Annotated in this window: 97 protein-coding genes, 3 tRNA genes and 1 riboswitch (1 of these 101 running past the window's edge); of the genes, 62 read left to right on the plus strand and 38 right to left on the minus strand. The window is 58.0% G+C overall.

What is annotated here, in order from left to right:
* The 3 genes in view from ACQZ51_RS01675 to ACQZ51_RS01685 are tightly spaced (at most 12 nt apart) and all read left to right on the plus strand, a layout consistent with a single transcriptional unit that may run on beyond the window.
* Positions 1-369: the 3' portion of a sigma-70 family RNA polymerase sigma factor gene (locus ACQZ51_RS01675; protein ID WP_448774758.1), read on the plus strand. It extends 216 nt beyond the left edge of the window; only the last 369 of its 585 coding nucleotides appear in the window; the start codon falls outside the window, past its left edge; its stop codon occupies positions 367-369.
* On the plus strand, positions 366-1,025 hold the full coding sequence (locus ACQZ51_RS01680; protein ID WP_448774759.1) for a ChrR family anti-sigma-E factor: 660 nt from the start codon (positions 366-368) through the stop codon (positions 1,023-1,025). The genes ACQZ51_RS01675 and ACQZ51_RS01680 overlap by 4 nt, the downstream gene beginning before the upstream one ends.
* A gap of 12 nt (positions 1,026-1,037) precedes the next feature.
* The gene (locus ACQZ51_RS01685) at positions 1,038-1,436 is read left to right on the plus strand and encodes a DUF2177 family protein (RefSeq protein WP_448775719.1); all 399 of its coding nucleotides are present in this window, start codon (positions 1,038-1,040) and stop codon (positions 1,434-1,436) included.
* Here ACQZ51_RS01685 and ACQZ51_RS01690 read toward each other — a convergent pair.
* From ACQZ51_RS01690 to ACQZ51_RS01720, 7 genes are all read right to left on the minus strand, one after another.
* On the minus strand, positions 1,421-2,812 hold the full coding sequence (locus tag ACQZ51_RS01690; protein ID WP_448774761.1) for an FGGY-family carbohydrate kinase: 1,392 nt from the start codon (positions 2,810-2,812) through the stop codon (positions 1,421-1,423). The genes ACQZ51_RS01685 and ACQZ51_RS01690 overlap by 16 nt on opposite strands.
* Positions 2,809-3,132 carry an L-rhamnose mutarotase gene (rhaM, locus tag ACQZ51_RS01695; protein WP_448774762.1) on the minus strand — a complete coding sequence of 108 codons (324 nt, stop codon included), beginning with the start codon at positions 3,130-3,132 and terminating at the stop codon, positions 2,809-2,811. Before rhaM ends, ACQZ51_RS01690 begins: the two co-directional genes overlap by 4 nt.
* Positions 3,133-3,135: 3 nt before the next feature.
* On the minus strand, positions 3,136-4,143 hold the full coding sequence (locus ACQZ51_RS01700) for an ABC transporter permease (protein ID WP_448774764.1): 1,008 nt from the start codon (positions 4,141-4,143) through the stop codon (positions 3,136-3,138).
* Positions 4,140-5,141 (minus strand): ABC transporter permease, encoded by a 1,002-nt coding sequence (locus ACQZ51_RS01705; protein WP_448774765.1) that lies wholly within the window; start codon positions 5,139-5,141, stop codon positions 4,140-4,142. The genes ACQZ51_RS01700 and ACQZ51_RS01705 overlap by 4 nt, the downstream gene beginning before the upstream one ends.
* Before the next feature lie 13 nt (positions 5,142-5,154).
* A complete protein-coding gene (locus ACQZ51_RS01710; protein WP_448775720.1) occupies positions 5,155-6,684 on the minus strand; it encodes a sugar ABC transporter ATP-binding protein in 1,530 nt (509 codons plus the stop codon).
* A gap of 213 nt (positions 6,685-6,897) precedes the next feature.
* Positions 6,898-7,908 (minus strand): rhamnose ABC transporter substrate-binding protein, encoded by a 1,011-nt coding sequence (gene rhaS, locus ACQZ51_RS01715; RefSeq protein ID WP_448774766.1) that lies wholly within the window; start codon positions 7,906-7,908, stop codon positions 6,898-6,900.
* A gap of 46 nt (positions 7,909-7,954) precedes the next feature.
* Positions 7,955-8,782: a DeoR/GlpR family DNA-binding transcription regulator gene (locus tag ACQZ51_RS01720; protein WP_448774768.1), complete on the minus strand. Its 828-nt coding sequence runs from the start codon at positions 8,780-8,782 to the stop codon at positions 7,955-7,957.
* A gap of 202 nt (positions 8,783-8,984) precedes the next feature.
* Here ACQZ51_RS01720 and ACQZ51_RS01725 point away from each other — a divergent pair, with 202 nt between their 5' ends.
* Positions 8,985-11,078, plus strand: coding sequence for a bifunctional rhamnulose-1-phosphate aldolase/short-chain dehydrogenase (locus ACQZ51_RS01725; protein WP_448774770.1), 2,094 nt, complete (start codon positions 8,985-8,987; stop codon positions 11,076-11,078).
* Between the two features lie 18 nt (positions 11,079-11,096).
* Here ACQZ51_RS01725 and ACQZ51_RS01730 read toward each other — a convergent pair whose 3' ends face one another.
* Entirely contained in the window at positions 11,097-11,255 is a 159-nt protein-coding gene (locus tag ACQZ51_RS01730) for a YqaE/Pmp3 family membrane protein (RefSeq protein WP_042618061.1), read from the minus strand.
* A gap of 89 nt (positions 11,256-11,344) precedes the next feature.
* Between ACQZ51_RS01730 and rhaI the strand changes: the two genes are divergently transcribed.
* Positions 11,345-12,637 (plus strand): L-rhamnose catabolism isomerase, encoded by a 1,293-nt coding sequence (gene rhaI, locus ACQZ51_RS01735; RefSeq protein ID WP_448774771.1) that lies wholly within the window; start codon positions 11,345-11,347, stop codon positions 12,635-12,637.
* Between the two features lie 426 nt (positions 12,638-13,063).
* Positions 13,064-13,474 carry a hypothetical protein gene (locus ACQZ51_RS01740; protein WP_448774773.1) on the plus strand — a complete coding sequence of 137 codons (411 nt, stop codon included), beginning with the start codon at positions 13,064-13,066 and terminating at the stop codon, positions 13,472-13,474.
* Between the two features lie 55 nt (positions 13,475-13,529).
* Here the strand turns inward: ACQZ51_RS01740 and ACQZ51_RS01745 are convergent.
* The 4 genes from ACQZ51_RS01745 to ACQZ51_RS01760 all read right to left on the minus strand — a co-directional run bounded on the left by ACQZ51_RS01745 (position 13,530) and on the right by ACQZ51_RS01760 (position 15,986).
* Positions 13,530-13,605 (minus strand) — tRNA-Thr (locus ACQZ51_RS01745).
* A 126-nt stretch (positions 13,606-13,731) separates the two neighbouring features.
* Entirely contained in the window at positions 13,732-14,688 is a 957-nt protein-coding gene (locus ACQZ51_RS01750) for an NAD(P)H-dependent flavin oxidoreductase (protein WP_448774775.1), read from the minus strand.
* Between the two features lie 155 nt (positions 14,689-14,843).
* A complete protein-coding gene (locus tag ACQZ51_RS01755; RefSeq protein ID WP_448775721.1) occupies positions 14,844-15,278 on the minus strand; it encodes a DUF6678 family protein in 435 nt (144 codons plus the stop codon).
* Positions 15,279-15,371: 93 nt separating this feature from the next.
* Positions 15,372-15,986 carry a hypothetical protein gene (locus tag ACQZ51_RS01760; protein ID WP_448774777.1) on the minus strand — a complete coding sequence of 205 codons (615 nt, stop codon included), beginning with the start codon at positions 15,984-15,986 and terminating at the stop codon, positions 15,372-15,374.
* A gap of 261 nt (positions 15,987-16,247) precedes the next feature.
* On the opposite strand from ACQZ51_RS01760, the gene ACQZ51_RS01765 reads away from it, so the two are divergent.
* Complete coding sequence (locus ACQZ51_RS01765) at positions 16,248-17,438, plus strand: hypothetical protein (protein WP_448774779.1); 1,191 nt, start codon at positions 16,248-16,250, stop codon at positions 17,436-17,438.
* Positions 17,439-17,512: 74 nt separating this feature from the next.
* Here the strand turns inward: ACQZ51_RS01765 and ppk2 are convergent, their stop codons facing one another.
* The gene (ppk2, locus tag ACQZ51_RS01770) at positions 17,513-18,394 is read right to left on the minus strand and encodes a polyphosphate kinase 2 (RefSeq protein ID WP_448774781.1); all 882 of its coding nucleotides are present in this window, start codon (positions 18,392-18,394) and stop codon (positions 17,513-17,515) included.
* A gap of 204 nt (positions 18,395-18,598) precedes the next feature.
* Here ppk2 and phoR point away from each other — a divergent pair, with 204 nt between their 5' ends.
* From phoR to ACQZ51_RS01820, 10 genes are all read left to right on the plus strand, one after another.
* Positions 18,599-19,858: a phosphate regulon sensor histidine kinase PhoR gene (gene phoR, locus ACQZ51_RS01775; protein ID WP_448774783.1), complete on the plus strand. Its 1,260-nt coding sequence runs from the start codon at positions 18,599-18,601 to the stop codon at positions 19,856-19,858.
* 212 nt (positions 19,859-20,070) lie between these two features.
* Positions 20,071-21,105 (plus strand): substrate-binding domain-containing protein, encoded by a 1,035-nt coding sequence (locus ACQZ51_RS01780; RefSeq protein WP_448774785.1) that lies wholly within the window; start codon positions 20,071-20,073, stop codon positions 21,103-21,105.
* A gap of 271 nt (positions 21,106-21,376) precedes the next feature.
* Complete coding sequence (gene pstC / locus ACQZ51_RS01785; protein WP_448774787.1) at positions 21,377-22,861, plus strand: phosphate ABC transporter permease subunit PstC; 1,485 nt, start codon at positions 21,377-21,379, stop codon at positions 22,859-22,861.
* Complete coding sequence (pstA, locus tag ACQZ51_RS01790) at positions 22,858-24,180, plus strand: phosphate ABC transporter permease PstA (RefSeq protein ID WP_448774788.1); 1,323 nt, start codon at positions 22,858-22,860, stop codon at positions 24,178-24,180. Before pstC ends, pstA begins: the two co-directional genes overlap by 4 nt.
* Before the next feature lie 14 nt (positions 24,181-24,194).
* On the plus strand, positions 24,195-25,010 hold the full coding sequence (pstB, locus tag ACQZ51_RS01795) for a phosphate ABC transporter ATP-binding protein PstB (RefSeq protein ID WP_448774790.1): 816 nt from the start codon (positions 24,195-24,197) through the stop codon (positions 25,008-25,010).
* A 92-nt stretch (positions 25,011-25,102) separates the two neighbouring features.
* Positions 25,103-25,819: a phosphate signaling complex protein PhoU gene (gene phoU, locus ACQZ51_RS01800; protein ID WP_448774792.1), complete on the plus strand. Its 717-nt coding sequence runs from the start codon at positions 25,103-25,105 to the stop codon at positions 25,817-25,819.
* Positions 25,820-25,850: 31 nt separating this feature from the next.
* Positions 25,851-26,534: a phosphate regulon transcriptional regulator PhoB gene (gene phoB, locus ACQZ51_RS01805; protein ID WP_174152016.1), complete on the plus strand. Its 684-nt coding sequence runs from the start codon at positions 25,851-25,853 to the stop codon at positions 26,532-26,534.
* 360 nt (positions 26,535-26,894) lie between these two features.
* Positions 26,895-27,104: a cold-shock protein gene (locus ACQZ51_RS01810; RefSeq protein ID WP_042617912.1), complete on the plus strand. Its 210-nt coding sequence runs from the start codon at positions 26,895-26,897 to the stop codon at positions 27,102-27,104.
* A 225-nt stretch (positions 27,105-27,329) separates the two neighbouring features.
* Positions 27,330-27,551, plus strand: a complete 222-nt coding sequence (locus tag ACQZ51_RS01815; protein ID WP_042617913.1) for a hypothetical protein — start codon at positions 27,330-27,332, stop codon at positions 27,549-27,551.
* A gap of 37 nt (positions 27,552-27,588) precedes the next feature.
* Positions 27,589-27,978: a DUF6481 family protein gene (locus ACQZ51_RS01820; RefSeq protein WP_448774795.1), complete on the plus strand. Its 390-nt coding sequence runs from the start codon at positions 27,589-27,591 to the stop codon at positions 27,976-27,978.
* Positions 27,979-28,362: 384 nt separating this feature from the next.
* Here ACQZ51_RS01820 and ACQZ51_RS01825 read toward each other — a convergent pair whose 3' ends face one another.
* Positions 28,363-28,908, minus strand: coding sequence for a GcrA family cell cycle regulator (locus ACQZ51_RS01825; RefSeq protein WP_192063348.1), 546 nt, complete (start codon positions 28,906-28,908; stop codon positions 28,363-28,365).
* Between the two features lie 437 nt (positions 28,909-29,345).
* On the opposite strand from ACQZ51_RS01825, the gene ACQZ51_RS01830 reads away from it, so the two are divergent.
* From ACQZ51_RS01830 to ACQZ51_RS01840, 3 genes are all read left to right on the plus strand, one after another.
* Positions 29,346-30,542, plus strand: coding sequence for an acetylornithine transaminase (locus ACQZ51_RS01830; RefSeq protein ID WP_448774797.1), 1,197 nt, complete (start codon positions 29,346-29,348; stop codon positions 30,540-30,542).
* Between the two features lie 58 nt (positions 30,543-30,600).
* Positions 30,601-31,518, plus strand: a complete 918-nt coding sequence (gene argF, locus ACQZ51_RS01835; RefSeq protein WP_042617917.1) for an ornithine carbamoyltransferase — start codon at positions 30,601-30,603, stop codon at positions 31,516-31,518.
* A gap of 265 nt (positions 31,519-31,783) precedes the next feature.
* Positions 31,784-32,776, plus strand: coding sequence for an Hsp33 family molecular chaperone (locus ACQZ51_RS01840; RefSeq protein ID WP_448774799.1), 993 nt, complete (start codon positions 31,784-31,786; stop codon positions 32,774-32,776).
* Positions 32,777-32,820: 44 nt separating this feature from the next.
* On the opposite strand, the gene apaG is transcribed toward ACQZ51_RS01840, so the two are convergent.
* Together apaG and ACQZ51_RS01850 are read right to left on the minus strand one after the other, a co-directional pair.
* On the minus strand, positions 32,821-33,213 hold the full coding sequence (gene apaG, locus ACQZ51_RS01845) for a Co2+/Mg2+ efflux protein ApaG (protein WP_448774801.1): 393 nt from the start codon (positions 33,211-33,213) through the stop codon (positions 32,821-32,823).
* Between the two features lie 261 nt (positions 33,214-33,474).
* Complete coding sequence (locus ACQZ51_RS01850) at positions 33,475-34,659, minus strand: O-succinylhomoserine sulfhydrylase (protein WP_448774802.1); 1,185 nt, start codon at positions 34,657-34,659, stop codon at positions 33,475-33,477.
* Between the two features lie 45 nt (positions 34,660-34,704).
* Positions 34,705-34,783, minus strand: a riboswitch (SAM riboswitch).
* A gap of 74 nt (positions 34,784-34,857) precedes the next feature.
* Between ACQZ51_RS01850 and ACQZ51_RS01855 the strand changes: the two genes are divergently transcribed.
* The 3 genes from ACQZ51_RS01855 to ACQZ51_RS01865 all read left to right on the plus strand — a co-directional run bounded on the left by ACQZ51_RS01855 (position 34,858) and on the right by ACQZ51_RS01865 (position 37,484).
* On the plus strand, positions 34,858-35,955 hold the full coding sequence (locus ACQZ51_RS01855; RefSeq protein WP_448774804.1) for a 2'-deoxycytidine 5'-triphosphate deaminase: 1,098 nt from the start codon (positions 34,858-34,860) through the stop codon (positions 35,953-35,955).
* Between the two features lie 44 nt (positions 35,956-35,999).
* Positions 36,000-36,073: transfer RNA gene (locus ACQZ51_RS01860), tRNA-Gly, on the plus strand.
* 241 nt (positions 36,074-36,314) lie between these two features.
* Positions 36,315-37,484: an MFS transporter gene (locus tag ACQZ51_RS01865; RefSeq protein WP_448774806.1), complete on the plus strand. Its 1,170-nt coding sequence runs from the start codon at positions 36,315-36,317 to the stop codon at positions 37,482-37,484.
* Here the strand turns inward: ACQZ51_RS01865 and ACQZ51_RS01870 are convergent.
* Positions 37,481-38,470: an AraC family transcriptional regulator gene (locus ACQZ51_RS01870; RefSeq protein WP_448774807.1), complete on the minus strand. Its 990-nt coding sequence runs from the start codon at positions 38,468-38,470 to the stop codon at positions 37,481-37,483. The two genes, ACQZ51_RS01865 and ACQZ51_RS01870, sit on opposite strands and share 4 nt — an antisense overlap.
* Before the next feature lie 257 nt (positions 38,471-38,727).
* On the opposite strand from ACQZ51_RS01870, the gene ACQZ51_RS01875 reads away from it, so the two are divergent.
* The gene (locus ACQZ51_RS01875) at positions 38,728-40,962 is read left to right on the plus strand and encodes an autotransporter domain-containing protein (RefSeq protein ID WP_448774808.1); all 2,235 of its coding nucleotides are present in this window, start codon (positions 38,728-38,730) and stop codon (positions 40,960-40,962) included.
* A gap of 193 nt (positions 40,963-41,155) precedes the next feature.
* Entirely contained in the window at positions 41,156-41,479 is a 324-nt protein-coding gene (locus ACQZ51_RS01880) for a BA14K family protein (RefSeq protein WP_448774810.1), read from the plus strand.
* 28 nt (positions 41,480-41,507) lie between these two features.
* On the opposite strand, the gene ACQZ51_RS01885 is transcribed toward ACQZ51_RS01880, so the two are convergent.
* Complete coding sequence (locus ACQZ51_RS01885; RefSeq protein WP_448774811.1) at positions 41,508-43,403, minus strand: glycosyltransferase family 2 protein; 1,896 nt, start codon at positions 43,401-43,403, stop codon at positions 41,508-41,510.
* A gap of 215 nt (positions 43,404-43,618) precedes the next feature.
* Between ACQZ51_RS01885 and ACQZ51_RS01890 the strand changes: the two genes are divergently transcribed.
* Positions 43,619-44,380: a transporter substrate-binding domain-containing protein gene (locus ACQZ51_RS01890; RefSeq protein ID WP_448775723.1), complete on the plus strand. Its 762-nt coding sequence runs from the start codon at positions 43,619-43,621 to the stop codon at positions 44,378-44,380.
* Between the two features lie 9 nt (positions 44,381-44,389).
* Here the strand turns inward: ACQZ51_RS01890 and ACQZ51_RS01895 are convergent, their stop codons facing one another.
* Entirely contained in the window at positions 44,390-45,055 is a 666-nt protein-coding gene (locus tag ACQZ51_RS01895; RefSeq protein ID WP_448774813.1) for a S24 family peptidase, read from the minus strand.
* A gap of 113 nt (positions 45,056-45,168) precedes the next feature.
* Positions 45,169-45,819: a response regulator gene (locus ACQZ51_RS01900; protein WP_448774814.1), complete on the minus strand. Its 651-nt coding sequence runs from the start codon at positions 45,817-45,819 to the stop codon at positions 45,169-45,171.
* A gap of 222 nt (positions 45,820-46,041) precedes the next feature.
* Here ACQZ51_RS01900 and ACQZ51_RS01905 point away from each other — a divergent pair, with 222 nt between their 5' ends.
* On the plus strand, positions 46,042-46,410 hold the full coding sequence (locus ACQZ51_RS01905) for a DUF952 domain-containing protein (protein ID WP_042617967.1): 369 nt from the start codon (positions 46,042-46,044) through the stop codon (positions 46,408-46,410).
* Complete coding sequence (locus ACQZ51_RS01910; RefSeq protein WP_448775725.1) at positions 46,410-47,498, plus strand: quinone-dependent dihydroorotate dehydrogenase; 1,089 nt, start codon at positions 46,410-46,412, stop codon at positions 47,496-47,498. The genes ACQZ51_RS01905 and ACQZ51_RS01910 overlap by 1 nt, the downstream gene beginning before the upstream one ends.
* Positions 47,499-47,520: 22 nt before the next feature.
* Here the strand turns inward: ACQZ51_RS01910 and ACQZ51_RS01915 are convergent, their stop codons facing one another.
* Positions 47,521-48,018 carry a CAP domain-containing protein gene (locus ACQZ51_RS01915; protein ID WP_448774815.1) on the minus strand — a complete coding sequence of 166 codons (498 nt, stop codon included), beginning with the start codon at positions 48,016-48,018 and terminating at the stop codon, positions 47,521-47,523.
* 1 nt (position 48,019) lies between these two features.
* Positions 48,020-48,286: a DUF6460 domain-containing protein gene (locus ACQZ51_RS01920; protein ID WP_448774817.1), complete on the minus strand. Its 267-nt coding sequence runs from the start codon at positions 48,284-48,286 to the stop codon at positions 48,020-48,022.
* A 159-nt stretch (positions 48,287-48,445) separates the two neighbouring features.
* Here ACQZ51_RS01920 and ACQZ51_RS01925 point away from each other — a divergent pair, with 159 nt between their 5' ends.
* The 5 genes from ACQZ51_RS01925 (at position 48,446) to pdeM (ending at position 54,242) form a co-directional block, all read left to right on the plus strand.
* A complete protein-coding gene (locus ACQZ51_RS01925; protein WP_448774819.1) occupies positions 48,446-49,390 on the plus strand; it encodes a methyltransferase domain-containing protein in 945 nt (314 codons plus the stop codon).
* Positions 49,391-49,570: 180 nt separating this feature from the next.
* On the plus strand, positions 49,571-50,182 hold the full coding sequence (locus tag ACQZ51_RS01930) for a YitT family protein (protein WP_448775727.1): 612 nt from the start codon (positions 49,571-49,573) through the stop codon (positions 50,180-50,182).
* 58 nt (positions 50,183-50,240) lie between these two features.
* On the plus strand, positions 50,241-50,882 hold the full coding sequence (locus ACQZ51_RS01935; protein ID WP_448774820.1) for a YitT family protein: 642 nt from the start codon (positions 50,241-50,243) through the stop codon (positions 50,880-50,882).
* 60 nt (positions 50,883-50,942) lie between these two features.
* On the plus strand, positions 50,943-53,441 hold the full coding sequence (locus ACQZ51_RS01940) for a ligase-associated DNA damage response DEXH box helicase (RefSeq protein WP_448774822.1): 2,499 nt from the start codon (positions 50,943-50,945) through the stop codon (positions 53,439-53,441).
* Positions 53,442-53,513: 72 nt separating this feature from the next.
* Positions 53,514-54,242, plus strand: coding sequence for a ligase-associated DNA damage response endonuclease PdeM (gene pdeM / locus ACQZ51_RS01945; protein ID WP_448774824.1), 729 nt, complete (start codon positions 53,514-53,516; stop codon positions 54,240-54,242).
* 3 nt (positions 54,243-54,245) lie between these two features.
* Here pdeM and ACQZ51_RS01950 read toward each other — a convergent pair whose 3' ends face one another.
* The 3 genes from ACQZ51_RS01950 to ACQZ51_RS01960 all read right to left on the minus strand — a co-directional run bounded on the left by ACQZ51_RS01950 (position 54,246) and on the right by ACQZ51_RS01960 (position 59,959).
* Positions 54,246-55,070, minus strand: a complete 825-nt coding sequence (locus ACQZ51_RS01950; RefSeq protein WP_162196027.1) for a TIGR02186 family protein — start codon at positions 55,068-55,070, stop codon at positions 54,246-54,248.
* The gene (locus tag ACQZ51_RS01955) at positions 55,064-55,990 is read right to left on the minus strand and encodes a sulfite exporter TauE/SafE family protein (protein WP_448774826.1); all 927 of its coding nucleotides are present in this window, start codon (positions 55,988-55,990) and stop codon (positions 55,064-55,066) included. Before ACQZ51_RS01955 ends, ACQZ51_RS01950 begins: the two co-directional genes overlap by 7 nt.
* 201 nt (positions 55,991-56,191) lie before the next feature.
* A complete protein-coding gene (locus tag ACQZ51_RS01960; RefSeq protein ID WP_448774828.1) occupies positions 56,192-59,959 on the minus strand; it encodes a peptidoglycan-binding protein in 3,768 nt (1,255 codons plus the stop codon).
* Positions 59,960-60,314: 355 nt separating this feature from the next.
* Here ACQZ51_RS01960 and ACQZ51_RS01965 point away from each other — a divergent pair, with 355 nt between their 5' ends.
* From ACQZ51_RS01965 to ACQZ51_RS01995, 7 genes are all read left to right on the plus strand, one after another.
* The gene (locus ACQZ51_RS01965; protein WP_448774830.1) at positions 60,315-62,111 is read left to right on the plus strand and encodes an acyl-CoA dehydrogenase C-terminal domain-containing protein; all 1,797 of its coding nucleotides are present in this window, start codon (positions 60,315-60,317) and stop codon (positions 62,109-62,111) included.
* A gap of 52 nt (positions 62,112-62,163) precedes the next feature.
* Positions 62,164-63,372 carry an acetyl-CoA C-acetyltransferase gene (locus tag ACQZ51_RS01970; protein ID WP_042617978.1) on the plus strand — a complete coding sequence of 403 codons (1,209 nt, stop codon included), beginning with the start codon at positions 62,164-62,166 and terminating at the stop codon, positions 63,370-63,372.
* A 97-nt stretch (positions 63,373-63,469) separates the two neighbouring features.
* Positions 63,470-65,686 carry an FAD-dependent oxidoreductase gene (locus ACQZ51_RS01975; protein WP_448774831.1) on the plus strand — a complete coding sequence of 739 codons (2,217 nt, stop codon included), beginning with the start codon at positions 63,470-63,472 and terminating at the stop codon, positions 65,684-65,686.
* 272 nt (positions 65,687-65,958) lie between these two features.
* Positions 65,959-66,450 carry a histidine kinase gene (locus tag ACQZ51_RS01980; protein WP_448774833.1) on the plus strand — a complete coding sequence of 164 codons (492 nt, stop codon included), beginning with the start codon at positions 65,959-65,961 and terminating at the stop codon, positions 66,448-66,450.
* A 164-nt stretch (positions 66,451-66,614) separates the two neighbouring features.
* Positions 66,615-67,007: a hypothetical protein gene (locus tag ACQZ51_RS01985; protein WP_448774835.1), complete on the plus strand. Its 393-nt coding sequence runs from the start codon at positions 66,615-66,617 to the stop codon at positions 67,005-67,007.
* 771 nt (positions 67,008-67,778) lie between these two features.
* A tRNA-Phe gene (locus tag ACQZ51_RS01990) sits at positions 67,779-67,854 on the plus strand.
* 507 nt (positions 67,855-68,361) lie between these two features.
* Positions 68,362-69,498, plus strand: coding sequence for a porin (locus tag ACQZ51_RS01995; protein ID WP_448774837.1), 1,137 nt, complete (start codon positions 68,362-68,364; stop codon positions 69,496-69,498).
* A gap of 359 nt (positions 69,499-69,857) precedes the next feature.
* Here the strand turns inward: ACQZ51_RS01995 and ACQZ51_RS02000 are convergent, their stop codons facing one another.
* From ACQZ51_RS02000 to flgF, 3 genes are read right to left on the minus strand one after another with little or no spacing between them, the layout of a single operon-like run.
* On the minus strand, positions 69,858-70,406 hold the full coding sequence (locus ACQZ51_RS02000; protein WP_448774839.1) for a flagellar protein: 549 nt from the start codon (positions 70,404-70,406) through the stop codon (positions 69,858-69,860).
* Between the two features lie 11 nt (positions 70,407-70,417).
* On the minus strand, positions 70,418-71,866 hold the full coding sequence (gene fliI, locus ACQZ51_RS02005; RefSeq protein WP_448774840.1) for a flagellar protein export ATPase FliI: 1,449 nt from the start codon (positions 71,864-71,866) through the stop codon (positions 70,418-70,420).
* Between the two features lie 16 nt (positions 71,867-71,882).
* A complete protein-coding gene (gene flgF, locus ACQZ51_RS02010) occupies positions 71,883-72,617 on the minus strand; it encodes a flagellar basal-body rod protein FlgF (RefSeq protein ID WP_448774841.1) in 735 nt (244 codons plus the stop codon).
* A 251-nt stretch (positions 72,618-72,868) separates the two neighbouring features.
* Between flgF and motA the strand changes: the two genes are divergently transcribed.
* From motA to ACQZ51_RS02040, 6 genes are all read left to right on the plus strand, one after another.
* Entirely contained in the window at positions 72,869-73,741 is an 873-nt protein-coding gene (gene motA / locus ACQZ51_RS02015; RefSeq protein WP_448774843.1) for a flagellar motor stator protein MotA, read from the plus strand.
* Complete coding sequence (locus tag ACQZ51_RS02020; RefSeq protein ID WP_448774844.1) at positions 73,741-74,697, plus strand: FliM/FliN family flagellar motor switch protein; 957 nt, start codon at positions 73,741-73,743, stop codon at positions 74,695-74,697. Before motA ends, ACQZ51_RS02020 begins: the two co-directional genes overlap by 1 nt.
* A gap of 68 nt (positions 74,698-74,765) precedes the next feature.
* Positions 74,766-75,308 carry a flagellar motor switch protein FliN gene (gene fliN, locus ACQZ51_RS02025; protein ID WP_448774846.1) on the plus strand — a complete coding sequence of 181 codons (543 nt, stop codon included), beginning with the start codon at positions 74,766-74,768 and terminating at the stop codon, positions 75,306-75,308.
* A 27-nt stretch (positions 75,309-75,335) separates the two neighbouring features.
* Positions 75,336-76,379: a flagellar motor switch protein FliG gene (gene fliG / locus ACQZ51_RS02030; protein WP_448774848.1), complete on the plus strand. Its 1,044-nt coding sequence runs from the start codon at positions 75,336-75,338 to the stop codon at positions 76,377-76,379.
* A 125-nt stretch (positions 76,380-76,504) separates the two neighbouring features.
* A complete protein-coding gene (gene flhB / locus ACQZ51_RS02035) occupies positions 76,505-77,587 on the plus strand; it encodes a flagellar biosynthesis protein FlhB (protein ID WP_448774849.1) in 1,083 nt (360 codons plus the stop codon).
* Between the two features lie 5 nt (positions 77,588-77,592).
* On the plus strand, positions 77,593-78,042 hold the full coding sequence (locus ACQZ51_RS02040) for a hypothetical protein (RefSeq protein ID WP_448774850.1): 450 nt from the start codon (positions 77,593-77,595) through the stop codon (positions 78,040-78,042).
* An 87-nt stretch (positions 78,043-78,129) separates the two neighbouring features.
* Here ACQZ51_RS02040 and ACQZ51_RS02045 read toward each other — a convergent pair whose 3' ends face one another.
* On the minus strand, positions 78,130-79,302 hold the full coding sequence (locus ACQZ51_RS02045) for a pyridoxal phosphate-dependent aminotransferase (protein WP_448774852.1): 1,173 nt from the start codon (positions 79,300-79,302) through the stop codon (positions 78,130-78,132).
* A gap of 116 nt (positions 79,303-79,418) precedes the next feature.
* Positions 79,419-79,847: a large conductance mechanosensitive channel protein MscL gene (gene mscL / locus ACQZ51_RS02050; protein ID WP_192063402.1), complete on the minus strand. Its 429-nt coding sequence runs from the start codon at positions 79,845-79,847 to the stop codon at positions 79,419-79,421.
* A gap of 205 nt (positions 79,848-80,052) precedes the next feature.
* On the opposite strand from mscL, the gene ACQZ51_RS02055 reads away from it, so the two are divergent.
* Positions 80,053-83,562, plus strand: coding sequence for a PAS domain-containing hybrid sensor histidine kinase/response regulator (locus ACQZ51_RS02055; RefSeq protein ID WP_448774853.1), 3,510 nt, complete (start codon positions 80,053-80,055; stop codon positions 83,560-83,562).
* 68 nt (positions 83,563-83,630) lie between these two features.
* Here the strand turns inward: ACQZ51_RS02055 and ACQZ51_RS02060 are convergent, their stop codons facing one another.
* The 8 genes from ACQZ51_RS02060 to ACQZ51_RS02095 all read right to left on the minus strand — a co-directional run bounded on the left by ACQZ51_RS02060 (position 83,631) and on the right by ACQZ51_RS02095 (position 92,195).
* Positions 83,631-85,475 carry a methyl-accepting chemotaxis protein gene (locus tag ACQZ51_RS02060; RefSeq protein WP_448774855.1) on the minus strand — a complete coding sequence of 615 codons (1,845 nt, stop codon included), beginning with the start codon at positions 85,473-85,475 and terminating at the stop codon, positions 83,631-83,633.
* 235 nt (positions 85,476-85,710) lie between these two features.
* Positions 85,711-86,055, minus strand: a complete 345-nt coding sequence (gene mnhG, locus ACQZ51_RS02065) for a monovalent cation/H(+) antiporter subunit G (protein ID WP_448774857.1) — start codon at positions 86,053-86,055, stop codon at positions 85,711-85,713.
* Positions 86,052-86,333, minus strand: a complete 282-nt coding sequence (locus ACQZ51_RS02070) for a K+/H+ antiporter subunit F (protein ID WP_042617997.1) — start codon at positions 86,331-86,333, stop codon at positions 86,052-86,054. The genes mnhG and ACQZ51_RS02070 overlap by 4 nt, the downstream gene beginning before the upstream one ends.
* A complete protein-coding gene (locus ACQZ51_RS02075; protein ID WP_448774859.1) occupies positions 86,330-86,818 on the minus strand; it encodes a Na+/H+ antiporter subunit E in 489 nt (162 codons plus the stop codon). Before ACQZ51_RS02075 ends, ACQZ51_RS02070 begins: the two co-directional genes overlap by 4 nt.
* Complete coding sequence (locus ACQZ51_RS02080) at positions 86,815-88,461, minus strand: monovalent cation/H+ antiporter subunit D (protein ID WP_448774860.1); 1,647 nt, start codon at positions 88,459-88,461, stop codon at positions 86,815-86,817. The genes ACQZ51_RS02075 and ACQZ51_RS02080 overlap by 4 nt, the downstream gene beginning before the upstream one ends.
* Positions 88,458-88,793, minus strand: a complete 336-nt coding sequence (locus tag ACQZ51_RS02085; protein WP_042618000.1) for a Na+/H+ antiporter subunit C — start codon at positions 88,791-88,793, stop codon at positions 88,458-88,460. Before ACQZ51_RS02085 ends, ACQZ51_RS02080 begins: the two co-directional genes overlap by 4 nt.
* Entirely contained in the window at positions 88,794-91,712 is a 2,919-nt protein-coding gene (locus ACQZ51_RS02090; RefSeq protein ID WP_448774861.1) for a monovalent cation/H+ antiporter subunit A, read from the minus strand. It abuts the gene before it with no gap.
* A gap of 93 nt (positions 91,713-91,805) precedes the next feature.
* On the minus strand, positions 91,806-92,195 hold the full coding sequence (locus ACQZ51_RS02095) for a hypothetical protein (protein ID WP_448774862.1): 390 nt from the start codon (positions 92,193-92,195) through the stop codon (positions 91,806-91,808).
* A 515-nt stretch (positions 92,196-92,710) separates the two neighbouring features.
* On the opposite strand from ACQZ51_RS02095, the gene ACQZ51_RS02100 reads away from it, so the two are divergent.
* The 15 genes from ACQZ51_RS02100 to visR all read left to right on the plus strand — a co-directional run bounded on the left by ACQZ51_RS02100 (position 92,711) and on the right by visR (position 115,301).
* Positions 92,711-94,306 (plus strand): methyl-accepting chemotaxis protein, encoded by a 1,596-nt coding sequence (locus tag ACQZ51_RS02100; RefSeq protein ID WP_448774864.1) that lies wholly within the window; start codon positions 92,711-92,713, stop codon positions 94,304-94,306.
* On the plus strand, positions 94,306-94,605 hold the full coding sequence (locus tag ACQZ51_RS02105) for an STAS domain-containing protein (RefSeq protein ID WP_448774865.1): 300 nt from the start codon (positions 94,306-94,308) through the stop codon (positions 94,603-94,605). The genes ACQZ51_RS02100 and ACQZ51_RS02105 overlap by 1 nt, the downstream gene beginning before the upstream one ends.
* The gene (cheY1, locus tag ACQZ51_RS02110; RefSeq protein ID WP_042618005.1) at positions 94,602-94,967 is read left to right on the plus strand and encodes a chemotaxis response regulator CheY1; all 366 of its coding nucleotides are present in this window, start codon (positions 94,602-94,604) and stop codon (positions 94,965-94,967) included. The genes ACQZ51_RS02105 and cheY1 overlap by 4 nt, the downstream gene beginning before the upstream one ends.
* Positions 94,968-94,983: 16 nt before the next feature.
* Entirely contained in the window at positions 94,984-97,254 is a 2,271-nt protein-coding gene (locus ACQZ51_RS02115; RefSeq protein ID WP_448774867.1) for a chemotaxis protein CheA, read from the plus strand.
* Positions 97,255-97,266: 12 nt separating this feature from the next.
* Positions 97,267-98,175, plus strand: coding sequence for a protein-glutamate O-methyltransferase CheR (gene cheR / locus ACQZ51_RS02120; RefSeq protein ID WP_448774868.1), 909 nt, complete (start codon positions 97,267-97,269; stop codon positions 98,173-98,175).
* Positions 98,172-99,230 (plus strand): protein-glutamate O-methylesterase CheB, encoded by a 1,059-nt coding sequence (gene cheB, locus ACQZ51_RS02125; protein WP_448774869.1) that lies wholly within the window; start codon positions 98,172-98,174, stop codon positions 99,228-99,230. The genes cheR and cheB overlap by 4 nt, the downstream gene beginning before the upstream one ends.
* Complete coding sequence (cheY2, locus tag ACQZ51_RS02130; protein ID WP_042618009.1) at positions 99,230-99,619, plus strand: chemotaxis response regulator CheY2; 390 nt, start codon at positions 99,230-99,232, stop codon at positions 99,617-99,619. The genes cheB and cheY2 overlap by 1 nt, the downstream gene beginning before the upstream one ends.
* Positions 99,616-100,161 carry a chemoreceptor glutamine deamidase CheD gene (cheD, locus tag ACQZ51_RS02135; RefSeq protein ID WP_042618010.1) on the plus strand — a complete coding sequence of 182 codons (546 nt, stop codon included), beginning with the start codon at positions 99,616-99,618 and terminating at the stop codon, positions 100,159-100,161. The genes cheY2 and cheD overlap by 4 nt, the downstream gene beginning before the upstream one ends.
* Positions 100,162-100,263: 102 nt before the next feature.
* Positions 100,264-100,647, plus strand: coding sequence for a hypothetical protein (locus ACQZ51_RS02140; RefSeq protein WP_448774871.1), 384 nt, complete (start codon positions 100,264-100,266; stop codon positions 100,645-100,647).
* Between the two features lie 255 nt (positions 100,648-100,902).
* On the plus strand, positions 100,903-102,954 hold the full coding sequence (locus ACQZ51_RS02145) for an O-linked N-acetylglucosamine transferase, SPINDLY family protein (protein ID WP_448774873.1): 2,052 nt from the start codon (positions 100,903-100,905) through the stop codon (positions 102,952-102,954).
* A gap of 86 nt (positions 102,955-103,040) precedes the next feature.
* Complete coding sequence (locus tag ACQZ51_RS02150) at positions 103,041-104,231, plus strand: UDP-galactopyranose/dTDP-fucopyranose mutase family protein (protein ID WP_448775729.1); 1,191 nt, start codon at positions 103,041-103,043, stop codon at positions 104,229-104,231.
* A 240-nt stretch (positions 104,232-104,471) separates the two neighbouring features.
* Complete coding sequence (locus ACQZ51_RS02155) at positions 104,472-111,647, plus strand: hypothetical protein (protein ID WP_448774874.1); 7,176 nt, start codon at positions 104,472-104,474, stop codon at positions 111,645-111,647.
* A gap of 117 nt (positions 111,648-111,764) precedes the next feature.
* Complete coding sequence (fliF, locus tag ACQZ51_RS02160; protein ID WP_448774875.1) at positions 111,765-113,456, plus strand: flagellar basal-body MS-ring/collar protein FliF; 1,692 nt, start codon at positions 111,765-111,767, stop codon at positions 113,454-113,456.
* A gap of 358 nt (positions 113,457-113,814) precedes the next feature.
* Positions 113,815-114,546, plus strand: coding sequence for a transcriptional regulator VisN (gene visN, locus ACQZ51_RS02165; protein ID WP_448774876.1), 732 nt, complete (start codon positions 113,815-113,817; stop codon positions 114,544-114,546).
* Positions 114,547-114,557: 11 nt separating this feature from the next.
* Positions 114,558-115,301 carry a transcriptional regulator VisR gene (visR, locus tag ACQZ51_RS02170; RefSeq protein WP_448774877.1) on the plus strand — a complete coding sequence of 248 codons (744 nt, stop codon included), beginning with the start codon at positions 114,558-114,560 and terminating at the stop codon, positions 115,299-115,301.
* Positions 115,302-115,343 lie beyond the last annotated feature (42 nt).

The raw sequence follows: 115,343 nt of genomic DNA on the forward strand, positions 1-115,343 counted from the left end.
AAGGCCGCCCTTTTCGACCCGACGCGGGGCAATGTATCCGCCTGGATTTTCAGAATAGCCAGAAACCTGAGAATTGATGCGCACCGCAAGGACAAGCGCCCTGAATTCGACATTAACGACCCGGCTTTCGTCAAAGAAGACGCGCCTGCCGCCGACACCCAGCTGGAAGAGGTTCAGGATGCGCAGCGCCTGCACCGCGCGCTGGCGCAACTGCCGAAAGAGCAGCTGGATCTTCTCAAACGCTCCTTTTTTGACGAGGCATCCCACAGCACTATCGCCGAACAGCTCGGCCTGCCGATCGGAACGGTCAAATCGCGCATCCGGCTGGCCTTTGCCAAACTGCGCGCAGCTCTGGAGACCCGCACATGAGTGTACGGCATCAAGTGAGCGACGAATTGCTGATGGATTACGCATCGGGAAGTCTGGGTGAAAGCTGGAGCCTTGCGGTTTCCACCCATCTGGCCCTGTGCCCCGAGAGCCGCCAAAGGCTCGAAGCCATGGAAATGACCGGCGGCGCATTGCTGACGGCGATTGATCCGGCAGAGCGCAATGTCGATTCCGATTGGGAAAAGATACGCGGGCTGTTGAGCGCAAATGTGACGCCGCCCCCCACCAAAGCCGTGGCACCCAAGGTCGATGACGCCATCCTGCCGGAACCCCTGCGGTCTTACGCAGGCGGTGATGTGGACAAGCTGAAATGGAAACAGCTTGGACCCGGTGCCTATCATTTCCCCATCCGCACGCGCGATGGCGATGCCATTGTGCGGCTGTTGCGGATACCCGCCGGAAAGCCGGTGCCGGAACATACCCATGGCGGACGGGAGCTGACGGTTGTGCTCTCCGGTTACTTCAAGGATGGCAACGACGTATTCCGTCGCGGTGATTTTGAAGAAGCAGATGAGGATCTGATGCATCAACCTGTGGCGGGTGAGGGCGAAGACTGCATCTGTCTTGCCGTAACCGATGCGCCGCTGAAATTCAAAAGCTGGGTGGTTCGGCTGTTGCAGCCGGTTCTGGGTATTTAAGGGGGGCGGATGATGGACTATCTCATCGCTTATATCGGCACGGCTATCGTCTTCTTCGGCTTTGATTTTCTGTGGCTGTCGAAGCTGGCAATCGGCTTTTACCGACGCGAAATCGGCTCACTGATGCTGGCAAAACCCAATTTCGCCGCCGCCGGAATTTTCTATCTCTTCTATATCGCGGGTATCGTCTATTTCGCTGTTATGCCAGCTGTCGAGAGCGGAGAGTGGCAGTCCGCACTTGTCTCGGGCGCCATTCTTGGCTTCATCGGCTACGGCACGTATGACATGACCAATCTGTCGACGCTAAAAGGCTGGTCCTGGAAAATGTGTGTTGTCGATATCATCTGGGGCACGGTTTTGACCGGCGCTGCAGCGGTCGGCGGCTATGCGCTGGTTCAGGCCGTAGCATAAGCGTCTAAGGTCAGGTCACGCCACTTTTGGTGAAAGGTTTCCAATCCCGAGAGTGGCGCCACCCTGTGATATGACTGGCGAGGCGCATGCCGCGTCGCCAGCAGCGCGGCTCCAAGAGCGGTGCCCGATGGGCTGTTGCCATCACTGACCAGAAGTTCGGCCCCGGTGATCGCCGCCAATGCCGCAGTATAATGCACGTTCCCGGCAAATGGACCCTCAACGATGATCGTATCGGATGGCCCGATCAGCGAGAGGCAACTTGCCGTCATCATCGCAGCATAGAGCGACGCCGCAACGAAGCGTTCGGCATCGCTGCGCGGCTCGTTGTGCCAGCGCCCCTTCATGCCGGGGAAGGGGCCGGAGCCTTCGACGGCATTGGGGCGATAAAACACGTCGTCCTTGAGGACCGTGTCGAGCGCGGCCTGAAGCTCTGAGGGTTCAAGGGCGGAAATGCCCGCCGTCAACATCTCGAATTCGCGCCCGCCCATGAAGCGGGCCGAGGGCACGGGCTTTCCGAAGGCATCGACATTAACAAGCGTATCGCGTGCCGGATCCAGCGTTTCCAGCGGCGCACCAACGCCGAAGCAGATCACCCATGTGCCTGTGGACACCACCGAAAATGGCCCTTTGCGCGCGATCAGATGCGGCAAAAGCGATGCGTTGCTGTCATGCAGACCGCAATAGACTTGTATGTCTGCATCAATGCCGATTTCACCGACAATCTGGGGCAGCACGGGACCAAGAGTATCGAAAGCGGAGCGCACAGGTGCCAGCAATCCGGCGATTCCAAGCTTTTCCGGCAGGCTGGAAAGCGCGGCTTTGCCGGGCTGCCAGAGGTCGGTGTGACAGCCAAGCGACGTCGCCTCGTTGGCCTTGATGCCGGTGAGGCGATAGGCCCAATATTGCGGGTAGGTGATGATATCGGTGACGGTTTCGAACACATCCGCAAAGGCGGTCTTCTGATAATGCAGTTGCGCCCCGGCATTCAAGCCGATGGGAAGGGCAGGCGAAAAGGTTTCCTCAAAGGGTGGCCGCAGCGCGGCGTAGGCCGTCTGGATATCCTCAGGATAAGCGTTCTCATAATCCAGAACCGGCAAGGCAAGGTCACCGCGCGCGCTTAAAAGTGCCATGGATGCGCCATGGGTGGTGATGGAAATGGCCTGATAACCGGGCGTCTCGCGAAATGCTGACAGACCATCAAGGATGAAGCCCCACAATGCGTCGATATCGTAATGCGGATAGGGCGGGGCGCTCAAGACCCGGTTGGCGATGCGGCGGGATGCGATTTCCTCACCGGTCTCTCCATCCACCACGATCAGCTTGGCGTGGGTCTTACCGATATCGATGACGGCGACATTGCGGATTGCAGCACTCATGGCAGGTGAAACAGCGTGACGAGATCGCGGGTAACAGGGGAATTGTCCTGATTGCTCTCCATGATATCGGCCATATGCGCCCACCATTTTTTCATGACGGGATGGTCCGGCAGCGCAGCCATGCCGTGGTTCTTCGGGCGGGTCAGGACGCCGAACAGAATGTTGGTTTCAGGGTCGAGGTGAATGGAATAATCGCTGACGCCCGCCTCGTGCAGAAGTGTGACCAGCTCCGGCCAGATCTCGTCATGGCGTTTGCGATACTCGGCCTCCATGCCGGGAAAGAGCGTCATCTTGAAAGCTTGTTTTTCAAACTCTGGCATGGTCTACCTCATGGCCCGCAGGCGGCGCACGACGATGGGAATGGCGATGGTGATGATGAGGAGCAGGCCGACGAAGATGGACATGACGATGCCCGGAACGTTCAACAGGCCAAGCCCGAAAGTGACGAGGCCCATGACGAAGGCCGCAATGACCACGCCGCCAATGGTGCCGGAACCGCCCAGAATGGAAACGCCGCCGAGAACCACCATCGTCACCACCTCCAGTTCCCACCCTTGCGCGATAGAAGGGCGGGTGGAGCCGAGACGCGAGGTGAGGCAAACGGCGGCAATGCCGCTCATGAGGCCCGTCAGCAGGAACAGGATGAATTTCACCCGCTCCACCGGAATGCCGGAAAAGCGCGCCGCAAAAGGGTTGGTGCCAATAACGAAGACCTGACGGCCAAAATTGGTGGCATGCAGCAGAATGGCAAAGACGGCGGCCATGACCACGAACAGCACGAATTCGAAGGAGATGACCCAGAAGACGTAACCCTGGCCGAAGAAGGCGAAGCTTTCAGGATATTTTCCGAAGGCCTGATCGCCCAGCACCAGATAGGAAATGCCACGAAACAGGCTCATCGTGCCGATGGTGACGACGATGGACGGTAGCCGCAAACCCGCCACCAGAAAACCGTTGAACGCACCGCAGGCAAGGCCGGTGCCGATACCTAGCGCCACGAGGCCGGGTGTGCCGACACCCATCTGCACCGCATAACCCATGACGGTGGAGGCGAGCGCGATGATGGCGGCGACCGAAAGATCTATTTCACCGGCGATGATCAAAAGCGCCATGGCAAAGGCGATCAGCGCCTTTTCGGTAAAGTTGAAGGTGGCGTCGGACAGGTTATAGGCATCAAGAAAGTAAGGCGATGCGAAGGAATTGACGATGAAGATCAGGATCGCCACACCCAACAGCAGCACTTCCCAACTGGCCATGATGCGCTTGAACGGCGTGCCGAGCTTGTCGGGAATGACGCGCGGCGTTTGTGTCTCCGGTGCGGTCATGCTCATGCCTTGGCCTCCTTCACGGTATCGCTTGCCGCCCTGTCACGCAGAATGATGCGGCCCTTCTTGGCTTCGGCGCGGGCGTTGAACACCACGGCCAGCACGATGACGACGCCCGAAATCGCCATCTGCGCAAAGGGCGAGATGCCGATGACGGGCAGCGCATTTTTGATGACGCCCAGGAACAACGCCCCCAGCACCGCACCGGCAACCGAGCCGATGCCACCGGCAATCGATATGCCGCCGATAACGTTCGCGGCAACGCTATCCAGTTCAAAGCCGGATGCGATATCCACATAGGCCACGGCGTAACGTGAGACCCAGAGATAGCTTGCAAGCCCCGCCAGCGCGCCCGAGAGAACGAAGGCCAGAAAGCGCGTATAGCCAACATCAATACCCGCATAAACAGCCGCACCGGGATTGCCGCCGGATGCATAGGCAGAGCGCCCGAAGGATGTGCGTGTCAGAACCAGCCAGGCGCCCGCGATGATGAGAACAGCGACCCAGGAAAGCACCGGCATGCCGAGAACGGGTGTGCGGGGAACATTGAGAAAGGTGGGTGACATCTGGTGCGCATTGATCCACGCACCGCCTGAGAGAACAAAGGCCATGCCGCGATAGATGGTGAGCGTTCCCAACGTGACAACGATGGAGGGCAGGCCCAGCCACCAGACAAGAATGCCGTTGATCGACCCTAAGAACGCGCCGATGAAAACCGCCATGGCAATGAGGAAGGGTAGGGGTATCGAGGGAAAGGCAGCATTGGTCATGGCTACGGCCATGCCGGTAAAGGCAAGGTTGGCGGCGACGGAGAGATCAATGGATTTCGTCAGGATCACCGCCATCTGACCGAGCGCCAGAATGATGAGGATGGATGTGTCATTGAAGATATTGACGAGATTTCCGGGCCGCTCAAACCCCGGAGAGCGCATGGAAAAGCCTGCGATCAGGGCGATGATGATGCCTGCCAGCAGCCATTCACGGTTTTTAAGAAGTCTTTTCATGGCGTTGGTCCTCTCACGCGTTTCCTGTGGCGGCACGCACAAGCTTTTCGGCTGAAAAATCCGCTCGTTCGAACATGCCCGCCATCAGGCCCTCGCGCATGACGATGGCGCGGTCCGACATGCCCAGAATTTCCGGCAGCTCGGATGAAATCATGATGATCGAGAGGCCCTCGGCAGCCAGCTCGCTGATGAAGCCGTGGACGGCGGCCTTGGAGCCGATATCGATGCCCTTGGTCGGCTCATCCAGAATGATGACCTTGGGCTGGGTGGCCAGCCACTTGCCGATGACAACCTTCTGCTGGTTGCCGCCCGAAAGTGTGCCAACGGGAACGGAGAGAGCGGCAGCGCGCAGATCCAGACGCGAGGCATATTTGCGGGCCAGCGCAAACTCGTTGGCAGCGGCCAGAAACCCCTTGCGCGATGTGCGCGCCAGCGATGGCAGCGACATGTTTTGATAGATCGGCAGATCAAGCGCGAGCCCGTGCCGTCCGCGCTCTTCCGGCACATAGACGATGCCAGCGCGGATCGCATCTTGCGGGCTGCGGATGGAAATCTGCTGACCATCAAGCGTCAGGGTGCCGGATGCGGGTCTGGTGATGCCGAACAGCGACTGGCACAGTTCCGAACGCCCCGCGCCAATCAGCCCGTAAAGCCCCAAAATTTCGCCCTTGCGCAGGTCGAAGGAAATGTCGCGGAATTCGGTCTCGTGGCAGTAGCGTTGTACAGAAAGCGTGGTGGACCCGATATTGACCGCCTGCTTGGGAAAGGCATCCTTCACATCACGGCCCACCATGAGCCGCACGATCTCGTCCTGCGGCGTTGCCTTCAGATCGCCCGAACCGACCATTTTCCCATCGCGGAAAACGGCATAGCTTTCGGCGATTTCGTAGACCTCATCGAATTTGTGGCTGATAAACAGGATCGCCTTGCCCTGACGTTTCAGGTTCTCAACAATGCGGAAGAGGTCGTCGATCTCCTTGCGCGAAAGGGCAGCCGTCGGCTCGTCCATGATGACAATGCGGGCCTCAACAGACAGCGCCCGCGCAATCGCCACCAGATGGCGCTGCGCGATGGACAGGTCTTTCAGCCGGATGGTCGGATCGATCTTGCTTTCCAGCCGCTCCAGAAGAGCGCGGGATTTGTCGTTGATGGTTTTCCAGTCGATTAGCCCGAAGCGCCCCTTTGGCGCGTGGCCGAGGAATATGTTCTCACCAACGGAAAGCTCGTCAAACAGCACGGTTTCCTGATGGATGGCGGTCACACCGGCATCAATGGCGTCCTGCGCGCTTTGAAACGTCACCGGCTGACCATCCAGCAGGATTTCACCCTCATTGGGGCGGTAAATGCCGGTGAGGATTTTGACGAGTGTCGATTTGCCCGCGCCGTTCTCACCGATCAGAGCCGTGACCTTGCCGGGGAAGAGCCGGATATTGACGCCATCAAGTGCTTTGACACCGGGGAATATCTGGCTGATACCCCGCATTTCAAGAATGGGCGTCTGGATGCCAGTCGCAGCCGTTTCCGCGTGTGTGGTTTCAGCCATTGTTTTGATTGCCATCGTCATTCTGGTATCCGGACATGCGCTGGGGGCAGGGGCAAGCAGCGTATTCAACGTCATCCTCGGGCTTGTCCCGAGGATCTGCGACGGATCGATTTCCGCAACGTGGTTAGATCCTCGGGACAAGCCCTGATATGACGTGGAGTATGGGGTTAGGAAGGTTGCCCCGCTGACATGGCCAGCGAGGCACGCATCACATCAGAAAATCTTCGAGAACTGATCGATATTGGACGAGTTGTAGACAAACGGATCAGCCATGGCGGCTTCGTTGTTTTCGCCAACCTTGATCTTGCCCATGCGACCGGCTTCGATTTCTGAGCCCGCCTTGCCGTCTGCTTCACCCTTGACGAGGCGATAGGCGATCTGGGCTGCGGAATAGCCGAGGTCGATCGGGTTCCAGATAGCGAATTCCTTTGTCGCGCCGGACTTGATGGCGCCAGCCATTTCCGATGGAAGGCCAAGGCCTGTGACGAAGACCTTCCCGATCTTGCCCGCATCTTTCACCGCTTGCGATGCGGCCAGCACGCCAACGGTTGTTGGGGCCACGATGACCTTCACATTGGGCTGCGAGGTGAGGAGTCCCTGGGCTTCGCGGTAGCTCTTGTCGGCAAGATCGTCACCATAAACTGTCGTGACGAGGTTGAGGCCGGGGAAGTCCTTCAGCTGCTTTTTCATCTCGTCGATCCAGATGTTCTGGTTCGTGGATGTGGTGGTGGCAGAGAGGATTGCGAAATCGCCCTTGCCGCCATCCAGATGGGCTGCTGCAAGCTGCAGGCACATCTTGCCAATCAGCGCGTTGGAGGATGGGTTGAGCTGGAGAATGCGGCCTGCCGGTGCAACACCGCTATCCCAGGAGATAACCTTGATGCCGCGCTGGGCTGCCTTTTTGAGCGCTGGCACAACCGCATCCGGATCGTTGGCGGAAATGGCGATTGCATCCACCCCCTGCGCGATCAGCGAGTTGATGACCTCGATCTGGCCTTCGGCTGTGGTCGTGGTCGGGCCGGTATAGATGATCTCGACGCCACCCAGTTCCTTAGCCGCTTCCTGCGCGCCCTTGTTGGCGGCTTCAAAGAAGCCATTGCCGAGCGACTTCACGACAAGCGCGATCTTGATATCTTTCGCCTGCGCCATGCCGCCAAAACCGGCGACGCCGATGGCGACACTGAGTGCCAGGGCCTGGCTTAATCTTCTACGTGATAGTTTCATGTTGGTTCTCCTCCCGATTGAACATCATTCTCCGCAGCGGTGCTCCTCAAGCAACCGAAGCGGAATCCTCCTCGTCTGGCGGTCGCGTCTGCGCCGCCGCTGCCGGTCCGGCCACGATCAACGTCACGCCCGCCGCTTCCACCATCCGCGCTGCCTCGTCGGTAATGCCCTCATCGGTAATGATGGTGGACACGTTTTCCAGGGGGCAGAGAATAAGGCTTGAGCGTTTGCGGAATTTGGACGAGTCGATCATCACGATCAGCTCTTCTGCCTGCCGCATCAATTTCTGTTCGCTCTGAATGACGAGCGCATCCGACTCCATGATGCCGAGCGCGCCGACACCCTGCGCCCCGATGAAAATCCGTCGCGCATAAAAATTGCGGATCGCATCATTCTCGAACGGCGACAGGATCAGGCTCTGGTCGCGGTAGATCGCGCCGCCGGGAACGCTGACATTGCACTTGGAATGCTTGACCAGATGCTCGGCAATGGCGAAGGAGTTGGTCATGACCTGCAAACGGCGCGCCGACATGTAATGCACCATTTGGAAGGTCGTGGTGCCACCATTGATGATGATGGCGTCGCCTTCCTCACAGAGGTCCACCGCCTTGCGCGCAATTGATCGCTTCTTGTCGATATTGACCGATTCCGATACGCGAAACGGCCGTGCCGCGAGATTGCCGAGCTGTGGCGGATGTACCGCTTCAGCCCCGCCGCGCACCCGCCGCAACTTTCCCTGAACGTGCAGAGACGCAATATCGCGCCGGATCGTCGCTTCGGAAGCGTCCGTCAATTCGGCAATATCCTGCACCGTCACAACAGGCTTTTCCTGTATGGCGCTCAAGATGATGCGATGGCGTTCGCTTTCGTGCATGGGGTCCTCCTTATGGTCAGTTATTCGTAAAGATCTGACGTTGTCAATCAAGTTCGATCAAAATAAACAATTGTGCGATGCAGCATGAAAATATATGATCGTTTGTGATTGACATTGTCGTTTTGAATGCGCGATACCTGCCTGCATTGGGAGGCGGGCCGGTGTTCAAGGTCTGCGATAAACGACATGGGAGGATATTGCGATGGGCCAGACGGGTCTTCTCGAAAACCGCTGGGATGATGCCTATGCGGCAACACTCGATGAGCCGGGCAAGCTGCTCTATCGTTCCAATCTTTTGGGCGCAGACAAGCGCATCACCAATTACGGCGGCGGCAACACCTCCGCAAAAGTGCTGGAAATTGATCCGCTGACGGGCGAAAAGGTCCGCGTCATGTGGGTCAAGGGTTCGGGCGGAGATGTCGGCACCATTAAGCTTGATGGCTTTGCCACGCTTTACCTCGACAAGCTGGAAGCGCTGAAAACCATCTATAAGGGTGTGGAAGACGAAGACCGCATGGTCGGTTTCCTGCCCCATTGCACCTTCAATCTCAACCCGCGCGCCGCTTCCATCGATACGCCCCTGCATGGTTTCGTGCCGTTTGCCCATGTCGATCACATGCACCCGGATGCAATCATCGCCATTGCCGCCTCAAAGAATTCGAAAGAGCTGACGCAACAGATTTTTGGGTCCGATATTGGCTGGCTGCCATGGCGCCGCCCCGGCTTCCAGCTGGGTCTCGACCTCGAAGCCTTCGTCAAGTCAAACCCCACTGCCAAGGGCGTGGTGCTGGAAAGCCACGGCCTGTTTACCTGGGACAATGACGCCAAGACCTGCTACGAGCTGACGCTTGAGATCATCAACAAGGCCATCACATGGTTTGCGGCTGAAACGGAAGGCAAGACCATTTTCGGCGGTGCGGTTGCCAAAAGCCTTCCTTCAGACGAACGCCGGGCCATCGCTGCCCGCCTGATGCCGGAAATTCGTGGCCGTATTGGTCGTGATGAGCGCAAGCTTGGCCATTTCGATGATCAGGATGCCGTGCTGGAATTCGTCAATTCCAAGGATTTGAAAAGCCTCGGCGCGCTCGGCACATCCTGCCCCGACCATTTCCTGCGCACCAAAATCCGCCCGCTGATCCTCGATCTCGATACGGCAAATCCCGACGTGGATGCGCTGCTTGCCGGTCTTGATCAGGCGCTTGCCGATTACCGCGCCGATTACGTCAGATATTACGAAGCCTGCAAGCACGACAACTCGCCTAAAATTCGTGACCCAAATCCGGTGATCTTCCTCATTCCCGGCGTCGGTCTGATGTCCTTTGCCAAGGATAAGGCGACGGCGCGCATTGCCGGTGAGTTTTACGTCAACGCCATCAATGTGATGCGCGGGGCTTCTACAGTGTCCGAGTATCAGGGCCTGCCGGAGCAGGAAGCCTTCGATATCGAATACTGGCTTTTGGAAGAGGCAAAGCTTCAGCGTATGCCAAAGCCAAAAAGCTTGGCGGGCCGCGTCGCCTTAATCACCGGCGGCGCCGGTGGCATCGGGCGCGCAACGGCGGAACGTCTGGCGAATGAAGGTGCCTGCGTGGTGCTGGCCGATATTGACGAAGGCGCTTTGGACGCCACCAAGGGCGATTTCGAAAAGCGGTTCAGTTCTGACGCTGTTCGCATCGTCAAGCTTGATGTGACCAAGGAAGACGCGGTGTTGTCAGCCTTTGTTGAAGCCAGCGTGGAATTCGGTGGCGTCGATATTCTCGTCTCCAATGCCGGCATTGCCTCGTCTGCGCCTGTCGAAGATACCACGCTTGCCATGTGGAACAAGAATATCGACATTCTGGCAACCGGCTATTTCCTCGTCTCGCGCGAAGCCTTCCGGCTGTTCCGCCGTCAAAAGCTCGGCGGCAACGTGGTTTTCGTCGCATCCAAGAACGGTCTGGCCTCTTCGCCCAACGCCTCTGCCTATTGCACGGCAAAGGCTGCTGAAATCCACCTTGCGCGCTGCCTGGCGCTCGAAGGAGCAGATGCGGGCATCCGCGTCAACACGGTCAATCCTGACGCGGTTCTGCGCGGTTCGAAAATCTGGAATGGGGAGTGGCGGGAGCAGCGGGCTGCTTCCTCGAAGATCGAAGTGACCGATCTCGAGGAGCATTATCGCAATCGCTCCATGCTGAAGCTGAATGTTTTCCCGGAGGATATAGCGGAAGCCATCTACTTCCTGACATCAGATGCTTCGGCCAAATCGACCGGCAACATCATCAATGTCGATGCGGGCAATGCGCAAAGTTTCACCCGCTAAGTGCGGGTGAAAATAGGCTTACTTGCGCAGGATAACCCAGATGGCGTGAATGATGCCTGGGATGTAACCGCAGAGCGTTAGCAGGATGTTGAGCCAGAAATGCAGGCCAAGGCCAACCTGAAGAAACACGCCGACCGGCGGCAGGAAGATGGCAAGAATAATACGAATTACGTCCACGATTGAATATCCCGTCTGTTTGTTGCTGCCCACATAACGTGGGAAACGCCGGATTGGTTTCAAATGGGGGCGCGGACCGGGAGGAAGACATGGTTGAAATGAAGATTGCCGCAGATATTGTCGAGCGCGAGAACGAAAAACGCCAGGCGGCCCACGGATCTGACTTCGAAGCGCTGGGCGAGCATCTGGCGCGGCGCAATATCGATATCGAGGCCATTACGGAGCAGGTGTCGAAATTCTTCGTGGCCGTTCCATCCTGGGGTGTGGGCACCGGCGGTACGCGCTTTGCCCGTTTTCCCGGTAAGGGTGAGCCGCGCGGCATTTTCGACAAGCTGGATGATTGCGCCGTCATCAACCAACTGACCACAGCAACGCCCAATGTCTCCCTGCATATTCCCTGGGACAAACAGGACCCGAAAACCCTAAAAGCCCATGCCGACGCTCTGGGTCTCGGCTTCGATGCGATGAATTCCAATACGTTTTCGGATGCGCCGGACCAGCCGCATTCGTACAAATACGGCTCTCTCAGCCACGCCGATGCTGCAACGCGGGCGCAAGCCGTGGAGCACAACATCGAATGTATCGAAATCGGCAACGCCCTCGGCTCCAAGGCGCTGACGGTGTGGGTGGGCGATGGCTCCAACTTCCCCGGCCAGACCAATTTCACAAAAAGCTTCGAGCGGTACCTCTCCGCCATGGCCGATATCTACAAGGCTTTGCCGGATGATTGGCGCATCTTTTCCGAACACAAGATGTATGAGCCCGCCTTCTATTCGACGGTGGTGCAGGATTGGGGCACCAACTATCTGATTGCCAACACGCTGGGCGACAAGGCATTTTGCCTCGTAGATCTCGGCCACCATGCGCCCAACACCAACATCGAAATGATCGTCGCCCGCCTCATTCAGTTCGGCAAGCTCGGCGGCTTCCATTTCAATGACAGCAAATATGGCGATGATGATCTGGATGCAGGCTCCATCGATCCCTACCGCCTGTTCCTCGTCTTCAACGAGTTGGTCGATGCAGACCACCGCGGCGTCAAAGGCTTCCACCCGGCCCACATGATCGACCAGTCGCACAATGTGACGGACCCGATTGAAAGCCTCATCTCCAGCGCCAACGAAATCCGCCGCGCCTATGCGCAGGCGCTTCTGGTGGACCGTGTCGCTCTGGATGGATATCAGCAGGATAATGACGCGCTGATGGCATCCGACACGCTGAAACGCGCCTATCGCACCGATGTCGAGGCTATTTTGGCTGAAGCGCGCAGACGTGCAGGCGGCGCAATCGACCCCGTTGCCACCTACCGCGCCAGCGGCTATCGCGCCAAGGTCGCAACTGAGCGCCCAGAGACCAAAGGCGGCAGCGGCGGCATTATCTGATAGCGCTCGTGCTTGGGCCAAAGGTTAACAGATGAAGGTGGGCTGGTTCCCGCCTTCATGCATTTGTAACCAAATATATCCAACTTTAAAGAAATGTGTCCCACGCCCAACCATCTCCACAATCACGCTTATGTTAGCGAAGCATGAAGAAGCCAATAGACAGATCCGGCCTGATATTCGTAGCCCTGCTGTGCGCCCTCGTCTGCATCGTGCTCAGCATAGCCTTCCTCAACGGCGACAGGCAACTCTCACCACAAAGTCAGGACGGGACTTTGATCCCGAGGACGACGGTGCAGCCACAACCTTAGTGTGTGGTATTTGTGGCTGAGCCTTCAATATCTGCCGCGCCCCCTACACTTATATTGTCACGACAATTAGCTCCTGATATTTGAAGAAAATCTTTCGCTTCAGATGGTTGGGTGAACTATGCAATTGACGTGTCGTGTCATTATTTCACTGCTCTTAATCCTGTGCACAAGCTCGGCCTTTGCTGAAGATAGCTACAGGAAAGAAAATGTCAGCCGAACCGTTCTTAGCGGCGTTAGAACAAAGCTGGGCCAGAACTATCACATCAATAATGATTGCACCCTGGCGGATATTCCGCCACTCCCTGTTATTAAATCCCCATCTCACGGCAAAATAGAGATCGTCAAAGAGCATGTTTTCCCTGCGTCCAAAGGACAGCTCGAAAAGTGTAACTCCGGTAAAGTCATGGGTGTCGTCGCTTATTACACGTCAAAGCCGGGTTATTCAGGTCCAGACACGCTTGTTTTACGGACTCCGTACGGAGACGGGAAAATAAGAGAAATGGCAATCAAAATCATGGTGTTGAAGTAACAAGCGTCAAGCCAAATATGTGAGCGTCGGCGTGCAAAAGAGCCATTTTAGTAAATGGTGCCGCTTGCAGGACTCGAACCTGCGACCCCATCATTACGAATGATGTGCTCTACCACCTGAGCTAAAGCGGCGTACCGGCTGCCGAGATTTGTCGGCGCGTTGATATGGCGGGCTGATACAGGCATTGCGGATGGATTTCAAGTCTTGAATGGGGCTTGCGATAAAAATCCATCGGCGCCGATTCCGTTCTTTCTGATCTACCCGCAAATCCGCGCCTTCGCTGCTGCGTATTCTCCGGCCAGACGATCGACAAGGGCTGAGACGGGTTCGATGGCCTTGACGGCACCCACGCCCTGGCCTGCGCCCCAGATATCTTTCCATGCCTTTGCGCCGCTGGTTGCGGCTCCAAAATCCATCTTTGAAGGGTCTGCCACGGGCAGATTGTCAGGGTCCATGCCTGCGGCAATGATGGAGGCTTTCATGTAGTTGCCGTGAATGCCGGTGAAGTAGTTGGAATAGACGATGTCGTTGGCATAGGCATCGACGATGGCCTGCTTATACGCCTCGCTTGCCCGCGCTTCCGTCGTGGCGATGAAGGGGGAGCCGATATAGGCCATGTCAGCGCCCATGGCCTGTACCGCCAGAATTGCGCCGCCATTGGCGATGGCGCCCGCCAAAAGCAGGGGGCCGTCAAACCATTCGCGGATTTCCTGCACCAAAGCAAAGGGCGAAAGCGTGCCCGCATGGCCACCAGCGCCTGTGGCCACGGCGATCAGTCCGTCTGCACCCTTGCGGATGGCGGAGTTTGCGTGGCGGTTGTTGATGACATCATGCAGCACGATGCCGCCATAGGAATGGATCGCGGCATTGACTTCCGGCACGGCACCGAGCGACGAGATGACAACAGGCACCTTGTATTTCACGCAAAGGCCCAGATCATGCTCCAGCCGCTTGTTCGACATATGAACGATCTGGTTGACAGCAAAGGGCGCCGCCGGTTTCTCCGGGTTGGCTGCATTATAGGCGGCAAGATCTTCCGTCATCATGGCAAGCCATTCGTCCAACTGGCTTTCAGGGCGGGCATTCAGCGCCGGAAACGAGCCAACAACACCCGACTTGCACTGCGCCAGCGTCAATTCCGGGTGGGAAATGATGAACAGCGGCGACGCAATGACCGGCAGTCGAAGATTGTCCTTGAGTATAGACGGCAGCATGTTTCCTCCCCATGAATGACGTTTACGCGCACGTAAGATGTAGCGAAGCGGGACGGCATTGAAAAGCGAAAAAAGCGGCTGGCTTTGGCTGGGTGGCAAGGGCGGTAAGGTCGCTGCATCTCCCTTGGATGAAGGAATGGATCGTAAAGCTTAGATTAAGCTGAAAATGGGCAGCGAGTAGCAGGAGCATGCCCGTAAACCGTAAAAAGGTCATCGCGTTCAACAAAAGGAATACGAAGCCGTTTGAGCAATGAGCGTAGTAGATCCGAGCAGTCTTCAACAATCGGCGCAACGAGGCGTCCCACATGGCGCTTGTATCTGGGGACTATCTTGATCCACTCAACGTGGACTCCTAGTTCGCCCTCTGGCGTTCTACCCCAGTCTGTGGTCGCAGAATCGATTATAGAAGGGCTTGGCTCGCCCTCGTTGAGCAATTTGACTTGATAGGCCGGAGGAAATGGAAGTTCCTCTATTCCTGCACAGAGTTCCCGCCATTTTGTGTCGTTCATATGCGAGGCCAATCCTCGTTTCTGGAGAAGCTTGCGTGTGTTTGGTCCAAAGTCGCTCCTCCATTCGCTGGACGCGAAAATTCAAGGGGTCGGTCGATGCCTGCTTCGACGCTATCTTAGAAATACTCAGCCTAAAATTGCCGTACATTTTCTTGGGCTCAGGAATTTAACAAGTTAATTTATGGCGTTACCATGTGATATTTTCCAGCTGGGATATTCGAACCTCTCCGCTGCAGCTTTTACGACGAGAGCTGTTTCTTCGTCCCACTCTTCGAACTTCAAACCGAAAGGGTCATTGAGCTGGTTTCTCATCTTAAGGATATCAACCAACACGTCGCGAACGGAGCCGCGTAAACGATCTTCCAGGTTGCAAAGCACATCGATGAGATAACGTCCCAATTCTTGGTCTTCAAACCCTGAGAAATATTCGCTCGCCAAATGGATCGCGGCCATACGGCGAGAGCCTTCGTCATCCTTCATCTGCATCCATTGACGCAAAAGAGGCCGATACCGATCAATCAGCCGCAGGTAGCGACACAACGCCTTCAAGGCATATTCGGCGTATAAGTTGTTGTCGTCGCCATGCAGATACGCTTCCAGAAGCGTCGCGTCGCCAATTTTGCCGCAAAGTCCGACAATCTGGATCGCCCCGCAAACATCTCCCTTGCGGCTGCGAAGGACGCTTCGAGCAAAGTCCACCTCTTCGTCCGCAACTGAACCTGGCTCCAAGCCCTTCGCTCGAAGGCCAATATCCTGAATGTCGAAATTACGGGAGTTGATCGGCGGCATTGCGATCTCGATGAAATAATCTTGGTGGTGGGTTTCGTCACTCCCCCAAAATTGAGGTTCATATTCTGACTTGTCAACGGGACTAAGCCAACCGCAATTGCCCAACCGCGCCCACGGCTCGGCCTTTCATGCATGTTTTCCCACGACATTCTGACATTTGCCAAATACTTCTCTTGCGGATGGGCAAGCGAGACGTTACCGAATCGTAAACAATGGCGCTATGCCGCAAAAGCCTTTCGGATGGCAAGAAAAGGACCGATAGTGAGCGGACTGGAAACGGCAATCAGAAATGCCCTCGAAAAATCGGACCGATCGAGCGCCGAGGTTCGGGCACGGATTTACCAATCCTCACGCCAGGCGCTGGAAGCGGGGCTTCGCAAGCAAGGCATAGATGACCCGGAAGTGGTGGCCCAGCAGCGCCAGCGGCTTGAGGTTCTTGTTCACGCCATTGAAAACGAAGAGCGAAACCGCCTGCTGAGTGTGGTGGAAGATCATGTGCGCCGGGAAACGGCACGCGCCCCGGCGCCCGTTGTTCCGCCAGCGGCAAGAGCAGCGCCGCAGGTGGCAAAGCCTGAAGACAGGGTTGAGGAAAACGATGCGCTGCCGGTTGAGCCGCAACTGCGCGCAGAGCGGCTGGATGACACGCCTGACAGCAGGCCCATCCCGAGCCCCAGCATCGATGATTTTCATGCCGAACGCGGTGTGACCGCACCCGATGCGCGCTCCACCCGTGCCGAAGACGCCGCCTCCCTGTCGTTTACGCCAGAGCGGGCGGCAAAGGCCCGCCGTAAGAAGGGCGTGGTTGCGCGGCTGTTCATTTACTTCACGCTGCTCGCGTTTCTCGGCTTCGGCGCATGGTGGATTTACAGTTCAGGCATATTGCTGAGCCCGGCAGAGCGTGACACCGGCGTGCCCAACCCGCCGCCAGAGGTGCAATCGGAAGATTTCACCGGTGCGCCAGAGGCTCCACCGCAGAACCGTGAGGCCGGTCGCGGCTTTTCCGATGCCTGGGAAGAGGTATTCAATGCCGAGCGAGGCAATCAGGGTCTTCAGACAGGATCTCTCGCCGTTGTCGAGCCCATTTCCACCGCTGCCGGAAAGGCGATACGCCTGACCTCACGTGTGTCGGAAGCCGATGGCAATGTGGGGATTACCGTTCCGCCAGAGGTGTTGCGCGAAATGGCAGGCAAATCCTCGACCATCGCCGTGACCTTGCAATCCTCCAGCGACCGCCAGACCCAGCTCTCCATCAGCTGCGATTTCGGAAGCCTTGGAACTTGCGCGCGCCACCGTTTCACCGCAACGCCGGAGCGGGCCGATATGCTGATCAATGTCACATTCGACCGCACATTGGCACCCAGCAGCGCGGGCCGCATCATCATCAACAGCGATGTCGATGGCAACGGACGCCCGGTCAACCTCTATTCGGCGCGAATCCTGCCGGGCGAATGATCAGGACTCTCCCTTCACAGGCCGGGTGTCGGCCTGTGAAGGGAGAGGGGATCTCACGCCACGCTTGCAGCTTCTCACTTCAGAAAATCAGGTCCTGAGCTAAGGATCTTCTGATCGATATCGCCGATCACCTTCTTGTCCTTGCCTTCATAATCCAGTGATTTCAGAATGTGCTTGATGAGATTGATGCGAGCGCGGCGCTTGTCGTTGGCGCGGATCACGGTCCATGGCGCTTCGTCGTTGTGCGTCTTTTCCAGCATCAGGTCACGCATGGCGGTGTAGTCGTCCCATTTGGTCAGCGCCGCGATGTCCATATCGGACAGTTTCCAGGCTTTCAGCGGGCTATGCCGACGATCGTGAAAACGATCAAGTTGGGTTTCGCGGCCGGTGTCCAGCCAGAACTTGAACAGATGCGTTCCCTCATGAACGATCATCTTTTCAAGGCGCGGCGCTTCTTTCAGAAACCGCTTGTGCTCTTCCGGCGTGCAGAACCCCATGATTGGCTCGACGCCGGCCCGGTTATACCAGGAGCGGTCGAACATCACGAATTCGCCAGCCGTTGGAAAATGCGAGATGTAACGCTGGAAATACCATTGCCCACGCTCGGTTTCCGTCGGCTTGGTCAGGGCCACGATGCGCGCGGCACGAGGGTTGAGATACTCCATGATGACCGAGATGACACCGCCTTTTCCCGCCGCATCACGGCCTTCGAAAACGGACATGACGCGGGTGCCTGTCGCCTGCAACCAGTGTTGCACCTTGACCAGCTCGATCTGCAGCGCTTCCAGCGTTTTGTCATACTCTTCGCGGTTCATCTTCTTGTCATAGGGAAATCCGCCAGCCGTCAGCTTGGCGTCTTCCACCCAATCCGGCAAAACCGGATCGTCGATGTTGAAGATGCGTGTTTTTCCGTTGATCTGAAGTTCAACGGAGCGGTCCTTGGCGTTTTCGCTCATTCTGGCTCCCTTTGGGTGCAGTCGTTGCCGACCTGTCGTTCACGTCGCATGAAAGATCGCATGAAAAGAGCTCATCGCGCTGAGCCTCCACCACACATGGATATCAAACTGTGGGAAAAGACATAGTGATGAATCTCTGTCATGAAAGAGGGATAAAAGGGTTCGATGGGCGATTTTGCGACGAAAGGCATAGGGTGAATGGAGATGATAGGGAGTGAACGCAGCGCCAGACGGTATCTGAGCCAGCTTCGGCACAGCTGGCTGCCCATTCTGGTCGTCTCCATGTTGGCCGTCGTCGCGTCACTCGAATGGATGTCTCCCGTTGTTCCAGCCGTCTTGTGGGCTGCGGCCGTTCTGGCCATTCTCACCGTCAACGCCAGACCCTCGCTGGATGTGAAGGCGCAGGCATCGCAACCCGTTGAGGACGAGCAGGAAGTGGCCGAGAGCCTCATTGCCGGTGTGCGTTCGGGCCTCGCCGCGCTCGATATGCCGGTTTTCATTCTGGATCGAAATGCCAGCGTTCTCTTTGAAAATGCTGCTGCCGAGCGAGCATTTGGCGTGCTGCCCATCGGCTCACATATTTCTGGTCGCATGCGCTCGCCCGGGCTGCTGGACGTCATCAGAGAAGCCATTGCGACGGGAGAGACGAACCAGACCGAACATTCCGAGCGCCTGCCGTCCGAGCGCGTCTTCATCGTGCGCATCGCGCCTGCAGTCGTGCCGGGGGAGGCGCAGGCCGCGCTCTACATCCTGTCCTTTCGCGATGTTTCTGAAACGCGCCGCATCGACCGCATGCGCAGCGATTTCGTCGCCAATGCCAGCCATGAGTTGCGAACCCCGCTTGCGTCCTTGCGTGGCTTTATCGAAACCATGCAGGGTCCGGCGCGCGATGATCCCAAGGCCCGCGAGCGGTTCCTGGGCATCATGCTGGATCAGGCAACCCGCATGAGCCGGCTGGTTGACGACCTCATGTCGCTGTCGCGGCTGGAACTGCGCGCCAATATTGCGCCGGACCAGAAGGTCGATCTTGTGCCGCTTCTGGGCCACGTTCGGGATGCGCTTCTGCCGCTTGCCGAAGACCTCGATGTCACGATCAATCTCCATGTCACGGATGAGAAGGTCGAGGTAACGGGGGACCGGGATGAGCTGGTGCAGGTCTTCCAGAACCTGGTCGAGAATGCCTGCAAATACGGTCAGGAAGGCAAGGTGGTCGACGTGCACCTGAAATCCTTGGCTGGCAAACCTATCGAGGTTAGCGTTCTGGACAAGGGGCCGGGCATTCCCGCAGAGCATGTTCCGCGCCTGACCGAGCGGTTTTACAGGGTCAGCGTCGCAGACAGCCGCTCCAAAAAAGGCACCGGTCTAGGGCTCGCCATCGTCAAGCATATCCTCACCAGACACCGTGCTCGTCTGATTATCCGTTCGGAAATGGACGTGGGAACGGACTTCACCGTCAGATTTTGACATAAATGATTTCCTCGTCCCGTAGGAAATCAAAAAAGCGTTTTAAAATCAATCAACTAGATTGTCACAAATACTTCACCGAAATGACATAAAAGGGTGTGGCAAGACTGGTTATGAAGAAGCCGCCGGGGTAGCCCAGTTTGGGTGATAGGGTAAAACTCTGCCGGCAGCGTTCACAAAAGCCCACCGCGGGCACCCTACGGGAGAGTCACATGAATATCGTAAAATTGTCCGCAGCAGCCCTGGTAGCTTCGGTTGCCTTTGCAGGCGCTGCCGCTGCTCGCGACCAGATCCAGGTAGCCGGTTCGTCCACCGTTCTGCCTTACGCAAAGATCGTTGCTGAATCTTTCGCTGAAACATTCCCTGATTTCAAGGCTCCAGTTGTTGAGTCCGGCGGCACAGGCGGCGGTCTGAAGGCATTCTGCTCTGGCGTTGGTGAAGGCACCATCGACATTGCTAACGCTTCGCGCGCCATCAAGTCTGACGAACTGGCAGCTTGCAAGGCAGCCGGCGTTACCGACGTTCAGGAAGTCAAGATCGGTTATGACGGCATCGTCTTCGCGATGGACAAGTCCAACCAGGACGTCAAGCTCGAGCCAAAGGACCTGTACCTTGGTCTAGCCGCTGAAATCGTGAAGGACGGCAAGCTCGTTGCCAACCCTTACAAGAAGTGGTCGGAAGTCAACAAGGAACTGCCAGATGTAGCGATCGCCGCTTACATTCCTGGTTCCAAGCATGGCACACGCGAAGTCTTCGAAGAGAAGATCATGGCTGACGGCTGCAAGGAATCTGGCGCGACTGCCGCAATCAAGGGTCTCGTTGCAGACGCCAAGCAGGCTGCTTCCAAGTGCGTTGCAGTTCGTAAAGACGGCGCTGCTGTCGATATCGACGGCGACTACACGGAAACGCTGGCACGCATCGCTGCCAACAAGACCGGCGTTGGCGTATTCGGCCTCGCATTCTATGAAAACAACATGGACAAGCTGAAGGTTGCAACCGTCAGCGGCGTTGTTCCTTCCACGGAAACCGTTGCAAGCGGCAAGTACCCTGTGTCTCGCCCGCTGTTCTTCTACGTCAAGAAGGCGCATCTCGGCGTTATTCCTGGCCTGAAGGAATATGTTGAGTTCTTCGTTTCCGACGAGATGATCGGCCCAGACTCTCCGCTGTCCAACTACGGCCTGGTTGCTGCTCCTGAAGCAGAGCGCAAGGAAATCCGCGCCCAGTTCGAAACCGGTAAGGTCATGTAATCCGGACGGGAGGCGCGGCAGTGATGCCGCGCCTCCCATCTATCTGTCTGCCAAGGCGCTCATGGGCTGACAGGCCCTATTTACCGGATGTTCATACGACCCGATGAATAGGATCTATCAATCTGGAAGCCGAAGCCGAGCAGGGGACTACGCCGCCTGTCGCGAAGCCCGATGACTGAAAGGTCAGCCCGGCCTTCGGACGATCCGATGTGCAAATAACAAAGCTGCCTGATACCGCATCCCTTTTTCTGATGCGCCGAGGAAAGTCTCCATGAACACATCCATTCTTTTACTGATATTGGCGCTGATCGGCATAGCCAGCTATTTGCTTGGCACACGTCGCGCAGTCGCAATGGTGGGCGCAAGCACCACAAAAATGCATTCCCGGCCGGGTTATCACGGCTCCTATGTTCTCGTCTGGGCCGTTCTTCCTGCTGCCTTCATTCTGGCGCTTTGGCTAGTCATCAGCCCTCTCGTCATCACTTCAGCGGTGCGTGCGTCTTTTCCAGACGACATTCAGGCACAATCAGAAGCCCAACAGGGCCTCAGCTACGGCATGGTCGGCTCGATTGCGCGCGGGCTTGAGCGTCTGACACCGGAAGAATTCGCTGCGGCGAAAGCAGATCCGGCTACCCTGCGTCCTTTGCTGGGCTCCAAGGGTGTTGCGATTGCCGGAGACCCAGAGCCATACATGGTGGAGGCAGCCGAAACGCTGAACACCATGTCCGCGACCAGCCAGATCGGAATGGTCCTTGTTGTGCTTGTCGTGGCGCTGGGCGGTGCGATGTATGCCATGCGCGGCATTGCCCCACGTTTCAGGGCGCGCAACAATGTCGAAAAGGTCATTTTGGCAGCTCTGGTGGTGGCATCATCCATCGCCATTCTCACCACCATCGGCATTGTCCTGTCGATGCTGACGGAAGCCATTCAGTTTTTCAACATGGTGCCCGCTCACCAGTTCTTCTTCGGAACCGTGTGGGACCCACGCTTCGCTGCTGCTGGTGCCACTGATAGCGCTGGTCAGTTCGGCCTCATTCCGCTTCTGGCAGGCACGCTCTATATTGGCTTCGTCGCCATGCTGGTTGCCGTGCCGGTCGGTCTGTTTTCCGCCATCTACATGGCCGAATATGCAAGCCCTCGTTTCCGCTCGGTTGCAAAGCCGCTGCTGGAAGTGCTGGCGGGTATCCCGACCATCGTTTACGGCTTCTTCGCGCTCACAACTGTCGGCCCGTTCCTGCGCGACATTTCCTCGCAGATCAACGGACTGGCGACCGGCGACTACACGAACTTCATCCAGGCACAGAGCGTCATCACCGCTGGCTTCGTCATGGGCATCATGTTGATCCCTTACGTTTCGTCGCTGTCGGATGACATCATCACCGCCGTGCCACGCACAATGCGTGACGGTTCACTCGGTCTGGGTGCCACCCGCTCTGAAACCGTCAAGAAGGTCATCCTTCCGGCAGCCCTTCCAGGCATCGTCGGCGCGATCCTGATGACGGCCTCGCGTGCCATCGGTGAAACCATGATTGTGGTGCTGGCCGCAGGTGTGGCAGCACGCCTGCAACTCAACCCGTTCGAGCCGATGACCACCGTCACCGTCAAGATCGTCAGCCAGTTGACGGGTGACCTTGAGTTCACCTCGCCACAGACACTGGTTGCCTTCGCGCTTGGCATCACCCTCTTTGCCATCACGCTTTGCCTCAATATCTACGCGCTCTATATTGTGCGCAAATACCGGGAGCAGTACGAATGACCGACGTCGTTACTCCGGGCACAATTGCCCCAGCCGCAACGAAGAAGGTCCGGCGCGATATCGGCATCAAACGCCGCTACGCCTCCGAGCGCCGCTTCCGCACCTACGGTCTCGCAGCCATCACCTTCGGCTTGCTGTTCCTGTTTCTTCTGCTCTGGTCGGTCGTCGGCAAGGGCTACACAGCGTTCCAGCAGACCATGATCACGGTCCCGGTCGAGTTCTCTGAACAGATCATCGATCCGGACAATGTGCGTGCACAGAACCCGGCCAAGCTTGTTACGGCCAACTATCCGCTCGTCGCTCGCAATGCGGTGGCCAAGGCACTCGGCGTTTCGCTGGATGACCGCACGGCTCTGCGTGGTGTGTCTGCGATGATTTCGGATGGTATCCGCGTTCAGCTTCGTGATGTCGTCGTTGCCGATCCTGCTATCATCGGCACGACACGCACGGTTTCCCTTCTGGCGTCAGGCGATCTCGACAGCGCCTTCAAGGGTCAGGTCGACCTGACCGTCAATGAACAGAACCGCCGCATATCCGATCAGCAGCTCGCATGGGTCAAGCAATTGTCCGATGCTGGCCAGATTGCCAAGCAGTTCAACACTGGCATCTTCTTCAACGGCGCATCCAGCCGTCCGGAAGCCTCCGGCGTTGGCGTGGCTCTCATCGGCTCGTTCTATATGATGCTGATCGTGCTGGTGCTGTCTCTGCCCATCGGTGTCGCAGCCTCCATCTATCTGGAAGAGTTTGCACCAAAGAACCGCCTGACGGATCTCATCGAGGTCAACATCAACAATCTGGCTGCCGTTCCTTCTATTGTTTACGGTCTGCTCGGTCTGTCGGTCTTCATCAACTTCATGGGCTTTCCGCGCTCGGCCTCGCTGGTTGGCGGTCTGGTGCTGACGCTCATGACGCTGCCAACCATCATCATCGCCACCCGTGCGGCGCTGAAGGCAGTGCCACCCTCCATCCGTGCTGCGGCTCTTGGCCTCGGCGCATCCAAGATGCAGACGATTTTCCACCATGTTCTGCCGCTTGCCATGCCCGGCATTCTGACCGGCACCATCATCGGTCTGGCGCATGCCCTTGGTGAAACCGCACCATTGCTTCTGATCGGCATGGTTGCCTTCGTTACGAACTATCCGACAACACCCATGGATCCATCCACGGCCCTGCCGGTGCAGATTTACATGTGGGCGAACGAAGCAGAACGTGCCTTTGTTGAGAGAACATCCGGCGCTATCATCATCCTGCTGATGTTCCTCATCGTCATGAATGTTGGCGCAATCCTGTTGCGTCGGCGCTTTGAACGGCGCTGGTAGAGGAGTTGAAGGTTATGAACATGTTGTCGGATACAGCAGTTGAAAAGGCGCTGGACAAGAAAATGAATGAAGTTTCGTACAAGATGATCGGCAAGGACGTTTCTGTCTATTACAGCGAGAAGCGCGCCTTGTACGATGTGAACCTCAACGTTCGCGAAAACACGGTGACAGCTTTGATCGGCCCATCCGGTTGCGGCAAGTCCACTTTCTTGCGGACCCTGAACCGCATGAACGACACCATCGACGGTTGCCGCGTCACCGGCAAGATCACGCTCGATGAGGACGATGTCTACGATCCAGCGATCGACGTGGTGGAGTTGCGCGCGCGTGTCGGCATGGTGTTCCAGAAGCCGAACCCGTTCCCGAAGACAATCTATGAAAACATTGCCTATGGTCCACGCATTCACGGTCTTGCCCGCAGCAAGGCCGATATGGACCAGATCGTAGAGGCCAGCCTTCAGAAGGCCGGCCTGTGGAACGAAGCCAAGGATCGCCTGCACGAATCCGGTACCGGCCTGTCCGGCGGTCAGCAACAACGCCTTTGCATTGCCCGCGCCATCGCCGTTTCGCCTGAAGTCATTCTGATGGACGAGCCCTGCTCGGCGCTCGACCCCATCGCAACGGCAAAGGTCGAGGAGCTGATCCACGAGTTGCGCAGCAATTTCACGATCGTCATCGTCACGCACTCCATGCAGCAGGCGGCGCGCGTGTCTCAGCGCACGGCCATGTTCCACCTCGGCCATCTGGTTGAGGAAAATGATACCGACAAGATGTTCACCAACCCGGATGACCAGCGCACACAGGACTACATCATGGGTCGCTTCGGCTGATCCTGCCCTCTGTCGTGTCATAGCATCCACGCCACCCCGCCTGAGCCTTTGCGAGCTTGGCGGGTGGCGTCATCTAACTGGAGAATTCGAACATGCCGACACCAAACCATATCATGTCCGCCTATGATGACGAGTTGAAGTTCCTGACCCGCCGGATCGCCGAAATGGGTGGCCTTGCCGAACAGATGTGCGCCGACGCCGTGCGTGCGCTGGTCAATTCGGACTCGGCCCTGGCGCAGAAGGTGATTTCTGATGACACCATTCTCGATCACGCCGAGCGCGAAATTGGCGACAAGGCGATCGTGACGATAGCCAAGCGCCAGCCCATGGCTGCCGACCTGCGCGAAGTCATCGGAACGCTGCGCATCGCCGCTGATCTGGAGCGCGTTGGCGACCTTGGCAAGAACACAGCCAAGCGCGTTCTCGCTGTTGCCGGCACAGGCGTTCCACGCAAGCTGGCCCGTGGTATCGAGCATCTCTCCGAGCTTGCTCTGGTTCAGCTCAAGGAAGTTCTTGATGTCTATTCCACCCGTTCGGTTGAAAAGGCGCAGGCCATCCGCGAACGCGACGAGGAAATCGACGCGATGTACACATCGCTGTTCCGCGAATTGCTGACCTACATGATGGAAGATCCGCGCAACATCACCACCTGCACGCATCTCCTGTTCTGCGCCAAGAACATTGAGCGCATTGGCGACCATGCGACCAACATCGCGGAAACCATCTACTACATGGCCACTGGCAACCAGCCCGAGGGCGACCGCCCGAAGGACGATAGTTCCAACATGCTTGGTGCAGTGACCGAGTGAATTCTCTATACGACTGGCGGAGTCTCTAGCCATGGTGCCCAAAATCGCAGTTGTCGAAGATGAAGAAGCCTTGAGCGTTCTTCTTCGTTACAATCTGGAATCCGAAGGTTACGACGTGGATACCATTCCGCGTGGTGACGAAGCGGAAATCCGCTTGCAGGAACGCACGCCGGATCTGTTGATCCTCGACTGGATGCTTCCAGGCGTTTCTGGCATCGAGCTTTGCCGTCGTTTGAGAATGCGCCCGGAAACCGAGCGGCTGCCGATCATCATGTTGACGGCGCGTGGCGAAGAAAGCGAACGCGTGCGTGGTCTGGCCACGGGTGCGGATGACTACGTCGTCAAGCCGTTTTCAACGCCAGAGCTGATGGCGCGGGTCAAGGCCATGTTGCGCCGCGCCCGGCCAGAGGTTCTGTCCTCCGTGCTGAAATGCGGTGATATCGAGCTGGACCGCGAAACGCATCGCGTTCACCGCAAGGCCCGCGAAGTACGGCTTGGACCAACCGAGTTTCGTCTTCTCGAGTTCCTCATGGTGTCACCCGGCCGCGTCTTTTCGCGCTCCCAGCTTCTCGATGGTGTCTGGGGTCACGATATCTACGTGGATGAGCGCACGGTGGACGTTCATGTCGGGCGCCTGCGCAAGGCACTCAACTTCTCTAGCATGCAGGATGTGATCCGCACCGTGCGTGGTGCCGGATATTCCATGGAAGCCTGACCAGGCCTCGGGGCTAGAACGCTTCTGTATGGCGTCAAAATCTCATGCACCGCTCCCACAAGGGGCGGTGTTTTGCGTTTGGTGCAATGGATATCAATGCGTTAGCTGGGGCAGATCGTGCCAACGACCGGCGTGACCTGCACAGCTTCTGAGTGTTGATTTTAAGTTTCTGTAATTTAAAGTTTGACTCATAGGCCGGAAGGCTCTATGTATTGGTCATCGATATTTTGCTTGCTGAGCTTTGGTTACCGCGCGATTAGCACCGCGCTTTGAACTAACCCTTCCTTTCAAAAAAATCGCTACACCGCACACAGGACTCACGTTCTGTGACTTATAACTTATGCTTTGAAAGGGTTCATTATGACCACAGGCACAGTAAAATGGTTTAACTCCACCAAGGGCTTCGGCTTCATTCAGCCAGACAACGGCGGCGCCGATGCATTCGTGCACATTTCCGCTGTTGAGCGTGCAGGCATGCGCGAAATCGTAGAAGGCCAGAAGCTTTCCTACGATCTCGAGCGGGACAACAAGTCCGGCAAGATGTCTGCCTGCAATCTCCAGGCTGCTTAATACGGGTATCGACTTTCCTTTGACCACGGATGTACTGGCATTGTCGAAAGTTTGAGACCACCGAGGTCAGGCATGTTGCCTGGCCTTTTTTTATGCCGCAAGTCGGCCACATGCTTGGACGTATTGCATTCTTATATGCAAGAATACGCTTCGAGCCGTGAATGCGTATCGCTCTATCCATAAATCGATTCCGGTTTTCAGTGCGATGCGATAGGAGAAAATTCCATGTCAGACGCTCACAGCAAATCCCGCAAGCAGGCCGAAATTGCTTTCGGAGCGACGCAATCGCAGTTTTTTGCCCGCGGCAAAGCGGTCGATGAGTTGAACTCGATTGCGAGCGCCCGTGATGAAAAGACCCTCAGGCTGCGGGAAGCGCGTCTTGCGAAAGAACTGGAAGACAGCTTGAAGCCCGCAGTTATCCCAACCAAACGCGCCAAAAAAACCTGATCCCTGATCGGTATGACGCATCAACTGGAATAGAGATTTGAGAAACACTAGAAATATCAAGAACAACGAAGTTTCCGAACGTCGCGGCGCTGCTGCCGAGGCAAAGGCCGCTCTTTTGAAGGCCTATCGCGAAGCCAAGGAAGCCGCGGCTCCCACGCTCGAAGCCAAGCAGGCCGAGCAGATTGCCGTTGCCGAAGCCCGCAGAGCCCGCCAGGCCGAGCGTGACCAGCAGAAGCGCGAAGAAAAATTGCGCCTGGAAGAAGAGGCCGCGCTACGCGCAGCTGAACTCGAAGCTGCTGCAAACGCTGAGGAAAATGAACGCAAGGCGGCGGAAAAAAATCGTATCGCTCGCGTCGTCGAAGACGAAGCAGCCCGCAAGGCAGAACGCGATCGTCGCTATGCCAACCGCAAGGCCCGCCAGGGCTAAGCTTGAAGCCATGATCCTGCAGCCGTTCAATCGAAGGGCTGCGATCATCCGCTGCGAATGCTGTGCGGAGTGCGAAAGCCATAAGGCGCTTCGCACCCTTGCCGCATATGGGATCAGCCATGCCGCCGCATTTCGGTGCAGCGCCGCATGATCCCGAGGCTCTGAATGCCGTGACGTCTGGCCGCTCTTGCTGCCCCAAAGTCCTCTTACCGGTACGCCGGTTCAATCCCCGATGACAAACTGACAAATCAATCGCCATCTCCTTGGTGAAGCCTTCGCCTGTGCACCTTTGCGCTGACGCATTGCTTTGTCCAAGTCGAAAAAAAAACGCAACAAAAAAGCGGGCCAAAGGCCCGCTCATTTTATTGCGTCGAACTGCGAGCCTTAGGCTCTGCGGCGTTCGCTTACCGGCTGGTAAGCCAGCTTTGCGTGGAAGCGGCAGTACGGCGAGGACTCAGAAGCGTCACAGCCGCAGAAGTGGAAGTCGTCCTTCAGCGGGTCGCCAACTGGCCACTTGCAGGTGCGTTCCGTCAGTTCCGTCAGGGTCAGGCGCAGCGATGTCGGCAGCGTGGAATTGCTGACCGGCACATATTCGAGAATCCGTGGTGCATCCGTCTCCGCATCGTCCTTCTGGACGTTGGCGTCTGCTGCGCGTGTGTTGGCGCGGGCAGGGGCAACGCGGCCCTGGAAAGTGGCTGCGCGGGGTGCCGCAGCAGAAGGTGCAGTCGTCGCTGCCGGACGCTTTGCAGCGGGACGAGCGGTTGCAACTGTGCCGCCAGCCTTGGCGCGGCCTGGAAGGTTCAAACGATGGACTTTACCGATGACGGCGTTGCGGCTGACGCCTCCGAGCTGGGCGGCAATCTGGCTGGCGCTGAGGCCTTCAGACCACAGCCGTTTCAGTCTTTCGACCCGTTCATCAGTCCAGTTCATGCCGTGTCTCCGCTGGTCGCGAAGGCAGAATCATTCTGCTGTGCCGTGGAGTGAACCACGCGCAGAGTATCCGCCAGATTGTAGGTGACTAGGTCCGCCGCTTGCGATCTAGTAATTGAGAGTTAACCTAATCGTCGGCAGACTCCGTGACAAGAGTCGGGAGAATCATCTGGAATCGATTTTCCGGTTTTCCCCAACTTGCTGTGTTTGTGAGTCAGAAAAGCAACACCTAGTGTGCGCCATATCAGCCCCTACAACAGCTTGAGAATGCCTGAAAATGAGGACATTTGTTGACATCCTAAGGCGAAGTGACAATAGTGCCCTCGCAGTACGAGGATACCCCAAGCCGCCGCGAGGCGGCATTTTTGATTTTCAGGCACGGGATAACCGGTAAGACCCATTGACAGCGCCCTTTATGCGCAAGGAGTGAGACAGCCATGGCCGACACTGCGCCATTGTTCGATACGTTTTCCAGAGCACCCTTGCGGTTTGAGCGAGGAGAGGGCGTTTGGCTCATCACCGAGACCGGCGAACGATATCTGGACTTCGGTGCGGGCGTGGCCGTCACATCGGTTGGCCACAGCCATCCGCGCCTGGTCGAAGCCCTGAAAGGTCAGGTCGAGAAGGTCTGGCACCTATCCAATCTCTATGAGATTGCCGGTCAGGAAACGCTGGCCAAGCGGCTGACGGATGCAACTTTTGCGGACAAGGTGTTCTTCACCAATTCGGGTGCGGAATCGCTGGAATGCGCGATCAAGACGGCCCGTCGCTACCACTACACGCACGGCCATCCTGAAAAATTCCGCATCATTACCTTTGAAGGCGCGTTCCACGGACGCACGCTGGCAACCATCGCGGCTGGCGGGCAGCAGAAGTACATCGAGGGTTTCGGACCAAAAGTTGAAGGCTTCGATCAGGTGCCGTTCAACGATCTGGACGCCCTGAAGGCTGCGATCGGGCCCGAAACGGCTGCCCTGTTGATCGAGCCTATCCAAGGCGAGGGCGGTGTTCGCCCCGTTGCCCCTGAGTTCCTACGTTCCCTGCGCGCTTTGTGCGAAGAGCACGGCCTGCTGTTGATCTACGATGAGGTGCAGACAGGCGTTGGCCGCACAGGCAAGTTCTTTGCCCATGAGTGGTCCGGTGTCACGCCTGATATCATGGCCGTGGCCAAGGGCATCGGCGGCGGCTTTCCGTTCGGCGCCTGCCTTGCAACGGCGGAAGCTGCATCCGGCATGACGGCTGGCGTTCACGGCACGACCTATGGCGGCAATCCGCTGGCCATGGCGTGCGGAAATGCGGTGCTGGATATCATTCTGGCCGATGGCTTTCTTGAGCATGTGCGGGATGTGACGTTGATATTCCGCCAGGGCCTTGCATCGTTGAAGGATCGCTACCCCGACGTGATCGAGGAGATCCGAGGCGAGGGGCTGCTGATCGGTATCAAGGCGAAGATGCCGTCGTCCGATCTGCTGCACGCCATACGCGCCGAGCACCTCTTGGGTGTTCCCGCTGGTGATAACGTCATTCGTATTCTGCCGCCGCTTGTTGTAACGGCTGAAGAAGCGCGTGAAGGATTGGCCCGGATTGAACGTGCGGCGGAAAGCCTCACGACGAAAACCGCAAAAAGCGCCTGAATGCGCATAGTCAGGTGCGCGCCCAAGGCGCCACCTGCATCGATGGGACTGTATTGAAATGGCATCAGCAAAGCATTTTCTAGACCTTTCGGCCGTCGGCTCTGAGGACCTGCGGGTCATTCTGGATGACGCGCGTGCACGCAAGATTGCGACCAAGAACGGCACGGCGGAAAAGCCGCTGGCTGGCAAGATGCTGGCGATGATTTTCGAAAAACCATCCACCCGTACCCGCGTTTCCTTTGATGTTGGCATGCGCCAGCTGGGTGGCGAGACGCTGTTTCTCTCCGGCACGGAAATGCAGCTTGGCCGCGCTGAAACCATTGGCGATACGGCAAAGGTTCTGTCGCGCTATGTGGATGCCATCATGATCCGCACGACAGACCATTCGCGTCTGCTGGAGCTTGCCGAACATGCAACCGTGCCAGTCATCAACGGTCTGACGGATGATACGCATCCCTGCCAGATCATGGCGGATATCCTGACCTTTGAAGAGCATCGCGGCCCGATCAAGGGCAAGACCATCGCCTGGACGGGTGATGGCAACAATGTGCTGCATTCGCTGGTGGAAGGTGCTGCCCGCTTTGGCTACCGCATGAACATGGCGGTGCCGATGGGGTCTGAGCCCCATGACCGTTTCATGAACTGGGCGCGCAACAATGGCGGCGAAGTGAAACTGTACCATGATGCGCAGCGCGCCGTCGAAGGTGCCGATTGCGTGATCACCGATACCTGGGTCTCCATGAACCAGGAACACAAGGCCCGCGGCCACAACATTTTCCAGCCCTATCAGGTCAATGCCGCGCTGATGGGCAAGGCCAATGAAGATGCGCTGTTCATGCACTGCCTGCCTGCCCATCGTGGCGAGGAAGTGACCGACGACGTTATCGATGGCCCGCAGTCTGTGGTGTTCGATGAGGCGGAAAACCGTCTGCACGCGCAAAAGGCCATCATCGCCTGGTGCATGGGCGTTATCTGATCTGACCGGGTGCCGTTGAGGCAAGCCATGCGGGGTGCTTGAATATCCGGCATGGCTTCCTATTTGTAGCACCAAGCACGTGCTGCCGGACTTCATCGGCAGCTTTCATCAATGTTTCACCGCAATACCCGGCCGGACGTGGTTCCGTTTTCACCTCCGCCGGTTTATCTATGCGGTAACAGCATCATGCCCGCTGGCCAATTTCGCCCGCCGCCTTATCTGGCGGTGTGGCTGTGCGCAGTTGGGGCACCTAGGAGTAAGTGATATGGCAGATGTGACGGTCGATCTGGACACCCTCGAATTCGCTGGCGACGACAAGGTCGTTCCCTTTCAGGTGGAAGGGCTGGATGTGCGCGGCCGCGCCGTGCAGGTTGGGCCGCTGCTGAACGCTATTCTGGACCGGCATGAATATCCGCCGGTTGTCGCACGCCTGCTGGCTGAAGCGGTGGTCTTGACCGCGCTCATCGGCACATCGCTGAAGTTTTCCGGCAAGCTGACGGTCCAGACCAAGAGCGACGGCCCCGTGGACCTGCTGGTTGCCGATTTTACCGCGCCTGAAAACATGCGCGCCTATGCCCGCTTCGATGAGGAGCGGTTGGCGCAGGCGACGGCTGAAGGAAAGACTTCACCAGAACAGTTGCTGGGTGCCGGTATTCTCGCCTTCACCATCGATCAGGGTGTGGGCATGCAGCCCTATCAGGGCATCGTTCCGCTGGATGGTTCGACGCTTGAAGAAATCGCAGGCGTCTATTTCCGTCAGTCGGAGCAATTGCCGACCCGTGTGCGCTTGGGCGTTGCCGAGCTGTTTGACCGTGATGAGGAAGGTAAACCCCGCCACGGCTGGCGTGCTGGCGGGCTCATCGCGCAATTTTTGCCGCAGGCACCGGAGCGTTTGCGCCAGCGGGATCTACACGGCGGCGATGGCGATGAGAACAATGTCGACTATGCCGTAGATGATGCCTGGAATGAAGCGGTTGCCCTGATCGACACTGTCGATACGGATGAACTGACCGATCCGCAGGTGCCAGCGGAAAAGCTGCTTTATCGCCTGTTTCACGAGCAGGGCGTGCGGGTTTACGATCCGCAGCTGATCCTTGATCGCTGCAACTGCTCGCGTGACAAGATCAAGGGTGTTCTCTCAGGCTTCTCAGCCGATGAGATCCGCGACAGTCAGGAAGACGGCGTGATTTCCGTGACCTGCGAGTTCTGCTCCACCACCTACCGCTATTCGGTGGATGAGCTGGAAGCTGCGGAGTGACAATGATGTGCCGGATCTGAAAAGGTCCGGCACACTGTCGGGCCTTAGTTCAGCACGCGCATCAGCCCCGGGCTGTCCAGCGAGAACGCGGGGATAGCCACGGTGAAGACTTCTCCGGCGTCAGACTGCATCTCGTAATGGCCGAACATCATGCCGGATGGCGTGTCCAGCGGGCAGCCGGATGAATATTCGTAAGTGCCACCGGGCTCCAGATGCGGCTGTTCGCCGATCACGCCGGGGCCGGACACTTCGTCCACCTGTCCATTTTCATCGGTGATATGCCAATAGCGGTTGACCAGCGTCACGCCGATCTCGGAATTGTTGGAAATCACAACGGTGTAGCCCCAGACATATCGGCTGTCAGCCGGGTCGGACTGCTCTTCAAGATAATAGGGGTCGACTGTGACCTCGATATCTCTTGTTAGCGCACGGTACATTACGGGACCTTAAGTAATTGGTTGTCCAGACATTCTACACTACAGGCGACGCCTATCGTCAATAAACCGTAAGGCGATATTAGCGTGGCAGCCCAAAACAATGCACGTTTCGGCTGGCATGGATTGCTCCACGGCTCATTTGGGTGGTTGAGTGTAACAGGTCTGGACCGAAGATGTTCCTTGTTTCCATGGCGTCAAATCGATCTAAGAGCGATCGCCATGGCAAACGGCCCGGTCGCAATGCCGGGCCATCCGTGTTTCTCAGGCAGAGACTGCGGCAATTGCCGCCGCAAAATCCTCCAGCAGATCGTCGGTATCTTCAATGCCGCAGGAAAGGCGCAGCGTGCCACCGGACATGCCGAGTTCGGCGCGCGCCTCATCCGTCAGGTTCTTGTGTGTGGTCGTGGCAGGGTGGGTAATCAGGCTTTTCGCATCGCCCAGATTGTTGGAAATCTTGACGATTTCAAGCGCGTTCTGCAACTTGAATGCCGCTTCCTTGCCACCCTTCAGCTCAAAGCATACCAGCGTCGAACCGCCAGTCATCTGCTTGGCAATGATATCGGCCTGCGGATGGTCTGCGCGACCGGGATAGATGACCTTGGCGACCTTGGTCTGCTCGGCCAGAAAATCAGCGATCTTTGCAGCGTTCGCCGTCTGCTGGCGCACGCGCAGCGGCAGGGTCTCGATGCCTTTCAGCAGGGTCCATGCGTTGAACGGCGACATGGCCGGGCCGGTGTGGCGGAAGTAATCCTGAAGCTCTTCCTCGATCCACTTCTTGTCGGACAGAACAACACCGCCAAGGCAGCGTCCCTGACCGTCAATATGCTTGGTTGCCGAATAGACGACGATATGGGCGCCCAGTTCCAGCGGCTTCTGGAAAAGCGGCGTGGCAAACACGTTATCGACCAGCAATTTGGCGCCGACCTGGTTTGCAAGCTTCGCAACGCCTGCGATATCAATGACTTCAAGCGTGGGGTTGGTGGGGCTTTCAAGGAAGAACAGCTTGGTGTTCGGCTGTATCGCCTTTTCCCAGTTCGCAAGATCACGCCCGTCAACCAGCGTGCATTCAATGCCGTAGCGCGGAGCAAGCGTTTCGACAACCCAGCGGCAGGAGCCGAACAGAGCGCGGGCCGCAACGATATGGTCGCCGGCCTTCAGCTGGCACATGATGGCGGCAGTAACGGCAGCCATGCCGGATGCCGTGGCGCGCGCATCTTCAGCACCTTCTAGCAGGCACATGCGCTTTTCAAACATGTCATTGGTAGGGCTGGCGTAGCGGGCGTAGATGAAGCCCTCCGTCTCGCCCTTGAAGCGCGCTTCGGCGGCTTCGGAATTTTCATAGACAAAGCCTTGCGTGAGGTAGATGGCTTCGGATGTTTCGCCATATGGAGAACGCAGGGTGCCGCCGTGTACCAACTGTGTTGCCGGGCGCCATTTCTTGCTCATGTCATCACCTTACAAACAAAAAAACCGGTCGCAATAGCGGACCGGTTACAAGCGCACCCGGTCTTTTTAGCCATTTGTTTAACGTGGCTGCAAGCCGACCGGCCAAATCACCACGGGATAAGTTGCCTTAAACCCGTTAACGACTTGCGTCAATGCTTGGCTTTTGGTTTTGTCGCCGTGAAAAGGGATGATAAAAAGATGACGAGAACGACGGGCATATTGGCAGATGGCGCGATCCGCGAACTGTTCGCATCTGGCCAATTGGCCAGCGAACGGCCATTGGATCAGGACCAGATACAGCCCGCCAGCCTCGATCTTCGCCTCGGCGCAAAGGCTTATCGTGTGCGCGCCAGCTTCATGCCCGGCCCCTCGACGAAAGTCATCGAAAAGCTGACCCGGCTCAGCCTGCACGAGATTGATCTGCGCGAAGGCGCTGTTCTGGAAACCGGCTGCGTCTACATCGTGCCGCTGATGGAGGCGCTGGCGCTTCCGGCTGACATGGCAGCCTCGGCCAATCCGAAAAGCTCGACCGGACGCCTCGATATATTCACCCGCGTCATCACCGATTATGCGCAGGAATTCGACAAGATCCCGGCAGGCTACCACGGCCCGCTCTACCTCGAAATCAGCCCGCGCACATTCCCCATCGTCGTGCGCCAGGGCTCACGCCTGTCGCAGATACGCTTCCGCATCGGCCATGCCTTGCTAGCGGAAACGCAGTTGCTGGCGCTGCATGAAAGTGAAACGCTGGTCGCCAGCGAAACGCCCAATGTCTCCGGCGGCGGCATTGCTTTGTCCATCGACCTTGAAGGTTTCGGGGAAACGGGCCTGATCGGCTATCGCGGCAAGCACCATACGGCGGTGGTGGATGTCGACCAGAAGGCCGCCCATGATGTGCTCGATTTCTGGGAGCCGATCTATTCCAGAGGCCGCGCCGAACTCATCCTCGATCCCGATGAATTCTACATCCTCGTCTCGCGCGAAGCCGTTCACGTGCCACCGCTTTACGCCGCCGAAATGACACCCTATGACCCGCTGGTCGGTGAATTTCGTGTGCACTATGCCGGCTTCTTCGACCCCGGCTTCGGCCATGCCAGCGCCGGCGGCACAGGCAGCCGCGCCGTGCTTGAAGTTAGAAGCCACGAAGTGCCCTTCATCCTCGAACACGGCCAGATCGTCGGGCGCCTCGTCTATGAGCATATGCTGACAAGACCCGAAGGCCTCTATGGAACAGGCCTCGGCTCCAACTATCAGGCCCAGGGCCTCAAGCTCTCAAAACACTTCAAGGCTGAGTAGCCCCTTCTTGACAGGCCGGCCAAACTGCCCGAAGTTTCAATCGCGCGGGTGTAGCTCAATGGTAGAGCAGCAGCTTCCCAAGCTGAATACGAGGGTTCGATTCCCTTCACCCGCTCCAGTCGTTTTTTGAGAAAGCTCAATCAGGCGAACAGTCGGTGCGATTCCTGAAAGTGCCAAGGACGCTTGGTCACCACCTGCGCGTGTGGTGGGCCGTCAAACATGCGCTGTTGCGTCTGCATCGTCGTTGAAATACTTGAGCAGTTCTTTCGATCTTCATTTCTGTTTTCATTGCATTTTAAAACGGCATATCACGCCACGTTACAAAGCGTATGTCTGCCGGTTCGCATTTTCAGGCTCGCATGTTTTTCAAACAGGTCAGACAGCTGCTTCCCGTTCTGGTGACGGCAGGCATGGTTATTGGGGTGCATGGGCTGCAACTGACTTTGGTTGCCGTGCGCGGTGCGTCTCATGGGTTTTCTGTCACGCTCATCGGGGTCATGAGTGCGGTTTACAGCCTGGGTTTTGCCGTGGGGTGCCTGTGGGCCACGCGGCTTTTTGGCCGGTTCTCCCACGGCCAGATCTTCAAGATATTGGTGACGGTTGCGGCGGCGGTGGCAGCGATGATGGCGTTGACGGCTGATCCGCTCATCTGGATCGGCCTGCGGTTGGTATCAGGTTTCGCCTATGCGGGTCTGCTGGCCTTGATTGAAGGTTATATCAACGCCAATGCCGCCAATTCCCATCGGGCGCAGATATTGTCGATCTACCGCTTTGTCACTCTGGGTGCGGTGGCTGCGGCACAATACGCCATTCCCCTTGTTGGCGTGAACAGTTCCGCGCTTTTTCCGCTGATATCGGCTGTCCTGATCGCAACGCAGCTTCCATTTTCTCGCGTTAAAACCGCTGGCTCTGCCGCTGCGATAACTCTTCGTTTTGATCTTTGCAGCGCCTGGCGCATCAGCCCTCTGGCCGTCCTGGGCGCTATCGCGGCGGGCATGACGGCGACCACCTTTCGCTCCACCGGGCCGGTCTACGCGCACCTGGTCGGCATGACACCAGCCGGTATCGCAACCTTCATGAGTGCGGGTCTGATGGGCGGGCTCGTCCTGCAATATCCTCTCGCCTTCTTTTCAGATCGCATCAACCGCATAGCGGTTATCGTGGTCACGCTCATGGGTGCGGTGGCCGTGGCGGGGTTTCTTGCAGCCTTTGCTGATACCAACACGATGCTCAACATGATCGGCATCGCCATCTTCGGGGCATTCAGTTTTCCGGTCTATGCCCTGTGTTCTGCGCATGGACATGATCGTGCAGGCAAGGGCCATGAAAACGTCGCCCTGGCGGCATCCCTGCTGTTCTTCGTGTCTGTGGGCGGCGCGCTCGGCCCCTTGCTCGTCTCCGCCCTCATGCAGCATGCGGGGCATGCGGCATTCTTCCTTTACATGATCTCTGTTCACGGATTCATGGGTGCCTATGCCGTCTATGCTTTGACGACAGGCGGTTTGAACAGAAGCGGGGTAAAGCCCTAGGCGTTCGTCAGCGCCCTGATCCACCCATCAAAATCAGCGGCGGATTTGCTGTCTTTTGCCGCCTGCGTTTCGCTGAGTTGACGCCGGTACTGGCCGGGAGACATGGCGAAAAGGTCTGAAAATGTTCGTATGGCGTGGCTTTCGCTGGCAAAGCCGACCTGGTGACACAGAGTGCCCACGCTGAAGCGACCCATATCCGGTCGTGCAAGCAACTGGCGCAGCTTCGTTGCTCTGGCCTTTTGTATGTGGCGGGAAATGCCGCCCGCAGACTTGAAAAGATCATAGAGACGTGTGCGGGAAAGATTGGCTTTTTTGCTCAGCCATTCGGGAGAGAGGTTGCGGTCGGCGATGTGCGCATCGATCAAAAGCCGCACACGTTCCACGGCATCGTTGGGGTCCTTGGGTTGCGCAGTGTTGCTCGTGTCCAGCGCCATGGCCAGCGCCTGCCGAAACATCTGCGTCACGCGCCCGGCAGCGGCCATGTCATGCTGCAAGGGGCGCCGCACCAGTGATGCCATGAGGTCGGCCAGAATGAAGGCGTTGCCACCATTGAGAACCGTGCCGTGCAGGTTGCGGGCGTCCGTATCCACGGTGCTGACCAGATCTGCCGCAACAGAAAACGTGACATAGTGACAGTCTGTCATCATCGTGCGTTGCGCTTGTGTGGTGTCGAAGAGAACAATGTCTCCTGCCGCAACAGAGCGCGTCGCGTTCGGCGTTTCCACCTCTAACTGGCCTGAAAGATTGAGCTGCAAGGTAAAATGTTCGAACCCGTCCGCGCTTGCCCGGCGCAGGGAGCGTTCATGCGCAACATCATTCAGCTTGCGCTCGAACATCACGAGCTTCCCCAGGCGCGATGCCTTCACCCAGCCACGGAACCCAGGGCCATTGGTGCTGACATCAGAGCCTCCCGCATAAAGATCGCGATAGGCATCAAAACTGTCTTGAGGCTGCAGGGCCGCACTGTCGAACACGAAGGATGTCATAATAAGCCTTGAAACATTATAATATTCAAAAATACTATTTTCTCATGCAGTTAGTATAAAATAAGAAAAATGATCCAATAATCTTTTTATACTTCGTTGTCCCGCAACAAATCGCCTGACGGGACGTCCAGACAATGAATGCGGACGCTCAGACATATTCGAAAACCAGCGATACTGATAGATTTGCCGCAGATTTTTTATATCCGCGTTGAATCTAAACTATGCGGTTGCAGCAATATGCAGGGGAATGAAGCGAAATGACGATCACATTTGGTAAGCCGGATCATGGCGTTGCGAGAAACACGCGCAGGCTTTTCAGCACAACATCGTTGATTGCGCTGGCGCTGGCTGCAACGACGGCGTTTCCGTTGACGTCGCATGCAATCGGTCCGCCTACGACACCTCCAGTCGACACTTCCAATACCAGCGCAAACACCACCTTCGACCAGTTCACGAGTTCTGGCGGCATCGTCGGTCTCAGTGGTGATGGGTCGACATTGCTCGTAAGCACGTGGAACAGCAGCCTCAATTATAGCGTACCCTATCTGTGGAAGGACTCTGCGGGAACCTCCCCGACCACCACCGGCGGGTTAAGTCCAAGTGGTATTAATGAAGACGGTTCTGTCTATGTTGCCTCGGGCCAAGATAAAATCTATCGCGTAAAGAATGGTGTCATCGAGGATTTGGGAGCGTTTGGTAGCGGCTCTGCTTCCGCCAAAGGTGTGAGTGATGACGGCAATGCCCTTTTCGGTGAAGGCTATCTCCCAGGTTACACCCAGTATCATGCTTTTTACTGGTCGACAGCGTCGGGTGCCGCAGAAGACGGCGTCATGGTGGACATTGGAACGCTGAATGGCAACGACAACTCGTATGCCTATGCGATCAGTGGCGATGGCACAACGGTCGTTGGCTATTCGGATAATGAGGCATTTCGCTGGCAGGAGGGGGGTACGATTACCGGCTTGGGCAAACTTGCGGGCGCCTACTATTCAAATGCCAGTGCTGTTTCAACCGATGGCAGCGTTGTCGCGGGTGAGTCATCTGGCTCAGCCTCCAGGACCTTTCGCTGGACGGATAAAGGCGGGATGCAGGATATCGGCGGGCTCACTCTTTCGATCCCGCTAAATTACCAAGACGTGAGCTTTGGCGCGATGAGCGCCGATGGCAGCACAATCGTTGGCCAGATTTATGTTTCTCCTGTCGTGGAGGATTCATACGACGCTGCCTATCGGTGGCATGTGGGCAGCGACGGCATAACCGGAACGCTGCAGAATCTTGGTAACTTCGGTGGGACTGAAGCCGAAGCTCTCGCCGTCAACGCGGATGGAAGTGTCGTTGTAGGCTCGGCAGAGGATGCCGCTGAAGTATCCCACGGCTTCCGTTGGACGGAAGCGACCGGAATGGTCACCGTTGAAGACTGGTTGCGCGCCAACGGTGCCACCATTGCGGTGGACACGACGGTATCAGCGGAAGCAGTCTCCAATGATGGTAACGTGGTTGCGGGCATGACCCAGAACGGTCAGTTCTACTATGCCCGCGTCAGCGCTCTTGGCACCGGCATCATCGCGCCGGAACAGTTCGTGCCGACCATCCAGAGTGCTGCGGCCACGCCCACCACCACGCAGCTTGGTTCTGCCAACACCGCCATGTTCGGTGCTCAGGGCAGCCCGATGCGCAACTTGCTCAATGCCGGTCAGCGTTCCGCCTGGGGCACGGTGGATAGCGGTTATGACAAGAGCGATGCTTCCGATGGTAGCTTCGGCCTGGGCGAAATCGGCATGGGTTATGGCATTGCCGATGGGGTCACAGGGCGCTTTGCCATCGGTGGCACCTATACCAACCAGGATCTGGAAGGCGGCGGCGATTTCAACTTCAAGGGTTTCTATCTCTCGCCTGAAGTCACGGCCAATGTCGTCAGCAATCTCTATGTGACGCTGGGCGGTTATTATGCTGGCGGCAAAATGGACATTCACCGTGGCTATATGAATGGCGGCGCGCAGGATTTCTCCAACGGCAACACGGATACGCAGACCTTTGGCGGCAAGTTGCGTCTGGACTGGCTGGATGCGGTCACCATTGCCGATACGGCCATCTCTCCTTACATCGGCCTGTCACGCGCCAACAGCAAGGTGGATGCCTACACGGAAAGCGGCGGCTCCTTCCCGGTTGCCTATGACGAGATGAGCGATCACGCAACGATTGCGCGTCTGGGTGCAGACTACGTTCACCCGCTGACGGACAGTGTCACTCTTCTGGCCCGTACGGAAGTTGCCCATCGCTTCGAAGACAAATCTTCCGGCACAACGGCTGAGATTCTCGGCCTGTCATCGGTTGATCTGCCCGGTCAGGATTTGAAACAGTGGTGGGTTCGCGGCGGCCTCGGCGCAGAATTCGCTGTCGGGGGCGGCACAGCATCGCTGATGGTCAACGCATCCTCCGAAGGCGGCGACCCAAGCGTCTGGCTGCGTTCCGGCTGGAAGGTCAACTTCTGACCCTGCCAAGGCCTGATTATTACACTCAAAACCACCGAAGCAATTCGGTGGTTTTTCTATTTCGGTGCACCAAATCACCGATGCGTGATCGGTTTTTGGTGCCTGTCAATACTAAAAATTAACATTTCCACTTTTTTGGAACAAAAGCCTGTCGGGGCACGTTGGTTTTGCAAATAGAATAAAGGAATTACCAATGTCCAAAATGGTAAAACTGGTTACTCTCGCTGCAATAACCCTGGGCTTCTCGGCCGTCACGACGATCCCGGCCCATGCGCTCAGCGTCATCGCGCCCGCCTACGCGGAGCAGGCTCAGTCACAGGGCGAAGCCTATGATAGCACGCCTATTGCCTTTAGCAGCGGAGCCGCCGCAAGTGCGAGCGCCTCCAGCATGTCTTTATCGGCTGAGGAAATTCAGCACGTAACTTGGTGCGCTACCCGCTACCAGTCTTATCACGCAACCGACAACACCTATCAGACCAAGCAGGGCGCGCGCGCCGAGTGCCAGTCTCCATACTGATCAATCAATGCTCGGTTGAGCAGTATATTTACGCGGATTTCGACACAGGCTTGTGGGGCGTCTTATTCCACACAAATGGCTTATAACGCAGCTCGAAAACAGCCCGCCACGCCGCGGCTGAGAGCATCAGCCAGTAAATGGGCGTCGCCAGCCAGCGCCTGCCGACCAGACCTCTTTCATGATCAATCATCGCCCGCGTCCCCATCAGCAGGAAGACGGCATAGCTCGCGAACATGTTCAGCGTATCTACGGTCACTAGGGCAATTTGGGCAGGCGAGAAGGCCGCGAGACCTTCAAGCCAGACAGTGCGGCCAACCGATATCAGATAGATGATGAACAGCGGATGGGTGAGGGCAGACAGAAGCATGCCCCCGATGAGAAGCTGAAACACAAGATAGGCTTTCCAGCCCATTTCCTGCGCAATGGTCAGCGGTGAGCGCATCATCACCAGCCAGGTCTGCAGCCAGCCCTTGAACCAGCGGCTCCGCTGGGCCAGCCAGACAGAGAGGTCGGTCGGCGCATCCTCCAGCGTCTGATAGCTGATCACATCGGAATAATAGCCGAGCCTGTAGAGCCGCATGCCCAGATCCGCATCCTCGGTGACATTATACGGGTCCCATGCGCCCACCTTGCGTAGGATCGACGTTCGGAAATGGTTGGATGTGCCGCCGAGCGGGAGAGGCATCTTCATCCGGGCAAGCGTCGGCAACATGCGCCGGAACAGCGCTGAATATTCCAGAGAAAAAGATGAGGTGATCCAGGATGCATCGGGATTGCTGATGATGAGCGGTGCCTGAAGACACGCCAGGGTCTCGGAACCATTGCGAAACCGCGTATAGGCTTCGCGCAATTGCTTGGGGTGCGGTCTGTCTTCGGCATCGTAGATGGCAGTAAACTCGCCGCGCGCGCCTGAAAGCGCGTAGGTCAGGGCTTTCGGCTTCGTGCGCGGCAGCGATGGCGGCACGGTGACGATTTCGAAATGCGGGCCGGGGCGCATCTTCTGTATCGCAGCAATCGTGCCCTCGTCATCCGCTTCGCAGACAAGCTTGATGTCGAGGCGGGATCGGGGCCAGTCCATCCGGTCCAGTGCAGCCACGAGCTGTTCGACAACCGCCTCTTCACGGTAAAGCGCCACAAGGATCGTGTAGACGGGCAGCTCTTCCTCGCGAGATGTCTCAACCAACGCCAGTGTGCGCCTGTCCGGCTGAGATCGCAGCGGCAGAAGCCGAAACAGGATCGCAGCCATATAGAGTGCCGCAGTCACGATGTGCAGAAGATGAAACGTCATTGTGGGAGAGAGCAGCAGCGCGCCGATGAGAAGTGTGGCACCGACGCCAAGCAGAAAGCCCTGCTTGCCGTGCAAGGTGATGCGCGCCGAAAAATGCGGTGTCGCATCGAACAGGGCATTCACCGTCTGGCGCGTCCGCCGTTCGGCTCCGGCACGCCAAACCGCGTCTCGCAGGGCCGACGGCGTGGTCACAACCAGACCTGCAGAAAGACCGGGCGTCGTTTCCAACGCATGCTTCAAGCGCTCGATGCTGCTCACATCGGGAACGATGGCCATGTATGGTACGGCGTCGCGCGGCGTCATGCGCACCATGCGCGCCTCCAGCAGCTGAACATCCAGGGACGGCGTATCGGCGACCAGCGCCCCATCCAGCTGTGGTTCAAACGGCAAACGAAGATAGCGGGCGAAAGCGCCGAAATAGGAATCCTCCGTCACCATTCCACTGGAGATCACCTCCGCCTCGAAGGTGGAGCCGTTGCGCCGGGCGCGGGCGGAAAATGTCTCGATATAGGGCTTTCCAAGCCCCAGCGTCTTCAGAAACTCGGTTTCGGCACTGTCTGGTTGATGGCTGTCGATGCCGGATAAAAGACCGTCTTCGGACCGGTCACTGACAACAATATCACTCCTGACAAGCATCGCTTTTCGCGATTCTTGTGTATACTCATCAAAACGCAACGCCACTATCAACCACCGGTAAGGTGGTTGCCCCTAAATTCCCCGAGCGGATCATATCTATGCGCCTACCAGTTGCACCCGTAAAATTGATGGGTATTTTCACCGCTTTCGTCTGCGCGATCGGCCTTGGAAGTTCCCATCCTGCCCGTTCCGAAACTCTGGGGGAGGCCGGTCGCCTGCCTCTTTTGTTTGATAGCCAGGAGCGTCTGCCGGGGGCGGATCTTTCCACCGTTCCCCGCGTCCGGTTCCTGATGTCGGTTGATTTCCCGCCCTTCAATTTCACCGATCAGGATGGACGCCTGGCGGGTTTCCACGTCGATCTGGCCCGGGAAATCTGCGCGCAGCTGAAAGTCGAAAGCAAATGCCAGGTGCAGGCGCTGCCGTTTGATGAGCTGGAAGCCGCCGTGGAAATGGGTGAGGGCGAGGCCGTCATGTCCGGCATCGCATCCAGTGCGGATCTGCGCAAAAGCTTCAGCTTTACAAGACCTTATATCCTGCTGCCCGCCCGCTTCGCCATCAACAAGACGACGAAGCTCGAGGGCCAATCGGCCAATGCGCTGTCTGGCAGGAAGGTAGGCGTCGTCACCAATTCGCGGCACGAGGCCATGCTGAAAGCATTCTTCCCGACAGTTGTCGTCAACGGCTTCGATGGCTATGAGCCGATGTATGAGGCCTTGAAATCCGGCAAGATCGATGCGGTATTTGCCGATGGGCTGCGTTTGCCCTTCTGGGTTTCCGGCACGGCTTCAGCCGGTTGCTGCGCCCTGTTCGATGGCCCCTATATGTCGGATCGCTTCCTGGGTGAGGGCTTGTCGATCATGACCGTAGACCCCGAAAACAAGCTGGTTCCCGCCTTCGATCAGGCCCTTGCCGCCCTGTCGCGCAACGGCCGGCTGGAAGAGATTTACCGCCGCTATTTCCCGTACGGGTTGTTTTAATCCTGCAGATTACTGGCTCGCCCAGATGATGCGGGCCATCCATTCCACATCGGCAAGATCGAAGCTGCGATTGGGGTGTTCGGGGTTCAGCGAAAACAATTCGATGGTCTTGGCGGTCTGGCGCGCCAGCACCTTGGCCATGACCTCGCCATCCTTGCTTTTCACCACCACGCGGTCTCCCCGGCGCACCTGCGCGCCCGGCTCCACGATCAGCATATCGCCATCACGATAAAGCGGCATCATGCTGTCGCCCTGCACTTCGAGCGCATAAACGCCCGGACGGCTTGCAGGGGAGGCGGGAAAATCGACCACGTCCCAGCCCTGACCTGCGGGAAAGCCGCCATCATCGAAGAAGCCGCCGGAACCGGCCTGCGCAAAACCCAGCAGCGGAATGGCACCTGTCTGGGGCGGAAAATTGCCATCGGGCAGCGTATTCTTGCCCATATGGTTCATGGCGTAACCAAAAAACTGATCGACACTCGCGCCCGTTGCTTCCAGAACCTTTGCAATCGATTCCGTGGATGGCCAGCGCTGGCGCCCGTCCGGCCCCACCCGTTTGGATTTGTTGAACGATGTCGGGTCCAGGCCCGCCTTCCGCGCCAGGCCTGAAGGCGTCAACTGGTTACGGTCCGCAAGCGTATCGATCGCAGTCCAGATATTATCGTGTGACAGCATTTTGAACGGTCCGGATAGGGCGGCGGCGTCACGCTGCCCGCTTCACTATCAAATGAAATTTAGCCAAACACGATCAAAGAGTAAAGTAGAAAAAGGAATAAAATCCTTGTAAACTAAGCCACCATCGTCGGTGTGTTGATCTTCGAAAGCTGGATCACCGCCTGTGTGCGGCTGTCTACCTTCAATTTCAGCAATATTGCGGAGACATGGGCTTTGATCGTTGCTTCGGAAACGCCAAGCTCATAGGCGATCTGCTTGTTCAGCAGGCCTTCCCCCAACATGCCCAGCACACGGCTCTGCTGCGGCGTCAGCGTTCTTAAGCGGTGGATGAGGTCGGCCATATCGCGGTCCTGATCCTGCCCGGACTGACAGGATGCCGGTATCCACACATCGCCTTCCAGAACAGCGCGAATACCAGCGCGCATGTCTTCAATGCCGCAGGACTTGGAAATGAAGCCGGATGCGCCGAGTTCAATGGCGTGGCGCATGGTCGAAGGGTCGTCCGTGGCCGAAACGATGATGATGGGCAGGCTGGCGAATTCCGCCCGCAGCGCCATCAGGCCGGAAAACCCACTAACGCCCGGCATGGCAAGATCGAGCAGCAGAAGATCGGCATCGGGCTGGCGCTCCACAGCGCGCTTGGCCGCCTCGAAATCGCCAGCTTCGATGATTTTATTGTCGCCCTCAAGCCCTGTGACCGCCTGGCGCAACGCGCCGCGAAACAGAGGATGGTCGTCTGCAATGATGATGGTGAGCTGTGACATGCCTTACCCCCTCCCAAGAGCATTTCATGTAAACCTTATTGTTGGGGGAGTTTCGCCAAACGTCAAGCTCCACAAACCAAGGATTGTGTAAAATTTCGGCGCAACGCACGGTCTTGTGGGTTGTGATGCCAGCCGGTTCTGACAATCCGCAAAAAACAGTGCCGCACTGTGGACAAGCAAGGGCATTTGCGGCAAACCGCCCGCATATGAAGGAGACGCTGCATGTCTGAAACGCCCCCTGATATCGATAGCCCCGTCGTTTACAAAATCGTGCCATCGGCCCTTTGGCGCGAGGCCAAGGAGGCGGGTGTTTTCACGGGTGCTGCCATAGATCTCACGGATGGCTACATCCATTTTTCCACCGCAGCCCAGGTCAAGACAACGGCGCAGCTCCATTTTGCCGGTCAGGACGATCTTCTTCTGGTGGCGGTCGATGGTGGCGCGCTGGGCGATAAGCTCGTCTTTGAAGCCTCGCGCGGCGGCGATCTCTTTCCGCACCTCTACGCACCCCTGCCTTTCAGCGCCGTCCTGTGGGAAACACCGCTCACGCTGGATGATGATGGCGCACACCAGTTTCCGGAGATTGCATGATGAGTGGATTTTTTTCCCAGCTTGGCCGTCGCGGCCTGTTTTTGATGGACCCGGAAGTGGCCCATGGCATGTCGATCACGGCGCTGCGCAGCGGTTTCATTCCCACCTGCCATGTGCCGCATGATCCACGCCTGCAACAAACGGTGGCCGGGCTGGTCTTCCCCAATCCGCTAGGCATGGCGGCGGGTTATGACAAGAACGCAGAAGTGCCGGGCCCTCTTTTGAAGCTCGGCTTTGGTTTCACCGAAATCGGAACCGTGACGCCATATCCGCAATCGGGAAACCCGAAACCGCGTATTTTCCGGCTGGTGGAAAACGAGGCCGTCATCAATCGTCTGGGCTTCAACAATGAGGGCCACGCGGCGGCCTTAGCGCGCCTGTTTGCCGCCAACCTGCGCGGCATTGTCGGCGTCAATATCGGGGCGAACAAGGACAGCGACGACCGGATTTTGGACTATGTGAAGGGCATCGAAGCCTTCTCGTCCGTGGCATCCTATTTCACCGCCAACATTTCCTCGCCCAACACGCCGGGCCTGCGCGATTTGCAGGCACGTGAAAGCCTGTCGGCGCTTCTGGCGGCTGTGCTTCAAAAGCGCGACGCGGAAGCGCAAAAGCTGAACCGCGCCATTCCCGTCTTCCTCAAGATCGCGCCTGATCTGACCGAAGAAGGGCTGGATGATATCGCCGCTGAGGTTCTCGCCCATAATCTCGATGGCCTGATAGTGTCCAACACCACGCTGTCACGCACGGGTCTCATGCCTGGTCAGAACAACCACGAAACCGGCGGCCTTTCCGGCAAGCCGCTATTTGACCTTTCGACCACGGTGCTGGCCAAGATGCGCAAACGCGTCGGCCCCGCACTGCCCATCATCGGGGTTGGCGGCGTGTCATCGGCTGAAACAGCATTGGAGAAGATCAAGGCGGGTGCCGATCTGGTGCAGCTTTATTCCAGCATGGTCTATGGAGGCCCAGCGCTTCCCGGTAGAATCGTGCGCGGGCTTTCCACTCTGGTTGAGCGTGATCGGGTCAGCAATATCCGCGACCTGCGCGATAGCACTGTCGACACATGGGCGGATCGGGCGCTTTAAGCCCGATCGTAACCTTTAATAATTACCTGCAAAGCACCATCGCCCAATAGGGGCGGTTCCTGGCGGCGGCATCATAGGCAACGGCAACGCCAAGGCCGCCATAATTGCCCAGCATGTTTTCCAGATGGTGGGGAGAGCCGATCCAGGCTTTGACGACACGCTCGACCGTATCCTGACCCGCAGCCACATTCTCAGCGGCAGGCAGGGGCACATTGCCCTCTTTCATGCGAATGAGAAAACTGTCCGTGAGACCGATGAGATGCGCCATTTTCTGCGCCTTCACCATGCGGCTGGCCTGATAGAGCGCGGCCTGTTGCGCGGCACTATTGGCACTGAGCGTTCCCAAGCCTTTGGAGCGGCGAAGCTCGTTGACCATGGGCAGCGCCGCTGCAGTTTCATCCCGCGCACCTGAGGCGATGCCCTTGTTGGTGGGCCGCGAAACGCAGGCGGAAAGGGCGGCGCTGGCGCCAACCAGCACAAAGCCGCGCCGGGAAAGCGAAAAGACAGATTGTTGGGTCATGTTAGCGGCGGAAGCTCAAAAGGCGAAGGATGATGAAGACAGGAATGACGATGACCGCGCCTGCCAGCAGGTAGTCGCCAATGCTGCCCAAAGCGCGGAAGCCGCTGTGCCAGATGTCGAGAATGAAATCGCGCACGCCAGAGATGATGTTCCAGGGCGTCAGGCCGAAAACCGCCATGACGAAACCCACGATCAGCGACACGACGAGCAATTTGATGATCGTCCGCGCCACACTATCACCCAGCACCTTATCGACTTCACCAGCCATCAGCAAATCTCCTAAACTTAAGCCAAGACATATGAAGCCAGGCACCACTATGCAAGCGATGACGCAGTCTCTGCGCCATAATTGCCTTTGCCATGAAATAGGACTTGAGTTTTTTTGTGGCCTGATGAAAGACAGCCCACCTCTTTCAGGAAAGTGCTGATGGCCCCAAACCAGTTTTCGTCCGGCGATGCCATCGCAGACCGGCGCGCCGATTACGCCCGGATGCTCGGCGAAAGCGGAGATCACGCCGCTGCGGCAGAGTTGATGGAGCAAGCGTTGGAACTGGTGCCCTCATGGGCGGCGGGCTGGGTGCAACTGGGAGATTATTGCGACAAGGCTGGCCAGATCGACAAGGCCATTGCGGCCTACCAGACCGTAGACGGGCTGGATCCGGATGGCATTTTCGCAGCCCCTCTGAAACTGGCGGTGCTGGGTGCTGTAGAGACACCGGAACAGCCGCCGAGCGCCTATGTCGAAGGCCTGTTCGATGATTATGCCGAGCGTTTCGAAACATCGCTGGTGAAAAAGCTTGACTATAGCGTGCCGCAAAAGCTGGCGGCCTTGATCGACACGGCAAGACCCCAAAGCGGCAAATTTGCCTGCGTGGTCGATATCGGCTGCGGCACCGGTCTTCTGGGTGTAGAAATCCGGCAATGGGCGGCAAGGCTGGAAGGCTTCGATATTTCCGCAAACATGCTGGCCAAGGCACATGAAAAAGCGATCTATCACCATCTGGCGCAGGCCGATCTTTCGCTAGCCTCAGAAGCCTCGGGCCTCTTTGCCGATGATCTGCCGCGCCACCGTGCAGACCTCGTCGCTGCTGCCGATGTCATGATGTATCTGGGCAGTCTGGAAACGGTCATGCCGCTGGTGGTGGAGCTGCTTGCGCCGGAAGGTACCTTTGCCTTTTCGGTGGAGGATGCTGAAGATGCCGATGGTTTTGTGCTGCGGCCATCCCTGCGCTATGCCCACTCGCAATCCTATGTCTGCGGCCTGCTGGCAGCATCCGGGCTGGAAATTCTGACTATTGAGAAAACCACCATTCGCAAGGATGCCGGAAAACCCCTCGGTGGCATTCTGTTTCTTGCCAGAAAACCCGCCTGATCTTTTCGTTTCTTGCCTTTTGATCGATAGGTCAGCCTTGCTTACATATCGATATTGAAACGCTGCCTATTGCGGTGCAAAATGGCCTACATCGAGCGACCCATCCGGCGGATACGTGACGCGTCGATGCAGTTCCATTTTGGGGTAGCGCATATGGCATTCACGAGAAGCGTTTATGGCATGTGGAGTGCCGATCCGGCCAAGCACGCACCGTTGGAAGATATTCAGGGCATCGTCACCGGCAGCATCGTCTCGGCACTCGGCTTCTATATGCTGGCCAAGGTCGGGCTGCTCACCGGCGGCACGGCGGGCGTGGCCTTTCTCATCCATTACGCTTTCGGCATCAGCTTTGGCCTCATGTTCTTCCTCGTCAATCTGCCCTTCTATTACCTGTCCTTCCGGCGGCTTGGGCTGGCCTTCTCGCTCAAAACCTTCATCGCCATCGGTCTCGTTTCGGTGCTGACGGAGCTCGAAAGCCGCTGGATGGTGATTGAAAGCATCAACCCGCTCTGGGCCGCACTTCTGGGTGGGCTGCTTCTGGGCTACGGACTTCTGGCGCTTTACCGGCACCGCGCAAGCCTTGGCGGCATCGGCATTCTGGCGATTTATATTCAGGACCGTTTCGGCATTCGCGCCGGTCTCATCCAGCTTGCCTTCGATAGCTGCGTCATGATCGCCGCCTTCTTCGTCATCGATCCCGCAACGGTTGGTTATTCCATCGTCGGTGCCTTCGTTCTCAACCTCTTCCTCGCCATCAACCACCGCTCGGATCGCTATATCGTCGTGCGCTGATCCCTTGAGTTTTTTGTGAACTCTGCGCAAAGAGTGGCAACGCCAAGCGGGGACCATGATGAGCGACACGGCAGAACAAAAACGAATGAGGTTTTGGGCATCGACCCCTGAGCGCCATTCCGCGCTGGAAGACGCGCAGGGCGTGGTTTCAGGCAGCATGCTCATATCGCTCGGCGTCATTCTTTTGTCGGGCGGCGGGCTGTTGACGGGTGGCGTCGTGGGCGTCGCGTTTCTGCTGCATTACGCAACCGAGATCAGCTTCGGCCTTCTCTTCTTCCTCGCCAACCTGCCATTTTATTATATCGCGCTGCGACGTCTGGGCCTTGCCTTCACGCTCAAAACCTTCTGCGCCGTGGCGCTGACGGCACTGCTATCGGAATATCTTCCGCATTTCATCCCCTTGCAAAGCGTCAATCCCATCGTCGCTGCGCTCTTCGGCGGGCTCACGGTTGCGGCGGGCATGATGGCGCTGTTTCGCCACCGCGCCAGCCTTGGCGGCTTTGGAATAGTTGCGCTCTACATTCAGGATCGTTTCGGGGTCCGTGCCGGTCTCGTTCAGCTTGCCTTTGATTGCACCGTCCTGTTCTGCTCGTTCTTCGTGGCGACGCCGCTCATCATCGTCTGCTCCATTCTCGGTGCGCTGGTCATGAACTTGGTTATCGCCATCAACCACCGGAAAGACCGTTATATCGCGGTGTGAGGCCCTTCTTTTTCGGCTGGCTTTCACTACTTTAGGGGTGTGAAACACATAGAGCCTCCCATGTCCGGCCAAGATGTCGGCAGCCTGCCTTTAGCTTTCCAGACATGGTTCGGGCAAAAGGGCTGGAGCCCCCGCGCCCACCAGTTGGAACTTGCCGCCCGCGCCAGAGCCGGCGAAAACATGCTGCTGATTGCGCCCACGGGTGCCGGCAAGACGCTCGGCGGCTTCATGGCATCGCTGACGGATTTGGCTGAGCGCGGCAAGGTGCCGCCCGGTTCTGCCTTTGTCGGCGTGCACACGCTCTACATTTCACCGCTGAAGGCGCTGGCTGTCGATATCGAGCGCAACCTGATGAAGCCGGTGTCGGAGATGGGCCTGCCGATTTCGGTGGAAACCCGCACCGGCGACACGCCTCAGTCCAAGCGTCAGCGCCAGAAGGTCAAGCCACCGGATATCCTGCTGACAACACCGGAACAGGTCTCGCTGCTGCTGGCCAGCAAGGAAGCGGAGCGTTTCTTCAAGGACCTGAAATTCGTGGTGCTGGATGAGCTGCACTCGCTCGTCACCTCCAAGCGCGGGCATTTGCTGGCGTTGGCCTTGGCGCGGGTGCGCAAACACGCGCCCGCCATGCGCACCATCGGCCTGTCCGCCACCGTTGCCGACCCCATGGATTTGCAGCGCTATCTCAGCCCGCAAGCGGAAGGCCAGCCCGTCGCTGGCCTCATCACCGTGGATGGCGGGGCCAAGCCCGATATTGCCATTTTAACCACCGAAGAGCGCATTCCCTGGTCCGGTCATTCGGCGCGCTATGCCACGCAGGATCTCTATCCGGCACTGAAAGCCCACAAGACGACGCTGATTTTCGTCAACACCCGCTCGCAGGCTGAACGCATCTTTCAGGAACTCTGGACGATCAACGACGACAACCTGCCCATTGCCCTGCATCACGGCTCGCTAGATGCGGGCCAGCGGCGCAAGGTGGAAGCCGCCATGGCGGAGAACAAGCTGCGCGCCGTCGTCGCCACCTCAACGCTCGATCTCGGCATCGACTGGGGCGATGTCGATCTCGTCGTGCATATTGGCGCACCCAAGGGCGCAAGCCGCCTTGCCCAGCGCATTGGCCGCGCCAACCACCGCATGGATGAGCCCTCCAAGGCCATCCTCGTTCCGGCCAATCGATTCGAGGTCATGGAATGTCGTGCAGCACTGGACGCCAATTATGTCGGCGCGCAGGATACGCCACCCATTGCCGAGGGTGCGCTGGATGTGCTGGCCCAGCACGTGCTGGGCATGGCCTGCGCCGAACCCTTCGATGCAGACGAGCTGTACCGGGAAGTCACCACCGCATCGCCCTACGCATCGCTGCCACGCGATACCTTTGACCGGATCGTCGATTTCACCGCAACCGGCGGCTATGCGCTGCGCACCTATGAGCGATACGCCCGCATCCGCCAGACGAAAGATGGGTTGTGGCGCGTGTCCAACCCGCAGGTCGCCATGCAGTACCGGCTCAATCTCGGCACCATTGTCGAGGCCGCCGAGCTGAATGTGCGCATGGTCAAGCGCAATGCCAAGGGCACAATCGGGCGCGGTGGCATGACGCTGGGCAAGGTCGAGGAATATTTCCTCGAGCAGTTGGTGCAGGGCGATACGTTTCTGTTTGCGGGCAAGGTGCTGCGGTTCGAAGGGATCCGTGAGAGCGAATGTCTGGTCAGCCAGGCGTTCTCGATGGACCCGAAAATCCCGTCCTATGCGGGCGGCAGGTTTCCTTTGTCCACCTATCTGGCTGATCAGGTGCGCTCCATGCTGGCCGATCCGGCCCGCTGGGGTGCCCTGCCGGATCAGGTCCGCGACTGGCTGGCCATCCAGAAGGAAAAGTCCGTCATCCCCAAGCGCGATGAGCTACTGGTCGAGACATTTCCGTTCCGCAAGCGCTTCTTCATGGTCATGTATCCCTTCGAGGGGCGGCTGGCCCACCAGACGCTGGGCATGCTGTTGACGCGGCGGCTGGAGCGGGCAGGCGCGAAACCCATGGGCTTCGTCGCCACCGATTATTCGCTGGCCATCTGGGCGCTGGAAGATTTGGGCATGCGCCTGCAATCGCGCCGCCTGTCGCTGACCGATCTTCTGGATGAAGACATGCTCGGCGATGATCTTGAGGCGTGGCTGGACGAATCCTTCATGCTGAAACGCACCTTCCGCAATTGCGCGATCATCTCAGGCCTTATCGAGCGCCGCCACCCCGGCAAGGAAAAGACCGGGCGGCAGGTCACGGTCTCTGCCGATCTTATTTATGACGTTCTTCGCAGCCATGAGCCCGATCACATCCTGTTGGAAGCCACGCGGCGCGATGCATCATCAGGACTTTTGGACATTGGCCGACTTGGCGATATGCTAAGGCGAATCAAGGGCCATACCACCCACTGCGCTCTGGAGCATGTGTCGCCGCTGGCCGTACCGGTCATGATGGAAATCGGGCGCGAGACGGTTGCAGGTCAGGCCATGGATGACGTGCTGGCCGAAGCCGCCGATGAACTGATCGCCGATGCGATGTCATAGAGCAATTCCAGCAAAAGTGGGAACCGGTTTTGCGTCCGGAATTGCGCCCTAGATATAGAAAGTAAGTGATACGTGCTGAGCCGACTTGCCCTGAGCGACAAATTTTCCAGTGGCTTCGAATGCCTTGGCTCGGAAACCGTCATCAACGGTGTTGCTGGCTGGTGCGATCCGCTGGGCGGGCTTTACCTGCCGGATCTGTCGGTGCTCGTCGTCTCGGATCTGCATCTGGAAAAGGGTGCGGCCTTTGCCCGGCGTGGCCGCATGCTGCCGCCCTACGACACCATCGCCACGCTCAAGATCCTGTCTTCGCTGATTACCCGTTATGATCCGAAGATCGTCGTCAGCCTTGGCGATAACTTCCATGATCGCATCGGATCAACGCATCTGCCCTTGTCCCTGCGCGAGGTTATCAAGGATATGGCCAAGGGCCGCGAGTGGGTCTGGATCAACGGCAACCATGATCCTGATGGCACTGTCGATCTGCCAGGCTCTTCAAGCGATGAGATGGTCTATGGCAACCTCATCTTCCGGCACGAGCCGAAGCTGGGTGCTTCACCCGGTGAAATTGCCGGTCACCTCCACCCCGCCGCCACCGTGCGCCGCCGCGACAAGTCGGTGCGCCGACCTTGCTTCGCCACCGATGGCACCCGCATGCTGATGCCGGCTTTCGGCGTGTTGAGCGGCGGTCTGGACCTGCGCCACAAGGCCATGCACGGCTTGTTCGACCATTCTGCGCTGGTCGCGCATATGCTCGGTCGTGACAGGATCTACTCGGTGCGGTTCGGAAACCTGCTGGGTTAGGCCTTAATCCCTGCGGAACAGAATACTGGCACCCCAGCCAGTAATCACGGCCAGAAGCACGCACAGAATGCCATAGACGACAGGCGTCTGGTGGGCGGCATCCGTTATGGCCTGCTCCATGCCGGTCTTGACCACGCGCAGCCGCAATTCCTTTTGCGCTATCGGCATGCCGCTTTTGAAGAGGTACGCGCGGGCGGTGTGGACGCCGTTCGGGACGTTGGCTGGCAGGCGCAGCGTGGCCCAGAACAGCCCGGTGCGTTCCAGCCGCACCCCCGTCGTGTCATTGCGATAAATGCCGCTCGACAGTTTCAGACGTCTATAGGCATCCTGAAAATCAAAGACATTGTCAGGCACGCCGGAAAACACAGCGCTGCGCAGCGGCAGATGGTCTACGCCGAGGCCCATTGCCTTCAGCGTTCCCGCCGTTGCGATATTATCGATGCTTCGGGTGCTGGCCATGGAATAGGATTCCGGCAGCGGCGCAAAGGTAATGGCGCTGGTGTTGATCCAGATGCCAGCCACCCGGCTTTTCTTGCGCACGGTGGAATATTCGTTGGGGCCTTCCAGCGTCACCACAATGTCGTACTGGCCGATGGCCAGCAGCAGCTGGTCGGCATTGTTCAGCGCGCCGAACATGGTGAAATCAGCACCGCGAAAATCCGAGGCGATGGAAATTTCCGAGGTCGATGCGCCGATCTCGATATTTTCCTGCAAGGTCCGCGCCTGCCCATTGGCATCCGGCAGAATGGCAAGCGGCGGCGTCTGCGCTGAGGCCTGCGTGCAGAAAAGGCCGAAAACGGCAGCAAGTAGGGCAGCGCGGATCAATATCCCAGCCCCCCAACAGCCACCGAAAACAGATCATCCGGCTTCAGCACCAGCGAAATCGCAAGCCGCACGCCAACAGCCAGAACCAGCAGCGCCAGCAGCGCGCGCAGCTGTTCGCCGCGCAGTTTCTGGCCCACCCGCACGCCATATTGCGCACCGACAACCCCCGCCAGCATCAGGATGAAGGCCAGCACAATATCGACGGAAAAATTCGTCGCCGCCTGAACGATGGTTGTATAGGCGGTGACGAAAATGATCTGGAACAGCGAGGTGCCGACAACCACGTTGGTGGGCACGCGCAGCAGATAGATCATGGCCGGAACCATGATGAAGCCGCCGCCGACACCCATGACCGAGGTCAATACACCGACGCCGAAACCCAAGACGATGATGGGAATGACGCTGAGATAGAGCTTCGATTTCTTGAAGCGCATCTTCCAGGGCAGGCGGTGCACCCAGTTGTGATGGCCGGGGCGGCGTAGCGTCACGGTCTCGTTTCGGGCGGCGCGGCGTATGGCCGAGATGCTTTCCTTCAGCATCAGCACACCAACGGTGCTGAGCAAAATGACGTAAAGCAACGAAATGATGAGATCGAGCTGGCCGATGCTGCGCAACAGCGTAAACAGCCACACGCCAACGGTTGCCCCGCACAGGCCGCCAATCAGCAACATGCCGCCCAGCTTCATATCCAGCGTTCCACGCCTGAAATGGCTGATGGATCCGGAAACGGAGGATGCTACGACCTGGTTTGCGCCGGTTGCCACGGCAACAACGGGGGGAATGTTGTAAAAGATCAAAAGAGGCGTGATGAGAAAACCGCCACCCACGCCGAACATGCCGGACAAAAAGCCCACGGCCGCGCCCATGCCGAGAATGATGAAAATATTCACCGATAGTTCTGCAATGGGCAGATAAACAGTCACATCAGGACCTCGGGCATGGTTCCGTGCAAAACAGCAAAGCCGCCTAGAGGCGGGCTTCACCACGAATGGGTGGTATCTGTCAAAAAATGGCGAAGGCTACAAGCCCTGCGACCTTCATCGGTCATGCCCGTGGTGGGCATGACTGTCAAACATTCAATGGCAAATACGTTGATATTTAGGAAAGATCGGTAAAGAGCCGATTTACTTGTTGCGAGCCAGCAACGCGGTCACCAGTTCGTCGGTAATGCGTCCGTCCGGCGTCTGGCCCACGGACTTCTGGAAGGACTTGATGGCAGTCACTGTGGCCGGGCCCAGCTTGCCGTCAGGTTCACCCGTCTTGAAGCCATTATTGTTGAGAATGGCCTGAATGTTGCGGATCGCCTTCTGCATGTCCACAGACGCTGTCTTCACCTCTTGTCCGCCGGTCCATTCGGCTGGCAGGTTCACGGTGTTGGCGTCGTCGTTCAGGGGTGTCACCTTCCACGCGTCAACCTTGGCCTTGGCTTCGGCCAGCTGCTCCGGACGCATGGCCTTGGCCACGTCGTCGCGCTTCTGGCCAGCATCGGCATCGCCATCACGGGCGGCAATGGCAAACCACTTGTAGGATTCCGGCAAGCTCTGCAGAACGCCGCTGCCGCGTGCGTAGAGAATGGCGAGGTTGAACTGGCTGTCACGAACGCCAAGGTTCGACGCTTCGACGAACCAATGGGCAGCCGCTGTAATATCGGGGGCACCGGCAGCGTCGGATGCGAGCAGAACGGCCAGGTTGTGCATGGCGCCCGCATTGCCCTGATTGGCGGCCAGCTGGTAGTAGCGCTTGGCCTCGCCCAGATTGCGGTCTACGCCGTTTGCCTTCTCATACATGTTGCCCAGGCGGTATTGCGCGAGCGCAAAGCCACGGTCGGCAGAAAGCTTGTACCACTTTGCAGCTTCCACACGGTTAGTGGCAACGCCGCGACCTTCGGTGTAGCGAGCACCGATCTCGAACAATGCCTGCCTGTCGCCCTTTGCGGCGGCATCGACAAGAGATTGCGGTGCAATGCCTGCAGGCACGGCAATGGCGGCTTCGCCAAGGGTCTGCTGCTGGGGCTCGGCCTGTGGTGCGGCGGGTGCCTGTTCAGGCGCCGACAACGCCGCGATATCGGTTCCGGCAGATGGCGCGGGTGCTTCCACCGCTGGCGCTTCATCGGGCAGGGGCGCACCGCCAATCGGGCGCGTGTCGATCAGAGGCGGGTTCCTGTCGGCATCGGCTTGCATCCGTTCGCCAGCGGCGCGGGCGCTTTCATCCATCGCGCTATCGGATGGCACGGTAACAGCTGGCGCTTCAAGGGAGGGTTTCGGCTGTTCCTGAGCGGCGGTCAGGGCCGAGACTTCGCCACCGGTCGCAGCTTCGGTCGCAACCGTGGCGGGCTTGGTGTCGCCACTGACCAGAGACTTGATAACGGGCATGGCCATCATCGCCAGCAGAATAGCGCCTATGCCCAGAAGCAGCGGGCGGCGGTAGCGCGAAAGAGCCGAACCTGCCTTGTCGCTGGATGGCTTGGCGCGCAGGGCGCGCGAGGCGGAACCGCGCTCAGGCGCAGATTCCTGCGCGGCAGCCTGGGCTGCACGCCGGGCGGCGGCGATAAAGTCGGCGCGGCTGTCGGTGTCGCCAGTGCCGGAACGGGCAGCGGCGGTCTGGCTGGCGCGCACGCGCTCCAGAATTTTCTTGATATCGGGCGCACCGGAGCCTGGCTCAAGCAACTCGGTATCCATGTCGGACTGAAGCGTGTCGATCGGGTCGAGGGCAGGTGCGGGATCAACCTGTGTGCGAGCGGAAGCCTGCGGCTCTTTCTCGGTCTTGGCGGCACTGGAGCGGAAACGGCGCGTCAACCCAGCCAGAAGGCCGCGCGGCTCTTCATCGGCAGGCTTTGCAGCTTCCGGCGGCGTCAGCGTCTCTGTCTCATGGCCCATCTCGGCCATCAGGCCAGACTGGGTCTCGAACGCATTGTGCTCAGTCTTGATCAGGCCATCTTCTGGAAAGGTGGCGGCTGGCATCTGCGCGATGCTGTCATAGTCTGCCCAGTTGCGATCAGAATCCGCTGTCGCAGGGGCGGCTGGCGAACGCGGTGCACTGCGATTGTCGAGATTGTCGAGACGACCGGCAATCTGAACCAGCGTTTCATGCAGCGCTTCAAAGGTGCGGTGTGTGCGCTCTTCGGTGTTGCGGCTCAGACCTTCCAGCTTGCGCAGGTCGTTGGCAAGCTCGGTCAGAATGGCAATGTCGGAACTGCTGGCGGTCTGCGCCAGATTGTTGCGCGAATGCGCTTCCAGCACAGCTTCCGCCGCCTGACGGGCAGCTTCGATGATATATTCGTCGCTCGACGCCATATAGTCTTCGATGGCCGACATGCGCTGGTCGAGTTCCGGCGACATGGCGGTCGCGTCGGACGCTACCGGAGCCTTGGTCTCATCAAGCCTTGCGGCAATTTCGCCCAGACGCTCTTCAAGCCGTGTGAAGGCCGTGTCGTAGGACGGGTTCCGGTCGGAAGAAGACCGCGTTTCGATCTGCTCGATGCGGCGCGCAATCTTCTCCAGCCGCTCGCCCAGCTTGTCATTGACGGCACCGCTGCCCAGCTCATCGATCTTGCGGGAAATATCGGTCAGAAACGCGGTCAGTTCCGGCTGGCTGGATGGCCTCTGCGAGCGTTCCATCAACAGCGAAAGCTGGTCCAGCCGCTCGCTCAGCTGCGAGACGCTACGCTCGGTAGACAGTTCCTCGATGCGGCTTGTCAGCTTGTCCAGCCGCGCACCCAGCGCGTCGGAAGGCTTGGCCCGCTCGGCGGCGTCTTCTTTCAATGTGTCGATCTGGGCCGATAGCGCGCTCAGGCGGTTTTCCAGCCGCTCGGTGAGTGTCGCGTCGATGGCTGCGGCAGAGCGGCTTCCGGCAACGGAAATAGCCCGGCTCATCTCTTCCAGACGCTGATCAAGACCGGAGAAATGCTCGCCCAAAGCCTGGTTGGGCGGCAGCATGTGCTTGCCCATCTGCTCGACAGCACCGGCGATGGTGATAAGCTTTTCTTCCAGCGCACGGATATTGCCCTGGCCGCCCATTGAACCCAGCTGGGTCTTGATGTCATCCAGACGGTAGGCGAGCGATACGATTTCATCCTGAAGCGGAGCGGTATCGAATTCGCGCAGCCTGTCATCCACGCTGTTGAAACGCTGTTCCATGCGCTGCATGCTGGTTTCGCGGGCAACCTGATCCATCAGGCTGCGCAATTCCTCAAACTCGCTGCGCAGCGCCTCGCCATCGGGCGATGTCGTTTCGCCCATGCGCTCGATGCTGGCCGCCAGCCGTGCGACATCCTCACGGATATCCTCGGCAAAATCCTGTGTTTCGGCAAAGGTTCTGATATTGCGCAGCTCGGAACGCACACCCTGCATTTCGCGGGCAACGCCCTCGGAAATCTCGTGCTTCAGTTCCTGGCGCATGCTGACCAGCGCCTCGGCCACTTCACGCAGGGCCGCATCGCCCTGATTGGCTTGCGGCATTGCGCGCTCGTAACGGGCGGTCGGGCGCGGGCGCTGCGGCGGAATGGCTGTCGAGGCACGGTAATCGCGCTCGCTGTAGCGCCTATCCACGTCACGAGGGGCCATATCACGGACGTCCATGTCGCGCTCTGCATGCAGATCCGCGCCGCGCGGCGCCTCGGCCTGCTGGCGCTCCCAACGGGCATCGAGCGCCTTCTGGCGCTGGCGAATTTCATTAACGGGGTCGAAACGCGGATTTTCAGGCCTTGCGCCGCTTCCGGTCATGTCAGCGCGACGGTTCGTGGCCTCATAGGCAGGATTTTCATGAGATGGGCGCGCAGGCTTGGCACCCAGAAGATCCTCAATCCGGGCTTCCAGGCCTTCAATTGTGCGGTTGAGCGCATCCAGAGACGATCTGTCACTATGATCCTGGGAATTTGATCGCACTCGGTTCATCTTGCTGCCCGCTTCATCGTTGCCCGGTTATCTGCATGTCCCTTGGCCAGTTGGCGGGGGCGTGCAGTGGTCATTGTATTGGCTACAGGAACCGCGCGATTCTCGAAGCAGCCCCTGAGGATGAACAATTGCCGAATTGTGGTTAACAATTTGTTAATTAGTTTTTTCTGTTTTAACCGTTTCTTTAGTATTGGCCTTGCGCGGGGCTTGCCGCAGAGCGCGCTTTGTATACTCTAGGTAGAGATATCCGCGTTCCAAAACGCATGAAAATGTCATTTGACGTTTACGCGCACGTCAAATATTGTGACCTCATAATTGGCCGGAATATTCCGGCGCGGTGCGGAGGATCATCGGAATGCCTGTATACAAGGCCCCTGTCAAAGACACGCTTTTCATACTCAACGACGTGCTCGGCATAGAGCGCTACAACAATCTCCCCGGTTTCGAGGACGCAACGCCCGACATGATCGAGGCTATCACCGGCGAAGCGGCAAAGCTTGCCGAGGAGCAGCTTTTCCCTCTGAACTGGTCTGGCGATCAGCAGGGCTGCAAGCGCGCCGAAGATGGTTCCGTCTCGGTGCCGGATGGTTTCAAGCAGGCCTATGATGCCTATTGCGAAGGCGGCTGGACGGGTCTTGCCGTGCCGCCGGAATATGGCGGGCAGGGTCTTCCCTATACGCTGCACGCGGCAATCGGCGAATATATGTCGTCTGCCAACCTGTCGCTGATGATGTATCCGGGCCTGACGCAGGGCGCGATTGCCGCCATTCTCGTGCACGGTTCGGATGCGCAGAAGCAGACCTATCTGCCGAAGATGGTAGAAGGCACATGGTCCGGCACCATGAACCTGACGGAGCCCCATTGCGGCACCGATCTGGGCCTGCTTCGCACCAAGGCCGTGCCGCAGGGCGATGGCTCCTACAAGCTGTCCGGCCAGAAGATCTTCATCTCGGCTGGCGAACATTCCATGACGGACAATATCATCCATCTGGTGCTCGCCCGCATCGAAGGCGCGCCTGAGGGCACCAAGGGTATTTCGCTCTTCATCGTGCCGAAATTCCTCGTCAATGATGATGGCTCGGTCGGCAGCCGCAACGGTGTGGTCTGCGGTGCGCTTGAGCACAAGATGGGCATTCACGGCAATGCCACCTGTGTCATGAACTATGATGACGCGACCGGCTACCTCATCGGCGCAGAAAACAAGGGCCTTTCGGCCATGTTCGTGATGATGAACGAGGCACGTCTGGGCGTTGGCCTTCAGGGTCTTTCCGTCAGCGAAATCGCCTATCAGAATGCCGTGGAATATGCCCGCGAGCGTATTCAGGGCCGCTCTCTCTCCGGCGTCAAGGCACCGGAAAAGAAAGCCGATCCGATTATCGTTCACCCCGATATTCGCCGCACCCTCATGACCATCCGTGCCTTCAACGAAGCTGGCCGTGCCTTCCTTTTGTGGTCGGCTCTGCAATCGGATATCGCCCATCGTTCGAGCGATGAAAAGGAACGTCAGGCGGCGGATGATCTGATCGGCCTCGTGACGCCGATCCTCAAGGGCGTGCTGACAGACAAGGGCTTTGACCACGCGGTCATGGCGCAGCAGGTCTATGGCGGCCACGGCTATATCGAAGAACACGGCATGAGCCAGTATGTGCGCGATGCCCGCATCACCATGATCTATGAGGGTGCCAACGGCATTCAGGCTCTGGATCTCGTCGGTCGCAAGCTGGGCCTCAATGGTGGCCGCGCCGTCATGGCGCTGTTCAAAGAAATCGGCGATTTCTGCGAGGAAAACCGCGCTGATGAAGCCCTCACGCTTTACACCAAGGGCCTCAAGAAAGGCCTGAACGACCTGCAGGCCGCCACCATGTGGTTCATGCAGCATGCCATGGCAAAGCCAGACAATGCCGGTGCCGGTTCTACCGATTACATGCACCTCTTCGGCCTCGTCGTGCTGGGCTACATGCAGGCCCGCATGGCCAAGGCAGCGCAGGTGGCCTTGGCCTCCGGTTCCGCCTCAGACGAGGTGTTCCTCAAGACCAAGCTGGTCACTGCGAAGTTCTTCATGGAGCGCCTCATGCCGGAAACGGCCCTGCGCAAGACCCGCATCGAAGCAGGAAGCGACACGATGATGGAACTGGCTGCGGAAGCCTTTTAAGAATTACGGCATTCGCGTGCCGAGAGGCACATGCCGACAGGGAGATGAGAAAATGACTGACGTTTATATCTACGATCACGTCCGCACCCCGCGCGGACGCGGCAAGAAGGACGGATCGCTGCACGAAGTGCCGTCCGTTCGCCTTGCTGCCAAAACGCTGGAAGCCATCCGTGATCGCAACGGGCTCGACACATCCACCGTCGATGACATCATCATGGGCTGCGTCGATCCGGTCATGGATGCGGGCGCTGTTATCGCCAAGGGTGCGGCTTTCGAGGCCGGTTATTCCACCAAGGCACCGGGCATGCAGATTTCGCGCTTTTGCGCGTCGGGTCTCGATGCCATCAATTTCGCGGCTGGCAAGATTGCCGCCGGTGCCGATGAGATCGTCATTGCGGGCGGTGTTGAAAGCATGTCGCGTGTCGGCATGGGCATGTCGGGCGGTGCCTGGTACATGGACCCATCCGTCAGCTTCCCAGCCTATTTCATGCCGCAGGGCGTGTCTGCCGATCTCATCGCCACCAAATACGGCTTTACCCGTGATGACGTGGACGCCTTTGCTGTCGAAAGCCAGAAGCGCGCCGCGCATGCATGGGAAAACGGATACTTCAAGAACTCCGTCATTCCGGTGAAGGACCAGAACGGCATCACCATCCTCGACCGCGATGAGCATATGCGTCCCGGCACGGATATGCAGACGCTTGCCTCGCTCAACGCATCCTTCCAGATGCCGGGCGAAATGGGTGGCTTTGAAGCTGTTGGCATCATGGCGCACCCAGAAGTGGAGCGCATCACCTATGTCCACCATGCGGGCAACTCTTCCGGCATCGTCGACGGTGCAGCGGCTGTTCTGGTTGGCTCCAAGGCGGGCGGCGAGAGCATGGGGCTGAAGCCCCGCGCGCGCATCCGCTCCTTCGCCAATATCGGCTCCGACCCGGCGCTGATGCTGACCGGACCTGTCGATGTCACTGAAAAGCTTCTGGCCAAGACCGGCATGTCGATTGCCGATATCGACCTCTTCGAACTCAACGAAGCCTTCGCCGCCGTGGTGCTGCGCTATCTCCAGGCCTTCGACATCAGCCACGACAAGATGAACGTGAACGGCGGAGCGATCGCCATGGGTCACCCGCTGGGTGCCACCGGCGCGATGATCCTCGGCACAGTTCTGGATGAGCTGGAACGCCGCGATCTCAACACCGCACTGGTCACGCTCTGCATTGGCGCGGGCATGGGCACGGCAACGGTTATCGAGCGGGTTTGAAACGTCGCGGTCGAGGCCGAAACGATCCCTCCGTCAGCCCAAGGGTTGAGGAGGTGAGCGGAGCGGCCACAGAAATTCAGGGAAGAGGAATCCCCATATGAGCACCTATACCAATTTCACCCTCGAGACAGATGCAGATGGCATCGCGCTCGTCACCTGGGATATGCCGGAAAAATCCATGAACGTCTTCACAGCCCAGGTGCTGGAAGAACTGGACGCCGTCATCGACGCCACGGTTGCGGATGCGAGCGTCGAAGGCGTGGTCTTCACATCAGGCAAAGCCACATTCTCAGGCGGCGCAGACCTGTCGATGATCAAGTCCATGTTCTCCTTTTACCATGAGGAGAAGGAAAAGAACCCGGATGAAGCCGCCAAGAAGCTGTTTGATCTCGTCGGCAAGATGAACTGGCTGTACCGCAAGCTGGAAACCAACGGCAAGCCATGGGTCTCGGCCATCAACGGCACCTGCATGGGTGGCGCGCTGGAACTGTCGCTGGCCTGCCATGGCCGTGTGGTTTCCAATGCCAAGAGCGTCAAGTTGGCGCTGCCGGAAATCAAGGTCGGCATTTTCCCCGGTGCCGGCGGCACGCAGCGCGTCTCGCGCCTCACCGACGCGCAGTCCGCACTTCAGATGATGACGACAGGCCAGTCTCTCACGCCAAGCCGCGCCAAGGCCATGAACCTCGTTCATCAGGTGGTGGAGCCGGATCAACTGATCCCCGCGGCCAAGCAGATGATCAAGGATGGGCTGAAGCCCGTTGCCCCGTGGGATGAGAAGGGCTTCAAGGCCCCCGGTGGCGGCATCTGGACGCCCGCTGCCGCCCAGCTCTGGCCCGCAGCCCCTGCCATTTTGCGCCGCGAAAGCGCTGGCAACTATCCGGCAGCACTTGCCATTCTCAAATGCGTCTATGAAGGCCTGCAATTGCCCTTCGACACCGCCTTGAAGGTCGAGCAGCGTTATTTCACGGAAATCCTTCGCTCGAAGGAAGCCTTTGCGATGATCCGCTCGCTGTTTATCTCCATGCAGGAACTGGGCAAGGGCGCACGCCGCCCCGCCGGTCAGCCCAAGAGTGATCTCAGCCACGTGGGCGTTGTCGGTGCCGGTTTCATGGGCGCATCCATCGCCTATGTCACAGCCGTTGCCGGTCTGGATGTCACCCTCATCGACCGTGACGACGAAGCAGCCGCCAAGGGTAAGACAACCTGCGAAGGTCTGGTGAAGGATAGCGTCACCAAGGGCCGCATGACGCAGGAAGAGGGTGCCGCCATCCTCGCTCGCATCACGCCAAGCTCTGACTATGCCTCGCTCAAAACCGCAAATCTTGTGATCGAAGCCGTCTTTGAAGACCGCGACGTGAAGAAGGGCGTGATCGAGGCGGTCGAAGCCGTTCTGCCAGAAGGTGCGATCTTCGCTTCCAACACGTCAACCCTGCCCATCACCGGTCTTGCGCAGAACTCCAAGCGCCCGAACGATTTCATCGGCATCCACTTCTTCTCGCCGGTCGAGAAGATGATGCTGACCGAGGTCATCCTCGGGAAGGAAACAGGCGACAAGGCTCTGGCCGTCGCGCTGGATTATGTCGCAAAGATCAAGAAGACGCCGATTGTCGTCAATGATACGCGCGGTTTCTTCGTCAATCGCTGCGTGCTGCGTTACATGGCCGAAAGCTATGAAATGCTGATAGAAGGCGTACCCGCCGCCATGATCGAGAATGCCGCGAAATTCGCCGGCATGCCGGTTGGCCCTCTCGCCCTCAACGATGAAGTCGCCATCGATCTGTCCTACAAGATCCTCAAAGCCACCGTTGCAGATCTGGGCGACAAGGCGGTGGATGTCAGACATATGGAACTGGTCAAGAAGATGGTCGAAGGCGAGGGCCGCTTTGGCCGGAAGAACGCCAAGGGCTTTTATGACTATCCGGCAAAGCCCGCCAAGAAGTCTCTCTGGCCCGGCCTGAAAGACCTCTATGCGCAGAAAAAGCCTGAAGATGTTGATATGGAAGTGCTAAAACAGCGTTTCCTCGTCACCATCGCGCTGGAAGCCGCCCGCACGGTTGAAGAGGGCATCGTGACCGATCCCCGTGAAGCCGATGTCGGCTCCATTCTCGGCTTCGGCTTTGCGCCTTACACGGGCGGCGCGCTCTCCTATATCGATGGCATGGGCGTGAAGACCTTCGTGGCGCTGGCAGAGAAGCTGTCGCAGACCTATGGCCCGCACTTCAAGCCAACCCCGCTGCTTCAGGATATGGCCGCCAAGGGCGAAACCTTCTATGGCCGCTTCGACCCCTATGGACTTGCCGCGCAAGCCGCATAATGCCGCACTGATACTGCAAATCGACAGGCCCTCCGGGGCCTGTTTTTGTTTTCAGATGCAGGATGCTGTATCGAGGCCCACCAATAATGGCTATCAACAGAAATGCGTGATCGATATTCTCGTTAATCTCATTAACCGCGCTAATATTATTATTCAGTACTTCGTATTATTCAATTTCCAGACAATAAAATTGCACTTATATCGAAATTAAAGGCGAATAATGCAGCCATTGCTGCGTCAGAAGTCGCGCCCTGATCCCGGAGGATTTATCCATGAAAAGAATACTGTTTGCTGCTGCCATCGCTCTCGCCCCCTTCTTTGCCCAGGCTGAAACACTAAAATTTCCGAGTGATGCGCCCATCGCATCGGTGAAAATTCCCGATGACTGGGGTCCGAAAGAAACCGAAACCGGCATCGACGCCACATCGCCTGATACCGCCATCTATTTCTCCATCGATGTCGCCAGCGACAAAAGCATGGATAAGGTCATCGAAGATGCCATCAAATTCCTCGTCGACAATGGCGTGGAGATTGATGCGAAAAGCCAGAGTGATTCCGGCGATGTCGAAATCAACGGCATGACGTTTGGAAGCATCGAATTCGACGGCGTCGATGCAGATGGCCCGGTGGAAGTCTCCCTCGGCTTCGCCTCGCCCAAGGAAGGCAAGATGCTGGTCGTGACTTATTGGGGCACAAAGGCCACGCAGGACGCTCACAGCGAGACGCTGGTCAGCATTCTGCAGTCGCTCAAGCCGGTTAAATAGCAATCACCATTGCAGCGCCCTCATCATCTCGGGCGCTGCAATGCCTGTCTTGCGCCCTGTCACCACCACCGGCGTGCATCCTTTTGCGTCCTCCCGCGTTTGCCGGATATCCCCGAGCTGCCTGCACCTATCGCAGCCAGACGCGCATATGAGAGGAATACGACATGAGGGCGCCGATCCGTTCGCATGGCTTTGACAAGCCGTCAGACCTTGAAGATGAACTTTCCCAACTGGATGATGACGCAGGCGCGACAAGAGACAGCGCGAACACAGGTGCAAGAGCATCTGGACTGTCCTCCTCTGATGTTTCCCTGCATGAGCAGATCAACGATATCAGGCGCGAGATGGCGGCCATCCGAAGCGATGTCGAACAGTTGCAGGCTGCTGTGTCCGGAAACAGAGGCTCCCACGGCTCTGATATTTCCAACTGGCTTCCCGTCGTCCGTTCCGTTGCCATCACATCACTGGCAGGCCGTATCTTCGCATCCTCGCCCATCATGGCGCTGTTGGTTGCTGCAGTCCCCTTTGCGCTTGGCCTGTCGGCTGGCTCGAAGTAGGTTTTTTGAGTGCGGCCCGCTCAATGCGGGCCGCCATCTCCACGGTCATCAGGACCTGACCGAAAAAAATCATTGAAAATCAATGATCTGTCCAGAAAACAAAAAAATCAAAAAGAAATTTCCGCAACTTTCCCAATGTCGCTGAAGCAGAGCGCAAAATCTGCCTCGCATCGTCGCCAAAATGTGTTCGCGAGACATGGCGGGCCGACGGGGCTGGGACCGGGTTGTCTGCCTGTAACGTGCGGACAGGCAACAGGGTCTCAAGGCGGATCGACCGGTTATCCCTGAAGGAACCCGGATGCTCCGTTCTGATGGGCCAGTAAAGCGCGCGCAATCCCCGTGGTTCAAACGATCGGGGCAGGGTGCGCTTCTTTGGTGGTAGCGAATGACCAGAAAGAAGGGAAAAGCGATTTTCCCGGATATATGAGGCCACGCGGATGCGCACGCCCATTAAAACCTTACCAGAGATCCCGCATCCGCGTGTCGTCTCAGGGCTCAGCATAACCGCCAACCACGCGCGCCCGCGCCACGTGGTTGGCGAAGCCTGCGCGTTTTTATCAAAAAGACATCGGTTTCCCCGCAGAACGATTCACCTAAAGCCCACGACTCCAGGCCTTTCCCGCGTCATCCACAGGGACCGCCAAAAAACTGTCAAAAAAGTTCAGAGAGGCGCTTGCCATGGCCGAACAATATGTTACAACCCCGCTCACTTCCGGGGCAGCAAGCTTCTCCGGCGCAGACCAAAGCGAAGGTTCACCTAGAGCCTTTAGTGCCCGAATAGCTCAGTTGGTAGAGCAGCGGATTGAAAATCCGCGTGTCGGTGGTTCAAATCCGCCTTCGGGCACCATTCTTCCCTCAGAGAAATCAATAAGTTCAGAGTTTGGTGTCAACGACGTGACGCGTCTATTTTGTTTGCCACTTGCTTGTTCTTATTCCGAAAGCCCCTTTTGCAATCGTCTGCCTCGTTGGCGGATTTGCATATCCGCGTTTGCAGTTTTTGACCAAGGAGCGTGCTTCATGGTCGAGGCGGGGCAAGCCGCCTCTGATGTCGTAGAATCGCGTAGCACTTGAGTCGTCGCAAACTGCGTGTGGCCTTTCCTCTCGCAACGCAATGTGCGGTTCGGCGGGCCTACAAACGTTACCGATACCTTAACAAAAGCGCACCAAAAGCTGCCTACAGTAACGTGAGTTGTCGCTAAAATATCACAGGCTTATAGTAGAAGCACCTGTTGTATTAGGAAAATCAATGGTTCCGGGTTGCGATGGTCCGACACTTTCTGTCTATTCGAACCAGAAGCGGGGGGCGTCTCCAAGACTGTTCCGCTTTTGCAACGAAACATGACTGGAGGTCATTATGAACATCAAGAGCCTTTTGATCGGCTCCGCTGCCGCTCTCGCAGCAGTATCCGGCGCACAGGCTGCAGACGCAATCGTCGCAGCTGAGCCAGAAGCACTCGAATACGTTCGCGTTTGCGACGCTTTCGGCACAGGCTTCTTCTACATTCCTGGCACAGAAACCTGCCTGAAGTTCGGCGGCTACGTTCGCTTCCAGACAGAAGTTGGTCGTGACCGTTCTGGTTCGTCTGACTGGGATTCGTTCACACGCGCTCAGTTCGAAGTTGACACACGCACAGACACTGAACTCGGCGCTCTGCGCGGCTTCATCGGTTTCCGCGGCAATGCTGACTCCGGCGTTGGTGGCGCTACTGCCGGCACGTCTGGTAACCAGGGTTCTGGCGTATTCGTTGACCAGGCATTCATCGAACTCGGCGGCCTGAAGGTCGGTAAGTTCTACAGCTGGTGGGACGATGGCCTTTCTGGCGAAGCTGACGTTCTCTCCACCAACGCGCTCTTCAACTCCGTTCGCTACACATATGATGCTGGATCTTTCTGGGCAGGCGTTTCGGTTGACGAACTTGAAGGCACAAACAGCCAGTTCGTGACGATCACAGCAATCGACCCGGTAACGGGCGACATCCTTGGTACACAGGAAGCTGACAACAACGTTGGCGTTGCTCTCGGCATGGGCGCAAAGCTCGGTGCGGCTACACTTCAGTTGATCGGTGGCTATGATATCGACCAGGAAGAAGGCGCTGTTCGCCTGATCGCAACAGCTGACTTCGGTCCTGGCGCACTCGGTCTTGCTGGTGTTTGGGCTTCTGGCGCAAACGCTTACTATGCAGAATCTGAATGGGCTGTTGCTGCTGAATACGCAATCAAGGCAACTGACAAGCTGACGATTACGCCCGGCGCACAGTACTTCGGTAACGTGTCTGCTTCTGCTACGATCCTTGATGGCATCGGTGGCGCTGCAATTGGAACTGGCATCATCACCAACGACTTCACAAATGATGACGCTTGGCAGGCTGGCGTGACTGTTGATTACCAGATCACACAGGGTCTTTCCACCAAGGTTGCAGTTAACTACTTCGACGTTGATGGTGGTGACGACGAAGTCAACGGTTTCGTTCGCCTTCAGCGTTCGTTCTAATACCTCTAACTTCGGTTAGTAAAAGAAAACCCGGCAGCGATGCCGGGTTTTTCTAATTTAGAATGTCAAAAAATAACTAGACATGTTTATTCGTTAGGTGCATGATATCGTTAGTCAAAAGGCGTGATCCACAGCGCTTAAGCTTCGTCTGTTGACTCCAGTCAAATCCCCATCAGCCACTTTTGGTTGATGGGGCGGACTCCACAGGCAGACGGTCGGTAACTGTCCGACGGCCAAATTTTCCTGAAAATTCTCTTCGCCCACGCCTGATATACGGGGCTCAATCGGTACCCCTATACCGCTATTCACAGGCCGCTGTTGCGTGTTTTGCAGGTGTCACGAGACACACTGGCACGCCTTTATTCCGTATAGAGCTCGCCGGCGGATGTGATGATCTGCCATTTTCCGTCGATGTTATTCATCGAGATCAAGCGGCTTTCGTCGGGAAGGATGGAGCCGATCTGGACGAGGAACATGCCGGACTTGTCTTCGATGAGGGCGCGGCCGTTCGAGACGTGGAGCAGTTTGAAGCGCGTGCCGCCGGGGAAGGGCTGGGCTTTGCCGTCTTCATTTGCGGCCTGACCGCCAGCGTCCGTCGGCACCGTTGCGGTGGTCAGCGAGTCCAGATCAGGCATCAGGTCGGTCTGTGCCTCCGTGGTCGGATCTTCTTCCACGTGCGGCATCACCGCGATTGAGCCGCCGCCTTCGCGTTGCGGCACATCTGTCAAAGCTTCCCAGCCAGCGCCGCTGATCCCGAATTTTTCCGGGTTGAAGAACACATACCAAGGCAAAGCCGCAGCCGTTGCCGCCACAACAATGAGGCCGCCGGTCAGCATGCGGTCGAAGTCACGGATCGAGCGTCGCTGACGCGCATCGCGGTCCGGATTATCCTGTCGTTCTTGTCTCATCAGTTTCAACATCATGGCCCCCGTCGCTGGATCGGTGCTGGCTGGTTGTTAACGGGCGCATTTCGCAGGGCATTTGCCAGTTCTGCATAGGCGTCAATGACCGTGCGATCTCCCGGCGATTGCTTGAGCACGTCGTAAATGAACGGCACTTGCTTGACCGCCATGTCGAGTTCGGCGTCGACGCCTGGGCGGTATCCGCCGATCAGGCGCAAGTCCTTGGTTTCCTCGAAATTGTGGATCAATGACTTCAACCGGGACACCAGCTTCTGCTGGTCGGGCGTCCATGCCTTGTGTGACAGGCGCGAAATCGAGGCGAGGGGATTGATCGGGGGGTATCTACCCTCATCCGCAAGCGAACGGTCCAGCACGATGTGACCATCCAGAATGCCGCGTGTCGCATCGGCAATCGGGTCATTGTGGTTGTCGCCATCCACGAGAATGGAGATGATGGCCGTGATCGTACCGGTACCCTCAGGGCCAGGTCCGGCGCGCTCGAGAAGGCGTGGCAGTTCGGTAAAGACCGATGCCGGATAGCCACGCGCAATCGGCGGCTCGCCAGCGGCAATCGCAACTTCGCGAATGGCATGGGCAAAGCGGGTGATACTATCGGCAATGAACAGGACGTTTTCGCCCTTGTCGCGAAAATGTTCCGCAACCGTCATGGCCACAAGCGGCGCCATCTTGCGCAGCATCGGGCTTTCGTCACTCGTCGCAACGATCGCGATGGATTTCTTCATGTTGTCGCCGAGCGTGTCCTCGATGAATTCACGCACTTCGCGGCCACGTTCACCCACGAGAGCGATGACAACCTTGTCAAAGGCATCGGCCCGCGCCAGCATGGACAAAAGCGTGGATTTGCCCACACCAGAGCCTGCGAAAATGCCAAGACGCTGGCCAAGGCACAGCGGCGTGAAGATATCGATGGCTTTGACGCCTGTGCGAAAGCCGGTAACAACACGGCTTCGCGTCATGGATGGCGGCGGCAGGGCCAGAACAGACCGCTTCCGGGCTCCCCTGACCAGCGGTCCCTTGTTGTCGATGGGCTTGCAGAGCGAGTTGATGGTGCGGCCGCACCATGTGTCATCAGGCTCGACGCGGAACTCGCCTTCGCGCAAGACAACGTCGTTGACGCCGATGGGGTCGCCCGGTTCGATGGGGCAGACATAGATCAGGTCCGGCTCCACCCGCACAACTTCACCCAGATGCAGGCTTGATTCGCTTTTGTGGACGACGAATTCGCCAAGACGCACATGTTCGGAAAGACCGCTGACCGTATAATGCCCGGCCGCGATGGTTTTGACACGCCCACCGCGAGACAGGGATGCACCGGATGCGATCTGCGTTTCCAAAAGCTGCGCAAGCGTTTCGAGCCGGGTGAAAATGCTTGGAGGCGCTGACGCGGGACTATCACTCCCGGTGCCAATTTCAGTCTTGAGCTCTGTGTCGATCTCGGTTTCCATTTATGCCACGCGCCGCTTACTGGCCGCCGCCGAGGGTGCGGATAGCCTGTGAAAAGGAATCCTCGGTCGATTTCATCAGCGAAGAAATGCCCTCAAAGGCGCGGTTGACCTGCACGAGCTGTGTCATCTGGCTGATGGCGTTGATGTTGGACTGTTCGACATAGCCCTGGATCACGCCGATAGAGCCGGTGTCGACAGCTGGCTGCGGAGCTTCGGAAAAGATGACGCCGCTGTTTTCATGGCGCACGAAGCCCTTATTGGCGTCTGCGGTGAAAATTCCCAGCTGTGCAACCGTCGTGCCGTTTTGCAGAATGCGGCCATCGGAGCCGACGGTCGGCTCGCCAGCTGCCGGGTTGAGCTGGATCGGTGCGCCGCCTGCGTCGAGAACCGGATAGCCCTGCGTGGAGACGAGTTCGCCTGTTGTGCCCATGGAGAAGCGGCCGTCGCGGGTCATGACCTGACCTGCGGGTGTGTCGATGGCAAACCAGCCATCGCCCTTGACCGCGAAGTCGAAGGGATTGCCGGTCTGGATCATTTCGCCGTTGCGGGTGGACAAGTAGTCGCTGCCCTGCGTGACGAATGCGATGTCGGCCTTCAGGTCGTTGCGCGTCTGGCTCATCACCTGGTCGAATTTGACCTCCGTGCCGCGAAACCCGACCGTGTTCATGTTGGCAATGTTGTCCGCAATGGTCGTGAGACGACGTTCCAGGGCGATCTGGGAGGATATGCCTACGTAAATACCAGACTGCATGCCTGTCTCCTGTCCATTACTTCAAGAAAAGGCGCGGCTTCTACATCGCAACCTTCTGTTTACTGAGATACGGACACTGGCTTGCGCGAAGCTTTTGAATGACTGCTTATAAAGGAGAGCGGCGGCACAGGCGCGATAAGGCGATCATCATTTGGGTGAACGGCCGCAACAAACTGCGAGACCAGCCAGCCTCGCACAAGGCATGTCCCCTATCCCTGAGATGCGAAATTGGCATCAGACGCGAGCTTCAGATGAATATTGTTATCGGATTAGTGATTACTTTTGGCTGTATCCTTGGCGGATACATGGCCATGGGCGGCCATCTGGACGTGTTGTTCCAGCCATTCGAGCTCGTCATCATCGGTGGCGCTGGTCTCGGCGGCTTCATCATGGCCAACCCGATGAAGGTGGTCAAAGACAGCGGTAAGGCGCTTGGCGAAGCATTCAAATATGCCGTGCCGAAAGAGCGCCACTATCTGGATGTTCTGGGCGTGCTCTATTCGCTGATGCGCGACCTTCGCACCAAATCCCGCAACGAAATTGAAGCTCACATCGACAATCCGGAAGAATCCTCGATTTTCCAGATCGCGCCATCTGTTCTGAAAAACAAGGAACTCACATCCTTCATCTGCGACTATGTTCGCCTCATCATCATCGGCAATGCTCGCAGCCATGAGATCGAGGCGCTGATGGACGAGGAAATCGAAACCATCCTCTACGACAAGATGAAGCCCTATCACGCCATCACCGCCATGGGTGACTCCTTCCCCGCCATCGGTATCGTGGCCGCGGTTCTCGGCGTTATCAAGGCCATGGGTAAGATCAACGAACCGCCCGCGATTCTCGGTGGCCTCATCGGTGCGGCGCTCGTGGGCACGATGTTGGGTATCATTCTGTCCTACTCCATCTGTAACCCGTTGGCATCGCAGGTAAAAATCGTCCGCTCCAAGCAGCACCGCCTCTACATCATCGTCAAGCAGACATTGCTGGCCTACATGAATGGCTCGGTTCCTCAGGTTGCGCTCGAATATGGACGCAAGACGATTTCCAACCATGAGCGTCCGTCTATCGATGCCGTGGAACAGGAAATGATGAACCCGGGCGGCGACCAGAAGGCGGCTTGATGATGGCGAATGCTGTACAATCGAATGTCACACCCATGGAACCCGCGCTGCTGGCAAAGCTGACGGGTGGCCTGGGAGACAGCAAGAAGGTGGCCAAGATCGGTGCCGACATCGGGCAGATCTACGGCAACTTCCTGCCGGATACGTTCCACAGCGAGACAGGCATCGCCATCGAGGTGGATTATGTCGGTTGCGAATCCGGGCTCATGACCGATTTGGTCAGCAAGCTTGGCAAGGACTTTGCCGTTGCCGATTGTTCACTGCGCAACTGGTGCCCAAATTTCCTGATGGCAACCGGCACGGCCTTTATCATGGCTTTGATGGAGCGCATGCTGGGTGCTGCCCCCGATACGATCATGGAACCGGAAGTCCGGGCATTGTCGCATATCGAGCTTGATCTGGCCGCGCTCGTGCTTGGGCGTCTGGGTGAAGTGCTTCGCTCGTCGATCAATGCGCCGGGCGGTTTTGAACCCACGATCGATCCCCCCTTCAACGGCAATGGCAAGACCATTTTCGAAGAGGCTATTACGGCCCAATACGGCATTCTGATCCGCCTCAAGGTGCAGATCGGCAAGGTTGCTTCCGAATTCGCATTGGTCATTCCGCAGCGCGCGCTGCTGAAGACGACCATTCTGGCGCCGAAGGCATCGGCACAGGCAATGAAGAAGCAGGAAGAATGGATGGAGATGATCTCCGAACAGGTGAAGCGTTCACAAGTAACGCTGGAAGCCAAGATACGATTGCAGAGCCTGACGCTGAAGACGATCTCTCGTCTGGTGCCAGGCGATGTCATTCCCTTCCGTGATATCAGGCAGGACGACATTTGCGTCGAAGTCAGCGCCAATGGGGCGAATATGTACAATTGTGAGTTTGGTCGTGCGGGAGACAAATACACGGTTCGCGTGAAGAACAATGTGAGCACGGACGACGAAATTCTTAGACATTTGATGGGTTAAAACGCCCGACATGCCTCTTTGAGAGGCGTGGGCAGCTTGACGCAAGTTTCAAAGGGAATAATTAGCGCATGGCTACGAAAAAGACACCCAAAACCGAAGACGATTTCCTGCCTTCGCTCGATGATACGGGCGATCTGGACCAGGCAATCGGTGATCTGCGCGGTGTACTGAAAAGCGATTCGGATGGAGCGCTATCGGATTTCGGCGATTTCGGAGACTTTGGCTCAGTTGACGCTGAACCGGCAGGCGACGATCTCCCGGCATTTGGTGGTGGAATGGACAGCTTCGGCACGTCCGATTTCGGCTCCAGCTCAGCCCCGCTTGCCGCATCGCCCTCGCCACTGGGCAGCGGCCTGACGGATAATTTCGATCTGATCATGGATATTCCCATCGATGTTCAGATCGTGCTTGGCACCAGCCGTATGCTGGTTTCCGGTCTGATGGGACTGGAAGAAGGTGCAACCATTGCGCTTGAGCGGCGAATCGGTGAACCTGTCGAAATCATGGTGAACGGCCGCTGCATCGCACGGGGCGAGATCACCGTACTGGAAGACGACGATACACGCTTTGGTGTAAAGCTGATTGAAGTGTTGAGTACCAAGAAAGCCTAATCCCTGTGGGGACGGAGAGGAAAGACCATGATGGACTTTGAGGATTTCGGCAACCCAATTGCTGGGAAGCCGTTGTCTCAGGCAGACAAAGCCGCCGCCGTACTCTTGGCGATGGGAAAAGGCGTGGCCGGAAAACTCCTCAAGTTTTTTACCCAGGCCGAGTTGCAGACCATTATCAATTCGGCACAGACACTTCGCGTGATTCCGCCAGACGAGCTCGCCATCATCGTGGCGGAATTCGAAGACCTGTTCACCGAAGGCACAGGCCTGATGGACAACGCCAAGGCCATCGAGAGCATTCTCGAAGAAGGCCTGACACCTGAAGAGGTGGATGGTCTTTTAGGTCGGCGGACCGCCTTCCAGGCTTTCGAAACCTCTATCTGGGATCAGCTGCAGGACGCAGACCCCCAGTTCATCGGCAAGTTCCTGCTTCGCGAACATCCTCAGACCATCGCCTATATCCTCACCATGCTGCCATCCTCTTTCGGTGCCAAGGTTCTTCTGACCATTCCCGACGAGCAGCGCGCCGACATCATGAACCGCACGGTCAACATGAAGGAAGTCAGCCCTGCCGCCGCCCAGATCATCGAAAAGCGCGTCATGGCGCTGATTACCGAACTGGAAGCCGAGCGCAATGCAGCAGGTTCGGCAAAGGTTGCCGATCTTATGAACGAACTGGAAAAGCCGCAGGTCGATACCCTGCTCAGCTCTCTGGAAACGCTCAGCAAGGAATCTGCCAACAAGGTCAAGCCGAAGATCTTCCTGTTCGAAGACCTTCTCTACATGCCGCAGCGCAGCCGCGTTTCGCTTCTCAACGACGTCTCGGCCGACATTCTCACAATGGCGCTTCGCGGTGCCACGAACGAGATCAAGGAATGTGTGCTGTCCTGCATCAGCCCGCGCCAGCGCCGCATGATCGAATCGGATCTGTCCGTGCCGACCGCATCGCTCAACACCCGCGAAGTGGCCATCGCCCGCCGCGCGGTTGCGCAGGAAGCCATTCGTCTGGCCAATTCTGGCCAGATCGTGCTGAAAGAAGCGGCCCCTGCCGACGGAGCAGCCGCCGCATAAGGCCAGGCGCGCCGATAAAAGCTGTGGGGTGGGCGCGCGCGCCTTGCGAGGGACGTCTGCCCTCTATACCTTGAGAATAACGGCCTGCCTGTACCGGCGGGCCTTTTTCATTCAGGGGACGTGTCTTGTCAGACGGCGAAGACAAAGACAGTAAAACAGAAGAACCAACAGAGAAAAAACTACGCGATGCGGAGGAGAAGGGAAATGTGCCCTCATCCCAGGAAGCGGCGTTGTTTTCTTCGATGCTCGCCTTCTATCTCTACCTCGTTTTTTTCATGCCCGATGGCATCAAGAGACTGGGTGAAACGCTCGGAGACATTATCGAGCGGCCGGAGCAGTGGCGGCTGAACACGGCGACCGACATGGTGTCGCTCGGCCTGCATCTGTCCAAGGAAATCGCGGCGCTGCTTCTGCCGGCAGCCGTGCTGTTCATCGTGCTGGGCCTTGGGCAGTCCTTCGCGCAGAACCTGCCGCAATTCGTGCTGGACCGGATCTCACCGCAAATATCGCGAATATCGCCCGTCAAAGGCTTTACCCGCATTTACAGTGTCGATGGCCTCGTCAACTTCGGCAAATCCCTGTTCAAGGTCGTCATCGTCGGCATCATCGTGGTGACGATGCTGACGAACGATTATTACAATCTGCTCAACGCGCTGGTTACCGATCCCCACAGCATCATGCAGACCGGCTATAACATCCTGAAAAAGATGGTCGTCATTGTCCTGTTTTCGACGGGCATTCTGGCGGTGGCCGACTACTTCTGGACCAATTACCGCTGGCACAGCCAGCAGCGCATGACCAAGCAGGAAGTGAAGGACGAGTACAAGCAGTCGCAGGGTGACCCGGTGGTCAAGGCCCGTCAGCGCTCCATCGCCCGCGATCGCGCCCGCCGCAGAATGATGGACGGTGTTCCAAGAGCGACACTTGTTATCACCAACCCGACTCACTACGCGATTGCATTGCGCTACGTGAAGGATGAGAGCGATGCGCCCGTCGTGGTTGCAAAGGGGCAGGATCTGATCGCATTAAGGATCAGAGAGATCGCCACGGAGAACGGAATCCCCATTTTTGAAGACCCGCCGCTTGCCCGCTCCATGTTTGCGCAAGTCTCGGTCGATAGTGTCATCCCGTCAGTATTTTATAAGGCGGTTGCGGAACTGATTCACAAGGTCTACGCAGCGCGCCAAAACAAAAGACGGGTAAACTGATCAATATGAAAAAATGCGCATATTCGGCTGAACGGGAAGAAATCTTGGCTCGTGCGATTGGTCCTGTGGCAGCCGAGCTTCGTTTAATCGATGCGGGAGATCTGATCTCCCTTCTTAAATTCGAATATTACAGCAGCCTGTCGGATCTCGTGGATTCGGCGGCTGAGCTCTATTTCCATCCAGGCACTGTCTATTTCGGCATTGGTGGAGACTACAAGCTGGACTGGGACACTTATCCGTCCATCACTCTGGACCTGGAAATCAAGCCGAAAGGCGTCACCATCTACGCGCAGCTACAGCTGGGCAAGGACCACGCCGGCATCAACATCAACCATATCAATTTCCAGAATCCATCGAGCGATCCGAACGAAAATACCGCGTTTCTGGCCGATAGTTTACGCCACGCGACCTTTTACCGGACCCGCGAAGCTGCTCCCACCAGCACAGCGCATTAAGCGTCTTTAAGGCGGCACCGACCTCCACGACATGAAATATGGAACGGCAAGGGCAATCCTCTGATTGTCCTTGCCGCTTGTCGTCGGTCAGCGCGTTTTATCCAGAATATAGCTCGATAGCCGGTCTGCCGCGTCCTCGATCTGCGTCGGATTGCGCAGGAAGCAGGCGCGCAGAAACAGCTCTCCGCCCGCGCCAAAGGCTTTGCCGGGTGCAAGGCCGACGCCGACCTTGTCAACAATGTCGAAGGCTGCCGCACGGCTGTCCGTCACGCCATCGATCTTGAGGAAGGCGTAGAGTGCGCCATCGGGCTTCAATGTCTCCACCCTGTTGGTGGCAATCAGCGCGTCACAGAGAATGTCACGCGATTTGGCGGCGCGGGCAAAATTCTGTTTGATGAAGTCATCACCCTGATCGAGTGCGGCAATGGCACCGCGCTGCATGAACTGGGCCACGCCTGATGTGGAATACTGGATGAGGTTTTCGATGACCTGACCGATTTCCGGCGGCGCCACCAGCCAGCCCACACGCCAGCCCGTCATCGACCAGTTCTTGGAGAAGGAATTGGCGAAGACGATGCGATCACCCTCGTCCATGATGTCGAGGAACGACGGCGCACGCTGCCCGGCATAATGGTAGAGCGCGTAAATCTCGTCAGCGATGATCCAGAGGCCGTGCTTGCGGGCAAGCGCCAGAATCTCGCGCAGATTATCCAGCGTTGCCGTCCATCCGGTCGGGTTGGATGGGGTGTTGATGAAGAGCGCCTTCGTCTTCGGCGTGATGGCCTGCTCCAGCTTGGCGATGTCGATATCCCATTTGCCATGGGTGAAATCGATGCCGACGGGAACGGCCTTGGCACCGGCAACACCGATGGCCGCGACAATATTGGGCCAGGTTGGCGTCAGATAGATCATTTCGTCGCCGGGGGAGGTGAGGGCCTGCACCGCAAGGACGATGGCCTGCATGCCGGAGCCGGTGACATAGAAATGGTCGGATGAAAGCTCGGCGGCGAAATGGCGCTGGTAATAGCGACCGAGCGCCTCGCGCAGCTCAGGAATGCCGCGCTGCCAGGTGTAGAAGGTTTCTCCGCCCGTCAGCGCGTCTGCCGCGGCCTGCGCAATGAAGGCTGGCGTGGGTAGATCGCCTTCACCCACCCAGAGTGGCAGGAGATTTTCGCGGGCATGGGCGTATTTCTTGACCTCGACGATGCCGCTTTCGGGCGTCGAGAGAGAGCGGGCACTTAGACTTTTCAGAACAGACATGAAGGCACTCCAATGGAAGTGCCTTCTTAGCGCATGGAGCACCCGGCGTGCATGATATTGTGTGAAGACATCACGGATTTTTATGATGGATCATCCACACCGGACTATCTTGGCTATCAGCGGGTCTTCAACAGATCGCGGATTTCTGTGAGCAGCCGCACGTCTTCCGGTGGTGGGGCCGGTGCCTTCTTCTCCTCGACCTTCTGGCGCTCGACAGAGGCGCGCAGCTTGTTCACACCCTTCACCATCAGGAAGATGATCCAGGCCAGGATGACGAAGTTGATGACGACAGTCAGAAAGTTGCCATAGGCGAACACCGCGCCCTGTTCGCGGGCGGCAGTCAGCGAATCCGCCGTGACCTTTGAACTGAGCGGCAGGAAGTAATTGGCAAAATCAAAGCCGCCGAACACCGCGCCCACGATGGGCATGATTAGGTCGTTGACCACGGATTCGACGATCTTGCTGAACGCCGCGCCGATGATGACACCCACGGCAAGGTCCATGACATTGCCGCGTGCGATGAAAGTTTTAAACTCGTTCAGCATTCCAGATATCCCTCTCTCAAGCCCTCTCGACCCAAATCTTTGGAATGGGTGTTCATTGATAACATCTCAAATTTCGAATGTGCAGATATGTGCTGCGAAAAACCAGCAGTTTCACCATGTTAAACTTTATGCCAAGGCAAGAGCCAATTCTCATTGCCCCGGAACTGGCTTATGCTTGGCCTGAGGATGGTGGGGAGAACAGCCAGTGCTTCCGGGGTGGATTATATTCGTATCGGCGTTCGCCTATATTCTGCTGCTCTTTGCAGTGGCAAGCTATGGTGACCGCAAGAGCCGTCAGAAACCCGTCTCCAACAAGGGCAGGCCGGTTGTCTATGCGCTGAGCCTTGCCATCTATTGCACATCCTGGACCTATTTCGGCGGTGTCGGTCTGGCATCGGAGCGAGGGCTGGAATTTCTTGGTATCTATACCGGCCCAATCCTCGCCTTCACGCTGGGTATGCCCATTCTGCGTCGCATCGTGGAGCTGGCCAAAGCCGAAAAACTGACCTCGGTCGCAGACTTCATTGCGGCCAGATACGGCAAGAACCCGGCAGTCGCCACGCTGGTGTCGGTCATCGCGCTGGTGGGCGCCATTCCCTACATCGCCCTTCAGCTCAAATCCGTTTCCAATTCGGTTGCCGCCATGGTGGACCCGACCGCTTACGGCATTGGAAGCGGCAACCTCTATTTTCTGGATCTCCCGCTTCTGGTCACGGTCATCATGGCCGGTTTCGCCGTCATGTTCGGCACCCGCCACACGGATGCGACCGAGCATCAGGATGGGCTCATTCTCGCCATCTCCATGGAATCGGTGGTCAAGCTCGTGGCCATCTGCACGGCGGGTGTCTATGTCGTATTTTTCCTGTTCGATGGCCCGGCGCAGCTCTGGCGGCTGGCATCTGAGAATACGCAGGTCATGCAGGCCATGTCCTACCAGACGCCGATCAGTCGCTGGATCGTGCTGACGCTGCTATCTGCCTTCGCCATCATTCTGCTGCCGCGCCAGTTTCATGTCACGGTGGTTGAAAACCGCACGCCGAACGAGTTGCGCACGGCGAAGTTCCTGTTCCCGCTCTACCTCATCGCCATCAACATCTTCGTGCTGCCCATCGCCATTGCCGGGCTTCTGACGCTGGGCAGCAATGGCAATGCCGACCTTTATGTGCTGCAATTGCCGCTGGTCAACCAGATGCCGGTCGTGTCACTCATTACTTTCATCGGCGGGTTTTCGGCAGCCACGGCCATGGTCATCGTCGCCTCGGTGGCGCTGTCCATCATGGTGTCGAACGATATCGTCATGCCGATTTTCCTGCGACAAAAACTGCTGAACCGCACAGCGCACCGCGATGATTTTGCCCGAACCCTTCTCAACATTCGCCGCACCGCCATCTTCGCGGTTCTGTTTCTGGGCTATGCCTATTACCGCGCGGCAGACAGCGCGTCCGGCCTTGCCTCCATCGGCCTGCTGGCCTTTGCAGCCATCGCACAAATGGCACCCTCACTTCTGGGTGGGCTGGTCTGGAGGCGGGCCAATGCGCGCGGCGCTATTGCGGGCTTAAGTTCCGGCTTCATCATCTGGGCCTATCTGCTGTTTCTTCCAAGCCTTGGCGGACCGGATAATTCTCATGTGGCTGCAACGGTTCTCAGCTTCCTGTTTCCCGGCGCTGTTGTCTTCAGCGGGCCGGGGGCGGACCCGCTCGTCAATGCCGTGACCTTGAGTCTGCTGGTCAATTGTGTGGCCTTTGTGCTGGGTTCGCTATCGCGCAACCCAAGACCGGCTGAGCGCATCCAGTCCGGCATTTTCGTGAAGCGCCACTCCAAATCGCAATTCGCGACTCGCGGCTGGAAAACACGGGTGAGTGTGGGTGATCTGAAGGCGGCCGTAGGGCGCTATCTCGGCGAGGAAAGGATGCTGCGCTCGCTGGCAGCCTATGAGAAAACCGCTGGCCGCAAGCTGGAGGACGACCAACCCGCCGATATGGCGCTCGTGCATTTTTCCGAGCAATTGCTGGGCAGCGCCATCGGCTCCTCTTCGGCAAGGCTGGTGCTGTCGCTCATCCTGCAAAAGACGGAGGATACCAGTGCCGACACCGTGTGGCTGCTGGATCAGGCCAGTGAGGCGCTGCAATACAATCAGGACATGCTGCAGACAGCGCTTGCGCAGATGGATCAGGGCATTGCGGTTTTCGACAGCTCCCAGCAACTGACCATCTGGAACCGGCGCTTCCGCACCCTGCTGGATCTGCCGGAGCAGTTCGGACGGGTCGGCCTGCCTCTCTCCGACATTGTCGGCATGCTGGAAGAGCGCGGCGATATTGCGCCCGGCCAGCAGAGCCAGACCATCGAGCTGTTTCTGAGGATGGATATGCCGTTTTCGCTGGTGCTGGCGGGTGGGGCGCGCATCATCGAGGTTCGCTCCAATGCCATGCCGGACAAGGGCATCGTTGCAACCTTCACCGATATTACCCAGCGCGTGGCAAGCGACCAGGCGTTGAAGCAGGCCAATGAAACGCTGGAGCAGCGGGTGGAACAGCGCACCGGAGAGCTGACCCGCGTAAACCACGAACTGGCCGAAGCGCGGGCGGCGGCGGATGAGGCCAATGTGGGCAAGACCCGCTTTTTCGCCGCCGCCGGTCACGATATTCTCCAGCCGCTGAATGCGGCACGGCTCTATTCTTCGGCGCTGGTCGAGCGTGTCGGGGAAACCGAAAATGGCGCGCTGGCGCTCAACATCGACTCGGCACTGGAATCGGTAGAGACCATTCTGGGTGCCGTGCTGGATATTTCGCGCCTCGACACCGGCTCGATGAAGCCGCGCATGGCGTCGGTGCCGCTCAATGATCTGTTCAAGCGCATCGAGACGGATTTCGCGCCCATGGCCCGCGAGAGAAACCTTGAACTCATCGTCATGCCCACATCGCTGACCGTGAAATCCGACATCAACCTGCTGCGGCGTCTGGTGCAGAACCTCGTTTCCAACGCCATCAAATACACCCTGTCCGGCAAGGTCATTGTCGGTGTGCGCCGCCGGGGCAAGGAGGCTGTCATTCAGGTGGTCGATTCCGGCATCGGCATTCCCTCATCCAAGTTTCGCACCATTTTCAAGGAGTTTGCGCGGCTGGATGAGGGGGCAAAGACGGCGGCTGGACTGGGGCTTGGTCTTTCGATCGTTGACCGTCTCTCGCGCATTCTACATCACCCGGTCCATCTGTCTTCGGTGCAGGGCAGGGGCACGTCTTTTCGGGTACACCTGCCGCGTGAGATGACGCAGGGCCGCGCCGCCCGATTGGTGGAGCGTGATGCACCAACGCCTATCGCGCAACAGCTGCACGGCTTTCGCGTGCTGTGCATCGACAACGAGCCGAAGATACTGGAAGGCATGCGCTTGCTGATGTCTGGCTGGGGCTGCGAGGTCAGCCAGGCGGGCTCCTTTGCCGAGATTGGTCAATGGACCGATATAGAAGCCCGTGCTCCCGATCTTGTCATTGCCGATTATCATCTGGATGATGGAAACGGCATAGATGCGGTTCTTCGTTTAAGGCAGGTCTATGCCAAGGACATTCCGGCGCTTCTGATTACCGCCGACAGAACCTTGGAGGTGCGCGCGCAGGCCGAGAAGGAAGGCATTGCCGTGCAGCACAAGCCCGTGCGTCCAGCCGCGCTGCGGGCCTATATCAACCAGGTTTTCAGCGTCACCCGGGCAGCGGCGGAGTGACAAACGCAAACGGGCCGTCTGAGATTCAGACGGCCCGCATATGGTTTGGCTAAAAGGGTGCGCTTGCTTTAGGCAGCGCGGTTGTAGCGACCCTGCTGCTGGACTGGCTCGCCGATCTGGAAGCGTTCGACGAGACCGAGCAGAGCTTCGACTTCTTCAGACAGCATCTGCGTTGCGGCGCTCGATTCTTCCGCCATTGCCGCGTTCTGCTGGGTCATCTGGTCCATCTGGTTGACGGAGCCGTTGACCTCATGCAGCGCCGATGACTGGTCGGCGGTGGCTGTTGCGATGGTTTCAACGTGCTTGCTGACGACCACGATCTGCTGGCTAATATCGGACAGAACCTGTCCGGCTTCCTGCACCAGAAGCGCGCCGGTGCCGACCTCGTTGGTGGACTGGTTGATCAGTGCCTTGATTTCGCGTGCAGCATCTGCCGAACGCTGTGCAAGCTCACGCACTTCCTGCGCCACCACGGCAAAGCCCTTGCCCGCGTCACCGGCACGTGCCGCTTCAATACCGGCATTCAAGGCCAGAAGGTTGGTCTGGAAGGCGATTTCATCGATGACTTCGATGATCTGTTCGATTTTCTTGGATGCATCTTCGATACGACCCATCGCGTCGATGGCGTTCTTGACGACCGTGCCGGAACTATCGGCGCTTTTCTGGGTGATGCGAACGGCCTCGTTGGCTTCACGGGCGCGCTCGGCCGAAGACTTCACGGTGACGGTGATCTCTTCAACGGCGGCAGCGGTTTCTTCCAGAGACGCTGCCTGCGATTCCGTGCGGCGCGACAGGTCGTTGGAGGATTCGCGCATTTCAATGCCATTGTTCTGAATAACCAGAGTTCTATCGCGGATCTGCGCCAGAACATCCTTCAGATTGGAGAGCGAGTTGTTGAAGTCGTTGCGCAGCTGCTCCAGACGACCGGAGAAGGGCGTGTCGATGGTCTGGGTCAGATCACCCTGCGACAGGCGGGCAAGGCCACCGGCCAGCTGGTTGACGGCGTAATCGATCTGGCGATCCGTCTCGCGCTTTTCGGCGTCGTTACGGCTCCGTTCGGCTTCGGCCTCGGCACGTTCTTCCGCGCTGCGTCCTTCGATGATGAGTTTCTCATGGGCGTTGTCGCGGAAGACTTCCAGCGCGCGGGCAATATTGCCGAATTCGTTGCCGCTTTGCGCGTAGGGAATGTTCGTATCCAGTTTGCCCTGGGACAGGGACCTGACCGCGTTTGTGAGTATGCCGAGCGGGCGCAGCGTGCGATTGATGAGGAAATATCCCAAAAAGCCGAAGACCAGCATGACGCCTGCGCCGCACAGCAGGACGATATCACGAAGACCATTCATATGGGCCTGGTAGACCGTCATTGGTACGCCGACGAAGAGAATGCCGACAGCGGCACCGGTCTTCGACAAAACCGGTACGTAACCCGTCATATAATCCGTGCCGAACAGAGTGGCTTGGCCGAAATAGGCCTGGCCTTTCGTAATGCTTGCGTAGGCGGGGTGAGTGAGTGCCAGCTTGGTGCCCATCGCCCGCTCGCCCTTCTCGTTCTTCAGGTTGGTCGAGATACGCACGAAGTCGGATCCTTCAGCCTGGAACACAGTTGCGACACCACCATTGGCCAGACCCGTACGGTCCACAAGATCGAAATCCCGCATTGTGCCGATGCTCGGTCTGCTGATGGATTTCAAATCGCCATTTTCCATGGCGAGCTGAACACCGCCGATCTTCAACTCATAAAGCATGGCCATGTTTCTGATGGCTCGCTGGGTATCGATCTGGGCGCTTTGCATCACGTCTTCCTTCAACCGCATATAGGTTGTCGTGCCGACGGCGAGGATGCCCATGAAGATAAGTGAGATCGTCAGGCAGACGATCTGCACCACTATCGATTTTGGAAGAAAGCGCGCCATAAAATACCCCGAAACAGACTGAATTCCGCCATGATGCGGGAAAACCGTTAAAATTCAGGGAATTTTTGCGCGTGTAACATAGCGATAACATTAGAGAATTAGGTGATTTTGATGAACGTCAAACAACGGATTTCATTGCCTTATTTAGAAAAAACAATCAAAGGGCGATGAAATCTGTCTTGCAGCCTTTCAAAAAAAATCAACAGACATTCGGTTTTAAGTTAGTTCTCGTCGCTTAGAGACTTTGCCGCGTTTCTGGGTTCTGCTCGGCGCGGTCCCGGTAAAGTGCTGCGCGGCCGAGCAGCATGAGCGAGACCGGTGTCGTGATGGTCATGAACAGGCCAATGAAGATTTCATGGAACACAGGCCGCTGGCCGGAAACCGAGAAATAGATGACCGAGGCCATGACGACGCCGCCTGTACCCCAGCTGGTGCCAAGGGTTGGCGCATGCAGGCGCTCATAGAAGCTTTGCAGCCGCGCAAAGCCGATGGTGCCAATGAGCGCCAGCGACGAGCCTAAGAGCACGAAGAACGCGACGAGGATGGCAGCCCATAGTGGGAATTCGGCGGCGTTGCTCATTCGATGACCTCCCCGCGCATCATGAATTTGGACAGCGCAACGGTGGAGACGAAGCCGAGGATCGCGATCAGCAAAGAGGCTGCGAAATAGACATCGTTGCCGGTGCGAAGCCCGAAGACGAGGACCAGCAGCATGGCGTTGACGTAAAGCGTATCCACACCCAGAACCCGGTCCTGCGCGCGCGGGCCAATGGCGATGCGATAGACGGAAATCGCCATGGCGATGGCTAGAAACAGCTGGGCGATAAAAAACGACCAGAAAAGGATAACCGAACTCATTCGAATATCTCCATCAGTAATTTCTCATATCGGCTTTTGATGAGGTTTTGCCAATGGGCCTCGCTGACCTCATCCAGAACGTGGATGAGCAATGTTCCCTGCGATGAATTATACTCCAGCCATGCGCTTCCGGGTGTCGCCGTCAACACGATGGCCAGCACCGCAAGGCCCATGGGATCCCGCAGTTCCAGCGGTATGGTGATGAAGCCTGCATTGGCGCGGCGTCTGCGGTTCAAGATGATGATGACCGCGACGGAGATGTTGGACCGGATAATGTCATACAACACGATGCCGACGAGCTTGACCACCAGATGCCAGTTGCGGATGCGCGGCTTTGGCGGGCGCAGCGACGCCATGGCCCAGGAGGCCACCAGCGCCACTCCCGTTCCCAAAAGTAGATGGCCCGGGGAAAAGGCGTTGATCGTCATCCAGAAAACGATCAGCGACAGGGTGAGCAGCGGATAGGGCAAAAAGCGCGAGATCATGGTGCGACCTCCGTGCTTGGTGCTGCTCTGGGTGCGGTCATCACGCCCTGTATATAGCTTTGCGGAAGCCCGCTGATGCGTGCGGTTTCCTGCATGTAACGCATGATCGGACCGGCAGCGACCGTCATGGCAAGGGTCATGCCCAAAAGCAGCAGGATCGGCGCGATCTCGATGACGAGAACACGCGGCACGGTCCCTTCCAGCGAACCCCAGAAGGTGCGAATGCCCGCACGCGTCATTGAAATCAGTGAGGCAAGGCCTGAGAATACGATAAGAAACACCAGCCACCAGGACAGGGTCGAGACCGTATCGTTTGCGCCAAGCCCCGACGGGTTGAGGATGGCCGACAGCATCGAGAACTTGGCGATGAAGCCCGAGAGCGGAGGCAGACCGGCAAGAAGAATGCCACAGGCCGCAAAGCAGGTGCCGAGCACGGCCATTGTGCCGGGCATGGTGACGCCAACCTCGTCTTCAGGCTCGTCGTCCTCGCCATCACCATAGGCCTCCATGGTCACGGCCAGAACGTTGGCACCGGCATCCTGCCCGCGCTCCACAAGCTCGATCAACAGGAAGAAGGCGCTGATGGTGAGTGTCGAGGAGACGAGGTAGAAAAGCGCACCTGCGGCAACCGTTGGGTTGCCGGTGCCCATGGCGGCCAGAAGCGTGCCGGATGAGACAAGCACGGAAAAGCCGGCAAGCCGCCCAAGCGCCTGCGAGGCGAGCACGCCGATCGTCCCGAAGACGATGGTGGCGATGCCACCGACCAGAAGCGCATCATGGCCAAAGCCTGCGGACGCGCCTGCGGTTTCCCCGAAAAGCAGAAATGACAGGCGCGCGATGACGTAAATGCCGACCTTGCTCATGATGGCAAAGAGAGCCGCCACGGGTGCCGATGCTGCGGTATAGGCGGAAGGAAGCCAGAAGTTGAGCGGCCACATGCCCGCCTTCACCAGAAAGGCGATGCCAAGCACGGCCGCGCCGGTTTCCAGCAGCATGCGCTGATCGGGATTGAGACCGGCAATGCGCTGGGCCAGATCGCCCATGTTGAGCGTGCCCGTGACCCCATAAATCAGGCTGACGCCAATGAGGAAGAACAGGGCAGCGACAAGGTTGATGGCGATGTAATGCAGCCCTGCCTTGACGCGCAACTGCCCGGAGCCGTGCAAAAGCAGACCATAGGACGCGGCCAGCATGACTTCGAAAAAGACGAAGAGGTTGAAGAGGTCGCCGGTCAGAAACGCACCATTCACGCCCATCAACATCAGATGGAACAGCGAATGGAAATGCGATCCGGCCCGGTGCCACTTCGCCAGAGAATAGACAAGCGACGGTATGGCCAGAAGCGACACCAGCAACACCATGAGCCCTGACAAGCGATCTGCCACCAGAACGATGCCGAAGGGAGCTGGCCAGTTGCCCAGCAGGTAAACGCCGGTCGAGATGACGGCGGCAACTTCCGTGTTGATGGTGGAATTGACCTCAAGGAACAGTGCGACGGCAACGCCCAGCGAAACAAGGGTGCCGATGACGCTGAGAATAGCCTTGGTGGTGCGCTTGCGCTCATCGATGAACAGCAAGAGGGCACCAATAATCAACGGCACCAGAATGGGTGCGATGACAATATGGACGGGGAAGGCGTTCATTTCGTTTCCCTCCCGTCGACATGGTCAGTGCCGGTCAGGCCGCGTGCGGCAAGCAGCACGACGAGGAAGAGGGCGGTGGTGGCAAAGCCGATGACGATGGCCGTCAGTACCAGAGCCTGCGGAACGGGGTCCGTCAGGGTGGAGGTGATGACGCCATCCAGCAGCAAGGGTGGTGCGTTGGTCTTGATGCCGCCGACGCCGAAGATGAACAGATTGACGGCGTAAGACAGAAGCGACAGCCCGACAATGACCTGATAGGTGCGCGGGCGCAGGATGAGCCAGACGCCCGATCCCGTCATGACACCGATACCGATGGCGAGAATGAGTTCCATTTACGCGTCCTCCGCTTTTGCGGCGTCGGGCGTACGTACCTTGTAATTACGCAGCGATTGGTGCGCCAATGCTATGAGTATGAGAACGGTGGCGCCGACAACGAGGGCAAAGACGCCAAGGTCGAAGAGAAGCGCCGTCGCCGTTGGCATTTTTCCGATATAGGGCAGGTCCGTATACTGGAAATAGGAGGTGAGGAACGGGTGCCCGAAGAACCACGATCCCATGCCGGTTAACGCCGCCAGCAACAGGCCAAAGCCCATCCACCGCAGCGGCAGAATGCGGATACGGTCTTCCGCCCAGCGCGTGCCGCCCGCCAGATATTGCAGCAGGAAGGCGATGGCCATGGTGATGCCAGCCGAAAACCCGCCGCCGGGCAGATCATGGCCGCGAATGAACAGGAAGAACGAGAAGGTGACGATGACCGGGAACATCCACTGCATGATGATGGAGGGCACCAGGAGATAATCGCGGACCGTATCGCCCTTGCTGCGATCCGGATTGTCGGCATCAAACGCGTTCTGTATGCGCTGCTGTTCCGGCAGACCGATGCTTTCATGGGCAGGACGGAAACGGCGCAGAAGCGAGAACACGGTGAGGCCGACAATGGCCAGAACCGCAATTTCCCCAAATGTATCGAAGCCGCGGAAATCCACCAGGATGACGTTGACGACATTGGTGCCGCCGCCCTGTGTATAGGCATTTTCCAGGAAGTAATTCGCGATAGTATTGGGCACGGGCAGCGTCATCACCGCAAAGGCAATGATGCTCATGCCGATGCCGCAGAACACGGCCAGCATGAAATCCCGTCCGCGACGAAGCTGTGCGGGAAGTTCGCTGTTATTGTCCACCTTGACTTCGCGCTTGGGAAGCCAGCGCAGGCCAAGGAGAATGAGAACCATGGTGACGATCTCGACCAGCAACTGCGTGATTGCCAGATCCGGTGCCGACAGCCACACGAAGGTGAGGCAGGTGACGAGGCCCGAGACGCCGAGCATGACCAGAGCGGCAAGCCGATGATACTTGGCCTGCCAGGCGGCACCCATCGCCGAAATCATGCCGATGCCCCACAAAATGGCGAAGATGGGGTCGAATGTCGTGACGCTGGGGAGCGTCAGCGTAAATTGCGATGATGCTACGGGCGAGAAGCCCGCAATCAACGCGACCAGTATCAGCATGCGCAATTGCGGTTGCAGGCGGCGCGTGCCGAGTGTGCTTTCCAGCCAACGGGCCCATTTCCATGATACGGTGACGATAATGCGCTCGAATATGCGCTGCCCGCGCAGGTGACGAAACACCGGAGGGCCGTCTTCACACCGGGCGAAATAGCCGCCGAGCGCAGCATAGATCGCCACGCCGCCGATGAGCGCGACAAGGCTCATCATCAAAGGCAGATTGAAGCCGTGCCAGATCGAAAGGCTGTAGGCAGGTGTCTGCGGGCCAAGCACCGACAAAACGGCGGAATGCAGGAACGGGCCGATGGACAGGCTTGGTACGATACCGACGATGAGGCAGGCAACGACCAGCAATTCGATGGGGAAGCGCATCCAGCGCGGCGGCTCATGGGGCTTGGGGTTGGGAATATCCTGTGGCGCCGGGCCGAAAAACACGGTGTGGATGAAGCGCAACGAATAGGCAACCGCAAAGGCTCCCGACAGCGTCGCGACATAGGGAAGTGCCTTGTCCAGCAACGAATCCGCATGGGTTTCAACCGATTCCGCGAAGAACATTTCCTTGGACAGAAAGCCGTTGAACAGGGGAACACCGGCCATGGCCGCACTGGCCGCCATGGCCAGCGTGGCGGTGGCGGGCATGAAGCGATAAAGCCCGCTCAAGCGTCGCATATCGCGGGTGCCGGTCTCGTGGTCGATGATGCCAGCCGCCATGAACAGCGACGCCTTGAAGGTGGCGTGGTTCATCATGTGGAAAATTGCCGCAACCGCTGCGAGTGGGCTGCCAAGGCTCAAAAGCGTGGTGATGAGGCCGAGGTGGCTGATGGTGGAATAGGCCAGCAGCCCTTTCAGATCCTGCTGGAACATCGCAAAATAAGCGCCGAGCAGCAAAGTGGTGATCCCGGCAAAGCCGACCAGCCAGAACCATTCCTGCGTGCCGGCGAGCACAGGCCAGAGGCGCACCAGAAGGAAAACGCCCGCCTTTACCATGGTGGCGGAATGCAGATAGGCCGAGACCGGCGTGGGTGCGGCCATGGCATTGGGAAGCCAGAAGTGGAACGGGAATTGCGCGCTCTTGGTCAGGGCACCGATGAGAATGAGAACCAGCGCGGGAACATAGAGCACATGGGCGCGGATCTCTGCGCCCTTGGCCAGAATATCATCCAGATCATAGCTGCCCGCCATATGACCGAGGATCAGAAGTCCCGCGAGAAGGCAGAAGCCGCCAATGCCGGTCACGGTCAGCGCCATGCGCGCACCATCGCGGGCCGTGGCGTTCTGGTGCCAATAGCCGATCAGCAGGAACGAGAAGATACTGGTCAATTCCCAGAAGATCGACAGCAGAATGACGTTGCCTGACAGCACGATGCCCAGCATCGAGCCCATGAAGGACAGAAAGAACGCAAAGAAGCGCGGAATCGGGTCTTCCGCCGACATGTAGTAGCGGGCGTAAAGCACCACCAGAAAGCCGATACCTGTGATGAGGATGATGAACATCCAGGCGAAAGCATCCATCCTCAACTTGAAGTTGAGGCCAAGTTGCGGCAGCCATTCCACATCATATTTGATGACCGCTCCGCCCTTGACGCTGGCATACAGAAAAATCGCGGAAACGAGGCCAAACAGCGCAATGCTGCCAGCAACGGCGGCAGGCGCGCGCACCGCCCCGTATCGCGGCATCATCGTGGTGATGATGCTGCCAATGAAGGGCAGGGCAATCAGAATGGGAAGAAGGATTTCAAGGCTCATACAGGCTGGCAATTTCTCTGGCGTTGCGGTTGGCGGTGCATATGCCCGTCAGCTTCGCCAATCCCGCACGAAGGGGAAAATCGGCAGCGACGGCTAGGAAACCGTTTCCGGTGGGCCGCGAGGAGAAGCAGCTCCAAGAAGATGAAAGCCCGGTATTTTCGCGTGCTGATTATCAAAGCCGATCGGGATATTGACTTGCGCCTCAACCGCTCTCTGCACCGGCAGATGATGATGGACAAAGCCGTGATCTGCCGATTTCAGGCAGAGATCGACAATCGCTGTGCAACCCTTGGTTTTCGCGGCCGTGGCGGAGGCGATGTCCTGCGGTGGAAGTTGTGAACGCTCGAGACGGTTCGGTTTGAGAACAGGCGCGCCGTTGGCAGCAGCCTGAAGCCCCATGAAGACGAGCATGCCCGCAACAAAAAGATCGATCAGCCGATTTGAGGGACGAGAGGCGCAAAGGCGGTTCCCCATCGATGGCAAATCGTATCTCCTCCGTCGTCGTCAGCGTTTCGTTAAAACATCACCATGGAAGCGAATATCGTGTCTTTTCGTTTTAGGGGAACGGTGTTGCCGTTGTCCAGCGCGCTGCGGGAAAAATAAGAAATCTTTTCCAATATTAACGATTCCAGCACAAACTACTGCTGTGCTAACGTAACGACAGGTAAATGATTCAGCTAATTTTAGCAACTTTGAGTCATATTGGGTTTTCTTAACGTTCAATCAACGAATTAACCATAAAGATTGGACGTATTTTACGGCGGAACGAGGATCGACACAGATCTTCTTCCAGGCATGACGCCGCCCTGCCGTACCGGGTCGATCCGGTATTCAGTTGATTGCAGAAGGCTCAGCGCGTCGGTGCGACCCATTCATGGTGCGCACACTCGTAAATTATCCGTCCTGGATAATTATCCCCCCGGATACTGGGATTCTCAATCGGTCATTGGCCGGTGTGATCCGGCGTAGCTTTTTGGGGACGTCGCTTGGGGCAGGAATTGCCAACAGATCAAACGAGAAAGGCCACGGGCAGCAGCCTGGGCGGCCGTCTGCGTTTTGCCGGTCTTGACCAGGACCAGTGCGATCTGTTGCGCCGCTACCGCGTCATGCTCGAGCCCCATGTCAAGGCAGGCCTGCGCGACCTGATGGTTCGCTTCCAGTCCATGCCCGACTGTTCTCCATCCTTTGAAAGCGAAAACCAGCTCGACAGGCTGCATGATCTTCAGACCGCGCACTGGACCGTGCTGACGGATGCAAGGTTCGATGCTGTCTATGCCGAGCGCGTCAAGGTTCTGTCCGATACCGAAAGCCGTATGGGTCTCGACCCGCGCTGGCATGTGGCCGGACATGCCGTTGTTCTTGAAAACCTTTTGGGCGGATTGATTTCGCAGCACGCGCCGCGCTCTTTCCTGCCGGGCAACAGCAAGCGCCACCGTGAATTGGCCGAGGCCGTTAAGGCCGTTGTTCGCCTCGTCATGGTCGATACTGAGATCGCGGTTTCCCTGCGCTTCAACGAATTGCGCCTGCGCCACACCCAGGAATTGGCCAAGCAGCGCGAAACCGATCAGGCCGATGCCAAGCGCCTTCTGGGTGATGCCTTGAACGCATTCGCCGCTGGCGATCTGACGGCACGCATTACCGGTGACATTCCAGACGCTTATCGTGAGCTGGCGGACGCCTTCAATGGCGCACTGGAAAAGATAGAAGCTTCTCTGGCCGCCGCCCAGGCCGGTGTGCGTGATGCGCAGACCGCGACCGAGCGCATGGCAGGCGAGGGGCGGACCATGGCTTCGCAGTCCTCCGAGCAGGCGCAGAGATTCACCGGTGCATCCGACACGCTTGGAACCGTTATCAACGACGTTCGCACCAGCAGCGAGAGGATTCAGGCTGCAGAAGCTGCGATGAAGCAGGCTCGCACCGCCGCAACCGAAAGCGGCACAGCCGTTGGCGAGGCCATAAGCGCCATGGCCGGTATCGAGCATTCTGCCGAACAGATCGGTAAAATCATCGGCTCCATCGATGAAATCGCCTTCCAGACCAACCTTCTGGCCCTCAACGCAGGGATCGAAGCGGCCCGCGCTGGCGACAGCGGACGCGGTTTTGCCGTGGTGGCTCAGGAAGTGCGTGCGCTTGCACAGCGTTCTGCCGATGCGGCGCGGGAAATCAAGAACCTCGTCAACGGCACCAAGACCCAGGTGGTCGAGGGTGTTCGCATGGTCAACCGCACCCAGGAAGCCATTGGCGGCGTCGTTCGCCAGGTTTCCGGTGTCAGCGATATGATCGGCGATGTGGCACGCCGCACCGGCGAAAATGTCAGCAGCTTGCAGGGCGTTGCTGTGGAACTCGGTTCCATCGGCGCAGAAACGGACCGTTCCGCCAACCGCCTGACAGGGGCAGCGCAGGACGCCGACGACCTGCACACCGTTATTCTCGAACTGGGCCGGACCGTGCGGGAATTCCGCATCGCCCGACAGGCCGATGCGGCAGCAGAGCCGGTTTCGAGACGCTATCAGCAGACCGTGGCGACCATGCGCGAAGAGCTCGTGGACTATGGCTACGAGCATCAACAATTCAGACGCCAAGGAGTGATTTGATGGCAGGCAGGAAAGCAGCGCAGTCGACATTGAAACTGTCACCGGTGCTGGACCTCAATCAGGCATCCGTGTTGCACGGAAAACTGATGGAGATGAGGGGTGCCCCGCTTGCGGTGGATGCCTCCGAGGTCGAGCGCGTGGGCGTACAATGCGCCCAGGTCTTAATGGGCGGTGTCAAGGCCTGGGAGACTGACGGCAAGGCATTCACATTTTCAAAAGCATCGGACGCATTTGAGAAAACCCTTAAACTGATCGGCGTGGACATCGATCATATCCTCCCGAAGGAGAAGCAGAAATGAAGAAGAAAGTTCTGACGGTCGACGATTCCAGAACGATCCGGAATATGCTCCTGTTGACACTGAACAATGCCGGTTTTGAAACGATCCAGGCAGAAGACGGTATCGAAGGACTTGAAGTTCTCGAAGGTTGTCATCCTGACGTTATCGTCACCGATATCAACATGCCCCGTCTCGATGGCTTCGGCTTTATCGAAGGCGTTCGTCGCAACGAAAAATACCGCGCAATTCCCATCCTCGTGCTCACCACTGAAAGTGACGCCGAGAAGAAGAACCGCGCCCGCCAGGCAGGCGCTACCGGCTGGATCGTCAAGCCGTTCGACCCTGCAAAGCTGATCGATGCCATTGAACGCGTAACTGCTTGATACGGGACCACATACGATGGATATGAACGAAATCAAAGAAATCTTCTTCCAGGAGTGCGAGGAGCAACTCGCAGAGCTGGAATCAGGTCTTCTGAAATTAAATGACGGCGACCGCGACCCGGAAACCGTGAATGCTGTGTTTCGTGCCGTTCATTCCATCAAGGGTGGTGCGGGCGCGTTCGGTCTGGAAGATCTCGTGGCATTTGCCCACGTTTTCGAAACGACACTGGACTGCGTTCGCTCGAACAAGCTCGAACCGAACCAGGACGTCCTGAAGGTCATGCTGAAATCGGCTGACGTTCTGGCGGATCTGACCAACGCCGCCCGTGATGGCAGCGGCGTGGAAGACAGCCGAACGCGCGGTCTCGTCAAGGAACTGGAAGCACTGGCCAATGGCGAAATGCCATCCGGCGGGTCCTCCTCGGAACCGGCAGCGCCCAAAGCGGCAGCACCGAAGGCAGCAGCACCGGCAGCCGCCGCAGCGCCTGCGCCAACCGATGACAGCGGTTTCCAGCCCGTTGCCTTCTCCTTCGGCGAGTTCGAGGATGACGTGACGCCGATGATGGAAACCCCATCGTTCAATGTCGTGTTCAAGCCACAGACATCGCTTTACACCAAGGGCAACGAAGCCGCCCTGTTGCTGCGCGACCTCTCCCGCATTGGCGAGATGAGCATCAACTGCGACATGGGCGCCCTGCCTGCGCTCGAAAACATCGAGCCAGAGACCGCCTACTTCCAGTGGAAGATCACGATCAAGACGGACAAGGGTGCCGCTGGCATTCGCACCGTGTTTGAATTCGCCGAGTGGGATTGCGATCTCGAAATCACGGAAATCGTGGCGGAAACACCGCCCGAAGAAGAACTTCCGATGATCCCGGTTCCTTTCGATCTGTCGGTTCTCGACGATACGGTGGACGAGCCTGCTGTGCAGTCGGCTGACGCCGAGGAAACCGTGGCTGCAAAAACAGTCTCAACAGCCGTTGCCGCAACCGAAGTGACCCGCACCGTTTCCGCCGCTGCCGAAAAGAAGGAAGCACCAGCTGCCGCAGCCGCTGCAGCCAATGCCGCCAACGCAAGCGCCGGCCAGACGATCCGCGTCGATCTGGACCGCGTCGACCGCCTCATCAACCTGGTCGGCGAACTCGTCATCAACCAGGCGATGTTGTCGCAGAGCGTTATCGAAAACGACACGACTGGCACATCTGCCGTCAATATGGGCCTGGACGAACTTCAGCAGCTGACGCGCGAAATCCAGGACAGCGTTATGGCTATCCGCGCGCAGCCGGTGAAGCCGGTCTTCCAGCGCATGTCGCGTATCGTGCGTGAAGTCGCCGATATGATCGGCAAGCAGATCCGCCTGATCACCGAGGGTGAAAACACCGAAGTGGACAAGACGGTCATCGACAAGCTGGCCGAGCCTTTGACGCACATGATCCGTAATGCCGTCGACCACGGCATCGAGACACCTGAAAAGCGCGAAGCTGCTGGCAAGAACCCTGAAGGCACCGTCAAGCTGACGGCGAAGCACCGTTCGGGCCGCATTCTCATCGAATTGTCCGATGACGGCGCGGGTATCAACCGCGAACGCGTTCGCCAGAAGGCCATCGACAACGATCTGATCGCTGCCGACAGCAACCTGACGGATGAGGAAATCGACAACCTGATCTTCGCGCCGGGCTTCTCCACCGCCGACAAGATTTCCGACATTTCGGGTCGTGGCGTGGGCATGGACGTGGTCAAGCGTTCGATCCAGGCACTCGGCGGTCGTATCAGCATTACGTCGCGTCCGGGCCTTGGCTCTACATTCACCATGAGCTTGCCGCTGACGCTTGCCGTTCTTGACGGCATGGTGGTGACGGTGGCCGGTCAGACGCTCGTCGTGCCTTTGACGGCTATCGTCGAAACCCTGCAGCCGGAAGCCGTGAACATTCACTCCTTCGGCTCCAACCAGCGCCTGATTTCGATCCGCAACTCGTTTTGCCCACTGGTGGACGTGGGTCGCATTCTCAACTTCCGCAACACCCAGGCAAACCCGGTCGACGGCGTAGCGCTTCTGGTGGAATCGGAAGGTGGCGGCCAGCGTGCCTTGATGGTCGACGCCATCCAGGGTCAGCGCCAGGTCGTTATCAAGTCGCTCGAAGCCAACTACACCCATGTTCCGGGCATTGCTGCCGCAACCATCCTTGGTGATGGCCGCGTAGCCCTCATTCTGGATGTGGATGCGGTTGTTGGTGCGTCTCGTGGCCAGTCGCTCAAGCAAGAGATGTCTCTTGCGGCAGCCGGTTGAAAGTAGTGATGAATGACAGCGCTCAAGTTTAACGATACACGCCTATCCCCGGATGAAGTGCTCGCCAGCGGAGAATATCCGCTGACGCGCCGCGACCTCTCCGAAATAGCCGCGATGATCTATGCCGATGCAGGCATTTATCTGAACGACACCAAGGCGTCGCTCGTTTACTCGCGATTGTCCAAGCACATCCGAAACCTGGGTATTTCCGGGTTCCCGGAATATTGCGCGCTTGTATCGTCCGAACAGGGCGCCCCTGAACGACGGGAGATGCTCTCGCATCTCACGACGAACTTCACGCGGTTCTTCCGTGAAAACCACCATTTCGAAAATCTTCGGGATGAGGTTTTGCCGGGGCTCATCAACAGGGCAAAAGCAGGTGGCCGTGTGCGCATCTGGTCTGCCGCCTGCTCCGATGGGCAGGAGCCATACTCCATTGCACTGACGGTTCTGGGCCTGTTTCCCAACGCTGCTGACTATGACTTCCGTATTCTGGCAACGGATATCGACCCCAAGATTCTGGCGCAGGCCAGAGCCGGGGTCTATGACGACAACGCACTGGAAACTGTTACGCCTGCCATGCGCAAGCAATGGTTCCAGGACGTCGAAGTCGGGGGCCGTCGCAAGCACCAGATCAGCGACAAGGTCAAGAAGTTGATCACCTTCAATGAGTTGAACCTCATGACGCAATGGCCCTTCAAGGGCGGTTTCGACGTGATCTTCTGCCGCAATGTGGTGATCTATTTCGACGAGCCGACACAGGTGAAAATCTGGGCGCGCTTTGCTGGTCTTCTGCCGGAAGGCGGACACTTGTATATCGGTCACTCCGAGCGCGTCTCGGGCGATCCGAAGGCGCTGTTCGACAATACCGGCATCACGACCTACCGCTACATCGGCAAATCAGGCGGGAGGAAAGCATGACAGGACCCGCCAGAGTTCTCGTCGTCGATGATTCCGCGACCATGCGCGGCCTGATTACGGCCGTGTTGAAAGCCGATCCCGATGTCCACGTCGTTGGTCAGGCCGGAAACGCCATGGAAGCGCGTGCAGCGATCAAGGAACTCAATCCTGACGTCGTGACGCTGGATATCGAGATGCCGGAAATGAACGGTCTCGAATTCCTGGAAAAGATCATGCGGCTTCGGCCCATGCCTGTCATCATGGTTTCGACGCTCACCAATCGCGGCGCTGGCGCCTCGTTGGCCGCCCTTGAAATCGGCGCTTTCGATTGCGTGGGCAAGCCAGCACCTGGAGACAGCAGGCCGTTCAGCGATCTGGCCGAAAAGGTCAAGGCCGCCGCACGTTCGCAAAACCAGAGCTACCGCGATGTAGTGGTGGTCGAAAGGCCCGTCGTCGCTCCGCCCATGGCCGTGAGCGATTATCGTGGTGGCCGCAAAATCGTCGCTATCGGTTCCTCGACCGGTGGTGTGGAGGCCTTGATTACTGTCTTGCAGAAATTCCCGGCCAACTGCCCGCCCACGGTCATTACACAACACATGCCGGCGACGTTTACCAAAAGTTTCGCAGAGCGTCTGAACCGGCTGTGCGCGCCTGCGGTGGAAGAAGCAACGGATGGGGCGCGTCTCCAGACAGGGAAAATATACCTTGCGCCGGGCGGTGAACGACATTTGCAGGTCGTTAATCATTCCGCGCCAACTTGCAGGCTTTTGGACAAGGAACCTGTTAATGGCCACCGACCGTCCGTGGATGTTCTCTTCGATTCCGTTGCAGAACTGGCTGGACGAAACGCCGTTGGTGTCATCCTGACAGGGATGGGACGCGACGGAGCCGCCGGACTTTTGAAAATGCGCCATGCCGGTGCTCGCACCATTGGCCAGAACGAAAAATCCTGTGTGGTCTATGGCATGCCGAGGGTCGCTTACGAACTCGGCGCTGTCGAACAACAATTTCCGCTGAACGCAATCGGCGACGAAATTCTGAAACTTACTGCTGCCCGAAAAGAAGGTTCCGACTAATGTCTCTTGCAGAAAAAATCAAAGTTCTGATCGTGGATGATCAGGTTACCAGCCGCCTGCTTCTCAGTGATGCACTGACGCAGCTAGGCTTCAAGCAGATCACCTCCGCTGGCGATGGCGAGCAGGGAATGAAGATCATGGAGCAGCAGCCCCATCATCTCGTCATTTCCGACTTCAACATGCCGAAGATGGATGGACTTGGTTTCTTGCAGGCGGTTCGCACGAACCCCACCACCAAGAAAGCAGCCTTCATCATTCTGACGGCGCAGGGTGACCGTGCATTGGTGCAGAAGGCCGCCCAGCTGGGTGCCAACAACGTTCTCGCCAAGCCATTTTCCATCGACAAGATGAAAGCGGCCATCGAAGCCGTATTTGGATCCTTAAAATGATTGAAACTGCAGCCAAGCGCGTACACATTATCCAGGGCGAATACAAAATCGCTAGCGATCCCGATGTGGTTCTTACGACCATTCTCGGTTCGTGCGTGGCTGCATGTCTAAGAGACCCTGTTGCGGGCGTCGGCGGCATGAACCACTTCCTGTTGCCGGGGACAGGGGGCGCTGGGGGTGGAGATGCAACCCGTTACGGGGTGCATCTCATGGAGTTGCTGATCAACGGCTTGCTCAAGAAAGGAGCGCGCCGTGATCGCCTCGAGGCAAAGATTTTTGGCGGCGCAAAAACCATTGCCACCTTCTCGAATGTCGGCGAGCAAAACGCTGCATTTGCGGTTCAGTTTTTAAGGGATGAAGGCATTCGTCTTCTCGGTCAGTCGACCGGAGGAGATTCAGGCCGAAAGATCGAGTTTTGGCCGGTCTCGGGTCGCGCGCGCCAAATACCGCTCAGCGGTGCCGAAGCGCAGTCGACGGTTGCTCTGGAAAGAAAACCAGTGGTGGCTCCAAAGCCAGTGGCAGACGATATCGAATTTTTCTGAGGCGACAAAGCACAGGCAGATCGCCGCGTCGTTTCTTCATTTTGTTTCAGCATCGAACCGGCAACATATTTGCGGTCCGACGCCCTGATCACGGAGCTATTAATGCAGATCGCCGACTATGCCCAGCTTCCCATGTTCGAAGAGGCACTTCCTGAAGTTCTGATGCGGGTGGTTTCCGAACTTCATGATGTTGCCTATCTGATCGAGCGCATCGAGCCCGAGTTGCTCGAGGCGACAGATGGCGCGATGACGGTCGAAGGCATGCGGCTTATGCAGGGTATTGACCTTGCTGTTCAGAAGACACGCGGCCTTGCCGAATTCATCGATACGATCACCGGGTCTATTCCGCTCGAATGGGCAGTGGATGTTTCCACGGCGCTCAGCCTTGTAAAGCTTGCCGAAATGCAGAAGGCACTCGGTGCCGGCATGCGCCACGGACATTCCCAGCCGCTCGACAAGACATCCGGCGACTGCGACCTGTTTTAGTACGCGTTCATTGAACCGGAAAACCCTCTAAGACCAACGTTGCCGTCCGGCATGTCGTGCCGGGCAAGACGTGTGCCCGCCTGACAGTTGGCGGATCGTTGAAATATACATGTAATATTATCGTCCATCACCTGCAAATCTGTGCTGCTTTTACATGTAAAGCGTCGCGCAAGCTTACAAGTATTAATCTGAACCCCGATTATAACAAAGAGTGGCATGTGGGCCTGCGCCATGCCAACGCCGGGGTTTTGATACATGAACAGTGCTGTAGACGGTCGTTCTACCAACTCGCTTTTTCTCAATCTGCTGGAGTTGGCAAAAAACCAACGTCTTGCCTTGTCGGATGCGATCACATTCGCTGAGAAATTCAGCGCCGAAGGCCGCAAGGACGATGCGGTGGCATTGTACAAAACCTGGCTTGCATTCAACCCGACGCACCCTAACCAGCAGATGGTCTACTTCAACTATTCCGTCCTTCTGCGCAACACCAACGACATTGCTGGCTCGATCAATGCCATGGATGCTGCATTGAGGATCGATCCTCTCTTTGGCCCTGCGCATATCAATCTGGGCCGCGCCTTTGAGGATAGCGGGGTAGCTCCTCTGGCGATCAAGCAGTGGCAGAGTTTTGTCGACGCCACCGCAGAAATGACGCCAGACCGCGTGTCCTACCGACTAATGGCGCTGCAACATATCGGCCGCGTCATGGAAAATGCTGGTCTGCTCGCAGAAGCCGAAACCGTGCTTTGGCAGGCCATGGAACTGCGTCCTGAAAAGAGCGAGACTGGCCAGCACTGGAGCGCGATCCGCCAGCGTTTGTGCAGCTGGCCAATCATCAGCCCGTCAAGCCATGTCACCCGCCGCCAGATGATCGACTCCATGTCGCCTCTGACGCTGGGTTGCTATTCCGACGACCCCATGTTCCAGCTGGCACGCGCCTATACCTACAACAAATCGTTTGTCGGGCGCCTGGACGTGAGGAATTTCCCTCGCCCGACCGTCAAGCACAAATCTGGCACGGGCCAGCGCCTGCGCGTCGGCTACGTATCCTCCGATCTTCGTGACCACGCGGTTGGCTTCGCGCTTCGTGAAGTGCTTGAATTGCATGACAAGAACAATGTGGAAATCCACGCCTATTACTGCGGCGATCCGGTCTCAAATGATGCCACTCAGACGCGCATGAAGGCTGCTGTCGATGCCTGGCACGAAATCGGTGCGCTGTCCGACGAGCAGGCGGCACGCCAGATTGCCAGCGACGGCATCGATATTCTGATCGATGTGAACGGCTATACCAAACATGCGCGGACAAAGATTTTTGCCTATCGTCCGGCACCTGTCATCGTCAACTTCTGCGGCTATCCAGGCTCAATCGGCAGTCCTTTTCATCAGTATATGATTGCCGACGGTGAGATTGTGCCGCCTTCCAGCGAGATCTACTATTCGGAAAAGGTCCTGCGCATTGCCTGCAACCAGCCGATTGACCGCAAGCGCACAATTGCCGAAAAGCCGACCCGGCAAGCCGCTGGACTGCCGGATGACGCTTTCGTATTTGCCTGCTTCAACGGTATGCAAAAGGTAACGCCTGATACATTCGAGCGCTGGAAGACCATTCTGGCGGCAACACCCGGCAGCATCATGTGGCTGTTGAGCGGCAACGACAAGGCTGATCAACGACTGCGCGAAAAGTTCGTAGAAGCCGGCATCGAGTCGGAACGGATCATCTTTGCGCCGAAGGCTGGCAACGCCGAGCACCTGGCCCGCATTGCAGTGGCCGACCTCTTCCTCGATACGTTCCCCTATGGCGCACACTCAACGGCAGCGGACTCGCTGACCGTTGGTCTTCCGGTGCTGACATTCCCGGGAAAGAGCTTTGCCGCGCGCTTCTGCGCAAGCGTTGTTGCCGCAACCGGTGTGTCGGAATTGATCTGCGATGGCCCTGACGATTACGTAGCCAAGGCAATTGCCTTTGCCAAGACACCGGCTTCGCTGAAACTGGTCCGGGACAAGCTTCAGGCCAATCGCGAGACAAGTGCACTGCGCGATATTCCCGGTCTGGCACGCCGTTTGGAGGAACTGTTCTGGCAGATGCAGGGAGAGGCTGAACGCGGAGAAACGCCTGTTCCCGACTTCACGAACATGGACGTCTACTACGAAATCGGCACAGATCTGGTGATGGAAAACCTTGAGTATGTCGATGAACAGGCTTACCGCGCGCGTTATCTGGAAAGATTGCGCGAATGGCACCACTATTCCGCCATACCCACCGACAACCGGTTGTGGACGGCCGAAGCCTCGGCTACGGCTTGATAACTGAACGGTCGGGCGCGATTCCCGACTGATTCCGGTCCATATTGGTATCATGCGGGGCACCCATGGCGCATTGGCGACGTGCGATGCGCCCCGCCACATCACAAAAGGCAGACCCAGTGGCACAGTCCAAAAAGATTGCAATCGTCGGCGCCGGTCTTTCCGGTGCGGTTATCGGCCGCGAGCTTGCGAAAGCGGGCCATGAGGTCGATATTTTCGACAGGCGCGATCACATCGCTGGCAATTGCCACACTGAGCGGGACGCCGAAACCGGTGTGATGGTCCATGTTTACGGCCCGCATATCTTCCACACAGACGATGCCGAGGTTTGGGAATACGTCAACACGTTCCAGACCTTCATGCCCTACAAGAACCGGGTGAAAACGACGAGCCAGGGGCAAGTGTTCTCCCTGCCGGTCAATCTGCACACGATCAACCAGTTCTTCGGCAAGACCTTCCGTCCCGATGAGGCCAAGGCTTTCATCGAAGAGCAGGCCGACAAGACCATCGAGGACCCGCAGACCTTTGAAGAGCAGGCGCTGCGCTTTGTTGGCCGTGACCTCTACGAGGCTTTCTTTCAGGGCTACACCCAGAAGCAATGGGGTTGCTCGCCCACGGCCTTGCCCGCCTCCATTCTCAAGCGGCTGCCGGTGCGCTTCAACTATGATGACGATTATTTCTTCCACAAGTATCAGGGCATGCCGGAAACAGGCTACACGCCCATGGTGGAGCGCATTCTCGATCAGCCCGGCATTCGCATGCATCTGACCAGCGATTTTGGCCGCGCTGATACGGGCCGTTATGACCACACTTTCTATTCCGGCTCTCTGGATGGTTATTTCGATTACGCCAATGGCAGGCTGGGCTACCGCACGCTCGACTTCGAACGCTTTACCTATGCGGGAGACTATCAGGGCTGCGCGGTGATGAATTACGGAGAGGTTTCCGTGCCTTTCACCCGCATTACCGAGCACAAGCATTTTTCGCCGTGGGAAAAGCACGATAGCTCCGTCTGCTACCGCGAGTTTTCCCGCGAATGCGGCCCCGATGATGTTCCTTATTACCCCATCCGGCTGGTCGAGGAAAAGGAGCAGCTCGCGCAATATGTCTCGCTGGCAAAGGACGAAAAGGCCGTGACCTTCGTGGGAAGGCTCGGCACCTACCGGTATCTGGATATGGATGTCACCATCCGCGAAGCGCTCGACACCGCCCGCCTTTTCCTCTCGCTATCCCAGACGCAAGACGCGATGCCCTCCTTCCTCAACCCGCCGCTCTGAGCCAGCCGGTTCGGTTCATCAAGCGCCCTCTCTTCCTCACGCGGGAGCGGGGGCGTTTTGCGTTTCTGGCGCTGAAAAATGCGTCTCTTCATTTTTAAAAGACTGAAAGCCTCGCGCAAGCAACGAAAGCTAGGGTCATCGACGTCGAATGCCGTCTTGCGTCCGTTCAGGATGGCGCCTGCGGGGTTTCCAGCTCCGCAATTCGTCCTCGAAATTTGAACTCGCGATCAAGGCTTGCACATGACGTCGATCATACCCTCACTATCGCCAAGCCAGATCGCGAAAATTTCGACGACCCAGGTTTCGGCCTGGTCGTCAGAGGATATGGAGGCTCTCTCCACCGAACAGGTCAAGGCTCTTTCCTCCAAGCAGATCAACGTCCTGACGTCAGAGCAGATTGCCGCCATGGAGGTGGAAGATCTGGGTGCAATGTCTCCCAAACAGCTGAGCGCGATTTCTGCGAACGCTGTGGTTGGTCTTTCGCTGGATCATATTGCGGTTCTGGACAAGCTTTCCGTTGCCGGCTTCGGTTCTGCCCAGGTTGCCGCTCTGTCGGCCGAGCAGGTGGCTAAGCTGACAACCGATCAGGCTGAGGCGCTGACGCCATCGCAGATCGCAGCCATGAGCTCCGAGCAGATTGCGGCGCTGGACTACGAAGATCTGGAGACTTTTTCGACGGCAGACATGGCAGCCCTCTCCAGCAATGGCATTGCGGGCCTGAACACGACGGCCATCCGCTTCCTGTCCACGACGCAGGTCGCGGCCCTGAACGCCAACGCCATTTCCGGCATGGGCACAGATACGTTCACGGCACTGACCGACGAACAACTTGCTGCGCTCAGCACGGCAGCAATCTCGAAACTGACATCCGACCAGCTCGGCAGTCTCAGCTCGGCGCAGATCGGCACATTCACCTCTGCCCAGGTCGCGGCCCTGAAGGCCGTTCAGATCGGTGCGCTGGGAGCAGACTACATTGCCAATCTTTCGCCAGCTGGTATCACGGGATTAAGCACGACGGCCATTGCCAGCATGTCGACAGAGCAGGTTGCGGCCCTTTCCGACGACCAGATTGCAGCCCTGACCACGAAACAGGTCAGCTCACTCAAATCGACCCAGATCACCGCCCTGTCGTCTACTGGCTTTACGGCTCTGACGACGGCGCAAATTGCCGCCTTGAGCACCAAGTCGATTGCCGCTCTAAGCGGCGACCAGATCGAGGCGCTGACTATCGCGCAAGCCGCGGCACTGACACCGGCGCAGGTCAAGGCGTTGAGCTCAGACCAGATCGCAAAGCTTGAGGCGGAAGATATCGCCGCCTTCTCGACGGCGGATATTGCTGCGATCACTGCAGCGGGTGCCGAGGGCTTGAGCACCTTGATTGTCCAATCTCTCTCCGATGCACAGGTTGCCGCGCTCAGCACAAGCGCCTTTGCCAAATTGACGACGGACCAGATTACGGCGCTGAACACCGGGCAGCTTTCGGCCTTGACCTCCCGCCAGCTTGCAGCATTGACGTCCACTCAGGCGGCGGCACTATCATCTGCTGATGTGGTGCAGCTTTCGACCGCTGCTCTCGGCGCGCTCTCTGGAAAAGCCATCGTCGGTTTCAGCGCAGATACGATTTCAGAACTCACACCAGCGCAGATCGCCGCTCTGGCGACAGGTGCGATCGCCAAGTTGACCACCGAACAGGTGGCCGCGCTTTCGGCAGACCAGGTCGAGGCGTTGACCTCGGCGCAGGTCAAGGTGCTTTCCTCTACGCAGATAGGCGCTCTGAGTGCCGATGGTATCAAGACGTTTTCAGTCGCCGACATTGCCGCCATATCCACCAAGGCTATTGCGGGCCTGAGCACGGCTGCTGTTGCCGCGCTGACAGACGATCAAATCAAGGCGCTGACCACCGCAGCAGTCTCCGTGTTTTCCTCCGAGCAGTTTAGTGCGCTGACAGGCGACCAACTGGCGGCTCTGACGCCCAAGCAGCTAAGCGCGATCAAGGCGGCACAGATCAAGTCGCTGACTACAGAATATCTCTCTTCGCTGACGACTGACCAGATCGCGTCTCTGGGCACTGCGGCGATTGCTGGTCTGTCGACAGCGCAGATCGATGCCTTGACGACACTTCAGCTGGAGGCATTGACGCCGGCGCAGGTCAAGGCGCTCACGTCAGCGCAATTGGCAGTGCTTGACGCAGACGATATTGCGACATTCTCGACATCAGATATGTCCGCCTTAAGCGCGAAAGCCGTTCCGGGTATTACGCCCGACGTGTTGGCCGCCCTGACCTCAGACAAGATCGGTGCCTTGAGTGGAGCTGCGGTCGCGAGCCTGACGACAGATCAGGTTGGGGCTCTGACATCTGTGCAGCTTGGCAGTTTAACGGCCACGCAGGCAGGTATGTTGACATCAGCCCAATTGGGCGCGCTGGAGCCCGCTGATATCGCTGCATTGAAGGCAGCAGCGGTAGGAGCCTTCACCACCAAAGCAATTTCCGGTCTTTCGACCGCATCCATTGCGGCGTTGTCGGCTGCGCAGGTCACAGCTTTGAGCGCCAGTGCTGTTGCGACACTGAGCAGTGATCAGATTTCCGTGCTGACGGCAGATCAGGTTGCCGCACTGTCTACCGGGCAAATCAAGGTTCTGACATCCACCCAGATCGCGGCCCTGTCGTCGGAATCCATCGCGGCCCTTTCATCAATCCAGATCCCGGCACTGGCCACCAAGGCGCTTGCTGGTTTGGGCGCAGAGCAGATCACCGATCTGACGACTACGCAGATTGCGGCCCTGACCCCACAGCAAATAGCCACACTGACATCCGCCCAGCTGGCGGGGCTGAAAGTGGAAGACATTGCGGCGATATCCGTCACTGGATTTCAGTCGATGAGCGCCAGCGGTGCCGCCGGATTGTCATCCGATGTCATCGCCGCCCTGACAACCGAAAAGCTTGCGGCCTTGAGTGTCAGCGCTGTCGGCGCCCTGACGTCCGACCAGATTGCCGCGCTTTCGACCGTACAGGTCGATGCCTTGACGACACGCCAGATCGCGGGCCTGAAATCAACACAGGTAGCGGCGCTCGGCGACGATGACCTTGCAACTTTCTCCACGGGTGAGATAGCGGCGCTGAGCGGTAAAGGCATCGCGGGATTGAGCACCGCCAACATCGCTGGATTGACGACCGATAACGTCAAAGCCCTGTCCACGGCGGCGGTCGCAAGCCTGACGCCGGACCAGATCGATGCGCTGGGTTCTGTGCAGCTGGCAGCTTTCAAGACCGAGCAGATCGCAGCTCTGACCTCTACCCAGATTGCCGCGCTCAGCCCGACGCTGATGGCGTCACTGACGCCCACGCAGCTGGCAGCCCTGCGTCCCGCCGCAGTGACCAACCTGAGCGATACGCAGCTGGTTGCACTGACGCCCGCGCAGGTTTCTGCTCTTTCCAGCTCACAGATTGCCGGCTTGACCTCGACACAGGTTTCCGTGATGAGCACGGCGCAGATTGGCGCTCTGACCGACAAGCAGATCGCAGCGCTGAGTACATCCGGCATTGCAGGTCTTTCGAGCAGGCAGATCGCTGCTCTTTCCGCCGATCAGGCCGAAGCACTGACAAGCACCCAGATTGCCGCGATGACGGGCGAACAGATGGAAGGATTTGGAGCCGACGATATCGGGAAATTCTCCACAAAGGAGATGTCGGTCATCAGTTCCACCGCAGTGTCGGGCATATCGACGAGCGTGCTCTCATCACTGACAAGCGCAACCATTGCAGCCTTGAGTGCGGGCGGTGTCGCTGGCCTTACCACCAGGCAGGTCACATCTTTGACATCAACTCAGGTCGCTGCGATGACGACCAAGCAGGTTGCTGCGCTGACCGCCGAGCAGGTTGGAGTGCTGCGCAGCCAGGACATTGACGCGCTGACGACAGCGCAGGTGGCGGCCCTGAGCGCGGCCGGTGTTTCCGGCCTGACCACGGCCCAGATCGCGGTTCTCGACACCGCGCAGATCGAAGCCTTGACTGCTGTCCAGGTGGGTGCGTTGAACTCCGCCCAGATCGGCGTCATCGGCGCAGCGGGCATCGCAAAATTCACCAATGCCGAGATCGGAGCCATCAATGGCGCCATCATTGACAGCTTGCCGACAGCCACGATTGCAGGTCTGACGACGGACCATATCGCCTCGCTGAGCACGGCGGCCATCGCAAGCCTGACGAGCGCCCAGATTGCCGCGCTCAGCACTGGCCAGATAGCCGCCCTTTCGACCAAGCAGGTCGGCGCGCTGACCTCTCAGCAGCTGGGTGCTTTTGCCCCTGTGAATTTTGAATCCATGTCCACGGCGGCTATTGGTGCGATTAGTTCAGCCGCCATTGTTGGCCTGTCGACATCAACCGTCGCGGCTCTCACCAATGAAACGCTTGCAGCACTCAGCACGGCGGCCATCGCCGGCCTATCGACGGGGCAGGTGGCGAAGCTGTCATCGACACAGATCGATGCGCTTTTGACCAAGCAGATTGCCGCTTTGACCTCGGGCCAAGTGGCGGCTTTAGGCACTGCTGGTATCGCTTCGCTTGATACCCAACAGGTCGCGGCACTGAGTTCAACCGGTGTGGCTGGTTTGTCTGCTACCCAGATCGCGGCGTTGACCACGCTACAGACCGAAGCACTGACCACGGCTCAGGTGGCTGCCCTCAGTTCCGCCCAGGTGGCTGCACTTGACGCGGATGACCTGGCCGTATTTTCCTCCAAGGACATTCTGGCTTTGTCCAGCGGTGCAGTTGTGGGCCTCTCCGCCGACACGCTGGCGGCTCTTGACCCAAGCATTATCGCGTCTCTGGCAGCGACCAGTATTCCGGGGCTCTCCACGACGCAGGTTGCAGCCCTGACTTCGGGCCAGATTGCCGCGCTTTCTACGGCTCAGGTTGCAGCCTTGAGCTCAAGGCAGGTCGCGGCGCTGGGAACGAGCGGTGTTGCAGCGCTGACCACGTCGCAGATTGCGGCTTTGAGCACCGTCGGCATACCCGGCCTCTCGGCAGCGCAGGTCACGGCGCTGTCTACCGATCAGATCGAGGCTCTCAAATCCGAGCAGGTGGCGGTCTTGACCGCAACGCAGGTGGCGGGACTGGATGCCGCCGATCTCGGCGTATTCTCCACGGCGGAACTTGCCGTCTTGAGCTCCGGCGCTATTCTTGGTCTATCCTCCGCGACATTGGCCGCACTTTCCAGTGACCGTATTGCGGTTTTAGGGACGGCGAGTGTCTCGGGCCTTTCAACAATACAGATCGGATCTTTGAGCTCGGCACAGCTGGCGGGCTTGACCACGGCGCAGCTCGCATCGCTTGGCTCCAGACAGGTGGCAGCACTCGGTACAGCAGGGGCGGGGGCGCTGACCACGAGCCAGATTGCCGCCTTGAGCACAGCTGGTATCGCCGGGCTTACGACGGATCAGATCGCGGCCTTGTCGACATTGCAGATCGAAGCGCTCGATTCTATCCAGGTTTCCGCACTGACCTCCGCACAGGTGGGCGCACTGGGTGCCGATGACCTCGCCGCCATCTCTACTGCGGAGCTTGGCGCTTTGACGTCGAGCGCCATTCAGGGGATATCGACGCTAACGCTGGCCGGTCTTGCCACAGAGCGGGTTGCAGTCCTCGGAACTGCCAGCATTTCCGGCCTCTCCACCGTACAGATTGCTGCGCTGACGACGGCGCAGATCGAGGCCTTGAGCACGGCGCAGATTGCCGCCCTCGGCTCCAGACAGGTCGGCGCTCTTGGAACATCAGGCGTTCAGACCCTGTCGGCCGCACAGGTCATGGCTCTGAGCACCGCGGCCATTGCCGGGCTTTCCACCGGCCAGATCGATGCGATGACAACCGACAAGGTGGAGGCCCTGACGGCTGCCCAGGTCGCAGCGTTGTCTTCCACACAACTCTCGGCCTTTGGCATTGACGACATCGATGTTCTTTCCAACGAAGATCTTGCGGCGTTGCCCGCCCATGTCATTCAGGGACTATCCACCGTAGCACTGGCCGCCATGACACCGGCGCGCATTGCCATTTTGAGCCCCGCTGGCGTCTCAGGGCTGACCAGCGGCCAGATTTTGGCGCTCAGCCCGGATCAGGTGGAAGCATTCACCAGCGATCAGGTGGCGGCGCTCACGTCCCGGCAGCTTGCCGCACTTGATATCGATGACCTGAAGACCTTCTCTCCGACCGACCTTGCTGCCATCAGCGCGGCTGCGATCGGTGGCATTTCAACCGCAACGCTTGTAGCGCTGCCAACCGACATGATCAGTGCGCTGGGTGCAGCTGCCATTCCCGGCCTCTCTGCCGCGCAGGTTACGGCGCTGACCGTCGATCAGATCAGCGTTCTGTCAACGGCGCAGGTGGCTGCCTTCACGTCGCAGCAGGTGGCCGCTCTCGAAACCGCTGACATCGTCGCCCTCTCCACGGGCCAGATTGCGGCTCTCAGCACCGGCGGTATTGCTGGTCTGTCGAGCGCGCAGGTGGGGGCGATGACGTTGGAGCAAGTTCATATTCTAACGACCGCGCAGGTCGGAGCCTTGACCTCCACGGCGATTGCCGGACTGACGGCGGAAGAACTCGAAACCATGAGCGCGGCGCAGATCTCTGCCATGAGCTCCTTGGCCATCGCTGGACTTGCGACGGGCTTCATATCAGGGCTTTCGGCCGCAGAGATCTCGGCCATGGGAACGGGCGGCATTGCTGGCCTGACGGCCCAGCAGGTTGCCAGCCTCAGCTCCCATCAACTCGAAGGACTGTCTACCGCACAAATCGCGGCGCTGAGCGCCGATGGCATTTCCGGACTGACAACCGAGGGTATTGCGACCTTCTCGACGGCAGATATTGCAGCCATTGCGCCATCCGCCATCCGGGGTCTGAAGACCGCGATCATTGCGGGCCTGACAACAGACGATATCAAGGTGCTGACGCCTGCTCAGGTCGGCGGGCTGGGTTACAACCAGGTCGCGACATTGACCACGGCGCAGGTGGATGCTCTTTCCACGACGCAGCTGGGTGCGCTGAACGCCATCCAGACAGCGGCGCTGGGAACCGACGATATCGCCTTGTTCACGACCGAAGACATCGCGGCTCTTGGCACCAGCGGGGTCTCGGGGCTGGCAACAAGCGTCATCGCAGCGCTGACCACTGCGCAGAGCGAGGCCCTGACGCCGGCACAGGTGGGTGCGCTGACGGCGTCCCAGGTCGGAAGTCTGTCGAAGGACAACATTGCGAAGTTCTCCACCGCAGATATCGCGGCCTTCAGCTCGGCCGGGGTGGCAGGTCTTTCCACAGACACACTGGTCAGCCTGTCTAGCCAGCAGATCGATACGCTGTTGAACACGCATATGGGTGCACTGACGCCGACCCAGGTTTCCGCGATTATCGGCTCCTATATTGCCGCATGAAGAAACGCGTGAGCGATATCTTTAACAGCCATCCGGGAAACGCTCGCGCAAGCTTCGCCGTCTAGTTTGCTATCGAGGCCAGAAGGTCTCGGTTCTTCGAATGACGGTGCGGACAGAATGAATCTGTTAAATCAATTTCCACAGGTTTTAAAAAACTTCGCGGCCCTTGGGCAGACGCGGCTTTTGATGCTGGGTGGTGTGGGCGTTTTGTCCATGGCAATCGTCCTCGCGGCTGCGCTCTACGTAAACAAACCTGCCTATGAAACGCTCTATGTTGGCCTTGAAACGATGGATCTGAACAAGATCAGCATCGCTCTCGCCGAATCGAACGTTGATTTTCAGGTTGGTAGCGATGGCACGAGCCTTCAGGTTCCCGTTGGCATGACCAGCAAGGCTCGGTTGCTGCTGGCCGAGCGCGGTCTGCCTGATAGCGCCAATGCAGGCTACGAGCTTTTCGACAGCGTCGGCTCACTCGGCCTCACATCCTTCATGCAGGAAGTGACCCGGGTTCGCGCGCTTGAAGGCGAAATTGGCCGCTCCATTCAGCAGATTGACGGCGTTGCCGCAGCGCGCGTGCATATTGTCATGCCGGATGTCGGCAATTTCCGCCGTGGAGAGCAGAAGCCAACCGCTTCTGTTATGATCCGTGCCAGCGCCACCGCAGGCCGCAAGGCTGCATCTTCCATTCGCCACCTCGTTGCCTCGGCTGTTCCCGGCCTTGAAGTCGATGATGTGACGCTGCTCGATTCCACAGGCCAGCTTCTCGCCTCCGGCGATGATGTCGGCAACGGCGCGCTGAACCGCTCGCTGACGCTGGCACAGAACGTGCAGCAGGAACTCGAAACGAAAATCGACAAGGCGCTTGCGCCATTCCTCGGCATGGACAACTTCCGCTCTACGGTGACGGCCGAGCTGAACACGGACAGCCAGCAGATCCAGGAAACGGTCTTCGATCCCGAGTCACGCGTCGAACGCTCCGTGCGCACGACCAAGGAAGACCAGAAGTCCCAGGAAACGACACCGGATTCGGCTGCAACGGTCGAGCAGAACGTGCCGCAAGCTGCACCACAGGGCGGCGGCGGTGGTCCCAAGTCTTCCGACGAATCAGCCAAGAAAGAAGAGCAGACCAACTACGAGATCAACTCGAAGACGACCGCCACGGTTCGTAACGGCTACACGGTCAACAAGGTCTCCATCGCTGTCGTGGTCAACAAGGGCCGCCTTGCCAAGATGATTGGCGAACCCTCCGATCAGGCCAAGGTCGATGCCTATCTGGCTGAAATGCAGAAGATCGTTGCGTCTGCAGCCGGTATCTCGACCGATCGAGGCGACATCGTCACCATCACCGCCATGGACTTCCTCGAAACACAGCTTCTGGACCAGGCGATTGCCGGACCGGGCGTGATGGAAGTTCTCAGCCGCAACTCGGCTGGCATCATCAACTCGGTTGCCTTCGTCATCGTCGCCTTCCTCGTGGTCTGGCTGGGTGTCCGTCCGATGGTTCGCTCGATCTCCGGTGGAAGCTCATCTACGGCAGAGCTTGCCCAGGACGCAGGCGGCGGCCTGGAACTGCCTGACTTCTCTCCAGGCATCGGCGAATCCAGCGGTGGCGGCCTCATGGACGGCTTCGGTTCGGACTTTGGTTTCGACAGTGCGGACGACCTTCTCTCGGGAGACGGAGACGGTGGCGGCGACTACAACCGCAAGGTTCGCGAAGGACCAGAGCGCCGCCTCTCGCGCATGGTGGAAATCAGCGAAGAACGCGCCGCCAAGATTCTGCGCAAATGGGCAATCGAAAAAGCAGCATAAACAGGAAGGCCGGTACCCCACCGGCCTTCTGCCGTTTTATCACTTGCATCAAATCGGCACTCATGTTCTGCTTTGGCACGACGTTTATAATTGGTTAACTAGTGCGATACTTTACCTTGGAATAACGAAATCAGATCTGTGCGACGCGCAGAACATGAATATGATTTCAGCGAGAGTTTGAGGAGATAAAAACGGGGATGCAGGCCGCAGGCAATGGTTTTTCCCGTAGCGTCTTCTAAAATATAGTGATTCGGTCGCCAGGGGTGCAATTCACAGTTTGTGGTTGTGCTTCTGAATGGAAATGATTTCCATCCCGGTTGAGATGTCTCCGTAACGGAGAGTAAGAGGGCGTAGGCTATTGAAGGTGGATTTTGATGTTCGCAGGCTCTCTGCTGTGCCGTTTGACAGGTCGGTGAAGCCATTGCCGCGCGATCAGCTGGTGAGGAACCTCGCTCTTGCGGCCGCAGACAGCAACGTTACAGCTGCGGTCGAGATGCTGGCGTCCTTCGCCGGGGCGGCTCACTATCTGCTGGCGCGTGAAGATCTGTTGCAGGAAGCTGGCCTCAATTTCATCATTACGTCCGATTGGCCGTTCGATCTGGTGCGCAGGCTGAGCCTGGAGCTGACCAACAACCAGAACCGTGTCAGCGAAATGGAAAAATGCCTGGCGCTTTTGAAGCCAAGGATGCTTTTCCTTCCCGAAGACGCTGTCATTCCCCATGGCGTGGACCCGAAATATTGCGCAATCACCTTCTGTGTTGGACGCGTCAGGTTCTCGCTTCTGCTGCTGTTTGCTGAGGACAGTGTGCCAGTGGATGATCGGCTGCGGGAGGCGGGCATGCTGGCAGGTTATTTCGCCAGCTCGGGTGTCGTCGCAGAATCTCGGGTCGCACGTGATATCGATCTGACCGAGCGTGAGCTTGAGTGCCTTTTCTGGATTGCCGAGGGCAAGACCAGCGATGAAATGGCGACGATTTTGGGAATTTCCCGCAACACGATCAACAACTACATCACCAGTGTCATGCGCAAAACTGCAACCAAGACCCGCTCCGAGGCCATTGCCTATGCGGTCCGCAACAATCTGGTATAGGGGCGCATCAGATGGGGTATTACAAGGGTTCCGACGGCGCCGCAGATGTTGTTTTGCCGCCACGCACAGGCCCGTCTGCCAGCCGGTCTGATCTGTTTCCCAGGCTGGTTGCCATCCAGCGCGTTCTGGGCGCGAAGAATTTCGTTGTGGTTCGAGCCGTCGCATCGGGCTTTCCCAACAAGCGCAAGCTGTTTTGCGAGATGGAAAACTGGGGCATCAGCGCCAGTGAACAAAGCGCACGCCTCGTTCACGCCATGGGAGATCGTCTTCTGGATCATCTGGAGCGATCATTGCTGCCCGTGACCTGGAAAAGTGACCGAGGCGGCGGCTTTGCCGATATTCCCGATGTGCCTGCACTCATGGTTCGGCTTCTTAACGAAGAGCTGTCCTATGCAGGATTGGCCCTTCCGGTGCGCCTGGGGACGATCGGCAACGGGTATGTCGTGTTTTGCGGAACGAACCTGCTGCTGGACAACGAAATCGTTCTTGAGCAGCACATAAAATGCACCGAGATCATGGTGGATTTGCTGGCGCTCGATGAACGGCGCGTCACTCCGGCGGAATCGCTCAGCGAACGGGAAGTGGCCTGCCTGCAACTTGCAGGTGATGGTCGCATCAGCGAAGAGATCGCCGTCAAGCTCGGCCTGTCGGTTCACACCGTCAACGCCTATCTCGGATCGGCCACGATCAAGCTGGATTCCGTCAACCGCATCCAGGCGATCGCGAAGGCGATCCGGATGGGTTACATCCACTAGGACGCTTAGAAATCGCTTCGGCCGCGCTCACGCGCAACATGC

This window comes from Agrobacterium sp. CG674 (assembly GCF_053521645.1).

What these genes read in the sequence shown, in the direction of transcription:
- ACQZ51_RS01680 (WP_448774759.1), top strand. Translation starts at nt 366, where the DNA reads ATGAGTGTACGGCATCAAGTGAGCGACGAATTGCTGATGGATTACGCA.
- ACQZ51_RS01685 (WP_448775719.1), top strand. Translation starts at nt 1,038, where the DNA reads ATGGACTATCTCATCGCTTATATCGGCACGGCTATCGTCTTCTTCGGC.
- ACQZ51_RS01690 (WP_448774761.1), bottom strand. Translation starts at nt 2,812, where the DNA reads ATGAGTGCTGCAATCCGCAATGTCGCCGTCATCGATATCGGTAAGACC.
- rhaM (WP_448774762.1), bottom strand. Translation starts at nt 3,132, where the DNA reads ATGCCAGAGTTTGAAAAACAAGCTTTCAAGATGACGCTCTTTCCCGGC.
- ACQZ51_RS01700 (WP_448774764.1), bottom strand. Translation starts at nt 4,143, where the DNA reads ATGAGCATGACCGCACCGGAGACACAAACGCCGCGCGTCATTCCCGAC.
- ACQZ51_RS01705 (WP_448774765.1), bottom strand. Translation starts at nt 5,141, where the DNA reads ATGAAAAGACTTCTTAAAAACCGTGAATGGCTGCTGGCAGGCATCATC.
- ACQZ51_RS01710 (WP_448775720.1), bottom strand. Translation starts at nt 6,684, where the DNA reads ATGGCTGAAACCACACACGCGGAAACGGCTGCGACTGGCATCCAGACG.
- rhaS (WP_448774766.1), bottom strand. Translation starts at nt 7,908, where the DNA reads ATGAAACTATCACGTAGAAGATTAAGCCAGGCCCTGGCACTCAGTGTC.
- ACQZ51_RS01720 (WP_448774768.1), bottom strand. Translation starts at nt 8,782, where the DNA reads ATGCACGAAAGCGAACGCCATCGCATCATCTTGAGCGCCATACAGGAA.
- ACQZ51_RS01725 (WP_448774770.1), top strand. Translation starts at nt 8,985, where the DNA reads ATGGGCCAGACGGGTCTTCTCGAAAACCGCTGGGATGATGCCTATGCG.
- rhaI (WP_448774771.1), top strand. Translation starts at nt 11,345, where the DNA reads ATGGTTGAAATGAAGATTGCCGCAGATATTGTCGAGCGCGAGAACGAA.
- ACQZ51_RS01740 (WP_448774773.1), top strand. Translation starts at nt 13,064, where the DNA reads ATGCAATTGACGTGTCGTGTCATTATTTCACTGCTCTTAATCCTGTGC.
- ACQZ51_RS01750 (WP_448774775.1), bottom strand. Translation starts at nt 14,688, where the DNA reads ATGCTGCCGTCTATACTCAAGGACAATCTTCGACTGCCGGTCATTGCG.
- ACQZ51_RS01760 (WP_448774777.1), bottom strand. Translation starts at nt 15,986, where the DNA reads ATGCCGCCGATCAACTCCCGTAATTTCGACATTCAGGATATTGGCCTT.
- ppk2 (WP_448774781.1), bottom strand. Translation starts at nt 18,394, where the DNA reads ATGAGCGAAAACGCCAAGGACCGCTCCGTTGAACTTCAGATCAACGGA.
- phoR (WP_448774783.1), top strand. Translation starts at nt 18,599, where the DNA reads ATGATAGGGAGTGAACGCAGCGCCAGACGGTATCTGAGCCAGCTTCGG.
- ACQZ51_RS01780 (WP_448774785.1), top strand. Translation starts at nt 20,071, where the DNA reads ATGAATATCGTAAAATTGTCCGCAGCAGCCCTGGTAGCTTCGGTTGCC.
- pstC (WP_448774787.1), top strand. Translation starts at nt 21,377, where the DNA reads ATGAACACATCCATTCTTTTACTGATATTGGCGCTGATCGGCATAGCC.
- pstA (WP_448774788.1), top strand. Translation starts at nt 22,858, where the DNA reads ATGACCGACGTCGTTACTCCGGGCACAATTGCCCCAGCCGCAACGAAG.
- pstB (WP_448774790.1), top strand. Translation starts at nt 24,195, where the DNA reads ATGAACATGTTGTCGGATACAGCAGTTGAAAAGGCGCTGGACAAGAAA.
- phoU (WP_448774792.1), top strand. Translation starts at nt 25,103, where the DNA reads ATGCCGACACCAAACCATATCATGTCCGCCTATGATGACGAGTTGAAG.
- phoB (WP_174152016.1), top strand. Translation starts at nt 25,851, where the DNA reads ATGGTGCCCAAAATCGCAGTTGTCGAAGATGAAGAAGCCTTGAGCGTT.
- ACQZ51_RS01810 (WP_042617912.1), top strand. Translation starts at nt 26,895, where the DNA reads ATGACCACAGGCACAGTAAAATGGTTTAACTCCACCAAGGGCTTCGGC.
- ACQZ51_RS01815 (WP_042617913.1), top strand. Translation starts at nt 27,330, where the DNA reads ATGTCAGACGCTCACAGCAAATCCCGCAAGCAGGCCGAAATTGCTTTC.
- ACQZ51_RS01825 (WP_192063348.1), bottom strand. Translation starts at nt 28,908, where the DNA reads ATGAACTGGACTGATGAACGGGTCGAAAGACTGAAACGGCTGTGGTCT.
- ACQZ51_RS01830 (WP_448774797.1), top strand. Translation starts at nt 29,346, where the DNA reads ATGGCCGACACTGCGCCATTGTTCGATACGTTTTCCAGAGCACCCTTG.
- argF (WP_042617917.1), top strand. Translation starts at nt 30,601, where the DNA reads ATGGCATCAGCAAAGCATTTTCTAGACCTTTCGGCCGTCGGCTCTGAG.
- ACQZ51_RS01840 (WP_448774799.1), top strand. Translation starts at nt 31,784, where the DNA reads ATGGCAGATGTGACGGTCGATCTGGACACCCTCGAATTCGCTGGCGAC.
- apaG (WP_448774801.1), bottom strand. Translation starts at nt 33,213, where the DNA reads ATGTACCGTGCGCTAACAAGAGATATCGAGGTCACAGTCGACCCCTAT.
- ACQZ51_RS01850 (WP_448774802.1), bottom strand. Translation starts at nt 34,659, where the DNA reads ATGAGCAAGAAATGGCGCCCGGCAACACAGTTGGTACACGGCGGCACC.
- ACQZ51_RS01855 (WP_448774804.1), top strand. Translation starts at nt 34,858, where the DNA reads ATGACGAGAACGACGGGCATATTGGCAGATGGCGCGATCCGCGAACTG.
- ACQZ51_RS01865 (WP_448774806.1), top strand. Translation starts at nt 36,315, where the DNA reads ATGTTTTTCAAACAGGTCAGACAGCTGCTTCCCGTTCTGGTGACGGCA.
- ACQZ51_RS01870 (WP_448774807.1), bottom strand. Translation starts at nt 38,470, where the DNA reads ATGACATCCTTCGTGTTCGACAGTGCGGCCCTGCAGCCTCAAGACAGT.
- ACQZ51_RS01875 (WP_448774808.1), top strand. Translation starts at nt 38,728, where the DNA reads ATGACGATCACATTTGGTAAGCCGGATCATGGCGTTGCGAGAAACACG.
- ACQZ51_RS01880 (WP_448774810.1), top strand. Translation starts at nt 41,156, where the DNA reads ATGTCCAAAATGGTAAAACTGGTTACTCTCGCTGCAATAACCCTGGGC.
- ACQZ51_RS01885 (WP_448774811.1), bottom strand. Translation starts at nt 43,403, where the DNA reads ATGCTTGTCAGGAGTGATATTGTTGTCAGTGACCGGTCCGAAGACGGT.
- ACQZ51_RS01895 (WP_448774813.1), bottom strand. Translation starts at nt 45,055, where the DNA reads ATGCTGTCACACGATAATATCTGGACTGCGATCGATACGCTTGCGGAC.
- ACQZ51_RS01900 (WP_448774814.1), bottom strand. Translation starts at nt 45,819, where the DNA reads ATGTCACAGCTCACCATCATCATTGCAGACGACCATCCTCTGTTTCGC.
- ACQZ51_RS01905 (WP_042617967.1), top strand. Translation starts at nt 46,042, where the DNA reads ATGTCTGAAACGCCCCCTGATATCGATAGCCCCGTCGTTTACAAAATC.
- ACQZ51_RS01910 (WP_448775725.1), top strand. Translation starts at nt 46,410, where the DNA reads ATGAGTGGATTTTTTTCCCAGCTTGGCCGTCGCGGCCTGTTTTTGATG.
- ACQZ51_RS01915 (WP_448774815.1), bottom strand. Translation starts at nt 48,018, where the DNA reads ATGACCCAACAATCTGTCTTTTCGCTTTCCCGGCGCGGCTTTGTGCTG.
- ACQZ51_RS01920 (WP_448774817.1), bottom strand. Translation starts at nt 48,286, where the DNA reads ATGGCTGGTGAAGTCGATAAGGTGCTGGGTGATAGTGTGGCGCGGACG.
- ACQZ51_RS01925 (WP_448774819.1), top strand. Translation starts at nt 48,446, where the DNA reads ATGGCCCCAAACCAGTTTTCGTCCGGCGATGCCATCGCAGACCGGCGC.
- ACQZ51_RS01930 (WP_448775727.1), top strand. Translation starts at nt 49,571, where the DNA reads ATGTGGAGTGCCGATCCGGCCAAGCACGCACCGTTGGAAGATATTCAG.
- ACQZ51_RS01935 (WP_448774820.1), top strand. Translation starts at nt 50,241, where the DNA reads ATGAGCGACACGGCAGAACAAAAACGAATGAGGTTTTGGGCATCGACC.
- ACQZ51_RS01940 (WP_448774822.1), top strand. Translation starts at nt 50,943, where the DNA reads ATGTCCGGCCAAGATGTCGGCAGCCTGCCTTTAGCTTTCCAGACATGG.
- ACQZ51_RS01960 (WP_448774828.1), bottom strand. Translation starts at nt 59,959, where the DNA reads ATGAACCGAGTGCGATCAAATTCCCAGGATCATAGTGACAGATCGTCT.
- ACQZ51_RS01965 (WP_448774830.1), top strand. Translation starts at nt 60,315, where the DNA reads ATGCCTGTATACAAGGCCCCTGTCAAAGACACGCTTTTCATACTCAAC.
- ACQZ51_RS01970 (WP_042617978.1), top strand. Translation starts at nt 62,164, where the DNA reads ATGACTGACGTTTATATCTACGATCACGTCCGCACCCCGCGCGGACGC.
- ACQZ51_RS01975 (WP_448774831.1), top strand. Translation starts at nt 63,470, where the DNA reads ATGAGCACCTATACCAATTTCACCCTCGAGACAGATGCAGATGGCATC.
- ACQZ51_RS01980 (WP_448774833.1), top strand. Translation starts at nt 65,959, where the DNA reads ATGAAAAGAATACTGTTTGCTGCTGCCATCGCTCTCGCCCCCTTCTTT.
- ACQZ51_RS01985 (WP_448774835.1), top strand. Translation starts at nt 66,615, where the DNA reads ATGAGGGCGCCGATCCGTTCGCATGGCTTTGACAAGCCGTCAGACCTT.
- ACQZ51_RS01995 (WP_448774837.1), top strand. Translation starts at nt 68,362, where the DNA reads ATGAACATCAAGAGCCTTTTGATCGGCTCCGCTGCCGCTCTCGCAGCA.
- ACQZ51_RS02000 (WP_448774839.1), bottom strand. Translation starts at nt 70,406, where the DNA reads ATGAGACAAGAACGACAGGATAATCCGGACCGCGATGCGCGTCAGCGA.
- fliI (WP_448774840.1), bottom strand. Translation starts at nt 71,866, where the DNA reads ATGGAAACCGAGATCGACACAGAGCTCAAGACTGAAATTGGCACCGGG.
- flgF (WP_448774841.1), bottom strand. Translation starts at nt 72,617, where the DNA reads ATGCAGTCTGGTATTTACGTAGGCATATCCTCCCAGATCGCCCTGGAA.
- motA (WP_448774843.1), top strand. Translation starts at nt 72,869, where the DNA reads ATGAATATTGTTATCGGATTAGTGATTACTTTTGGCTGTATCCTTGGC.
- ACQZ51_RS02020 (WP_448774844.1), top strand. Translation starts at nt 73,741, where the DNA reads ATGATGGCGAATGCTGTACAATCGAATGTCACACCCATGGAACCCGCG.
- fliN (WP_448774846.1), top strand. Translation starts at nt 74,766, where the DNA reads ATGGCTACGAAAAAGACACCCAAAACCGAAGACGATTTCCTGCCTTCG.
- fliG (WP_448774848.1), top strand. Translation starts at nt 75,336, where the DNA reads ATGATGGACTTTGAGGATTTCGGCAACCCAATTGCTGGGAAGCCGTTG.
- ACQZ51_RS02040 (WP_448774850.1), top strand. Translation starts at nt 77,593, where the DNA reads ATGAAAAAATGCGCATATTCGGCTGAACGGGAAGAAATCTTGGCTCGT.
- ACQZ51_RS02045 (WP_448774852.1), bottom strand. Translation starts at nt 79,302, where the DNA reads ATGTCTGTTCTGAAAAGTCTAAGTGCCCGCTCTCTCTCGACGCCCGAA.
- mscL (WP_192063402.1), bottom strand. Translation starts at nt 79,847, where the DNA reads ATGCTGAACGAGTTTAAAACTTTCATCGCACGCGGCAATGTCATGGAC.
- ACQZ51_RS02060 (WP_448774855.1), bottom strand. Translation starts at nt 85,475, where the DNA reads ATGGCGCGCTTTCTTCCAAAATCGATAGTGGTGCAGATCGTCTGCCTG.
- mnhG (WP_448774857.1), bottom strand. Translation starts at nt 86,055, where the DNA reads ATGAGCAACGCCGCCGAATTCCCACTATGGGCTGCCATCCTCGTCGCG.
- ACQZ51_RS02070 (WP_042617997.1), bottom strand. Translation starts at nt 86,333, where the DNA reads ATGAGTTCGGTTATCCTTTTCTGGTCGTTTTTTATCGCCCAGCTGTTT.
- ACQZ51_RS02075 (WP_448774859.1), bottom strand. Translation starts at nt 86,818, where the DNA reads ATGATCTCGCGCTTTTTGCCCTATCCGCTGCTCACCCTGTCGCTGATC.
- ACQZ51_RS02080 (WP_448774860.1), bottom strand. Translation starts at nt 88,461, where the DNA reads ATGAACGCCTTCCCCGTCCATATTGTCATCGCACCCATTCTGGTGCCG.
- ACQZ51_RS02085 (WP_042618000.1), bottom strand. Translation starts at nt 88,793, where the DNA reads ATGGAACTCATTCTCGCCATCGGTATCGGTGTCATGACGGGATCGGGC.
- ACQZ51_RS02090 (WP_448774861.1), bottom strand. Translation starts at nt 91,712, where the DNA reads ATGAGCCTTGAAATCCTTCTTCCCATTCTGATTGCCCTGCCCTTCATT.
- ACQZ51_RS02105 (WP_448774865.1), top strand. Translation starts at nt 94,306, where the DNA reads ATGGCAGGCAGGAAAGCAGCGCAGTCGACATTGAAACTGTCACCGGTG.
- cheY1 (WP_042618005.1), top strand. Translation starts at nt 94,602, where the DNA reads ATGAAGAAGAAAGTTCTGACGGTCGACGATTCCAGAACGATCCGGAAT.
- ACQZ51_RS02115 (WP_448774867.1), top strand. Translation starts at nt 94,984, where the DNA reads ATGGATATGAACGAAATCAAAGAAATCTTCTTCCAGGAGTGCGAGGAG.
- cheR (WP_448774868.1), top strand. Translation starts at nt 97,267, where the DNA reads ATGACAGCGCTCAAGTTTAACGATACACGCCTATCCCCGGATGAAGTG.
- cheB (WP_448774869.1), top strand. Translation starts at nt 98,172, where the DNA reads ATGACAGGACCCGCCAGAGTTCTCGTCGTCGATGATTCCGCGACCATG.
- cheY2 (WP_042618009.1), top strand. Translation starts at nt 99,230, where the DNA reads ATGTCTCTTGCAGAAAAAATCAAAGTTCTGATCGTGGATGATCAGGTT.
- cheD (WP_042618010.1), top strand. Translation starts at nt 99,616, where the DNA reads ATGATTGAAACTGCAGCCAAGCGCGTACACATTATCCAGGGCGAATAC.
- ACQZ51_RS02140 (WP_448774871.1), top strand. Translation starts at nt 100,264, where the DNA reads ATGCAGATCGCCGACTATGCCCAGCTTCCCATGTTCGAAGAGGCACTT.
- ACQZ51_RS02145 (WP_448774873.1), top strand. Translation starts at nt 100,903, where the DNA reads ATGAACAGTGCTGTAGACGGTCGTTCTACCAACTCGCTTTTTCTCAAT.
- ACQZ51_RS02150 (WP_448775729.1), top strand. Translation starts at nt 103,041, where the DNA reads ATGCGCCCCGCCACATCACAAAAGGCAGACCCAGTGGCACAGTCCAAA.
- ACQZ51_RS02155 (WP_448774874.1), top strand. Translation starts at nt 104,472, where the DNA reads ATGACGTCGATCATACCCTCACTATCGCCAAGCCAGATCGCGAAAATT.
- fliF (WP_448774875.1), top strand. Translation starts at nt 111,765, where the DNA reads ATGAATCTGTTAAATCAATTTCCACAGGTTTTAAAAAACTTCGCGGCC.
- visR (WP_448774877.1), top strand. Translation starts at nt 114,558, where the DNA reads ATGGGGTATTACAAGGGTTCCGACGGCGCCGCAGATGTTGTTTTGCCG.